102 protein-coding genes and 1 pseudogene (1 of these 103 cut by a window edge) are annotated in these 115343 nt (G+C 69.2%); 46 read left to right on the forward strand and 57 right to left on the reverse strand.

What is annotated here, in order from left to right; genetic code table 11:
• Nucleotides 1-613 (reverse strand): TetR/AcrR family transcriptional regulator (locus ACYVF6_RS34880; RefSeq protein ID WP_460527631.1); only part of this gene is annotated, 613 nt, incomplete at its 3' end.
• A gap of 124 nt (nt 614-737) precedes the next feature.
• Between ACYVF6_RS34880 and fabG the strand changes: the two genes are divergently transcribed.
• The 8 genes from fabG (at nt 738) to ACYVF6_RS34920 (ending at nt 9569) form a co-directional block, all read left to right on the forward strand.
• Nucleotides 738-1496, forward strand: coding sequence for a Rossmann-fold NAD(P)-binding domain-containing protein (fabG, locus tag ACYVF6_RS34885; protein WP_460527633.1), 759 nt, complete (start codon nt 738-740; stop codon nt 1494-1496).
• Nucleotides 1497-1524: 28 nt separating this feature from the next.
• Complete coding sequence (locus ACYVF6_RS34890) at nt 1525-2706, forward strand: acyl-CoA dehydrogenase family protein (RefSeq protein ID WP_460527635.1); 1182 nt, start codon at nt 1525-1527, stop codon at nt 2704-2706.
• A gap of 54 nt (nt 2707-2760) precedes the next feature.
• Nucleotides 2761-3534, forward strand: a complete 774-nt coding sequence (locus tag ACYVF6_RS34895) for an ABC transporter ATP-binding protein (RefSeq protein ID WP_460527638.1) — start codon at nt 2761-2763, stop codon at nt 3532-3534.
• Entirely contained in the window at nt 3531-4325 is a 795-nt protein-coding gene (locus ACYVF6_RS34900; protein ID WP_460527640.1) for an ABC transporter ATP-binding protein, read from the forward strand. The genes ACYVF6_RS34895 and ACYVF6_RS34900 overlap by 4 nt, the downstream gene beginning before the upstream one ends.
• Entirely contained in the window at nt 4322-6166 is a 1845-nt protein-coding gene (locus ACYVF6_RS34905) for an AMP-dependent synthetase/ligase (protein ID WP_460527642.1), read from the forward strand. Before ACYVF6_RS34900 ends, ACYVF6_RS34905 begins: the two co-directional genes overlap by 4 nt.
• Nucleotides 6166-7056, forward strand: a complete 891-nt coding sequence (locus ACYVF6_RS34910) for a branched-chain amino acid ABC transporter permease (RefSeq protein WP_460527645.1) — start codon at nt 6166-6168, stop codon at nt 7054-7056. The genes ACYVF6_RS34905 and ACYVF6_RS34910 overlap by 1 nt, the downstream gene beginning before the upstream one ends.
• Before the next feature lie 104 nt (nt 7057-7160).
• Entirely contained in the window at nt 7161-8231 is a 1071-nt protein-coding gene (locus ACYVF6_RS34915) for a branched-chain amino acid ABC transporter permease (RefSeq protein WP_460527647.1), read from the forward strand.
• Between the two features lie 21 nt (nt 8232-8252).
• Nucleotides 8253-9569, forward strand: coding sequence for a type 1 periplasmic-binding domain-containing protein (locus ACYVF6_RS34920; RefSeq protein WP_460527649.1), 1317 nt, complete (start codon nt 8253-8255; stop codon nt 9567-9569).
• A gap of 105 nt (nt 9570-9674) precedes the next feature.
• On the opposite strand, the gene ACYVF6_RS34925 is transcribed toward ACYVF6_RS34920, so the two are convergent.
• On the reverse strand, nt 9675-10184 hold the full coding sequence (locus tag ACYVF6_RS34925) for a GbsR/MarR family transcriptional regulator (RefSeq protein WP_460527651.1): 510 nt from the start codon (nt 10182-10184) through the stop codon (nt 9675-9677).
• A gap of 89 nt (nt 10185-10273) precedes the next feature.
• On the opposite strand from ACYVF6_RS34925, the gene ACYVF6_RS34930 reads away from it, so the two are divergent.
• Nucleotides 10274-10966, forward strand: coding sequence for a DUF998 domain-containing protein (locus ACYVF6_RS34930; RefSeq protein WP_460527653.1), 693 nt, complete (start codon nt 10274-10276; stop codon nt 10964-10966).
• On the opposite strand, the gene ACYVF6_RS34935 is transcribed toward ACYVF6_RS34930, so the two are convergent.
• The 5 genes and pseudogenes from ACYVF6_RS34935 to ACYVF6_RS34955 form a co-directional block, all read right to left on the reverse strand.
• A complete protein-coding gene (locus tag ACYVF6_RS34935; protein ID WP_460527655.1) occupies nt 10963-13128 on the reverse strand; it encodes a hypothetical protein in 2166 nt (721 codons plus the stop codon). The two genes, ACYVF6_RS34930 and ACYVF6_RS34935, sit on opposite strands and share 4 nt — an antisense overlap.
• 65 nt (nt 13129-13193) lie before the next feature.
• Nucleotides 13194-13706 carry a GNAT family N-acetyltransferase gene (locus ACYVF6_RS34940; protein WP_460527657.1) on the reverse strand — a complete coding sequence of 171 codons (513 nt, stop codon included), beginning with the start codon at nt 13704-13706 and terminating at the stop codon, nt 13194-13196.
• 2 nt (nt 13707-13708) lie between these two features.
• Nucleotides 13709-13933 carry an aldo/keto reductase gene (locus ACYVF6_RS34945; RefSeq protein ID WP_460527659.1) on the reverse strand — a complete coding sequence of 75 codons (225 nt, stop codon included), beginning with the start codon at nt 13931-13933 and terminating at the stop codon, nt 13709-13711.
• Between the two features lie 44 nt (nt 13934-13977).
• A pseudogene (locus tag ACYVF6_RS34950) lies at nt 13978-14580 on the reverse strand (aldo/keto reductase); the annotation flags it as partial.
• Nucleotides 14581-14662: 82 nt separating this feature from the next.
• Complete coding sequence (locus tag ACYVF6_RS34955; protein ID WP_460527661.1) at nt 14663-16120, reverse strand: ABC transporter substrate-binding protein; 1458 nt, start codon at nt 16118-16120, stop codon at nt 14663-14665.
• Between the two features lie 118 nt (nt 16121-16238).
• Between ACYVF6_RS34955 and ACYVF6_RS34960 the strand changes: the two genes are divergently transcribed.
• Nucleotides 16239-17720: a sulfatase family protein gene (locus ACYVF6_RS34960; protein ID WP_460527664.1), complete on the forward strand. Its 1482-nt coding sequence runs from the start codon at nt 16239-16241 to the stop codon at nt 17718-17720.
• Nucleotides 17721-17727: 7 nt separating this feature from the next.
• Here ACYVF6_RS34960 and ACYVF6_RS34965 read toward each other — a convergent pair whose 3' ends face one another.
• Entirely contained in the window at nt 17728-19248 is a 1521-nt protein-coding gene (locus ACYVF6_RS34965) for an alpha/beta fold hydrolase (RefSeq protein WP_460527666.1), read from the reverse strand.
• Nucleotides 19249-19392: 144 nt separating this feature from the next.
• Between ACYVF6_RS34965 and ACYVF6_RS34970 the strand changes: the two genes are divergently transcribed.
• The 3 genes from ACYVF6_RS34970 to ACYVF6_RS34980 all read left to right on the forward strand — a co-directional run bounded on the left by ACYVF6_RS34970 (nt 19393) and on the right by ACYVF6_RS34980 (nt 22268).
• Nucleotides 19393-20574 carry a sensor histidine kinase gene (locus ACYVF6_RS34970; protein ID WP_460527668.1) on the forward strand — a complete coding sequence of 394 codons (1182 nt, stop codon included), beginning with the start codon at nt 19393-19395 and terminating at the stop codon, nt 20572-20574.
• Nucleotides 20562-21212: a response regulator transcription factor gene (locus ACYVF6_RS34975; RefSeq protein WP_460527670.1), complete on the forward strand. Its 651-nt coding sequence runs from the start codon at nt 20562-20564 to the stop codon at nt 21210-21212. The genes ACYVF6_RS34970 and ACYVF6_RS34975 overlap by 13 nt, the downstream gene beginning before the upstream one ends.
• Nucleotides 21213-21278: 66 nt before the next feature.
• The gene (locus ACYVF6_RS34980) at nt 21279-22268 is read left to right on the forward strand and encodes an aminoglycoside phosphotransferase/kinase family protein (protein ID WP_460527671.1); all 990 of its coding nucleotides are present in this window, start codon (nt 21279-21281) and stop codon (nt 22266-22268) included.
• Here ACYVF6_RS34980 and ACYVF6_RS34985 read toward each other — a convergent pair.
• From ACYVF6_RS34985 to ACYVF6_RS34995, 3 genes are read right to left on the reverse strand one after another with little or no spacing between them, the layout of a single operon-like run.
• Nucleotides 22265-23152 carry a Vgb family protein gene (locus tag ACYVF6_RS34985; protein ID WP_460527672.1) on the reverse strand — a complete coding sequence of 296 codons (888 nt, stop codon included), beginning with the start codon at nt 23150-23152 and terminating at the stop codon, nt 22265-22267. The two genes, ACYVF6_RS34980 and ACYVF6_RS34985, sit on opposite strands and share 4 nt — an antisense overlap.
• Nucleotides 23153-23170: 18 nt before the next feature.
• Nucleotides 23171-23965, reverse strand: coding sequence for an SDR family NAD(P)-dependent oxidoreductase (locus ACYVF6_RS34990; RefSeq protein WP_460527673.1), 795 nt, complete (start codon nt 23963-23965; stop codon nt 23171-23173).
• A gap of 21 nt (nt 23966-23986) precedes the next feature.
• Nucleotides 23987-25276, reverse strand: a complete 1290-nt coding sequence (locus ACYVF6_RS34995; RefSeq protein WP_460527675.1) for an enolase-like domain-containing protein — start codon at nt 25274-25276, stop codon at nt 23987-23989.
• A 102-nt stretch (nt 25277-25378) separates the two neighbouring features.
• On the opposite strand from ACYVF6_RS34995, the gene ACYVF6_RS35000 reads away from it, so the two are divergent.
• Nucleotides 25379-28063 carry a hypothetical protein gene (locus ACYVF6_RS35000; protein WP_460527677.1) on the forward strand — a complete coding sequence of 895 codons (2685 nt, stop codon included), beginning with the start codon at nt 25379-25381 and terminating at the stop codon, nt 28061-28063.
• Here the strand turns inward: ACYVF6_RS35000 and ACYVF6_RS35005 are convergent.
• Entirely contained in the window at nt 28035-28778 is a 744-nt protein-coding gene (locus ACYVF6_RS35005; protein WP_460527679.1) for a Rossmann-fold NAD(P)-binding domain-containing protein, read from the reverse strand. The two genes, ACYVF6_RS35000 and ACYVF6_RS35005, sit on opposite strands and share 29 nt — an antisense overlap.
• A 71-nt stretch (nt 28779-28849) precedes the next feature.
• On the opposite strand from ACYVF6_RS35005, the gene ACYVF6_RS35010 reads away from it, so the two are divergent.
• Nucleotides 28850-29698 (forward strand): LysR family transcriptional regulator, encoded by an 849-nt coding sequence (locus tag ACYVF6_RS35010; protein WP_460527681.1) that lies wholly within the window; start codon nt 28850-28852, stop codon nt 29696-29698.
• Between the two features lie 77 nt (nt 29699-29775).
• Entirely contained in the window at nt 29776-30621 is an 846-nt protein-coding gene (locus ACYVF6_RS35015) for an SMP-30/gluconolactonase/LRE family protein (protein WP_460527683.1), read from the forward strand.
• 22 nt (nt 30622-30643) lie between these two features.
• Here ACYVF6_RS35015 and ACYVF6_RS35020 read toward each other — a convergent pair whose 3' ends face one another.
• The 3 genes from ACYVF6_RS35020 to ACYVF6_RS35030 form a co-directional block, all read right to left on the reverse strand.
• Nucleotides 30644-31273, reverse strand: coding sequence for a G5 domain-containing protein (locus tag ACYVF6_RS35020; RefSeq protein ID WP_460527685.1), 630 nt, complete (start codon nt 31271-31273; stop codon nt 30644-30646).
• Between the two features lie 64 nt (nt 31274-31337).
• Complete coding sequence (locus ACYVF6_RS35025) at nt 31338-31508, reverse strand: hypothetical protein (RefSeq protein ID WP_460527687.1); 171 nt, start codon at nt 31506-31508, stop codon at nt 31338-31340.
• A gap of 15 nt (nt 31509-31523) precedes the next feature.
• The gene (locus ACYVF6_RS35030; RefSeq protein WP_460527689.1) at nt 31524-33617 is read right to left on the reverse strand and encodes an MGH1-like glycoside hydrolase domain-containing protein; all 2094 of its coding nucleotides are present in this window, start codon (nt 33615-33617) and stop codon (nt 31524-31526) included.
• A 201-nt stretch (nt 33618-33818) separates the two neighbouring features.
• Here ACYVF6_RS35030 and ACYVF6_RS35035 point away from each other — a divergent pair, with 201 nt between their 5' ends.
• Nucleotides 33819-34865 (forward strand): LacI family DNA-binding transcriptional regulator, encoded by a 1047-nt coding sequence (locus tag ACYVF6_RS35035; RefSeq protein ID WP_460527691.1) that lies wholly within the window; start codon nt 33819-33821, stop codon nt 34863-34865.
• Nucleotides 34866-34926: 61 nt separating this feature from the next.
• Nucleotides 34927-36813, forward strand: a complete 1887-nt coding sequence (locus tag ACYVF6_RS35040; RefSeq protein ID WP_460527693.1) for a glycoside hydrolase family 127 protein — start codon at nt 34927-34929, stop codon at nt 36811-36813.
• On the opposite strand, the gene ACYVF6_RS35045 is transcribed toward ACYVF6_RS35040, so the two are convergent.
• Together ACYVF6_RS35045 and ACYVF6_RS35050 are read right to left on the reverse strand one after the other, a co-directional pair.
• Nucleotides 36794-38104, reverse strand: coding sequence for a G5 domain-containing protein (locus ACYVF6_RS35045; protein WP_460527695.1), 1311 nt, complete (start codon nt 38102-38104; stop codon nt 36794-36796). The genes ACYVF6_RS35040 and ACYVF6_RS35045 overlap by 20 nt on opposite strands.
• A 132-nt stretch (nt 38105-38236) precedes the next feature.
• On the reverse strand, nt 38237-39109 hold the full coding sequence (locus ACYVF6_RS35050) for a hypothetical protein (protein WP_460527697.1): 873 nt from the start codon (nt 39107-39109) through the stop codon (nt 38237-38239).
• A gap of 171 nt (nt 39110-39280) precedes the next feature.
• Between ACYVF6_RS35050 and ACYVF6_RS35055 the strand changes: the two genes are divergently transcribed.
• The 3 genes from ACYVF6_RS35055 to ACYVF6_RS35065 all read left to right on the forward strand — a co-directional run bounded on the left by ACYVF6_RS35055 (nt 39281) and on the right by ACYVF6_RS35065 (nt 41548).
• Nucleotides 39281-40456, forward strand: a complete 1176-nt coding sequence (locus ACYVF6_RS35055; RefSeq protein WP_460527699.1) for a mandelate racemase/muconate lactonizing enzyme family protein — start codon at nt 39281-39283, stop codon at nt 40454-40456.
• Nucleotides 40457-40493: 37 nt separating this feature from the next.
• Complete coding sequence (locus tag ACYVF6_RS35060) at nt 40494-40997, forward strand: NUDIX hydrolase (protein ID WP_460527701.1); 504 nt, start codon at nt 40494-40496, stop codon at nt 40995-40997.
• Between the two features lie 113 nt (nt 40998-41110).
• Nucleotides 41111-41548, forward strand: coding sequence for a hypothetical protein (locus ACYVF6_RS35065; protein ID WP_460527703.1), 438 nt, complete (start codon nt 41111-41113; stop codon nt 41546-41548).
• A gap of 63 nt (nt 41549-41611) precedes the next feature.
• Here the strand turns inward: ACYVF6_RS35065 and ACYVF6_RS35070 are convergent, their stop codons facing one another.
• Nucleotides 41612-43942: an ATP-binding protein gene (locus tag ACYVF6_RS35070; RefSeq protein WP_460527705.1), complete on the reverse strand. Its 2331-nt coding sequence runs from the start codon at nt 43940-43942 to the stop codon at nt 41612-41614.
• A gap of 116 nt (nt 43943-44058) precedes the next feature.
• On the opposite strand from ACYVF6_RS35070, the gene ACYVF6_RS35075 reads away from it, so the two are divergent.
• Nucleotides 44059-45702, forward strand: a complete 1644-nt coding sequence (locus ACYVF6_RS35075; protein ID WP_460527707.1) for a PLL family lectin — start codon at nt 44059-44061, stop codon at nt 45700-45702.
• Nucleotides 45703-45871: 169 nt separating this feature from the next.
• Here the strand turns inward: ACYVF6_RS35075 and rpmG are convergent, their stop codons facing one another.
• From rpmG to ACYVF6_RS35110, 7 genes are read right to left on the reverse strand one after another with little or no spacing between them, the layout of a single operon-like run.
• On the reverse strand, nt 45872-46039 hold the full coding sequence (gene rpmG, locus ACYVF6_RS35080; protein WP_460527709.1) for a 50S ribosomal protein L33: 168 nt from the start codon (nt 46037-46039) through the stop codon (nt 45872-45874).
• Between the two features lie 7 nt (nt 46040-46046).
• Entirely contained in the window at nt 46047-46298 is a 252-nt protein-coding gene (locus ACYVF6_RS35085; RefSeq protein ID WP_460527711.1) for a 50S ribosomal protein L31, read from the reverse strand.
• A gap of 43 nt (nt 46299-46341) precedes the next feature.
• On the reverse strand, nt 46342-47403 hold the full coding sequence (locus ACYVF6_RS35090; RefSeq protein WP_460527713.1) for an aldose 1-epimerase family protein: 1062 nt from the start codon (nt 47401-47403) through the stop codon (nt 46342-46344).
• Nucleotides 47400-48140 (reverse strand): SDR family NAD(P)-dependent oxidoreductase, encoded by a 741-nt coding sequence (locus ACYVF6_RS35095; RefSeq protein ID WP_460527715.1) that lies wholly within the window; start codon nt 48138-48140, stop codon nt 47400-47402. The genes ACYVF6_RS35090 and ACYVF6_RS35095 overlap by 4 nt, the downstream gene beginning before the upstream one ends.
• On the reverse strand, nt 48137-49336 hold the full coding sequence (locus tag ACYVF6_RS35100; protein WP_460527717.1) for a CaiB/BaiF CoA transferase family protein: 1200 nt from the start codon (nt 49334-49336) through the stop codon (nt 48137-48139). Before ACYVF6_RS35100 ends, ACYVF6_RS35095 begins: the two co-directional genes overlap by 4 nt.
• Nucleotides 49337-49348: 12 nt before the next feature.
• The gene (locus ACYVF6_RS35105; RefSeq protein WP_460527719.1) at nt 49349-50149 is read right to left on the reverse strand and encodes an enoyl-CoA hydratase/isomerase family protein; all 801 of its coding nucleotides are present in this window, start codon (nt 50147-50149) and stop codon (nt 49349-49351) included.
• The gene (locus ACYVF6_RS35110; protein WP_460527721.1) at nt 50146-50874 is read right to left on the reverse strand and encodes a FadR/GntR family transcriptional regulator; all 729 of its coding nucleotides are present in this window, start codon (nt 50872-50874) and stop codon (nt 50146-50148) included. The genes ACYVF6_RS35105 and ACYVF6_RS35110 overlap by 4 nt, the downstream gene beginning before the upstream one ends.
• A gap of 169 nt (nt 50875-51043) precedes the next feature.
• Here ACYVF6_RS35110 and ACYVF6_RS35115 point away from each other — a divergent pair, with 169 nt between their 5' ends.
• From ACYVF6_RS35115 to ACYVF6_RS35140, 6 genes are read left to right on the forward strand one after another with little or no spacing between them, the layout of a single operon-like run.
• Nucleotides 51044-52951: a right-handed parallel beta-helix repeat-containing protein gene (locus ACYVF6_RS35115; protein ID WP_460527723.1), complete on the forward strand. Its 1908-nt coding sequence runs from the start codon at nt 51044-51046 to the stop codon at nt 52949-52951.
• Between the two features lie 17 nt (nt 52952-52968).
• Entirely contained in the window at nt 52969-54273 is a 1305-nt protein-coding gene (locus ACYVF6_RS35120; protein WP_460527725.1) for an ABC transporter substrate-binding protein, read from the forward strand.
• A 2-nt stretch (nt 54274-54275) separates the two neighbouring features.
• Nucleotides 54276-55166, forward strand: a complete 891-nt coding sequence (locus ACYVF6_RS35125; RefSeq protein WP_460527727.1) for a carbohydrate ABC transporter permease — start codon at nt 54276-54278, stop codon at nt 55164-55166.
• Nucleotides 55163-55993, forward strand: a complete 831-nt coding sequence (locus tag ACYVF6_RS35130; protein ID WP_460527729.1) for a carbohydrate ABC transporter permease — start codon at nt 55163-55165, stop codon at nt 55991-55993. Before ACYVF6_RS35125 ends, ACYVF6_RS35130 begins: the two co-directional genes overlap by 4 nt.
• An 8-nt stretch (nt 55994-56001) precedes the next feature.
• The gene (locus ACYVF6_RS35135) at nt 56002-58404 is read left to right on the forward strand and encodes a glycoside hydrolase family 95 protein (RefSeq protein WP_460527731.1); all 2403 of its coding nucleotides are present in this window, start codon (nt 56002-56004) and stop codon (nt 58402-58404) included.
• A 9-nt stretch (nt 58405-58413) separates the two neighbouring features.
• Complete coding sequence (locus ACYVF6_RS35140) at nt 58414-59475, forward strand: enolase-like domain-containing protein (protein ID WP_460527733.1); 1062 nt, start codon at nt 58414-58416, stop codon at nt 59473-59475.
• A 15-nt stretch (nt 59476-59490) separates the two neighbouring features.
• On the opposite strand, the gene ACYVF6_RS35145 is transcribed toward ACYVF6_RS35140, so the two are convergent.
• Nucleotides 59491-60159: a hypothetical protein gene (locus ACYVF6_RS35145; protein ID WP_460527735.1), complete on the reverse strand. Its 669-nt coding sequence runs from the start codon at nt 60157-60159 to the stop codon at nt 59491-59493.
• A 227-nt stretch (nt 60160-60386) separates the two neighbouring features.
• On the opposite strand from ACYVF6_RS35145, the gene ACYVF6_RS35150 reads away from it, so the two are divergent.
• The gene (locus tag ACYVF6_RS35150; protein WP_460527737.1) at nt 60387-61346 is read left to right on the forward strand and encodes a BadF/BadG/BcrA/BcrD ATPase family protein; all 960 of its coding nucleotides are present in this window, start codon (nt 60387-60389) and stop codon (nt 61344-61346) included.
• Nucleotides 61347-61409: 63 nt separating this feature from the next.
• Here the strand turns inward: ACYVF6_RS35150 and ACYVF6_RS35155 are convergent, their stop codons facing one another.
• The 10 genes from ACYVF6_RS35155 to ACYVF6_RS35200 form a co-directional block, all read right to left on the reverse strand.
• Nucleotides 61410-62633, reverse strand: coding sequence for an acyl-CoA dehydrogenase family protein (locus tag ACYVF6_RS35155; protein ID WP_460527739.1), 1224 nt, complete (start codon nt 62631-62633; stop codon nt 61410-61412).
• A complete protein-coding gene (locus ACYVF6_RS35160; RefSeq protein WP_460527741.1) occupies nt 62630-63019 on the reverse strand; it encodes a hypothetical protein in 390 nt (129 codons plus the stop codon). Before ACYVF6_RS35160 ends, ACYVF6_RS35155 begins: the two co-directional genes overlap by 4 nt.
• Nucleotides 63016-63969, reverse strand: a complete 954-nt coding sequence (locus tag ACYVF6_RS35165; protein ID WP_460527743.1) for a hypothetical protein — start codon at nt 63967-63969, stop codon at nt 63016-63018. The genes ACYVF6_RS35160 and ACYVF6_RS35165 overlap by 4 nt, the downstream gene beginning before the upstream one ends.
• Before the next feature lie 48 nt (nt 63970-64017).
• On the reverse strand, nt 64018-64968 hold the full coding sequence (locus ACYVF6_RS35170) for a ThiF family adenylyltransferase (RefSeq protein ID WP_460527745.1): 951 nt from the start codon (nt 64966-64968) through the stop codon (nt 64018-64020).
• Nucleotides 64965-65483 carry an ester cyclase gene (locus ACYVF6_RS35175; protein ID WP_460527747.1) on the reverse strand — a complete coding sequence of 173 codons (519 nt, stop codon included), beginning with the start codon at nt 65481-65483 and terminating at the stop codon, nt 64965-64967. Before ACYVF6_RS35175 ends, ACYVF6_RS35170 begins: the two co-directional genes overlap by 4 nt.
• Entirely contained in the window at nt 65480-67606 is a 2127-nt protein-coding gene (locus ACYVF6_RS35180; protein ID WP_460527749.1) for an MMPL family transporter, read from the reverse strand. The genes ACYVF6_RS35175 and ACYVF6_RS35180 overlap by 4 nt, the downstream gene beginning before the upstream one ends.
• The gene (locus tag ACYVF6_RS35185) at nt 67603-69252 is read right to left on the reverse strand and encodes a phytoene desaturase family protein (RefSeq protein WP_460527751.1); all 1650 of its coding nucleotides are present in this window, start codon (nt 69250-69252) and stop codon (nt 67603-67605) included. The genes ACYVF6_RS35180 and ACYVF6_RS35185 overlap by 4 nt, the downstream gene beginning before the upstream one ends.
• The gene (locus tag ACYVF6_RS35190) at nt 69249-70619 is read right to left on the reverse strand and encodes a cyclic nucleotide-binding domain-containing protein (RefSeq protein ID WP_460527753.1); all 1371 of its coding nucleotides are present in this window, start codon (nt 70617-70619) and stop codon (nt 69249-69251) included. The genes ACYVF6_RS35185 and ACYVF6_RS35190 overlap by 4 nt, the downstream gene beginning before the upstream one ends.
• 327 nt (nt 70620-70946) lie before the next feature.
• Nucleotides 70947-74963: an AAA family ATPase gene (locus tag ACYVF6_RS35195; RefSeq protein ID WP_460527755.1), complete on the reverse strand. Its 4017-nt coding sequence runs from the start codon at nt 74961-74963 to the stop codon at nt 70947-70949.
• Nucleotides 74964-75191: 228 nt separating this feature from the next.
• Nucleotides 75192-75902: a Crp/Fnr family transcriptional regulator gene (locus ACYVF6_RS35200; protein ID WP_460527757.1), complete on the reverse strand. Its 711-nt coding sequence runs from the start codon at nt 75900-75902 to the stop codon at nt 75192-75194.
• Between the two features lie 226 nt (nt 75903-76128).
• Between ACYVF6_RS35200 and ACYVF6_RS35205 the strand changes: the two genes are divergently transcribed.
• Nucleotides 76129-76932 (forward strand): dienelactone hydrolase family protein, encoded by an 804-nt coding sequence (locus tag ACYVF6_RS35205; RefSeq protein WP_460527759.1) that lies wholly within the window; start codon nt 76129-76131, stop codon nt 76930-76932.
• 16 nt (nt 76933-76948) lie between these two features.
• Here ACYVF6_RS35205 and ACYVF6_RS35210 read toward each other — a convergent pair whose 3' ends face one another.
• The 3 genes from ACYVF6_RS35210 to ACYVF6_RS35220 all read right to left on the reverse strand — a co-directional run bounded on the left by ACYVF6_RS35210 (nt 76949) and on the right by ACYVF6_RS35220 (nt 78895).
• Nucleotides 76949-77674 (reverse strand): dienelactone hydrolase family protein, encoded by a 726-nt coding sequence (locus tag ACYVF6_RS35210; protein WP_460527761.1) that lies wholly within the window; start codon nt 77672-77674, stop codon nt 76949-76951.
• 330 nt (nt 77675-78004) lie between these two features.
• Nucleotides 78005-78202: a hypothetical protein gene (locus ACYVF6_RS35215; RefSeq protein ID WP_460527763.1), complete on the reverse strand. Its 198-nt coding sequence runs from the start codon at nt 78200-78202 to the stop codon at nt 78005-78007.
• Nucleotides 78203-78358: 156 nt separating this feature from the next.
• Nucleotides 78359-78895: a hypothetical protein gene (locus ACYVF6_RS35220; protein WP_460527765.1), complete on the reverse strand. Its 537-nt coding sequence runs from the start codon at nt 78893-78895 to the stop codon at nt 78359-78361.
• A 107-nt stretch (nt 78896-79002) separates the two neighbouring features.
• On the opposite strand from ACYVF6_RS35220, the gene ACYVF6_RS35225 reads away from it, so the two are divergent.
• The 5 genes from ACYVF6_RS35225 to ACYVF6_RS35245 all read left to right on the forward strand — a co-directional run bounded on the left by ACYVF6_RS35225 (nt 79003) and on the right by ACYVF6_RS35245 (nt 81847).
• Nucleotides 79003-79455, forward strand: a complete 453-nt coding sequence (locus tag ACYVF6_RS35225) for a hypothetical protein (protein ID WP_460527767.1) — start codon at nt 79003-79005, stop codon at nt 79453-79455.
• A gap of 27 nt (nt 79456-79482) precedes the next feature.
• Nucleotides 79483-79920 carry a dCMP deaminase gene (locus ACYVF6_RS35230; protein WP_460527769.1) on the forward strand — a complete coding sequence of 146 codons (438 nt, stop codon included), beginning with the start codon at nt 79483-79485 and terminating at the stop codon, nt 79918-79920.
• Nucleotides 79921-79983: 63 nt separating this feature from the next.
• On the forward strand, nt 79984-80526 hold the full coding sequence (locus ACYVF6_RS35235) for a cupin domain-containing protein (RefSeq protein ID WP_460527771.1): 543 nt from the start codon (nt 79984-79986) through the stop codon (nt 80524-80526).
• A gap of 20 nt (nt 80527-80546) precedes the next feature.
• Nucleotides 80547-80948, forward strand: coding sequence for a hypothetical protein (locus ACYVF6_RS35240; RefSeq protein ID WP_460527773.1), 402 nt, complete (start codon nt 80547-80549; stop codon nt 80946-80948).
• Nucleotides 80945-81847 (forward strand): NAD(P)/FAD-dependent oxidoreductase, encoded by a 903-nt coding sequence (locus tag ACYVF6_RS35245; protein WP_460527775.1) that lies wholly within the window; start codon nt 80945-80947, stop codon nt 81845-81847. Before ACYVF6_RS35240 ends, ACYVF6_RS35245 begins: the two co-directional genes overlap by 4 nt.
• Before the next feature lie 90 nt (nt 81848-81937).
• Here the strand turns inward: ACYVF6_RS35245 and ACYVF6_RS35250 are convergent, their stop codons facing one another.
• From ACYVF6_RS35250 to ACYVF6_RS35265, 4 genes are read right to left on the reverse strand one after another with little or no spacing between them, the layout of a single operon-like run.
• Entirely contained in the window at nt 81938-83422 is a 1485-nt protein-coding gene (locus ACYVF6_RS35250) for a type 2 periplasmic-binding domain-containing protein (protein WP_460527777.1), read from the reverse strand.
• 18 nt (nt 83423-83440) lie between these two features.
• Nucleotides 83441-84298 (reverse strand): carbohydrate ABC transporter permease, encoded by an 858-nt coding sequence (locus ACYVF6_RS35255; RefSeq protein ID WP_460527779.1) that lies wholly within the window; start codon nt 84296-84298, stop codon nt 83441-83443.
• 41 nt (nt 84299-84339) lie between these two features.
• Nucleotides 84340-85239 carry an ABC transporter permease gene (locus ACYVF6_RS35260; RefSeq protein ID WP_460527781.1) on the reverse strand — a complete coding sequence of 300 codons (900 nt, stop codon included), beginning with the start codon at nt 85237-85239 and terminating at the stop codon, nt 84340-84342.
• Entirely contained in the window at nt 85236-85871 is a 636-nt protein-coding gene (locus ACYVF6_RS35265) for a YesL family protein (protein ID WP_460527783.1), read from the reverse strand. The genes ACYVF6_RS35260 and ACYVF6_RS35265 overlap by 4 nt, the downstream gene beginning before the upstream one ends.
• Nucleotides 85872-85961: 90 nt before the next feature.
• Between ACYVF6_RS35265 and ACYVF6_RS35270 the strand changes: the two genes are divergently transcribed.
• From ACYVF6_RS35270 to ACYVF6_RS35280, 3 genes are read left to right on the forward strand one after another with little or no spacing between them, the layout of a single operon-like run.
• Nucleotides 85962-86705 (forward strand): IclR family transcriptional regulator, encoded by a 744-nt coding sequence (locus ACYVF6_RS35270; protein WP_460527785.1) that lies wholly within the window; start codon nt 85962-85964, stop codon nt 86703-86705.
• Nucleotides 86702-88090: a hypothetical protein gene (locus ACYVF6_RS35275; RefSeq protein ID WP_460527787.1), complete on the forward strand. Its 1389-nt coding sequence runs from the start codon at nt 86702-86704 to the stop codon at nt 88088-88090. Before ACYVF6_RS35270 ends, ACYVF6_RS35275 begins: the two co-directional genes overlap by 4 nt.
• Nucleotides 88091-88119: 29 nt before the next feature.
• Nucleotides 88120-90390 carry an FAD-dependent oxidoreductase gene (locus ACYVF6_RS35280; protein ID WP_460527789.1) on the forward strand — a complete coding sequence of 757 codons (2271 nt, stop codon included), beginning with the start codon at nt 88120-88122 and terminating at the stop codon, nt 90388-90390.
• Here the strand turns inward: ACYVF6_RS35280 and ACYVF6_RS35285 are convergent.
• The gene (locus ACYVF6_RS35285; protein ID WP_460527791.1) at nt 90381-90986 is read right to left on the reverse strand and encodes a TetR/AcrR family transcriptional regulator; all 606 of its coding nucleotides are present in this window, start codon (nt 90984-90986) and stop codon (nt 90381-90383) included. The two genes, ACYVF6_RS35280 and ACYVF6_RS35285, sit on opposite strands and share 10 nt — an antisense overlap.
• A 70-nt stretch (nt 90987-91056) precedes the next feature.
• Here ACYVF6_RS35285 and ACYVF6_RS35290 point away from each other — a divergent pair, with 70 nt between their 5' ends.
• Both ACYVF6_RS35290 and ACYVF6_RS35295 read left to right on the forward strand, forming a co-directional pair.
• Nucleotides 91057-91503 carry a PPOX class F420-dependent oxidoreductase gene (locus ACYVF6_RS35290; protein WP_460527793.1) on the forward strand — a complete coding sequence of 149 codons (447 nt, stop codon included), beginning with the start codon at nt 91057-91059 and terminating at the stop codon, nt 91501-91503.
• Between the two features lie 33 nt (nt 91504-91536).
• Nucleotides 91537-93186: a glutamate--tRNA ligase gene (locus tag ACYVF6_RS35295; protein ID WP_460527795.1), complete on the forward strand. Its 1650-nt coding sequence runs from the start codon at nt 91537-91539 to the stop codon at nt 93184-93186.
• 39 nt (nt 93187-93225) lie between these two features.
• Here ACYVF6_RS35295 and ACYVF6_RS35300 read toward each other — a convergent pair whose 3' ends face one another.
• On the reverse strand, nt 93226-93810 hold the full coding sequence (locus tag ACYVF6_RS35300) for a GNAT family N-acetyltransferase (protein WP_460527797.1): 585 nt from the start codon (nt 93808-93810) through the stop codon (nt 93226-93228).
• Between the two features lie 95 nt (nt 93811-93905).
• On the opposite strand from ACYVF6_RS35300, the gene ACYVF6_RS35305 reads away from it, so the two are divergent.
• On the forward strand, nt 93906-95696 hold the full coding sequence (locus ACYVF6_RS35305; protein ID WP_460527799.1) for a glycoside hydrolase family 36 protein: 1791 nt from the start codon (nt 93906-93908) through the stop codon (nt 95694-95696).
• Between the two features lie 69 nt (nt 95697-95765).
• Nucleotides 95766-97874 (forward strand): HelD family protein, encoded by a 2109-nt coding sequence (locus ACYVF6_RS35310; RefSeq protein WP_460527801.1) that lies wholly within the window; start codon nt 95766-95768, stop codon nt 97872-97874.
• A gap of 32 nt (nt 97875-97906) precedes the next feature.
• Here ACYVF6_RS35310 and ACYVF6_RS35315 read toward each other — a convergent pair whose 3' ends face one another.
• Genes ACYVF6_RS35315 through ACYVF6_RS35325 form a run of 3 tightly spaced genes read right to left on the reverse strand, consistent with a single transcriptional unit; the run spans nt 97907 to nt 101402 of the window.
• Entirely contained in the window at nt 97907-99406 is a 1500-nt protein-coding gene (locus ACYVF6_RS35315; RefSeq protein ID WP_460527804.1) for a sugar ABC transporter ATP-binding protein, read from the reverse strand.
• A complete protein-coding gene (locus ACYVF6_RS35320; RefSeq protein ID WP_460527807.1) occupies nt 99403-100458 on the reverse strand; it encodes a sugar ABC transporter substrate-binding protein in 1056 nt (351 codons plus the stop codon). The genes ACYVF6_RS35315 and ACYVF6_RS35320 overlap by 4 nt, the downstream gene beginning before the upstream one ends.
• Entirely contained in the window at nt 100455-101402 is a 948-nt protein-coding gene (locus tag ACYVF6_RS35325; protein ID WP_460527809.1) for an ABC transporter permease, read from the reverse strand. Before ACYVF6_RS35325 ends, ACYVF6_RS35320 begins: the two co-directional genes overlap by 4 nt.
• A 225-nt stretch (nt 101403-101627) precedes the next feature.
• Here ACYVF6_RS35325 and ACYVF6_RS35330 point away from each other — a divergent pair, with 225 nt between their 5' ends.
• Genes ACYVF6_RS35330 through ACYVF6_RS35340 form a run of 3 tightly spaced genes read left to right on the forward strand, consistent with a single transcriptional unit; the run spans nt 101628 to nt 104843 of the window.
• Nucleotides 101628-102389 (forward strand): SDR family NAD(P)-dependent oxidoreductase, encoded by a 762-nt coding sequence (locus ACYVF6_RS35330; protein ID WP_460527811.1) that lies wholly within the window; start codon nt 101628-101630, stop codon nt 102387-102389.
• A complete protein-coding gene (locus ACYVF6_RS35335; RefSeq protein ID WP_460527813.1) occupies nt 102386-104047 on the forward strand; it encodes a thiamine pyrophosphate-binding protein in 1662 nt (553 codons plus the stop codon). Before ACYVF6_RS35330 ends, ACYVF6_RS35335 begins: the two co-directional genes overlap by 4 nt.
• A gap of 25 nt (nt 104048-104072) precedes the next feature.
• A complete protein-coding gene (locus ACYVF6_RS35340; protein ID WP_460527815.1) occupies nt 104073-104843 on the forward strand; it encodes an IclR family transcriptional regulator in 771 nt (256 codons plus the stop codon).
• 33 nt (nt 104844-104876) lie between these two features.
• Here the strand turns inward: ACYVF6_RS35340 and ACYVF6_RS35345 are convergent, their stop codons facing one another.
• Together ACYVF6_RS35345 and ACYVF6_RS35350 are read right to left on the reverse strand one after the other, a co-directional pair.
• The gene (locus ACYVF6_RS35345) at nt 104877-105650 is read right to left on the reverse strand and encodes an aminoglycoside phosphotransferase/kinase family protein (RefSeq protein ID WP_460527817.1); all 774 of its coding nucleotides are present in this window, start codon (nt 105648-105650) and stop codon (nt 104877-104879) included.
• Between the two features lie 51 nt (nt 105651-105701).
• On the reverse strand, nt 105702-107279 hold the full coding sequence (locus ACYVF6_RS35350; RefSeq protein WP_460527819.1) for a right-handed parallel beta-helix repeat-containing protein: 1578 nt from the start codon (nt 107277-107279) through the stop codon (nt 105702-105704).
• A gap of 164 nt (nt 107280-107443) precedes the next feature.
• Here ACYVF6_RS35350 and ACYVF6_RS35355 point away from each other — a divergent pair, with 164 nt between their 5' ends.
• Entirely contained in the window at nt 107444-108214 is a 771-nt protein-coding gene (locus tag ACYVF6_RS35355; RefSeq protein WP_460527821.1) for a class I SAM-dependent methyltransferase, read from the forward strand.
• Here ACYVF6_RS35355 and ACYVF6_RS35360 read toward each other — a convergent pair.
• The 7 genes from ACYVF6_RS35360 to ACYVF6_RS35390 form a co-directional block, all read right to left on the reverse strand.
• The gene (locus tag ACYVF6_RS35360) at nt 108211-109272 is read right to left on the reverse strand and encodes an MDR/zinc-dependent alcohol dehydrogenase-like family protein (protein WP_460527824.1); all 1062 of its coding nucleotides are present in this window, start codon (nt 109270-109272) and stop codon (nt 108211-108213) included. The two genes, ACYVF6_RS35355 and ACYVF6_RS35360, sit on opposite strands and share 4 nt — an antisense overlap.
• Nucleotides 109273-109281: 9 nt before the next feature.
• A complete protein-coding gene (locus tag ACYVF6_RS35365; RefSeq protein ID WP_460527826.1) occupies nt 109282-110139 on the reverse strand; it encodes a DUF1343 domain-containing protein in 858 nt (285 codons plus the stop codon).
• 58 nt (nt 110140-110197) lie between these two features.
• A complete protein-coding gene (locus ACYVF6_RS35370) occupies nt 110198-110572 on the reverse strand; it encodes a hypothetical protein (RefSeq protein WP_460527828.1) in 375 nt (124 codons plus the stop codon).
• 12 nt (nt 110573-110584) lie between these two features.
• Nucleotides 110585-111529 (reverse strand): lysophospholipid acyltransferase family protein, encoded by a 945-nt coding sequence (locus ACYVF6_RS35375; protein WP_460527830.1) that lies wholly within the window; start codon nt 111527-111529, stop codon nt 110585-110587.
• Nucleotides 111526-113106: a nickel-dependent lactate racemase family protein gene (gene larAH, locus ACYVF6_RS35380; RefSeq protein WP_460527832.1), complete on the reverse strand. Its 1581-nt coding sequence runs from the start codon at nt 113104-113106 to the stop codon at nt 111526-111528. The genes ACYVF6_RS35375 and larAH overlap by 4 nt, the downstream gene beginning before the upstream one ends.
• 94 nt (nt 113107-113200) lie before the next feature.
• Nucleotides 113201-114388 (reverse strand): zinc-dependent alcohol dehydrogenase, encoded by a 1188-nt coding sequence (locus tag ACYVF6_RS35385; protein ID WP_460527834.1) that lies wholly within the window; start codon nt 114386-114388, stop codon nt 113201-113203.
• Nucleotides 114385-115343: the final stretch of an HAD-IB family hydrolase gene (locus tag ACYVF6_RS35390; protein WP_460527836.1), read on the reverse strand. The gene runs 1387 nt beyond the window's last position; only the last 959 of its 2346 coding nucleotides appear in the window; its start codon lies off the right edge, out of view — the gene reads right to left on this strand; it ends in the stop codon at nt 114385-114387. Before ACYVF6_RS35390 ends, ACYVF6_RS35385 begins: the two co-directional genes overlap by 4 nt.

Raw genomic sequence — 115343 nt, forward strand, 5'->3', positions numbered from 1 at the left:
CCACCGGCTGTGGCGGGAGTGGGCCGACCAGGCGTTCGTACACGCGCGACAAGCCGTCGATCAGGGCGTCGAGGCCGAGCTCGAACGCGCCGTCGTCCACCGAGTGCTGGTGTTCGGCCAGCAGGTGGGCCTGGGCGGCCAGGTGCGGATACTCCCCGTCGTACAACGCCGGATCCGGCGCGAAGCCCAACGCGAACGACCCCAGCGACGAGCCGGCCACGAGGTAACGCATCAGGGCGCCGATGTGCGTCGCGCGCGCGGCGGGCCACCCCGCTGCCACCAGTCCCCCGTAGACGGCGTCGGCCATTGCCAGCGCCGCAGGTCGCCGGCCCGGGCCGTGGGCCAGCACCGGCACCACGTGGGGGTGCGCCACCAGCGCCGCCCGGTACGACCGGCCCCACAGGCGTAGCGCCTCCCGCCAGTCGTGGGAGGAGAAGGAGGACGTGTCGACCTGGGCCATGATCGCGTCCGCGACCGCGTCGAGGATGTCGGCCTTGGTCGCGAAGTGGTTGTAGAGCGAGGGCCCGCGCACGCCGAGCTCCGCCGCCAGCCGCCGGATGGTGAGCGCCTCCAGACCCTCGGCGTCGACCAGCGCCGTGGCTGCTTCCACCACGCGCGATCGGCTCAGCAGGGGCCGGCGCGGCCGGGCCATCCAAACTCCCCTCACCCTATGGACAGCTAAAACTTGCATCGCTAGTTTAAGCGGTACGAAGCGCAGAAAGCGGGAGGCCGCACACATGGGCAGGTTCGACGACAAGGTAGCGATCGTCACCGGCGCCGCGCAGGGCATCGGCGCCGCTACGGCTCAGCGCCTCGCCGAAGAGGGCGCGAGCGTCGCCGTCGTCGATCTGACCGCCGAACGCGCACAGCCCACTGCCGACCGGGTCGCGGAGGCCAAAGGCAAGGCCCAGGCATTCGGCTGCGACGTGTCCGACCCGGAGGCGGTCGACGCCATGGTCAGCCAGGTCGTCGACACCTTCCAGGGCCTGCACATCCTCGTCAACAACGCCGGCATCACCCGCGACAACCTGCTGTTCAAGATGCCGAAGACCGACTGGGACGCCGTCCTCTCCACCAACCTCACAGGCATCTTCCTGTGCTGCCAGGCCGCGCAGAAGCACATGGTGGCCCAGCGGTACGGAAAGATCGTCAGCCTCAGCAGCAAGTCCGCGCTGGGCAACCGCGGCCAGGTCAACTACGCCGCCGCCAAGGCAGGCGTGCAGGGCCTGACCGCGACGCTCGCCATCGAACTCGGCCCGTTCGGCATCAACGTGAATGCCGTCGCGCCCGGATACGTCGCGACCGCGATGACCGCGGCCACGGCCGAACGGGTCGGCTTCTCCCCCGAAGACCATCAGAAGCTTGCCTCCGAACAGATCCCGTTGAGGAGGGTCGGCCAGCCACAGGAGATCGCCGCCGTCATCGCCTTCCTGGCAAGCGACGACGCCTCCTACGTCTCCGGCCAGACCCTCTACGTCAACGGCGGCGATCGCTGACAAGCACCGACCAACCGCGGAGCACATTGTGGACTTCTCCCTCGACGACGAGCAGAAGGCGATCCGCGACACCGCGCGCTCCTTCATCCAGAAGGAAGTGCAGCCGCTGGAGCCGGAGGTGCTGCGCCGTGAACGCGAGCACCAGCCCGGCCTCGACCGCGGTGAGCTGCGCGAGCTGCAGCTGAAGGCGAAACGCTTCGGCTTCTGGGGCCTGTCGACGCCCGAGGAGTACGGCGGCATGAACCTCTCGGCGGTCACGCAAAGCCTGATCTGGACGGAGGTCGGCCGCACGTACGTGCCGTTCGCGTTCGGCGGTGAGGCCGACAACATCCTCTACTACGCCAACGACGAGCAGCGCGAGGAATACCTCCTCCCCACGATCGCGGGCGAGCGGATCTCCTGCTTCGCGCTCACCGAGCCGAGCGCCGGGTCGGACGCCGCCAACATCAAGCTCAGCGCTCACCAGGACAAAGGAGACAAGGGCGACTGGGTGCTCAACGGTGAGAAGATCTTCATCACCGGCGGGAACGACGCCGACTTCGCGATCGTGATCGCCGTTACGGACAAGGCCAAGGGCGCGCACAACGGCGGCACCACGGCGTTCCTCGTCGATCGTGACCTGGGCTGGAAGTCCGAGCCGATCCTCACGATGGGCGAGACCCAGCCGGCCTCGCTCGTCTTCGAGGACGTCCGCGTCCCCCACCGCAACATCCTCGGCGAGATCGGCCAGGGCTTCCAGCTCGGCATGGCCTGGATCGGACGAGGCCGCTACATCATTCCCTCCCAGGCGATCGGCATCGCCGAACGTTCGATCCAGCTGGCGATCGAGCATGCCAACACCCGTGAGACGTTCGGCCGCCCGATCGCGACCAACCAGGCGATCCAGTGGATGATCGCCGACTCCGAGGCCGAGCTCGAAGCCGCCCGCTGGCTCGTCCTGCGCGCCGCCTGGGCGGTCGACCACGACCTCGACGTCCGGCACGCGGCGTCGATCGCCAAGCTCACAACGGCGAACATGGCCGGCCGTGTCGTCGACCGCATGCTGCAGATCCACGGCGGTATGGGCTACACCCGCGAGCTCCCGCTCGAACGCTGGTACCGGCAGGTCCGCCTGCACCGCATCTTCGAAGGCACCGACGAGATGCAGCGGTTGATCATCTCCCGGGACCTGCTGCGCGGCTACACCAAGGTCGGCGGCCACCTGGCCTGACGATCCCCGCATCACCCTCCAGGCATCACCTTCCAAGTTCGCACGGAGGTCGAGGTGCTCGCCGTACGCAACCTCGAAGTCGTGTACAACAACGTGATTCAGGTGCTGCGCGGCGTCAGCCTCGAGGTGCCCGAAGGGTCGATCGTCGCGCTGCTGGGAGCGAACGGCGCCGGCAAGACCACGTTGGTACGCGCACTGACCGGGCTGCTGGACGTCCAGCGCGGCAAGGTCACCAAGGGCGAGGTCGTGCTCGACGACGTGCGCATCGACGGCTGGTCGCCTGCCCGGATCGTCCGGTCGGGCGTACGGCAGGTGCCCGAGGGCCGCCGGATCTTCGCGGAGTTCACCGTCGAGGAGAACCTCCGCATCGGTGCGCACACCGCCAGAGGCGCTTCCCCGCAAGGGATCTACGACCTGTTCCCCGTCCTGTCCGAGCGCCGCCGCCAGCCGGCCGGCTATCTCTCCGGCGGCGAGCAGCAGCTGCTGGCGATCGGCCGTGCGCTGATCTCAGCTCCCCGTTACCTGCTGCTGGACGAGCCCAGCCTCGGCCTGGCACCACGTCTCGTCCAGCATGTCCGCGACATCGTCCGCGAGATCAACCGCCGCGGTACGACGATCCTGCTGGTGGAGCAGAACGCGACGATGGCGCTCTCGATCGCCGACCATGGTTACGTCCTGGAGACCGGGAAGATCGTGATGGATCGCCCGGCCGAGGAACTGTTGCACGACGACGACGTACGCGAGTTCTACCTCGGACTGCGCGGGGACGAGCAACGGTCGTACCGCAACGTCAAGCACTACAAGCGGCGCAAGCGGTGGCTGTCGTGAACGACCCCGATCCCCCACCAGGGCAGCCGGTCCTCGACGTCCGCGGCATCGGACTGCGCTTCGACGGCATCGCCGCGATCGACGACGTGAGCTTCGACGTCCGCCCGCGCGAGCTGTTCGCGATCGTCGGCCCCAACGGAGCCGGCAAGACGTCCATCTTCAACGTGCTGTCCGGCGTCTACCGCCCACGGTCCGGCAGCGTCCACTTCCTCGGCGAGGACATCACTCCCCTGCCACCGCACCGCATCGCTGCGCGCGGACTGGCCCGGACGTTCCAGAACATCGAGCTGTTCGAGAACCTCACGGTCGTCGACAACCTCATGCTCGGCAGGCATCACCTGATGCGGTACGGCTGGCCGTTCGCACTGATCTGGCTGGGAAGGGCGCGCCGCGAAGAGGTCGAACATCGCCGCGCGGTCGAGGAGATCATCGACTTCCTCGAGCTCGAGCAGTACCGCGACCTACCGGTCGGCCTGCTGCCGTTCGGCATCCAGAAGCGCGTCGAGCTCGGCCGCGCGCTCGCCATGCGGCCGAAGCTGCTGCTGCTCGACGAACCCGTCGCCGGCATGAACGTCGAGGAGACCGAGGACATGGCGCGGTACGTCCTCGACATCCGCGACGAGCTCGACGTACCGATGATCCTGGTCGAGCACGACATGGGCGTGGTGATGGACCTCGCCGACCGCGTGCTGGTCCTGGACTTCGGACGGACGATCGCGCTCGGCCCACCGGCGGACGTGCAGGACGATCCCGCGGTGATCCGCGCGTACCTCGGGCAGGTCGGGCCATGAGCACGCTCGTCACTCGCGTACGCGACCGCGCGGCCACCACGCCGGACGCGGTCGCCATCCGGGAGAAACGTCTCGGCATCTGGGCGGAGACGACGTGGGCGGAGTACTGGCAGACCGTCGTCCTGGTCGCCAACGGCCTGCTGGCGCTGAGAGTCCAGCCCGGGGAACGGGTGGCGATCCACTCGGAGAACCGGCCGGAATGGCTGTACGCCGACCTCGCGACGGTCGCGCTGCGCGGCATCACCGTCGGGCTCTATCCGACCAACCCACCAAGCCAGGTACGGCATGTGCTGCGCGACTCCGGTGCACGGATCCTCGTCGCCGAGGACCAGGAGCAGGTCGACAAGGCGCTCGAGGTCGCCGGCGAACTGCCCGGGCTCGAACGGATCGTCTACCTCGAGCCTCGCGGAGTCGCCAAACACTACACGGACTCGCGGCTGCTCTCGTGGGAGGAGCTGCTGGCCTTCGGCAGGGAGCACGGCACCGAGCATCCGGACGCCGTGAACGAACGAATCGCCGCGGCCGAGCCCAGCGACATCGCCACGCTCGTCTACACCTCGGGCACGACCGGACCGCCGAAGGGCGCGATGCTGACGATCGGCAACCTCGAGTTCGCGATGGCCGAAGCCGGCGAACGGGACACGCTGGTCAGCCCGCGGCCCGGTCCGCAGGACCAGGTGCTGTCGTACCTCCCGTTGTGTCACGTCGTCGAGCGCATGTTCACGACCTGGATCCAGGCGGCGGCCGGAACGCAGGTCAACTTCGCCGAGTCGGTCGCGACCGTTCCGCAGAACCTGCGCGAGGTCCGTCCGACGATCCTGTTCGGCGTGCCGCGGATCTGGGAGAAGCTGCTGGCAGGCACCGAGGTCCGGATGGCCGGCGCGAGCCGGCTGAAGCGCGCCAACTACGCCTGCTGGATGCGCGTCGCCCGCCGGATCGGCGAGACCCTTGTACGCAACGGCGGACGGCACACTGCCGGGTCGCGGCTGTTGTACGCGCTCGGCTGGGTCTTCCTGTACAGGGCTCTGCTCGAGCGGCTCGGGCTCGGCCGGGTCAGGCGCGCCGTCTCCGGCGCGGCGCCGATCGCGCCGGAGGTGCTGACGTTCCTGATGAGTATCGGCGTGCCCGTACACGAGGCGTACGGCATGACCGAGAACTCCGCGATCGCCACGATCAACCGGCCGGGGCGCGTCCGGGTGGGCACCGTCGGCGAGGCGAGCGCTCGCGTGGGAATAAGGATCGACGAGGCGACCGGCGAGATCCTGGTCCGGCATCCGGCGGTGTTCGCGGGCTACTGGCGCGACGAGCGGGCGACCGCGAAGGCCCTGGACGCCGACGGGTGGCTGCACACCGGCGACGTCGGCGAGCTGGTCGACGGGACCCACCTGCGGATCACCGATCGCCTGCAGGACCTCATCATCACCTCCGGCGGCAAGAACATCGCGCCCAGCGAGCTCGAGAACGCGCTGAAGTCGTCACCGTACGTCAAGGAGGCCGTCGTCGTCGGCGACCGGCGCAAGTACCTCACCGCGCTGATCGGCATCGAGCTCGACACGGTTGGCCAGTGGGCGAGGCGGCAGCGGCTGGCGTACACGACGTACCGCGATCTCACCGAGAAGCCCGAGGTGCGCACGCTGCTGCAGTCGATCGTCACCGACGTCAACGGACGGTACGCGAACGTCGAGCAGATCAAGCGCTTCCGGATGCTGCCGCGCGAGCTGGAGCACGACGAGGGCGAGATCACCGCGACGCAGAAGGTACGGCGGCTGGCGATCCACGAGCGGTTCTCCGACCTGATCGAGTCCATGTACTCCGAGGGGTACACAGAGGGGACGCCCTGATGAGATCTGTGCAGGCGCTCGTCACCGGCCTCGGACTCGGGTCGATCTACGCCCTGCTGGCGTTGGGGTTCGTCATCATCTACAAGGCGACCCGGGTGATCAGCTTCGCCCAGCCCTCGCTGATGGTGGTGGGCGGGCTGTTCGCGCACTACTTCACCGAGTCGTTCGGATTGCCCTTCTTCGCGGGCCTTCCGGTCGCGATGCTGGCAACGGCGGGTGTGGGGCTGGCGATCGAACGTTCGGTGCTGCGGCCCATGGTCGGCAAGCCGGTCTTCGTGCTCGCCATCGTCACGATAGGCATCGACATCGTGGTCCGGGTCGTCGCGAACCGCGCGATCGGCGTGCAGGCCAAGGTCGTCCGCGATCCGTGGGGCCTTTCCAGCTTCCAGGTCGGCGAGGTGTTCGTGCGTACGCAGACGATCGCGCTGATCGTGCTGACGGCCGTCATCGTCGGCGCACTGGCCGCGTTCTTCCGCTTCACTCGCACGGGCCTGGCGATCCGCGCGACGGCGATCGACCAGGAAACCGCGCTGGCACAGGGCGTCCGGGTGGGCGCGGTGTTCGCGTTGTCGTGGGCGCTGGCCGGCGCGCTCGCCGCGGTTGCCGGCACGTTCGTGGCGGCGGGGACCGGCATCGAGCAGACCAGCTGGCTGATCGCGCTGAAGGCGCTGCCGGCGATCATCATCGGCGGGCTCGACTCGCTGCAGGGCGCGGTCGTCGGCGGGCTGTCGGTCGGTGTGGTCGAAGCGCTGGTCGGGACCTACCAGCCGGCCCTCGCGCCGTGGCTGGGCTCGAACTTCTCGCTGGTGGCGCCGTACGCGCTGATGCTGCTCGTCCTGCTGGTGCGGCCGTACGGGCTGTTCGGCACGCGGGAGGTCGAGCGGGTGTGAGCACTGTTGCCCGAGGTGGGGCCAGAAGTAGGGCCAGAACCAGGACCAGAAGTGGAGACCGGCGTAGGCCGTGGCTCTACACGTCGTACGAGCAGCAGCTGGCCATGTTCAACACGCCTTCGAAGCGGCTCGGGGTCGGGCTGCTGCTCGCGGTGGGGGTCGCGACGCCGTTCGTACTCGCGGACGACGTGCTGTTCGTCCTGGCCTTCGGGCTGGTCGCTGCCGTCGGCGCGATCGGGCTGAACCTCGTGACCGGATACGCCGGTCAGGTGTCGCTCGGGCACGCGTTCTTCGTGGGGCTCGGGGCCTACACCGCTTCGGTGCTGGGCGGGTCGCCGGAGGGTTCGGTGATCGGCTTCGGGCTGCCGATGCTGGTCTGGCTGCCGGCCGCGGGCCTGGTCGCCGCGCTGGCCGGGCTGATCGTCGGCCCGCTCGCGACCAGGCTGCGCGGGCTGTACCTCGCGATCGTGACGCTGGGCCTGGTGTTTCTCGGCGAGCACATCTTCAAGGAGGCGCGCTCGGTGACCGGTGGGCTGGGCGTCGGGCGGCGCGGGCCCGAGCTCTCGCTGTTCGGGTTCTCGTTCTCCGAGTCGGGTGTCGTGCTGGGAATTCCGCTGACGCGCGAGCAGCGGCAGTTCCTGCTGGCGTTGGGGTTTCTCGTCCTGTTCGCCGTGCTGGCGCGGAACCTGACCCGTTCCCGGGTGGGGCGGGCGTTCTCCGCCGTCCGCGATCGCGACATCGCGGCGGCTGTGGTGGGGGTGAGCCTGCTGCGCTACAAGGTGCTGGCGTTCACCTTCTCGTCGTTCTACGCCGGCCTGGCCGGCGCGATGTTCGCGGGGCTGTCCGGCGTCGTCGAGCCGGGGTCGTTCAGCCTGCTGTTGTCGATCCAGTACCTGGCGATGATCCTGGTCGGAGGCGTCGCGACGATCTCCGGCTCGATCCTCGGCGCCTTGTTCATCACGTCGCTCGGACGGATCTCGTCCGAGCTGGCGGGCGCGATGCCGTTCCTCACACAGCAGGCCACCGGGAACAGTGGCCTGCTGGCCGTCTATCAGCTCGAAGCGATCCTCTACGGATTGCTGATCGTCGGATTCCTCATCTTCGAACCACGTGGCCTGTATGGGATCTGGACGCGTTTCCGCGACTACTGGAAGGGCTGGCCGTTCACGTACTAGCCGCAGAAAAGGATCACCATCATGAACACCGCTCGTTTGGCGCTGACCGGCCTGGCCGCCGGGCTGCTGCTGATCGGCTCGGCCTGCCGGTCCTCCAGTGACACGGCCACACCGGAAGCATCCAACACCACATCGGGAATCCGTACCGATCGCGGCGTCACCTCCGAGCCGTGCCCGGCCAGGGTGAACCCGAAGAACGGCTGCATCTACCTCGGAGTGATCTCCGACCTCACGGTCGGTCCGTTCGCCGCCAACGCCGTTCCGCTGACGGCCGCGCAGGAGGCGTTCTGGAAGCGGGTCAACGAACGCGGCGGGATCGGCGGATACGACGTCGACATCAAGAAGTACACGCGGGACTCGCAGTACAACCCCGAGATCCACAACCGCATGTACCAGGAGATCCGCGGCAACGTGCTCGGCCTGGCGCAGACCCTGGGATCGTCCCAGACCGCGGCGATCATCGGCGACATGCGCAAGGACAACGTGATCGGCATGCCGGCGTCGTGGAACTCCAACTGGAACTTCGACGACATCATCTTCGAGAGCGGCGCGAACTACTGCTTCGAGTCGATGAACGGCGTCGACTGGGCGACGTCGGCGGCCGCCAAGCGCGGTCAGATTCGTTCGGTCATGGCCGTGCACTTCCCGAACGACTACGGCGCCGACGCCTCAGCCGGCGTCCGCACGGCGGCGACGGCGCACGGCCTGCGCTTCAGCGCGACCGAGACCCCACCCGGGCCCGACAACCAGGGCGCCGCCATCGCGGCGATCGTGCAGCAGAAGCCCGACCTGGTCTACGTCACGACCGGCCCGAGCGAACTGGCGGCGCTGGTCGGCCAGACGGCGGCGCGAGGCTACAAGGGCACGTTCGTCGGCTCCAGCCCGACCTGGAACCCCGCACTCCTGAAGACAGCGGCCGCACCGGCGTTGCAGGCGATGTACTTCCAGGCGGCCCCGTGGGGCGCCTGGAACGCCTCGACCCCAGGCCACCAAGCGATGCGGGACGCCGTCGGCGACGTGACCCCGAGCCCCGGCTACATCGCCGGCTGGGTCTGGTCCTACCCCATGCTCGCGGCGCTCGAGGCCGCCGCCAAGTCCGGCGACCTCACCCGAGCAGGCGTCCACAAGGCCGCCGCCTCCCTGAAGTCGGTCGACTACGAGGGCATGCTGCCGTCATCGGCAGGCAACTACGCGGGCATGCCAGGCTCCGCCTTCCGCCAAACGATGATCAACGCCATCGACCCAAAGTCGACCGACGGTGTGAAGACCGTCGCCGACTTCTTCACCGGCCCGACCGCGAAGGCCTACGACTTCAGCAAACCCTGCGTGGGCGGATGACCTGACCAGTCCGGGCTGGGCGGCCGTCGCACCGCGACCGCCCGGCCCCGGCCTACGACACCATCCGGCCGCGCCAAGCTCTCGGCGACCAGGGACCGCGCGCCGTCAGGGCTGGTGGGCGTTTCGCCGTGCTCGCAGCGACGCCTTGCGTTCCTCCCAGCGGCGCATCATCGCGCTGGTTTCCTCCCGGAGGAACAGGATGAGCTCGAGCGTCTCGTTCAGCCGGTCGGCCGCCGGCGAGTCGCCCAGGATCGCGATGCCTTCCCGGAGGTCGGCCTCGCCCCGCTCGAGGAACGGGTTGGCGGCGACCGTGGCCTCGTACCACGAGCCGTCGACGACGTAGGCGTGCCGGCGGCTGCCCGGGTCTCGCTCGGTGCGGATGAGGCGGAGCTGGACGAGGTAGCGGACCGCACCCGAGACACCGCCCGTGCTGGCGCGCAGGCTTTCCGCGAGCTCGGCCGCCGTCATGCGCCCGCTCCGGCTGGTCAGGAGCGTCGCGAACACGCGAGCGGCCAGGCGTGGAAAGCCGGCATCGGTGAGGGTGGAGGCGAACCGTTCGACGAATCCGCCGAGCTCGTCGAGCTCATCTGCGCGCACAGCACTCCCTTCAGGCACGTCACGAAGGCTACGCTACTAGCGTCAACTTTCAGTAAATAATGAAAGTTCGTGCTAGTATGCACTCAGACCAAGAGAATGGATCCCCGATGGCGTCCAGCAAGTCAGTCGAAACGCGGTCCCGCTCCCCCAGGCTCCTGCTCGCCGCCGGCGCGGTCGGCCCGCCGCTCTTCATCCTGGTGTTCCTCGTCGAGAGCGCCACCCGTCCCGACTACAGCGCCTGGCACATGGCGGTCAGCAGCCTCAGCGACGGACCGTACGGCTGGACACAGATCACCAACTTCGTCGTATTCGGAGCCTTGACGATCTGCTTCGCGCTCGGCCTCAGGCGCACCCTGCGTACGGGGAAGGGTGCCACCTGGGGACCGATCCTCCTGGGAACCTTCGGCCTGTGTGTGATCGGCGCCGGCGTCTTCGTCACCGACCCGGGGCTGGGCTACCCGCCGGGCGCGGTCACGCCGGCCACGCCTTCCGTCCACGGCGTGCTGCACGGTGTGCTCAGCCTGATCGGCTTCACCTCGTTGATCGCGGCTGGTTTCGTCCTCGCCCGCCGTTTCGCCCACGACCCTGCCTGGCGTGGCTGGTCGCTGTACTCCGTCCTGACGTCGACCGGGATCCTGGTGTTCTTCGTCCTCACCAGCGTCGCGGCGGCCTCCAGCGACCCGAACTCACCGGCCGGCCTGCTGCAGCGTCTCGTGATCGTCATCGGCTGGACCTGGTTGGCCCTGCTGGCCGTCCAGCTCCTGCGCAAGGGAGCACCCCGCCCTGCCGATCAGTCCTAGGGAACGGTGTAGGCGAGGTCGTCGACCAGCCAGTCGTCACCGGTCGGGACCGTCCCGGAGGAGGCGAGCTGGTTGCCGGTCAGGCTCGCCGCCGGCTCCGACGGCCCGAACGTCGCTACCGTCGCGCCGTTGGCGTAGAGCGTTCCGGATGTCGTCGTCGCTTCCAGGCGAAGGGTGTTCCAGCTGTTGGCTGTGAGCGGGGTCGGGTTCAACGGGCCGATCCACGTGGCCGTGGCCCAGTTGTAGCGGAACAGCTGTCCGCTCGCGTTCAACAGCAGGTGGTACGGCGTCGCCGCGGCGCCTGACGATGTGGTCCCGAGCACGGAGAACAGCAGCCCTTTGTTCGCCTGCCCGACGGCTCGGCTCTTGAACTCGTAGACCGCCGACGTCGAAGCCGCGTGCCGCCACGACACTCGCGAGATCGCCGTGCTGCTGGTATCCCGCACCCGCAGGAAGCGCGACGACAGGCTGTCCGCCACAGGGACGTCCGAAGCGTTCACGACCACGACGCCCTGCGCTGACTGCAGTCCGTTGCCGCGAGGTGCCTCGCCGGGGTAGTCGTTCTCGAACCCGTCCGTCGTCGTGTAGACCTCGAGCTCATGCAGGAACGAGGCATCCGCGGTCGACGACGCGTTCGGATCGGTCAGCCGGAGGTACCGCGCCGTCACCGGCGTAGCGAACGGCCGCACGATCCCAGCCCGTGTCGCCCGGGTGGGTGTCGTCCACGCGCTGCCGTCGAGCGAGGTCTCGATCCGTACGTCGGAGGCGCCGAGCAGGTGTGCGTGCAGGCCCAGCCCAGTCAGCTCGTACGGCCGATCCAGGCGTACGACGACCGACCGCGAGGCGGACACCACCGACGAGTCCGCCCGGGCGTCGCCGTCGAAGGCGTACGCGGCGAGCGAGGTGCGGCCCTGCCCGTACGACGTCAGCGCGGACATCACCGCGATCTCGCCGCGCTGGAACTTGGTCCGCAGGTCGAGCTTTCCCCACTGCGCCGTGTCGGCCTCGACGAGCGACGACCACAGGGCGTTCTGCTTGCCGACCTGGTGCCCGGTGTCGCCGGCCGGACAGCCCCACCCGGGCGCGCAGTTGTCGCCGACGACGAGGAACCGGTTCGCCGACAGCGGCGCGATGCCGAGGTATCCGCTGGAGCCGCGGGTACGCGACTGCGTCGGATAGTTCTGGTAGAGGACCTGCTTGTGCAGCCAGGTCGCGCCGGTGCCGTCCATCGAGAAGCGCAGCACATTGTCGTTGCGCCCCGAACCCATCACGACCACGCCGTTGCCGAGCTTCTGCAGCAACGGCGCGGCCCCGGACGCGCTGGAGACGATCGACGGTGCCGACCACGGTCCGTCCCCGGTCGCGTTCGGCGACCGCGAGACGTACAGGTCGATGCTGCTCGCCGCCTGCCTGCGCAGCCCGACAACCAGCTGCCCGTTCGTGGTCTCGACGATCGACGCCTCGTTGAACCCGCCGCCGGTGACGACCTTCGACGCTTCCGTCCACGTCGTACCACCGTCGACGCTCCTGGCCACGATCACGAACGTCGTGCCGGAGGCGTACGCGCCGTACAACGTCACGAGCACGGTCTTGCCGTCGCCCAGCAGGATCGGTGCCTGCTCGACCCGCGCCCACGAGATCGGTTCGGAGAACGAGAACGTGGCCAGGCCGCCGTTGCTCCAGCCGGTCGGCGTCAACAGCCAGCGCCGGAACTGGTTCGCCGCGCCCGGCGGCGCCGTCACCGCGGTCGGCTCGTAGTCGATCGCGACCACGGTCCCTGCCGCGTCGGCGAGCCTGATCACGTTGACCATGCCGGTCGTGCCGTCCGGCGAGCTGAAGTCCTGCCACGTCTTGCCTTCGTCGGCGGTCTGCTTCACCTGCGTCCCGCCCGTGCCGACCGCATCCCGAGCCGTCTTGTACGACAGCAGCACCCGGTTGCTCCGCGTACCGTCGGCGTTGGTACGGCTGGCGTCGAACAACGCGGCGAAGCCGGCGTACGGGAAGTCACCGGTCGAGGTGTTCGTGTAGAAGATCCTGCCGGCGGGAGCATGCACGTGCTCCACCCCAGGATCAGGCTGAGTGACCGCGGTTCCCGTGCCGGCAGCCGCGAACAGCAGCACCGGAACGGCGGCCAGGACGACGAGCGACCTGAAACGCGTCATGCGAAGAACGGTCTATGAAACACCGTTTCATGTCAACGATCTGGCGGCCTTGCGGCACCAAGCTGCTATCCGGTCCTTCCCGGCAGGCCGGTCCAGCAGTAGCGCAGGCCGGGTGCCGACGCCGCGGCGTTGGCCGAGTCGGCCTGACCACCGAGGCTCTCGTAGAGGCGGCGAGCGGGCAGGTTCTCCGAACGGACGAGCAGGTAGAGCGAGTCGCTGGTGGCGTGGGCCGCCAGCCAGGTGGTCGCGCGGACGAAGAGCTGCCGGGCGATGCCGGCCCGCCGGGCCTCGGACTGGACGTGGAGCTCACCCAGCAACGAGCCCCACCGCGGATCGTGGTCGGCGACGGTGTGGACGAAGCCTCGCACCACTCCGTCCACCGCACCGACCGCCACGAACGTCGCCGTGGCGTGCCGTCCCCCGGTGCTCAGCCGGTCATGCCATATGACCACCCGGCCGGCCACCACTTCGGCCCGGTCCGCCGCCGAAAGCTCGCCGTCGTACTCGTCGATCCAGCTGGTTGCGTGCAGCCGCCCGATCGCCGCGGCATCCCCCACCACGGCCTGCCGGTACTCCACTCTCAGCCGGCACCACCGGTCATCGAGGCGACCTCCGCCGGACTCAGCCGGATCGACGCCGCGCGAACGTTGTCGTCCAGATGCGCCACCGACCCCGTACCCGGAATCGGCAGGATCGAGGGCGACCGGGCCAGCAGCCACGCGAGTACGACCTGCCGCGGCGACGCGTCGTGCCGTTTGGCACCTCGGTCACCGCCGGGCTGTCGAGGTCCTGGATCGGCGCCCACGGCAGGAAGACCAGCTGCTCCTGCTCACACAGGTCGACCAGCGCCTCCGACCGCCGGTCGCCGAGGTTGTAGCGGTTCTGGATCGACACGATCGGCGTCAGCTGCTGGGCAACCCGCAGCTGCTCCTCGGTGACGTTCGAGACCCCGATGTGCCGGATCTTCCCCTGCTCCTTCAGCTCGACGAGTGCGCCAATGGAGTCCTCCAGCGGCACCGAGGGGTCCGGCCGGTGGAACTGGTACAGCGGAATCTGGTCGAGCCCGAGCCTGCGCAGGCTCCCCTCGCAGACCGAGATCAGGTGCTCCGGCCGCCCGTTGGCCGGCCACTGGCCCGGCCCGGTGCGTTCCAGCCCGCCCTTGGTCGCGATCACCAGGTCGTCGGGATAGGGCGACAGGGCCTCGGCGATGAGCTCCTCGCTGACGTGCGGGCCGTAGGAGTCGGCGGTGTCGATGAAGTTGACGCCGAGCTCGACCGCCCGCCGGAGCACCGCCTTCGCCTCGTCCCGGGAGGGCGGCGGTCCCCAGACTCCGGCGCCGGTGACCCGCATGGCGCCGAAGCCGAGGCGGTTGACCGTCAGGTCACCACCCACGTCGATGGTTCCGGCCGCTGCGGCGTTCCCGGGTTTCGACCCGGAAGTCGACTCTGACATGGCTCACGAACTCCTTCGTCCCAGACCTCGCGACGGCTTCCCGTGCGACTCTACGACAGGAGGAATACCCAGCCGGCCGGGTTCAGCCGTACATCTCGGTGGTGAAGTCGGCGCCCGGCTTCCAGTTCGGGAACGCGTAGTCGCTCACGTCGACCTTCGCGCCCTTCTTCCTGGCCGCCGCCACCGCCGCGTCCCGCGCCTGCGTGCTCTGGTCGCTGAGCTTCTTCAGTGCCGCCTTGACGTCGGTGATGTCGCCGGTGAACGCGCCCTGCACGATGTCGCCGAGCGTCGGCTTCACGTCCTTGATCTCGGCCTGCACCTTGGTGAGCTCCGGGTTCTTCACGATCGCGTTCGGCGCGAGCGACACCTGGTCCTGGTACCAGCCGACGAGCTTCTTGTACGCCGGATGCGCCTTCGACTTCGCCACCGCGGAAAGGTCGCGCGGCGGCTGGGACATGGTGTTGGCGATCTCGACCGAGTAGTCCGGCGTCGTGAAGTAGTCGCTGAGCAGCTGGTTGGCTTCCTTGGCGTGCTTGGTCGACGGAGAGATCCAGTACTCCCCGCCCTGGTGTGCGTGGTAGGTGTGCGGCTGCTTGCCCGCGGTCGGCACCAGCAGCGGACCGACGCCGAGCGTCTCGCCGAACTGCGGAGCGTTCTTCAGCGCCACACCCGCGCACCACGGCCCGTCGAAGTAGTATCCGGCGATGCCGGTGGTCCAGCGGCTGCGTGCGATGTCGTCAAGCCAGGCCTGCGCACCCGGCACGAGCAGCTTGTCCTTCTGCAACGACAGCAGGAACTCGATCACGTCGAGGTACGGCTGCGAGTGGAACGCGTACTCCCCCGTCTTGAAGAGCACGCCGCCACCGCCCTCGAACCCCGCCGCCTGCGCGAAGTCGTTGATCTGTTCCCCGAGGCGGGCCGGCATGCCGATGTTCCAGATCCAGCCGTACGACTTGCCGCCCGATGCGTCCTGCACCTTGCGCGCCGAGGCCCGGAACTCGTCGTACGTCGCCGGCGGCTGCTCGGGGTCCAGGCCGGCCTGCTCGACCAGCTTGGTGTTGAACCACGTCGCCGACACGTACACGTGGTAGTCGAAGATCGGGAAGGAGTAGACCTTGCCGTCGAAGACGTGAACGCCCTCGATCAGCACGTCCTTCAGCCGCGCTGTCGCCTCGGCGCTCAGCGACAACGGCGACACCCAGCCACCGGAGATCAGCTGCGGCACCGGGATCATCAGCCCGGCGTTGGAGTGGATGTCGGGCAGCTGGTTGCTCTGTTTGGCGAGCTGCAACGTCTGTCCGAGCCGTCCCGGGTTGTTGTAGGTGTACTCCACCGGCACCCCACCCGGCGCCTTCGCGAACTTCTCGAAGATCTTGCGCTTGGCGGGCTCCAGCTGGTTCTGGTGGTCCCACCACTTCAGCCCGCCGCCCCCACCACTCGGTCCCCCCGAACCGGACGGCCCACCACAGGCGGCGGCCACGGCGCCACCGGCGATCGCCGCCGCGCCACCCAGCAGCTGCCGACGACTAAGTGCTCCCATGGTTCTGCCCTCCTCCGGCCACAAATCCCAGCCGGTAACGATTTACAACGTTGTGTACAACGTTATAGTGGCGTACGAACCAGACACTGAACAGGTCGGCATGGAGGCCAAAAGCGGCATGAGTGGTGAGACACAAAAACCCAACATCCTGTTGCTCATGACCGACCAGCATCGCGCGGGACTCACCGCCGGTGAGGGATTCGCGCTCGACACGATGCCGTTCCTCGACTCGCTGGCGGCCGGCGGAACGCGGATCCGCAACGCCTACACGACGGCGCCCGCCTGCGTGCCTGCCCGGACCAGCCTGCTCACCGGCCGCTTCCCCTCCGCCCACCGTGTCCGGCAGAACTCCGCCGCCAGGCATGTCCTGCGCGGTGACGACCTGCTCGACGTCCTGCGAGAAGCCGGCTACGCGCTGCACTTCGCCGGCAAGACCCATATGTACAGGGGCGCGCACGACTTCGACACGTTCTCCGGGCCGTACTGGCACGAGCGCGGCCCCGACGAAACCCCCGACCAGCAGGAGTTCGCAGCCTGGATGCACTCGGTCGACCACGGGCCGACGACCGAGGCGACGCCGTTCCCGCTCGAGCTGCAGTTCCCCTACCGGATCGTCGACGACGCCATCGAGTCGCTCGACGGCCACGACGACAAGCGGCCGTTCTTCTGCTGGCTCTCCTTCCCCGAGCCGCACAACCCTTACCAGGCACCGGAGCCGTACTTCTCGCTGTTCGGCGAGGACGAGGTGCCGGACCGCGCCTGCGGTCCCGAGGCCGCGGAGGCCAAGGGTGGCATGTGGCAGTGGCTGCACCAGCTGGTGGCGGAGAAGCGACCCGGCTACGACGACCTCTGGCGGCGTTACCGCGCGACGTACTGCGGCATGCTGCGCCTGATCGACGACCAGCTGCGCAGGCTGTGGGAGCACCTCGAGCAGACCGGCAAGGCCGGCAACACGATCGTGCTGTTCGTCGCCGACCACGGTGACTACGTGGGCGACTACGGCCTGCAGCGCAAGGGCGCCGGCATGCCTGAGGTGCTGATGCGGATCCCGTTCGTCGTGGCCGGTCCGGGAGTCCGGGCACACGACGACCGGCAGACGTTCGTCTCACTGGCCGACCTGTTTCCCACGCTGTGCGAGGCGGCCGGGCAGGAGATTCCGTACGGCGTGCAGGGGCGCAGCCTCTGGCCGCTGCTCACCGGCGAGAGCTATCCGGCCGAGGAGTTCGACAGCATATACGCCGAGCGTGGATACGGCGGCCTGCCGTACGGCCCGCAGGACCGGCCGGAGCTGCACTTCCCGTACGAGGGCGGGAAGTTCGACGAGCTCAACAGCGTCACGCAGAGCGGGCTGACACGGATGGTGCGGCACGACAAGTGGAAGCTGCTGTACGACAACACCGGCAAGGGCGAGCTGTACGACCTGGCCGCGGATCCCATGGAGCTCACGGACCTGTGGGCGGATCCGGACCACGGCCAGGTACGTGCGGACCTCGTCGAACGGCTGCTGTGGTGGTCGACGCGCGTGGTCGACGACCTGCCGGTCGCGAACTACACGCCGAAGCGCGCCGAGCACAACTGGCATCCGGCGCGCCCCAGCTGAGACCGACTCAACACGTCTGGTTGCCCGGCAACCGGCCCGACGCGAAGTAGGCGTTCACAACCCCGTCCACACAGGGATTTCCGTACTCCCCGTAGATCCCGTGCGCGATCACGTCTTCCAGCGTGAGCAGTCGCGACCCGGTGAGCTGCCGGTGCATCGCCTGGCTGCCACGGTACGTCGTGGCGATGTCGCCCGTCGCGGACACGATCAGAGCCTCACGGTGGTTGGCGATCCGCGTGAGCGGCTCCCGCGACTCCGGCCAGAACGCGCACGGCCAGATGCTGTTGGTGATCGGGCCGAACAGCGGATGGCGTTCGCGGCTACGTTCGATGTCGCGCCAGTAGACCTCGGGGTCGCGCGGCCCGGTGCTGTCGCCGCAGATGATCGCGGCCGACGGACTGATCAGCGAGGAGGACGTGCCGTCGAGGATGAAGCTCAGCAGTCCGGCCAGTTCCGGTGTCGGTTCCACGGTCCCGCCTTCGGCGGCAGTATGCAGTTGCGCGATCGCCGAGGCGGCGACGGCGCGGTCGTCGTCCTTGTCGCTGCCGACAGTCCGCTGGACGAGGACGGGCGCGAGGTGCTCGTCGATCCGGTACGGCCCGACCCGCAACGGCTCGCGCGCCGAGGCCCGCACGATCTCGTTCACGCTGGCCAGCACACCGCCTGTGGTGTCCCCCAGGCCGTAGGTCTCGTCCCGTTCGGCGGCCCAGGAAGCCCAGGCCCGCAAGGCGTTCTCCGTGACTCCTTCGGTGCCCTGCTGGAGCCGGGGTCCGTACCGTTCAGGGTCGCCCGCGCTGTCCAGCACCACTCGATCCGTCCGGCCGGGAAACATCTGGAGGTAGACCGCGCCGAGGTAGGCGCCGTAGGAGTACCCGAGGTACGACACCCGGCGCTCGCCGAGGGCGGCGCGGATGACGTCCATGTCCCTTGCCGTGTTGCGGGTCGTGACGTACGGCAGGACATCCCCGCGCTCGCGCTCGCATCGTGCCGCCAGGTCATGTTGGAACGCGACCTGCTGGTCGAACCCCGCCCGGTTCGAACCCGCGGAACGGACCCACAGCCCCACCGGCCACTCGCAGTCGAGCGGCGTGCTGCGTCCGACGAACCGCGGGTCGATCCCGACCACGTCGAATCGCTCGGCCAGGTCGCCGAGGTAGGGGCTGACCTCCAGCGGCATGCCCAGCGTCGGCTCGGCCGGGCCGCCGCTGTTGAGGAACAGCGCGCCGATCCGTTGCTTCCGGTCGGTCGCCGGCAGCTTCGAGACAGCGATCGTGATCGTCCGGCCCTGCGGCCGGCTGTAGTCCAGCGGCACGGTGACGTTGGTGCACTGCGCTCCTGCCTTGTCGAGGCCGGCGCCCACCTCGTCGTCCGGTCCCTGCCGGCAGCTGGTCCAGGTCAGGCGCTGTGAGTGGTACGCGGTCAGGCTCGCCACCGCGTCGGGCGGTCGCTGGGCGGTGGCCGGTCCGGCGGCGGCCGCGAGGAGCGGCAGCGGCGCGAGCAGCGCCATGAGAGAGGCGATCCGTTTCATGGTCGGTGACGCTAGGTGCCGGACGGCTGCCGGATCGATACCTCGGGCTGCCCGAAAAACAGGGCAGCTGGCTGTAGTGCCCGCCACGGCCTGGGCCGGAAGAATGGCTGAGCAACGTTACCGGCGTACGGAGGGCGGTTCGGCGTGGTCTCGGGTCGGCGCCTGCTGGCGGTCTGGCGGAGTTCGGGTTACCTGCTGGGCTCGCTGCTCAGCGCGCTCGCCACCCTGATCGCGCTGCCGGTGCTCTGGCATCCGGGGCCGGCCAGGTGGTGGGCTGACTGGCACAGCCGGCGAGCGGGCCGCCTGCTGGCCGAGCCGGTCACCGGTCGCCCGTTGCCGTCCGGTCGCCCGTTCTATCGCGCGTTCGCCGACCCAGCCACCCGTCGCGACCTGGCCTGGCTTCCCGTTGGGCTGGTGATCGGCGGAGTGCTCGGCCTCGCCACGTTGCTCTGCCTGGGCAACATCCTCGTGGCGGTGAGCGCGTTGGCGTGGTGGGCGTTCCCGGTCGACGACCCGGTTCGGATGTTTGTCGAGGTGCCGGTGACCGGATGGGCGACGGCGCTGGGGCTCGGCGCGTTCCAGTTCATCCTGCTGTCGACGCTGGCGTACGCCGGCCTGCCGCCGCTGGCCCGCCTGCACGCCCGGGCCTGTCTCGCGCTGTTGGCGCCGTCCGCGGTCGAGCGGCTCGCCAGCCAGGTGGACACGCTGACCCGCACGCGTGCGGACGTACTCGACGCCCACGCCGCCGAGCTGCGCCGGATCGAACGCGACCTGCACGACGGAGCACAGGCCCGGCTGGTCGGCATCGCGATGCGGCTGGCCGTCGCCCGCGAGGCTCTCCCCGATGACGAGAACGGCACTGTGAGCCGGTTGCTGCGCGAGGCGCACGAGGCGACCGAGGACACCATGACCGACCTGCGGAGTGTGCTGCGCACGATCTACCCGCCGATCCTCGCCGACCGCGGCCTGGCGGGTGCGTTGCGTACGGTCGTCGCCGGATGTGGCGTGCCGGCGACACTCACGATCGACGACCTGCCGCGCGTCCCGGCTGCGGTCGAGGCGGTGGCGTACTTCGTCGTCACCGAGGCGCTCACCAACGTCGTCAAGCACAGCCGCGCGAGCCAGGCCGGCGTAACGGTCACCCGCGGCCCGGACCGCCTCTGTCTCGAGGTCACCGACGACGGAGCCGGCGGCGCAGACGAGACGCTGGGAACCGGGCTGACCGGGATCCGCCATCGGGTACTGGCGCTGGACGGGGTGGCCGAGGTCAGCAGCCCTGCCGGCGGGCCCACGACGATCCGGGTGGAGCTGCCGTGCGAGTGGTGATAGCGGAGGACAACGTCCTGCTCTCCTCGGGCCTGGAGCTGCTGCTGGCCAGCCGTGGGTTCGAGGTCGTCGCGATCGCGCCCGACGCCGAGGGGTTTCTGGTCGCCGTCGACGAGCACCGTCCCGACGTCACGATCGTCGACGTCCGGCTGCCACCGTCGTTCCGGGACGAAGGAATCCGCGCCGCGTTGCAGGCTCGCAGACAGCAGCCGGGATTGCCGGTGCTGGTGCTCTCGCAGTACGTCGAGCACGAGTACGCCTCGGAGCTGCTCGCGACAGCGGGCGGCGGAATCGGTTACCTGCTGAAGGATCGGGTCAGCCGGATCGACGAGTTCGTCCAGGCCCTGCGCCGGGTCGCAACAGGTGGCACGGCGATGGATCCCGAGGTGATCGCGCAGTTGCTCAGCCGCCGGGCGGACCCACTCGCCGCGCTCACGCCGCGGGAACGCGAGGTGCTCGCGCTGATGGCCGAAGGCCACGACAACACCGCGATCGGTGCCCAGCTGTTCGTCACCGACAACGCCGTGCACAAGCACATCGGCAACATCTTCGCCAAGCTCGGCTTGACGGTCGACGGCACCGGCCACCGCCGGGTGCTCGCCGTGCTCGCCTATCTCAACGGCAGGACGCCGGGGTAGATCTCGCCGAAAACAAATGTGAAAACGAGTCGTGCTTTTCGAGGCCGGCTGGTTAGCGTGCCAGACATGCTCGATACTCCCCCGGATCTCACAGCCGAAGACGTCGCCTGGTGTGTCGGCCACTACTGGGACATCGAACCCGCCGACACTACCTACGCTCCCGTTGGACATGGCAGCTACAACTGGGTCGTCACGGCCGTCGACGGTACGAAGTGGTTCGTCAAGGCCGATCCGATGTGGGGCGCCCTGTTCCTCCGGGACGCCTACCGCACGGCGGCGATTCTCCACGACCGTGGCCTCGAGTTCGTACACGCAGCCACGCGCGACCGGTCAGGTGAGCTCCGCCGCGCGGTGTCGCCGGACTGGGAGATCGCGGTGTTCCCATTCATCGAGGGCCGCAACCCGGACTTCCACGGCCCGGAACGCGCGCTGATCGCCGAAGCCGTCGGCCGGCTGCACGCGTACCCAATCGAGCCGGACCTGGCGATGCGATGGGAACCCGGCTACCGGCAGCCCGAGCTGCACGAGCTGATCGCCAACGATCTGAACCGCCCCTGGCGCGACGGTCCCTATGGGGAACGCACCCGTGCGTTGATCGCCGGATGCGTGCCGGGTATTCAGAAGCTGCAGGCGCTGCACGACAGCCTGGTGGATCGGCTCTACGCGTCCGACGAACCGTGGGTCGTCAACCAGGGCGAACCGCACGGCGGGAACACGATGCTCGACGCCGAAGGCACCATCCGCCTGATCGACAACGTTATGCTGCTCGCGCCTCGCGAGCTGGATCTTCGCCTGCTGTTGCACGTCAGCCATCAACGAGCGCTCGACGTCGACAACACCGAAGTCCTGGCGGCGTACCGGCGCGGCACCGGCCGCCGGGTCGAGCCTCGGGAGTACGTCATGGAGATGTACCGCGCCGAGTGGTACCTCCGCGAGATCTCCGGATACAGCATCTACTTCCGCGACGAACATCAGGACAGCGAGGGCGCTGCCTCACGCTGGAAGTACCTCAACGTATACGCGCCAGTCGAGCACAACTGGCCGGAGCTTCGCTAGCGTTCGAGCCGCGCGATGCTGCCGATCTCGAGCGCGACATAGATCGCACCGTCCGGGCCGATGGCGAGACCGTGCGGCTCCGACTCCGGGGTCGGCAGGTCGTAGTCCTCGATCCGGCCGTCCTCGGTGATGTAGCCGACCCGGTTCGCGCCCCATTCGGTGAACCAGCAACCGCCGGCCGGATCGGCGATGATCGCGTGTGGCCGGGAGGCGCGATCCGGCAACGGGAACTCGCGTACGTCGCCGTCCGGCGTCAGCCGCCCGATCTGCCCGGCCCCGATCTCGACGAACCACAACGCTCCATCGGTGCCGCACGTGATGCCGACCGGCGCCGCGTTCTCCGTCGGAAGCGGGTGGAGCGCGACCTCACCGTCCGCCGAGATCTGCCCGATCGCGTTGGCCTGGTTGAGCGGGAACCACAGCCCGTCGTCCGATCCCAGCGCAATCATCGAGGGCATGCCGCCCTGGCTGGGAAGGGGAAACTCGCTCACCTCACCGTCGACCGTGATCCGGCCGATCCGGTCGGACGACATCTCGGTGAACCACAGCGCACCGTCCGGACCCGATGCGATGCCGAACGGGCCGGAGTCAGGCGTCGGCAACGGGAAGACACTCACCTCGCCGTGCAACGAGATCCGCGCGATCGCGCCGGCCTTCGTCAGCGTGCACCACAGCGCGGCATCGGGACCGGACGTGATGATCGACGGACCACTATCCGCACCGCCTGCCGGCTCGAGGGCATACGTCTCGAGCACGCCGTCGAGGCCAAGCCGGCCGACCAGGCCCGCGTGCACCAACGTGAACCACAACGAGCCGTCGAGTCCGGTCACGATGCTGTAGGGACCGGCGTCGGCATCGGCGACGCGGATCTCGGAGATCCTCACCGCATCCTCACTGCATCCTCACTGGGGCAACACTACCGGCACGGTCGCGAGCAGCCCGCCGTCGACGCGATGCTCCGAGCCGGTGATGAACGACGCCCGATCGCTGGCCAGGAACGCCGCCAGCTCGGCGACCTCCGCGGGCCGCGCGACCCGGCCCAGCGGATGGCTGCGTCCCCATTCGGCGACCAGGTCGTCGACCGTACGATCGCCGCGGTGCAGGTTGGCGCCGTACCGCAGCATGGGGGTGTCGACCGAGCCCGGGCAGATCACGTTGACCCGGATGTTGTCCTTCGCATGGTCGACCGCCATCGCCTTGGTGAGCGCGTTGATGCCACCCTTGGACGCGGCGTACGCGGCCACCCGGTCCTGCGCGACGAACGCCTGCACCGACGACACGTTGACGATCGCGCCTCCGCCACGGGCACGAAGATGTGGAACCGCGAAGCGTGCCACGAGGTACATCGCCTTCAGGTTGACGGCGAGCACCTGGTCCCACAGCTCCTCGGTGGTCTCCTCGACCGTGCCGTAGGCCTGGATGCCGGCGGAGTTGACGACAACGTCGAGCCCGCCGTGGCGTGTGACCGCTTCCTCGACGAAGCGGCGCACGTCGTCGGAGCGGCTGACGTCGGCCACCACCCCGGTGACCGGCAGGTCGCGCTGGGCAAGCTCGGCTTGCGTGTCGCGAACCTGCGCCTCGTCGTTGGAGCAGAACACGACGTCGGCGCCACCGGCCGCGAGGCGCTCCACCACGGCCCGCCCGATGCCGGAACCGCCACCCGCGACGATCGCGACCTTTCCGTCGAAGTCACCCATTGTTGTTGGTCCTTCCGCAAGTCAGCTGGCAGGCCGACGGTACAGCTCGATGTCCGCCAGGTCGGCCAGCCCTGGCAGGGCACTGGAGTCGACGTGGTCCGTACCCGCCCAGTCGGTGTTCGGCACCAGTGGATACCACTGCGGCCGGGCCGGATCACGGTCGTAGGGATAGCCGCCGAGCCTTTGGTACAGCTCGGCATAGTGGGCGAGCGCGTCCTGATCGACGGTGACACCGAGCCCCGGGCCGTCGGGGACCGCGATCGCGCCGTTCTCGTACGGCAGCTTCCCGCCGACGATGACGTCGTCCGCCAGGTGGTGATAGTGGGCGTCGGCGGCCAGTGTCAAGGTGGGCAGGACGGCACCGAGGTGCAGCATGGTGGCGAGCTGGACGCCGAGCTCGCCCGATGAGTGCACCGCGATCGACTGCTGGAACGTCTCGCAGACTCCGGCCGCCTTCACACAAGGCCGGATCCCACCCCAGAACGTCGTGTCGAGCAGGATCGTGTCGCATGCCGGGTCCCGCAGGTTGGTGGCCAGCTGCTCGAAGTTGACCACGATCGTGTTGGTGGCAAGCGGAATCGCGACCGCGTCGCGCACTTGGCGCATGCCGTTGAAGCCCCACGTCGGGTCCTCGTAGTAGTCGTTGGGCAGGTCCTCGATCGCGCGGCCGAAGCGGATCGCCGCCTCGACCGACAGCGCGCCGTTCGGGTCGTAGCGGAACCGGTCGTCCGGCAGCGCTTCGGCAAGTGCGCGATAGCAGGCCAGCTCGTAGCCGGGCGGATAGACACCGCCCTTGAGCTTGTGCGTACTGAAGCCGTACTGCTCCTTCAGCGCGACCGCATGCTCGGCCAGTTGCCCGGGCGTCCGCACCTCGCCGCGACCGGTTCCCGGGTGGTCGTAGCGGAAGAACAGGTAGCTGGCGAACGGCACGTGGTCGCGCACCTTGCCACCGAGCAGGTTGTGGACCGGTGTTCCGAGCGCCTTGCCACAGATGTCGAGGCAGGCGAACTCGATCGCGGCGAGCAGTTGCGTGCGGTTGTTGTAAAGCGACGCGGTCGGGTTGGCGATCGCGAACCGCAGCAGCTCGAGCTGGAAGGGATCGTGGCCGAGGAGGTACGGCCGCAGCCCGGCGAACGCGAGCTCCGCGCTCTCGCCACCTCCGCCCATCTCGCCGACGCCGGTGATGCCCTCGTCCGTGTCGACCTCGACAATGGTGCGGACGAACCGGCCCCAGTGGGAGCCGTTGGAGTGCAGGAGCGGCGCCTCCAGCGGCATGGTCACGGTGGTGGCGCGGATGTCGGTGATTCTCACTCTCGCTGACCCTACCCAGTGGTCTCGCAGATGAGTAAATACGGACGACCGCGATCGGACAGCCGGCGAGACCGGGACGGTTGACGCGCTCACGATGAAGCGATGAGGGCGACGAGCCGTAGGCGTCACATTCTGTTGACCGGGTTGGCCGGACTGGCCGGGCTGCTGTGCCTCACCGGGCTGTGGGCGGGCGGGTCGAAGCCGGCGGCCGCCGGGCCGGAGCCCGTTGTGGAGTCGGCGGCCACCACGTCCGGCCGCGTGACCGATCGGGTCGTGCTGGGCGATACGGGCAGCGAGCAGGCACATCACGTCACGGCTTCCGGGCAGAGCGCCGCGCGGCAGGGCAGCGTCGAGCAGGGCGCGCTGACCGAGCCGTACACCGCGCGTTCGGTCGTCTCGGGCGGACGGTTCACCGCGCGGTTGCGGGTCGACGAGCGGGCGCCGCTCACGCTGCAGCTCCGCGAGCTCCGGCCGAACGACGCCTGGGGCGTCGCGTACGGGTTCCGGGTCTATCTCGACGGGCAGTTGCAGTACGTCCGGGACCCGGCCGACGAGGACGCGGGCGGCGGGCCGTACAACAGCTTCTTCCTCGACACCAGCGACGCCGGCATCATCGGCGACGGCACGGTCGAGGTGACGGTCGAGGGCGCCGGCGCGGAACCCGCGTACCTGAACGAGATCTGGGCCTACGCCGACCTGCCCGGGCTCGTCCGCGCGCAGCACCTGCGCGTGCCGGACCGCGTGGTGTTCGTGCTGGGCCAGGACTATCTCTCCGACCAGGTCTTCCGCGACCGGATCGGCTATGTGAAGGACAACATTCACTCCAACGGCTCGGCCGGGGTCGGCATCGCGTTCCTCGACTACTTCACCGTGCGCACCGCGGAGCAGCTGCGTAGGAACTACCAGCGTTATCTCGCGCTCAGCAGGGAGTCCGGCCTGCCGTTCGCGATCGAGTCGACCTCGGACTGGGAGGGCACGCCGACGCGCGTACCGGACGGCAAGGGCGGCTACTTCGGCGACGTGACGTATCAGCAGGTGCTGTGGAGCCCGCAGGACCAGACCGGTCCGGATCGCGACACCTACGTCAACCCGGGCGGCGAGACACAGCGGCTGCAGGACCTGCTCGGCGCTTCGTACGAGCCGCGCTACGGGCTGTCGGTGCCGAACATCTGGGGCAACACGCCGTGGCTGACCTGGCGGAACCCGGATCTGAACGCGTACTACGCGCGCAAGGCCGGCGACTCCCTCGGCGAGATCCGGCCGCTGCTGTGGGATCTGCAACGGACCAACGAGGACTGGCGGATGCTGGCGTTCTCGACGACGGCCGAAAGCGTCTACTGGTCCAAGCGCAACGGTGCCGGCGTGGCCGACGGCGCGTACACGACGTACAACGACGGCGTCGAGCGGCGCGACCTGTTCGCCGACTTCAACCCCGCGAACGTCGCTGCTGCCTCACGCGACGGTGTGACACTGGATCCGGCCGACGGGCTGTCGGAACCGGAGAAAGCCTGGCTGTACAAGAACCAGTCACATCACCAGCAGCTGTTCGCCGACCTCTTCTACGCCGGCCTGCCGCGAGAACGGATCGAGGCGACCTCCGGTGGCGTCGAGTTCCCGGCCGACCTGCTGCGGCACAACGTGCACAGCGAGGTCTACTCGCGGCTGCAGGAGCCTTACTGGAGTGGGATCTACCCGAGCTCGGCTCAGGGCGTGGTGAAGCACGCGCGGCCGGGCGCGGAGTACATCTCGCTGAACGACTACAGCCCTGGTGGCTTCTTCCATCTGCAGAAGCTGCGGGAGTTCGGCCGGCTCGCCAACCCGAACCTCGAGAGCTCGGTGTCCGGGCACGCGCCGGACAGGACGTTGCTGTTGCGGCAGGCGTACGTCAACGGGTCGCGTTACACGTCGCTGTACAACTACGGCACGACGGCGGCCGAGTGGGTCAACCCGTACGTCGACGACCGGCTGCCGTGGGATGTCGTGCACGACGAGCCGGCCGACGGTGAGGTCAGCGGGAAAACAGTTGTTTCCCAGACCTTCACGGCGGGCGAGCTGCGGCTGGCGGACCGGCTGGACGTGCGTACGCGGCGGGTGGGCGCACCGGCTCCGCTGCGGATGACGATCTATGACAGCGCGGCCAGGGAACGTGTGGTCGCGATGCGGTCGTTGCCGGCGGCCGAGGTCGCCAGGGACGGCTGGACATCGTTCTCGTTCCCGGTCGAGGAGCTCGAGCGCGGGCACCCGTACTACGCCGAGGTCGAGCAGCTCGCCGGAAAGACCGCCTCCTATGCGTTCCCGACCGCGGCCGGGGATCTGCTGTACCGGGTCGGGCTCGACCTGGACGCCGAGCGCGACCGCAGCCTGGTGATCCAGTGGCGTCGCGACGCCTCCGACGCGATCGCCAACGTGGCGGAGGATCTGGGCACCGGCGACGCGTTCGCGTCGGATCCGCTGGCGGCCGCCCGGCGCGCACTGGCCGACGACCGCTACGCCGATGCCTACCGCCTGGCCATCCGCGCCGACTCGCTGCGACTGCCGATCCTCTACCAGGCAGCCGCCGGAACCGTCCGGCTGAGCCCGCTGCCGTTGACGCTGACGTCGGCCGGCGGAGCGGACGTCGACGTGACGGCCGTCGAACCCGAGCTCGTGCTGACTCTTCGAGCGCCTACGTCCGGCCCGGCCGAGATCGTGGCCGGCGACACCCGGGTGCGCGTTGACCTGACCGGCGGCGTGCCACGCGAGATACGGATCCCGTGGCCTACCATGGCACCTGCACGTCCTGGTTGAAGAAGCCGCCGGTAGGCCCGTCCGCGCCCAGCGTCGCCAGGCGAACGGCCACGACCGCACCGTCTGCCGCCGTCCGCGGGATGTCCCGCGGAATGTGCCTGGTGAAGTCGGTCGCGCACGGGCCGGGATCGGCGGCGTTGACAAGGATGCCGGAGCCCTTCAGCTCCTTGGCGTACTGCACGGTGAGCGAGTTCAGCGCGGTCTTCGACGGTGCGTAGGCGGCGGAGCCGGGCAGCTTGGCGAAGTAGTGGCCGGGATCTGTCATCCGGGCGAGCGAGCCGACACTGCTGGAGACGTTGACCACGCGCGGTGCCGGTGACTCCCGAAGCAGTGGAAGCATGGCGTTGGTGACTCGCAGGACGCCGAACACGTTCGTCTCGAACACCTCACGTACGGCGTCGACGTCCGCGGTGCTGGGGACCTGCGCGGCGAGCGCTCCGGAGACACCGGCGTTGTTGACCAGGGCGTCCAGCCGGCCGAACTCCTCCTTGGCCCAGCCCGCCGCCGCGGCGACGGATACCTGGTCGGTCACGTCCAACTGGACGAACCGGACGTCGTATCCGGCCCGACGCAGCTCGGCGACCGCGGTCTCACCGCGCGTGTTGTCGCGCGCGGCGAGCGCGACGGTCCAGCCCAGCCCGGCCAGCTGCTCGACGATCGCGCGGCCGATGCCCTTGTTCGCACCGGTCACCAGCGCGATGTGGTCGCTTGTCATGACCTGCAGGCTCGCCTACGAGGTCGCCGTCGAGCAATGCCGAGTTGGGTCGGCACCAATACTCTGAAGGTATGGAACGGCCGGACGGGCGTGAGCTCGCCTACTTCGTCGCGGTGGCCGAGGAGCTGCACTTCGGGCGTGCGGCCGAGCGGCTGGGGATCGCGCAGCCACCGCTGTCACGCGCGATCAGGCAGCTCGAACGCCGGCTGGGCGTGACGTTGCTCGAACGTACCAGCCGCAAGGTTTCGTTGACGGCCGCCGGTGAGGTGCTGCTGGTGGAGGGCCGGCGCGCGCTGGAGGCGCTGGATGCCGCGGCCCGGCTTACTCAGCGAGCAGGGCAGCCGGATCGTGCGCTGGTGCTGGTGATGAAGTCGGGCGCCGACGCCGGGCTGCTGCCCGCGATTCTCGCCGAGTACACCACGATGCCCGGCGCCTTGCCGGTCGATGTCGTCACCAGCTTCGCCGGACGCGAAGCCATGCTGCGCGACGGCCGCGCCGACGTCGCTCTGCTGCACAAGCCCCGCAACGATCTGCGCGGCTTCGACCACGAGGACCTCCTGACCGAACGCCAGGTCGCTGTGTTGCCGGCGAACCACCGGCTGGCCCGGAAACCGGTTCTGTCGTTGGCGGATCTGCGCGGCGAGCCGAGCCCACGCTGGCAGGGCGTCGACGAGACGAGCGGGCTGAACGTCTCGGACGAGCTGGTCGAGGAGGCCGGCCAGCTGACCCAGCTGATCGCGCTCGGCCGGGCCGTCGCGATCGTGCCCGAGTCGATCGCGCCCCATCTGCGCCGGGATCTGGTCTGCGTTCCCGTGCCCGACGCACCGAGGACGACGTTGGTGATCGCCTGGCAGGAGGGGAGCCGATCCGCTGCGGTGGCTGCCTTCGTCCGCGCGTCGATGGCCGTTGCGAAGGCGTGACCGCCCAGCAGGAACGCACCGACCGAACCCGGTCGACGCTCGACAACGGCGCGCGAACCTGTGGTACGACATGTCCGGTGGACGTTTTCTTCGACGGACTCCTGACCACTCCTCGCCTGGACCACCCCGAGGGCATCGCGATCCATCCCGACGGCAGTGTCTGGTGCGGCGGCGAACAGGGCCAGATCTACCGGATCACCGCCGGCGAGCAGATCGAGCAGGTCGCCACCACCGGAGGCTTCTGCCTGGGCCTCGCCTTCGACTCCCAGCTCAACCTCTACATCTGCGACCTCGCCCACGCCGCCGTCTTCCGTTTCGACACCCGTGGCGGCACGCTCGAGGAGTTCGCCACGGGAGCGGACGGCCGCCGCATCGTCGGGCCCAACTACGTGGCAGTCGACGCCAGCGACCGCGTCTACGTCAGCGACAACGGCGTCCCCAACCAGCCGGGCCCCGGCATCTACCGCTTCGAGCCTGCGGGCACCGGAGAGCTCTGGCACGAAGGCCCGTTCAACTTCGCCAACGGCATGGCCTTGTCGGAGGACGAACGCACGCTGTACGTCGTCGAAAGCTGGGCGCGCCGGATCACCGCGATCGGGATCGACGAGCATGGGTACGCCACGGCCAGGACCACCATCGCCGATCTCCCTGGCATGATCCCCGACGGTCTCGCCATCGACCAGCACGGTGCGCTCTATGTCGCCTGCTACGAACCCAGCAAGATCCTCAAGCTGACAACGGAAAGCGGCGAGTGGTCGGTGCTGGCCGACGATCCGGACGCGCACTTGTTGTGCCATCCGACGAACATCGCCTTCCACGGCACCGACCTGCTCGCCGCTAACCTTGGCCGGTGGCATCTGACCCGGATCCCCGCAGGGGTTGAAGGTCTCGCGCTTCCGGCCCTTCGCAGCCCCCGAAGCTGACCAGACAACCTAGCCCCACTGCCTAGTCGTCCTCGCAGGCTACGCCATCGCTGTCCCGGTCAAGGTCGTAAATGTCGTCGCCGATCACGTCCACCGGCCCTTCGACGTACGCCGGCCCGTTGCCGCTCCCGCCCGCACAGTCGACATCGCTCGCGATCGGGACGCAGCCGCCGTAGTTCGGGTCGCACTGGCTCTTCGGCTTCGGTTTCGGCTTCGGCTTGGGTTTCGGCTGCTCCTTCGTGCCGATCACAGTGACCTCCGTGACCGGCTGCTTCGTCACTTCCTCGCCGAGCAGCTTCCTCGCTGTCTGCACGCCGTCGACCGTCGTCACTTCGTACGTCAGGGTCCTGACACCATCGACGCCGTGCGTGCGCAGGTTGCGGATGCCCTTGTCGAGCGACGAGTCGTACACGTTGCGTTTGCCATAAGGGATCGTCCGGGTCTCGGTGACCTGTTCGGTCATGACCTCGGGTGTCGGCGACGGGGGCTCGGTCGTCCGGGTCGGTTTCGGTTGGGCGGTCGCCGTGGTCGTCTCGACCGCCGGCGTCTGCTCGGTCAGTTGTCCGGCCGTACTGTCGGGATCACCCGCACAGGCTGCGGATCCAGCCAGTACGAGGCACAGCACGGCTGTCGCCCCCAACATCCTGCGCATCTCGCCCCTCCCCTGATCGACTGCGCATGTCCTGCTTTCGCAAGACGCGAGCCGGTACGGGCGGTTACACGCAGGCCCGCACCCATTCGGCCAGTAGATGGCATGCCGCCGGGTTGCGGGCGATACCCAGCGGCTGGTCCACCGTCGATCCGTCGAACCGGAGCGTGCTCACCGCGAGCCGCCCGGTGCCCCACGCGAGCTCGGCAGTGTAGTCGCGCGCCAGGACGTCGAGCACCGTGCGATTACTGCTTCACGATCCGGCGACCTCATCCCACTGCCAGTGGATCTCCTCCGACCAGGCCAGCACCGCGGTCAGGCCGTTCACCACGACCTCGACGCCGGACGCCATCGGCTTCAGCCCGATCTCGACCGGCAGCCCTCGCAGCGTGACGCGCAGCTCGTAACGCCGTCCTGGCACGCGAAGCTCGACCGGAAGGTTGGGGCACACCGACAGCCCATCGGCGTCCGGCCGCAGTCCGATCAGCGTGCCGAGCAGGAGGTGGGTGGTGAACGCGCCCCAGCCGTAGCCCTCTCCACCACAGCGTCCGGACAGCGGCCAGTACTCGCAGGCGACGCCGGGCAGTGTCCGGTCCGGCGCGTGCACTCTCGCGTCCCAGAAGCCGTATGCCCGCTCGACGATCGAGCCCGCGATCGCCGCCGCGGTGGCCGGCTCGCCCGCGTTCGTGGCCGCGTCGACGGCCGTCCACGCGAACATCGGCCAGTGCACGTTGGCCGGGTCGACCTGCTGGACGGCCGCGGCCAGGTGCCGCACGCGATCCGGCGGGGCGAGCCCGAGCGCGGCGGGCGCGAGCAGCATGACGTCTTCCACCTCGGTGAACGCACCCGTCCGGCCGTCCTGATCGGCGTAACGACTGCCGTTCCACAGCTGCTCGGTGCGCTCCCGGAACTCGCCGGCCAGCCGTCGCCAGCGTTCGGCATCGTGCCGGTACGCCAGCGCGGACGCGAGCTGCACCATCGTCGCGGCCGCGTCGGCGAACGCCGCCTGCAGGTCGGCCGGCCGCACCTGCCAGGTCGGATGGCCGCCACCGAGCGGCTGCTCGCCGAACCGCGGCGACAGGTCCTGACCGGACTCCCAGCTGCACGCGTGCACCAGCCAGCCCTCGGCATCGCGCCGGTTCGCGTGCCACCAGTCCAGATAGACCGAGAGGTACGGATACAGCTTGCGCAGCCACTCGTCGTCCGGCCGTAACGTGTACAGGTGCCGGATCACCTGCCAGGGGTAGCCCCACTGCGGTCCGGTTCCGCACACCGAGCCGTCGGCCGACACCATGTTGTAGCTACCGTCCTCCCGCGAGCACGGCACCTGCGGCAGCGGCGCGTCGGCGAACGTGCCGAGCATCAGCTCCTGCGCCAGCTCGGGGTCGGCGTACCCGAGCAGGAACGCGTCGATCGCGGCCTCGGCCAGCACCACCCGCGGCGCCTGGATCTGCATCGCGTCCCACGACCGCCGGTAGATCCCGGCCGGTGGTTTCACCATCATCCGCAGGGTTTCCAGGTCGTAGACCAGCCCACGCCGCCAGTGCGCCGGCCAGTCACCGGCGAGCCTGGGCGCGGACGCCCAGAACCGGTCGTCGGCAGCGAGCCGGGCCGCGTGTACGACCTCGACCTCGCGCCGAGCCTGGCGAAGCCGTTCGATCGCCTCGTCCGCGGTCCGGCCGCGGGCCAGGAACGCGATGTACTCCCCCACCCCTGCCGGAGCCGTGGCCGTGCCGTGCACCTCGACGCTCTCGCCACGCGCGCCGACCACCGTCACCGTGCCGTCCGGGAGGCTGATGCCGCCGGTCGCCTCGACCGTGGTCACCAACGACGCCGGGCCGTCGGCCACCTGTAGCGCGAACGCCTCGCCGTCCTCGAACGCCTGCAGGACAACGCAGTCGCCGGCCGTGCGTCCTACCAGGCCGGACTCGCCCCAGCCCTGATCGGCCGCGATCACCCGGCTGTATCCCGCCTGCACGGTCAGCCTCTGCCCGGCGTCGGCGGCAATCCACGCGCAGACAACGTCGTCACCGATCAGGAAGAACTCCGCCTCGGCCCGGGCGCCGCCCTTCGCGAGCTCGAAGCGCAGCAGGCCCTTGGAGTGATATGGCGCGGCCACCCGGTCGAACTCGGCCAGCTCGAGCGCGCCGTCCAGCCCGATCCGCAACCATGCTCGATAGTTCTCCTTCCGGCCGCCGTAGCCGGTGCCCAGCGCGGGGTGGTGCCAGCAGAACCCGGCGTCCTTCGTCCGGAGCACACCTTTCGGCGTCAGCTTCCTGGTGTGCCCTGGTACGTCGAGATAGCCGTACGGCGTGTAGTCGTCGAGCGGGAAACCCTCTGTGTCCATCAACCTTTCACCCCGGAGAGCGCGATGCCGGAGGATCGATGCGAGCAATGCGAGACGCTAGGCCAGGCCGAACACGGCGGTCAACGGTTCACCTTTGAGAAACTGATTTCCCGATTGTGATCATCAGCTATCCATGTAATCTGGCCCGCAGCTGGTTAACCCATTTTCCCAAAGCGTCACCGTTCTTGGTTCGGAGGATGCATGGCCGCGACGATTCGGGCTGTCGCACGGAGTGCGGGCGTTTCGGTGTCGACGGCGTCCAAGGCTCTCAACGGCAAGGGCCGGATGCGGCCGGAGACCCGCGAGCGGATCGCGCAGGTCGCCCGCGACCTGGACTACCGGCCCAACCGCAACGCCACGTCGCTCACCAGCGGGCGGACCTATACCGTCGGTCTGCTCACCCGCGACGGCTACGGGCGCTTCACGCCCGCGTTGCTCGGCGGTGTCGAGGACGCCCTGTCGTCCGACCTGTGCAGCCTGCTGCTGTGCGACGCCCGCCGCGACGCCGTCCGCGAGCGCCACTACCTCGGCGCACTCGCCGAACGCCGGGTCGACGGGCTGATCGTGACCGGCAGGGCCACCGATCCGGCGCCGCGGGCCGGGCGCGACCTGCCGTTCCCTGTCATCTATGCCTACACGACCTCCTCCGACGAACGCGACACGAGCATCACCGTCGACGACGAGCAGGGCGGCCGGCTGGCGGCGCGGCACCTGATCCGGCAAGGCTGCAGGCGGATCGCGCACCTGACCGGGCCGGTGAGCTACCTCGCCGTCCGCGACCGCATCGTCGGCGCCCGGGCCGCCCTGGCCGAGGCCGACCTGGAATTGCCCGACTCGCACATCGTGCACGGCGGGTTCAGCGAGGCGGCCGGCTACACCGCGCTGCCTGAGCTGCTCGAGCGGCTGCCCGACATCGACGGCATTTTCTGCGGCAGTGACCAGATCGCTCGCGGCACGGCGGACGGCCTGGCCCAGTTGGGCAAACGCGTGCCGGACGACATCGCGCTGATCGGCTTCGACAACTGGACGTTGCTCGCGGCATCGACCCGGCCGTCGCTCACCTCGATCGACATGAACCTCTACCAACTGGGCCTGGTCGTGGGCCGGACGTTGCTGGAGTCGCTCGAGACCGGGCTGCGGCCCGGCGTGCAAAGGCTGCCCTGCTCGATCGCCGTCCGGGCGTCGTGCCCCGCACCGATCGCCGACGACCCGCTCTGGGTGGGCGGTCCCCTGGTGCCCGACGCGTAGGCGTTTCCCAGATCTGTTTCTCACGTTGCTCTCTCGTGATCGTTGACGAAAGTGGTTCCGTATGCACACCTCTGCCTCCAACGCGCCCGTTGTCGACACCTCGCGGAGTCCGTACGCCAGGCTCCGGCCGATCGGCGTCGGCGACGTGCGGTTGCGTGACCCGTTCTGGCAGCCGTTGATCGAGCGGAACCGGACCGAGACGATCCCGGCCGAGCACGCCCAGTGCGAGTCGACCGGCGCGTTGCTGAACTTCGGCCGGGCGGCGGGGCGGGTCGACGAGCCGTTCCACGGCAGGTACTACTCCGACTCCGATGTGTACAAGTGGGCCGAGGCTGCGTCGTGGAGCCTGGCGGCGCATCCGGACGGAGAGCTTGCCGAGACCCTCGATGTCGCGATCGAGTTGTTTGCCGGCGCACAGGGCGCCGACGGCTACCTCAACACGTACTTCTCGGTCGACCGGGTTGCCGAGCGGTGGACGGACCTGGTGGTCAAGCACGAGATGTACTGCATCGGCCATCTGGTGCAGGCGGCGGTCGCGCACGTCCGGGCGACCGGCAAGCGCACCCTGCTGGACGTGGCGGTACATGCCTGTGAGCACGTGTTCGACCGCTTCACTCCGGGCTCGGTGCCGGGGACGTGCGGGCATCCGTGCCTGGAGATGGCACTCGTCGAGCTCTACCGCGTCACCGGTGAGCGCAAGTGGCTCGAGCTGGCCGGCTGGCAGGTCGACTCGCGCGGTCAGGGTGTGCTCGACGGTGACGAGTACCTCCTCGACCACGCGTCGCCTCGGGATCAGACGTTCGCCACCGGACACGCGGTGCGAGCGCTCTACCTCTACGCCGCGATGGCGGATCTCGTACTGGAGACGGGCGACGCCTCGCTGCGGTCGGCACTGGAACGGCTGTGGAACGACATCAGCGCGCACAAGACAGCGGTGACCGGCGGCATCGGCGCGCGGTGGGACGGCGAGGCGTTCGGCGACGCGTACGAGCTACCCGACCGCGCCTACAACGAGACCTGCGCGGCGATCGCGCACCTGTTCCTGGCCTGGCGGATGCTGTTGCTGACCGGCGACGGGAAGTACCGCGACGCGCTGGAAACCGCGTTGTACAACGGTGTTCTGCCCGGACTGGCACAGTCGGGAACGGAGTTCTTCTACCAGAACCCCCTGGCCGACGCCGGCCGGCACCGCAGGCAGCCGTGGTTCGAGTGCGCCTGCTGCCCGCCGAACATCGCACGGCTGCTGGCGTCGCTCGCCGGCTACGCCTACACGACCGACGACGAGGGCGTGTGGGTGCAGCTCTACCTCGGCGGGTCGGCGGCGCTGTCGCTGGCCGACGGTACGGCGGTCGGCCTGGACGTGGAGTCCGAGCTGCCCTGGCAGGGCAACGTCTCCCTCCGGATCTCGGTCGACGCTCCCGCGGAGTTCGCGCTGCGGCTACCCGCCCCGGCCTGGGCGGGCGAGATCGTTGTGTCGGTCAACGGCGACGCCGTGGCCGCGGAGCTGCGCGACGGCTATCTCGTCCTGCATCGCACCTGGCAGGCCGGTGACTCCGTACAGTTGCGCTTCGAGCTGCCGAACCGCCTGCTGGCCACGCATCCCCGGGTCGTTACCGGCCATCGTCGGGTAGCGCTGACCCGTGGGCCGCTGGTCTACTGCGTCGAGCAGGCCGACCACGGCGACGTCTCGGTCGCCGACCTGCGGCTCGCCGGAACGGAGGACTGGAAGCCTTCCGGGCACGACGAGCTGCCGGACCGTGTGGTGGCGCTGCGGACGACCGGGCTGGCGATCGGCGCGGACGACGGGCCGCTCTACCGCGAGTTCTCGGCAACCGCGGAGACCGCGGTCACCCCGGCCCAGCCCGTCGAGGTGACCGCGATCCCCTACTACGCATGGGCGAACCGCGAGCCCGGCCCGATGCGCGTCTTCATCCCGCTGATCGGCTGAGCGACACGCGACGTCGTTTCGACGGGTCGCAGCCAACGCCGTCACGGTTGCGATCCAGGCGGTAGATGTCGCGGCCGATCACGTAGACCGGACCCTCCACGTATGCCGGGCCGTCCTCCCGGCTGCCGGCGCAGTCGACATCGCTCGCGATCGGTACGCAGGCGCCGCCGTAGTTCGGATCGCACGCCGGCTTACGTGGCTTGGGTGCGGGTGGTGGCTCTCGGGAACCGATCGCGACGACCTGCGTAACCGGCTCCCGGAGCACCTCGTTACGCACGAGCCGGCGCGCGGTCTCGCGCCCGGAGGCGTAGGTGACCTGATAGGTGAGCTGCCGGACGCCCGGGACACCGGCCGTCCGTACCTTCTGCTTGCCCTGCTCCAGCGCCGGATCCCTTACGGTGCGGGTCTCGAACGGGATCGCCTCGGTACGGGTGACCGGCCGCTCGGCCGTCGTCGGCGTGGGACTCGGTGGTCGGGTCGGAGTTGTCGAGGGCGGCCGGGTCGTGACGTTCGTTCCCGGGTTCGGTAACGACGCGAGGCTTTGCTCGTCCGGCCCGCCGACGGCCCGCGGCACCACGAGGGCAGCCACTCCGAACAGTACGGCGACCGTCGCACCGAGGTGAACGAGCCGGCGCCTCGACGTCGCACCACGTGGTCCGGCGAACACCGTTGCGAGCAGGCCCAGCAGCCACCACCCGAGGTTTGGTACGTCCTTCGGTTCGACCGCCACGGGCCTGGCCGGCCGGGTCAGCTGATGCGAGGCCAGGTGTCGTTCCAGCAGCGCGACCAGCCCACCCCGTCTGCCGGCCTGATCGGCCAGCGCGAGCGCGAGGCTGAACCGGAAGTAGGGCGCATTGGCCGGATCCAGCAGCAAACCGGACACCCGGGTGCTGCCGCTGTTACCCAGCAGGGTGCACGGCACGTTCGGAAGCTGCGCCAGGCGGTCGACGCTGGAGTACGTCCACTCCTGCAGCGGACGGGTCGCGACGACCACACGCTGGTCGGTCACGACGATCGGTCCGGTGCCCATCACCTCGAGCCGGGAGGGTGCCCGGCGGTCGAACGGTCCGAGCAGGTCTCTTGTCGTCAAGTCCGCGTAGCTGGGCTCCGTCAGCCCTTTCCAACCGCGCGTCTCCACCACGTCACCGTCGGAACCCAGCCAGAGCAACCGCTCACCGCGACGCAGATCCAGCCAGTCCGGCGCTTGCCGCAGCGGCAACCCGTCGAACACCCGCGCGGCCTCGATCATCTTGCGCAACTCGTTGTTGACGTAGAGCCAACCTGCCGTCACCGCTTCGTATGCGTTGCGGCGTCGCGCATTTTCGCGTTCAGCCCAGCGAACGCGCCAGTCCACTCTGGTCCCCTCCCACTTGCACGTCTGATGGTAGACGCCATCCGGAGCGACTGGTTACATCTCGGGCCCTTACTCGCAGGCGACCCCGTCGTGGTTGCGGTCCAGGTCGTAGATGTCGTCGCCGACGACATGCACCGGACCTTGGACGTACGCCGGGCCGTTGTCGTTGCCATCGGCGCCGTCGACATCGCGCGCGATCGGCAGACCGGCTCCGCCGGGGCCACGGTCACGGCCGCGCGCCGGGCGGGTCACCCAGCTCTTCACCGTGTCGAGCGCCAGCCGGGCCGGCGCGGGCGCCTCCGCCGGGCCGACCAGTCCCGCGGGCAACGGACGGATGCCCTGGTGCCAGGCCAGGTGCCGTTCGAGGTGCGCCACGAACCCGGCCCGATCGCCGGCACCGCAGGCCAGCCCGAGCCCGAGGTTGAACCGGAAGTACACCGCCACCGCCGGGTCGAGCACGACGCCGGAGACCGTCGCGCGGCTGGTCACGTTCATCAGCGTGCACGGTGTGCTCGGCAGGTGCCCGAGCCCGGTCAGCTTCGAGAAGGCCCACTCACGACGACTCCGCCCGGCGAGCACGACCCGCCGGTCGGTCACGGCCAGCGGACCCCGGTCGACCGGCTTCAGAGTGACCGGGGCCGCGTTCTCGTACGGTCCGGTCAGGTGCTCGATCGTCAGGTTGGTGGAGCCGGGGTGTGCTAGCGGTGGGCAGGCCGGCGCATCCACCAGGTGCGCGTCCGAGCCCAGCCAGAGCAGCTGCTCGCCGGGCCGCAGGTCCAGCCACGGCGGCGACTCCCGCCGGCTCAGGCGGTCGAAGCTGCGCGCGGCCGCGAGCATCGCCCGCAGCTCGGCATCCACGACCGACCACCGCGTGATCGCCGACTCGTACGCCGCCCGCTGCCGCGCGTTCTCGCCCTCGGCCCATCGAGTCCGCCAGTTCACTTGCTGGTTCCTTCCGTACCGAAAAGTCCGAATGGCTGGACGGACTGGCGGGAAACCGGTTACATCCTGCCGGTGAACGCTGCCTGGCCGGTCTTGGCTGGCCGGTTCGGACCGCGCCTGCTGTACGGAAAGCGCGATCCGCGCGACGCTGAGTACATGCGGATAACCGGTGTGCGAACCAAGCTGTACGAGTTCGAGCTCGACCGCCCGATCGGCGACGCCAACGACCCGAACGGACGCCGGCGGGTCGGCCAGCTGGCGATCTTCGTCGACACCGACGAAGGGCTCACAGGTCTCAGCCTCGGCAACCCGGGTGCGCGCAAGCAGGTGCACTGGCTCGCCGGGCTGATCGAGGGCGAGGACCCTGCCGGCGTCAAGGGTCTCTGGCAGCGAATGATGAGCAAGAACTTCAAGCGTGGCAACGAAGGCGTGGCGAAGGAGGCCTGCTGTCACCTCGACGTCGCGCTGTGGGATCTGAAGGCCAAGGCCGGCAACGAGCCACTGTGGAAGACCCTCGGCGCTGTCAACCCGCGCGTGCGTGCGTACGCGAGTGGGATCGACATGCCGCTGTCGGACGAGGAGCTGGCCGCGTTCTACCGGCGGATGGCCGCCCAGGGCATCACGATCGGCAAGCTGAAGGTCGGCATCGACCAGGAGACCGACCTCCGCCGCCTCTCGATCATGCGCGACGCGCTGGCGTCGGCCGGTGGGAAGCCCGAGCTCGCGATCGACTCCAACGAGTACTGGTCGCCGAAGCAGGCGATCCGCCGGATCCGCGAGATCGAGGAGACCCATCGGCTGCTGTGGGCCGAGGAGCCGGCGCGACGCTGGGACTACCGTGGGCTGCGCAAGGTCTCCGAGGCGGTCACCGCCGCCGTGGCGACCGGCGAGAACCTCAACGACGTCAGCGACTTCATGCCGCTGGTCGCGGGCGAGGCGGTCGACATCGTGCAGGTGGGCGTCTACACGTCCGGCATCACGGGCGCTCTGCAGGTCGCCGAGCTGGCGAACGCGTTCGAGCTGCCGGTGGCGATGATGAACTGCACGGCCAATTTCATGGCCCACCTGGCCGCGGTGCTGCCCAACCACCTGGCGCTCGAGGTGGTCGACCCTGGGAACGACAAGTTGGTCACGAAGGACCAGCGCATCGAGGACGGGTTCCTCGTCCTCGGCGACTCCCCCGGTCTCGGCCTCACGCTGGACGAGGAGGCGGCCGCACAGTACGAGGTCGAAGAGGTCTCGACGGTGGCGTCGCGCTACCCGTGGGGCCGCCGGCCTGGAGCCGGGCTGTACGAGGTGCCGTACACCGACCAGGAAGGCCGCGGCGAGAAGCTTCCGGTGGGCTAGGGCGGTTGTCGCTGGTGCGGACCTGACCCTTGGGTCGATGGAGGATGGTGTGGCTGAGGAGACGTTCGTCCTGCCCAACGTGTACGGCCTGATCAGGCGCCGCGATGGTGGTGTGCTGATCCAGCGGCGTTGGAAGCCGGACACCGATCCGGACAATCTCGGCAAGTGGGAGCTGCCCGGCGGCAAGTGGCGGGCCGACGAGTCGGCGCTGGACTGCTTGCGGCGCGAGCTTCGCGAGGAGTGTGGCATCGAGGCCGGGTCGGTCGAGGGCTTGTTCTCGCGGTACGAACACCTGGGCCAGTTGGTCGAGACATCCTCGCCCATCCTCGTGGTTCAGCTCCTCGCAGAGACGGCGCCGTCGGTTCTTGTGGTCTACGCCGGGTACTCCGACGAGCGGCCCGCCGCCCGAGGTGATGGCGCGCGGGACGCCACGTTCATGGACGTGGTCGAGCTGAAGCGCGCTCTGCGCGAGTGTCCGGACGATTTCACCGCGCTGTCGTTCGCCGCGCTGAGCGAGCTCGTCTCGCGAGGGCTGTTGTAACCCGAAACCGGCGCGTCCGGGGTTGACCGGGGTCTTCCGAAGTCGTTGCCGGACGAGTTGGCCGCGAGGAGAGTCGGGGGTCCGATCGGCAACAGCGAGGGAGGCAATGCCGCATGCGAGTCAAAGCAGTCATTTCACTGGTCATCATGACGCTCGCCGCGTTCGCGCTGGGCGCGGCGCCGGCGGCGCACGCCGACAGTCCACCGTCGGGATGTCTGTACTACGACGGCGGGACCGGCAGCAGCACGTACTACGACTCGTGTTACGAGTGGTCCGGCGACGATCACTGGGTGCTGGACAAGGAAGCCAACGGGTGGAGCGCGGGCGCCGAGATCCAGACCGACTACGGCAAGATCCGGTGGTGCGTCAACACCGAGGGCGAGGGGAACTGGCACGAGTGCGCGTTCGACCATCGCGAGGAATGCGCGGTGCGCTGGCGCCTGTACGAACAGGACCGTAGCGACCCGGCGCAGCCCACCCGGCGCTGGACCGCCTGGACTCCCTGGATCAGCATCAGCACCGGGCAGCCCACCGGCGGCGAGCTCTGCTGACCAGCCCAAGCATCACCAGGAACCAGCCGAGACCCCGGCCAGCGCGGACAGCCGGGGGCTCGGCTACGCCTGACCGAGCCCGGCCAGTTTCGCTCGGACCTGCGCCGCATCGGCATGGTCGAGCTCCTCGAAGAGCTGCAAAGCGCGACGCCATGCTGTGCCCGCCGCGGTGTCGTCGCCGGCGGAGTGGTGGGCGTCGCCGAGGTGGTCGAGGGTGATGGCGCGCGGGAGGCGGCTGCCCTGCTCGTGGGCGAGCTCGGCCGCCGTACGGCAGCATTCCACCGACTGCTGGTGGTTTCCGAGCCGACGATGCGCGCAGCCGAGGCTGTCCAACGTCGCGGCCTCGCCGGAACGGTCGCCGAGCTCGCGTAGCATCGCAAGCGCCTGTTGACAGTACGCCAGGGTCTGCCGGTCGTCCCCGAGCATCGCGTGGTCACAGCCGATCGCATTGAGCGCGCGAGCCTGCATGGACCGATTCCCCAACGCCTGGAAGAGCTCCAGCGCCCGCTCGGCCTGGTGCAGCGCGTCGCCGTGGTGGTCCTGGCTCGCGTAGACCCAGGAAAGGATGTAATGGAGGTGGGCCTCGGCCACGTCGTCGTCGACCTGCTCGCAGAGGTCGAGAGCCCGCCGCAGATGGCCCGCGGCCAGGCTGAACCGGTTGCGCCGAGCGTGGGCGACGGCGATGCCGGCGTGTGCGTGCACCTGCCCGATTCGCCGGTTCAGCCGGGTGGCGGCGGTGAGCGCGACTTCGTGGCTCGCCCGCAGATCGTCCCAACGGCCTTGGACATCGAGATAGTTCGCCACCGACCAAGCCAGCTGCCAGGCGTACTCACCGAACCCACCGGCGGCGGCCCGGTCGATGATCGCGAGCAGAACCCTGCGCTCGGCTGCGAACCAGGCCGCCGCCTGCTCGTGGTCGATCAGGGTTTCGGGGATGACGCCCCCGGCGCTCGGAGCGAGCGCGATCGACTCGCGGCCAGGGTGGAGCAGCCGGCTCGCGGTGCAGGCCGTGCGCAGGTAGTGGTCGAACAACCGCCGGAGGCAGCCCTCCACTTCGGCGTCGTGAGCATTGGCCAGTTCGGTGGCGTACGTACGCAGCAGGTCGTGCAGGATGAACCGGCCGGGCGCGGACTCCTCGACCAGGTGCGTCAGGACGAGCTCGTCCAAGCTACGGCGCACGTCGACCGGCGTCCGCCCCGTCATGCTCGCCAGCGCCGGCACCGAGATGTCCGGTCCCGGATGAACGCCCAGCAGCCGGAACACGCCCTGGCACTCCGCGTCCAGCGCGCGGTAGGAGGACGCGAACGCCGCGCGTACGTTGGTGTCCGGGTCGTCGGTCTCCAGCACGTCGAGCCGGCTCCGCTCGTCGGCCAGTTCGGTGGCGAGCCTGGACAGCGGCCAGGCCGGCTCGGCGGAGGCCCGGGCGCCGACGATCGTCAAGGCCAGCGGCAGCCGGTCGCAGTAGTCGATCAGCTGCCTGACCGCGCTCGGCTCCGTGGTGAGCAGCGCAGGGTCGGTGCCGCCCGCCAGCAGCCGGCCAGCATCGCCATCGGCGAGCACGTCGAGTGTGATCGCCTGTGCTCCGTGCTTCGCCACCAGGCTGGTCAGCCGATTACGGCTGGTCGCGAGCACGAACCCGGCGGAGCCGCCGGGTAGGAGCGGCTCGACTTGCGCGAGGTCGACCGCGTTGTCCAGCAGGATCAGCAGGCGCCGACTCGCCACCAGCGTACGGAAAAGTGCGGACTGGGCCTCCACCGTCGGCGGTATCCGCTCCGGCGGGACCTCCAGCGTGTCGAGGAAGTAGCGGATCGCCTCCGCCGGCGCGACCGGATCCGCGCCAGGGCTGAAGCCGCGGAGGTCGAGATAGATCTGCCCGTCGGAGAATCGGTCCGCGGCCTGTTGTGCCCAGTGCAGCGCGAGCGCGGTCTTTCCGATGCCCGCCTTTCCGGTGATCGCGGCAATGGTGAGATTCGTTCCGGCCCGACCCGGCGGCGCCAGTTCGTCCAGCCGCCGCAGCTCGCCCGCCCGGCCGACGAAACGGCTGGGCGCGGCGGGCAGCTGTCGAGGAACCACGGCGGCCGCGTGCTCCTGGCTTTCAGTCCGTACGTCGGAAGCGGTCTGGATCGCCCGCCACGCGGAAACCCACTCGGTGACTTCCGATTCCGTGCACCCGCACGCCCGGACGAGTTGCTGGACGAGATCGAGCGCCGGCAGATGTGTACGTTTCGGACTGAGCGCATCCGAGAGGGTGCTCCGCGGAAACCCGGTCAGCCGGGACAGGTGCGCGAGTGACGGGTTTCCCGCCCACGCCTTCACACTGCGAAGCTGGCGTACGAATGCGGAAACACTGTCGGCACTCAACGGACGCGGGCGCCCGGCGTTCCCCTGTTCCATCCCCGCAACCCCCCCGGCAGGCGTGTCGCCCTCTATCTAGAGGACGCCACGAACGCACCACTGGTTGCGTCGCGAAGCGTAAGGTGGCCCCCAGCACTCATGGGGTGGAGATGCCGATGATCGCCTTGCCGACAACGGAAATCAGCTCACCGGCGGTGGTCGAGTCCGCAGCCGGACGCACCGACCTGTTCCTGCGTTCATCCGGCGGCGACCTGATCCATCAGTACCGTTTGCCGGGAGGGTCCTGGACACGCGGTATCAACCTCGGCGGCGACCTGGCCTCGCAGCCGGCCGCGGTTTCGTGGGGACCCGGGCGGATCGACGTGTTCGCGCGCTTCACCGACAACGCGCTCTGGCACCGGGCGTCGACGTCCGGCAGCTGGACGGCGTGGGCACGGCTCGGGGGCATCCTGACCTCGGCTCCGGCGGTGACGTCCTGGGAGCCCGGCCGGTTGGACGTGTTCGTCCGGAATGTCGACGACGGCCTGTCCCACCGGGCCTTCGACTCCAGCGCGTGGACGCCATGGGAACGCCTGGGCGGCGAGGGCACGCTCAGCTCGAGCCCGGCCGCGGCAGCCTGGGCACCCGGCCGGCTGGACGTGTTCGTCCGCGCTGCCGGCAACCGCCTGTCCCACCGGGCGTTCAACGCAGGCACCGGCTGGACGCCGTGGCAGGCGGTGGTGGGCGGCGCGATGGAGCTGACCTCGCAGCCGGCCGCGGCCTCGCCGGCGAGCGGCCGGCTCGACGTCGTCGTACGCGGGACCGACAGCGCGATGCACCTGCTGCGCTGGACGGGCAGCTGGTCGGCATGGACGTCGCTCGGCGGTACGTTCTCGTCGGGGCCCGGCGCGACCGACCGGGGAGACGACGTACACCTCGCCGCCGCGTCGGCGAACGGCTACCGGTACGAAAAGGTGCGCAGCTCGCCGACCGGCTCGTGGTCGGCCTGGCGGGTGGTCGATCCGTATCTTCCGTTCCGGCGGCTCGCCAGCTGGGTGGACACGCTCGACTACTCCTCGCTCACCCCGGCGACCGCGGTCGCCGACCTGGACGCGCGCGGTGTGCGGACGCTGTTCCTCGGGACCGCGCGGTTCAACGGCGCCGCCGACTTCTTCGACCAGGCCGAGATGGCGCAGTGGCTCGACGCGGCTCACGCGGCCGGGCTGAAGGTCGTCGGCTGGTACGTGCCGGCGTACGGCGACCTGGCGCGTGACGTCCGGCGGACCGCGGCGATCGGCACCTACGTCAGCCCGACCGGCCAGCGGTTCGACGCGATCGGCGTCGACATCGAGCGGTTCGGCTCCGACGGCGAGGTCGACCACGACACGTTCAACGCGCGCGTCGTGCCGCACCTGCAGCAGGTCCGCGCCGGCACCGACGCCGTGGTCGGCGCGATCACGCCCTCGCCGTTCGGCACCGACCCGGGCAGCCGGTGGACGGGCTTTCCGTGGGCGGGCGTCGGCGCCAACAGCGAGGTCGTCGTGCCGATGGCGCTCTGGTCGTTCCGCAACAACTTCACGCCCGCCGAGGTCAAGGCCTGGGTGGCCGACCAGGTGAACCGCGCGCAGTCGCTCACCGGAAAACGCGTACACGTCGAGGGCGGTGTGCTGGGCGAAGGCAGCACGACCGTCGACAACACGCGCGTACAGGCGTTCGTCGAAGCGACGATCGACGCCGGCGCGATCGGCGGCAGCCAGTACGACTACCGCACGACCTCGACATCGTTCTGGTCGATCCTCGCCCAGCTGAACACCTTGTAGCGGTAGGGGGTGTCCTGTAAGTGTCGGCGGACAGCGACGCGACGGATCTCGGTCAGACCGGACCAGCCAAGCAGTGTCGTCTCGAGAGGGGTCCCGGCCCAGGTGGCCTGGACGCGGAACGGCCCCGATCCGATATCGGAGCCGGGGCCGTTGCGCTGCGAGTCCGCGGTCACCGGGCTTCGCGGAACTCCACGTGGCGGCGGGCGATCGGGTCGTACTTGCGCAGCACGATCCGGTCGGCGTCGTTGCGGCTGTTCTTCGTGGTCACGTAGGTGTAGCCGGTTCCCGCCGTCGAACGCAGCTTCACCACGCCGCGGGCTTCGTTACGCCTGGCCATCGTCGCCTCACTTCCCTTGCCGGCCGTAGCGCTGGTTGAACTTCTCGACCCGGCCTGCGGTGTCGAGCACGCGGCCCTGGCCGGTCCAGAACGGGTGCGACCAGGCGGTTACGTCGACGACCACGAGCGGGTAGGTGTTGCCGTCCGTCCAGGTCACCGTACGGTCCGACGTCATCGTCGAGCGGGTGAGCATCGAGTCGCCGGTGGCGCGATCCTGGAAGACGACCGGGCGGTAGTCGGGGTGAATGGCTCGCTTCATGTCCGCCTCAACGGAAATGACATCCGTTTCTATTCCCCGGCGGTCACAGGTCGCCGACTCGGAAGGTGGTGCTGTAGCTGCGGGACTCGCCCGGCTCGAGCCAGATCAGAGTGCCGTCTTCGCGGGCGGCGAGGGCGCCTTCGACGTGGTTGGTCGAGGGTTCGAAGCCCAGGGTGTAGGCGCCCTCTCGCAGGTGCATCCACTGGAAGTAGGCCGGGAACTCCGCCGCCGAGTACGACAGCTCGAAGGACACACCGAGCCGCGGGTTCACCAGGCGCACCTGCACCGAGTCATCCTCAGCCGGTTGCAGCGCATGCTCGTAGACCTGTTCCACGAACCCCGGTTGAGGGCCTGGCAGCGACAGGTGCGAAACCCCCTGCTCCGCAACGCTGTCGGACTGCCACAGTGTGGACGAGATCGGTGCCTCGAAGCGGGCTCCGGCATCGAGGAAGGGCCAGCCGACGTTGATGTGGTAGAGGTACATGTGCGGCGTCCGGTCGAAGCCGGCGTTGGTCACGGTGTCCAGGAGGCGGATCGACGAGCCGTCCAGGTCGGCTTCGATGCGGCGGTTCAGCACGAGGTTCTCGCCGAACACCGCCGCCTGCCGCACCTCGCCCTCGGCCCACAGCACGCACGAGTCGCCCGACCACGAGGTGCCGTAGCCTGTCAACCGCGCCGGAACGTTGGCGATCCGGCCGTGCAGCCCGTTCCACACGGTCGATCGGTGCGGATAGTGATACTGAGACGCGTCCACCGAGGCGGTGAAGAGCGTGTGGTCCAGCCCGCCTGTCACCAGCAGGCCGGAGAACGAGCGCAGCCACGACAGCCCGGCCTCGTCGGCGTACTCGTGCAGGCCCGGATGCCGGAATCCCGTCGGAGACTGCCAGCCGAACGCAGCGCCACGGTAGGACGCCGGCCCGATGTCCATCGCCCGGTCCACCAGGACGTCGAACGCCAGCCCGCTGCCCGTCCGGAACTCCAGCGCCCGGATCCCGCGTTCCACGCCGTCGGCCAGCTCGACCAACCGTACGCCGCCCGCGGCCGACAGGTCGCCCGTCAACCGCGCCAGCGAGGACCGCGACAACGACTGCCCATGGAGGTTCATGTCATCACCCAACCACCGTTGACTTCCACGCACTGCCCCGTGACGAACGACGCCTCCGGGCCGGCCAGGAACGCCACCACGCTCGCCAGTTCGGAAGGCTGCCCACGCCGCTTCAAGGCCTGACTCGACAGCACCGAGGCCTGATACGCCTCCTGATCCGGATGGATCAGCTCCGCCGCCGTGGGAAACGCCCCAGGCGAAACGCAGTTGACCCGGATCTCATGAGGACCGAGCTCCCGAGCCAGCGCACGCGTCAACGCCAGCGCCGCACCCTTGGTCGACACGTACGCCGCCAGCTCCGGCCATCCACCGTGCATCGTGATCGACGCGACGTTGACGATCGCGCCCCCACCACCGGCCGACACCATCTGCCGGGCAGCTGCCTGCGCGCACAGCCAGTACGCCCGCTGGTTCACCGCCACCACGTCGTCGTACTCCGCGACCGGCACCTCGAGGAACGGCCGCGCCGGATAGATCGCCGCGTTGTTGACCAGCACGCCGACCGGCCCGAGCTCCTGCGACACAAGGGAGAACGCCGACTCCACCGCCGACTCCGAACGCAGGTCGGCCACCACCGGCAGCGCCCGCCCGCCGGCGGCGGACACCAGCTCGACCGTCTCGCCGACCGTCGACGGATCGACGTCGAGCACCGCGACCGTGTGCCCGTCGGAAGCCAGCCGCTGCGCCGTCGCCCGCCCGAGCGCGCCACCCGCGCCCGTCACCAACGCCGTCGTCACGACTCACCTCCGGTCTCAGCCACCGCCCCGCTCTCCAGGAATCCGGCGATTTCCGAAGCGGAATAGCCGATGTCGGCCAGCACGTCCGAGCTCTGCTCACCGATCAGCGGCGCCCCGAGCCGGACCGAGGGCGGCGTCGAGCTCAGCTGGAACGCGAAGCCCGGCGTCGTCACCACCCCCTCGGTCGGATGCGTGTACGTCACGAACGACTCGTTGTGCCGCACCTGCGGATCATCGAGCAGCTCGGCGTACGAATGGACCGGTCCGGCCCACAGGCCGTGCGCCTCGAAGACCGAGAACCACTCCGAGGTCGTCCGCTCCGCCAGCCGTGTCCGCACCAATCCGGTGATCCGATCGCGCTGTGCATGCCCGTCGACGTCGGAGTCGAGCGCAGCCAGCTCCGGCAGCTCCAACGCCTCGCCCAGCTTGTCGAGCGGCGGCATCGCCAGCGCCACATAGCCGTCCTTGGTCGCGAACACGCCGTACGGGGCGCGGATGTAGGTGTGCCCGTGCGGCTCCTCGCCCCGCCGCTGCGGCACTCCCCCGACCGTGAAGACCGACAGCTCCTGCATCTGTACGGCGATCGCCGCGTCCAGCATGTTGACGCTCACCAGCTGCCCTTCGCCGGTACGTTCCCGGTGCAGCAACGCCGCCAGCGCTCCCTCGAACGCACTGTAGGCGGCAACCGCGTCCACGACGTACGTCCCCGACGGCGCGGGCGGATCCGTTGCCCGGCCCACGCTGAACATCGCTCCGGTCAGCGCCTGCAGCAGCAGGTCCTGCCCGGCTCGGGAGGCGTACGGCCCGCCCTCCCCGTAGCCCGACATCGACACGTAGACAATCCGCGGATTGATCTCCCGGATCGCCGGGTAGTCGACACCCAGGCGCGCAGCCACCCCCGGCCGATAGTTCTGGATGAACACGTCCGACGACGCAGCCAGCCGGCGTACGATCTCCTGTCCTGCCGACGTTTTCAGGTCGACCGCGAGACTCCGCTTGTTGCGGTTCAACGCCAGGAACGACGCGTTGATCTGCTTGCCGGTGGCACCTCCGGCCGGCGCCGACCGCTGCCACTCCCCCGTGACCGGCTCGACCTTGATGACGTCCGCTCCCAGGTCGCCAAGGCGCATCGCCGCCAGCGGCCCGGCCATCGCGACCGACAGGTCGAGCACCCGGTAGCCATCGAGCACACCCACGTGAGAGCCCCCTCAACGTCCTTCGAACCGTGGCTCGCGACGTTCCAGGAACGCCGCCCGCCCCTCGGCCGCATCCTTCGTCGCGAAGCAGATCGCCTGCAGGTCACGCTCGTACCGGACAGCGACGTCCGGTGAGGTGGAGTAGGCCGCCCACAGGTTCACCTTGACGCTCTCGGCGGCGATCGGCGCCCGCTTGGCGATCGTCGAGGCCAGCACCTGCGCCTGCACGAGCAGCTGGTTCGGTTCGTGGACCCGGCTCACCAGCCCCCAGGACAAGGCTGTCGAGGCATCGACCGGATCACCGGTCAGCAGGAGCAACGCGGCGTTGCTCGGCCCGATGCTCTGCGCCAGCCCGACCGCCTGTCCCGCGCCACCGATCCAGCCCAGCTTGATCTCCGGCGCGGCGAACGTCGCGGCGGAGGAAGCCAGCCGGATGTCGCACGCCATCGCGAGCTCGAGCCCACCGCCGAACGCATATCCGTTGACCGCCGCGATCACCGGCTTACGCAGCTCCCGCACTGCGTCGCCGTAGTCCTCGCGGTTGCGGAAGTCCCAGACAGTCTCGTATCGAGACAGCTCGCTCACGTCGCTGCCGACGCAGAACGACTTCTCGCCCGCACCGGTCAGCACCACGGCCCGCACCGAACTGTCGTGGTTCAGCCGGTCGACGTGATCCTGCAGCTGCGACGCCATCTCAGGCGTTATGGCGTTGAGCTTCTCCGGCCGGTCCAGCGTCAGCACCGCCACCGGCCCGGCCGTCTCGAGAGTGACCGAACCTTGCCCAGCGCCCGGCCCGCTCAGGTCCCCGGTCATGTCACAGCACCGCCGCAGCAGTAGATGCGGCTCTCCGCATCTGCCCGGGCGACCTCGACCACTACGCGCATCGCTTCCTCCGCCTTCCGGTGGTGCCCCTTGCGGATCGCCTCGGCGACTCGCTCGTGGTTGGGCAACGTCTCCTTGTTGTGCTCGATCGAACGCGTGTGGACCTGCCGGACCGAACGCAGCGCGATGCTGATGACCTCGTAGAGATAGAGCAACAGGTCGTTGTCGCAGGCCGCGAACACCGCACGGTGGAACGCGAGGTCGGCCTGGATGAACGCGTCGGGCTCATCCGCCGTCGCGTACAGAGCGGCCAGTGTCTCGGCGATGTGCTGCCGCCCGCGGGCGTCGGCTCGTTCGGCCGCGACCCGCGCCGCACCCGGTTCCAGCGCCACCCGCAGGTCGGCGAGGATCCGGATGTCGCGATCCTCGGCGGTCGGTTCGAACCGCCAGTGCAGGACGTCGGGGTCGAGCAGGCTCCACGAGTCACGCGCGCGGACGAGCGTGCCCGCGCTGCGCCTGGTCTCCAGCAGCCCCTTGCCCACCAGCACCTTGACGCCCTCCCGGACGGCCGACCGGCCGACGCCGAGCTCCTCCACCAGGCGGTCCTCGGTGGGCATGGCGACACCGGGCTCGTGCCGGCCGCGCACGATCTGCGCGCCCAGCACCTGTACGACCTGACTGTGCCGTTCCCGCCCGGCCGGCCTCACCTGATCCACACATGCTCCTTCCGGCAGGGCGCCCGTTCCGTGCTGGCAGCGTAACGGAGTTTCCGTTCGACCATGCTCACTTCATCTGACCAAATCCGGTCTTCATCAGATGAAGTGTCTTGACCGCGGTGTGACCCACGTTTACGGTCCCGAAACATCAAGGGAGCGGAGGAGGGTCATGTTTCGACGAAAGCCAAGCCTGGCGGGCGGAAAGGCCAGGGTCCTCGGCATCGCGTCCGTCGCGGCGCTGATCGCCGCCGGCGTCACGGCGAACGCGCTGACCGGCGCCGCGCCAGCGGCCGGTGCGGCCTGCCGGACCACCGAACTCTTCGTCTCACCAACCGGGAACGACCATGCGGACGGGACGAAAGCCAAGCCCTGGAAGACGATCGAGCACGCGCGTGACTACATCCGCGACCACGGGCTGAACGCGAAGAGCCGCATGCGCTGCGACGTCGTCGTCAACTTCCGGGCCGGCGACTACACCGTGAACCAGACGGTCGGCTTCGACGACGCCGACTCGGGCAACAACGGCAACCAGGTCGTCTATCGCAGCTACGACGGTCCCGGCAAGGCCCGCTTCCTCGGCGCCAAGCCCGTTACCGGCTGGGAGCGGTACGAGGGCGACATCTACCGGGCCAAGGTCGACGGCACGAGGCCCTTCTACACCCTGTTCGAGGACGGCAAGCGCGCCACCACCGCTCGTACACCGAACCGCAGATCCGAGGACGAGTGGGCGCCCTACCTCGTCTCCACCAACCCGCAGCCCGAACGCTGGAACACACCCAAGTGGCTGACGTTCAACCCCGGCGACTGGGATCCCGCGTGGGAGCCGACCTGGGGCGACCTGCACGACGCGCGGGTCGTGGTGTGGTCCGGGCACGACTGGATCTGGTTCACCGACACCGTGCCGATCCAGAACATGTCGTGGAACAACAACATGGTGACGCTGCAGTACGCGACGCGTTACCCCATGACGTCCGACGAAGGCGGGTCGCGCTACTACATCGAGAACTCCATCCACTTCCTCGACCAGCCCGGTGAGTACGCACTGGACACCGACGAGGGCATGGTCTACTACTGGCCGCGCGGCGGCTCGCTCGACGGCAGGACCGTCTACGCGCCGACGGTGCGGACCATCTTCGATCTCGCCGGCAGTTCGCCCGACCGTCGCGTGCACGACGTCGTGTTCGACGGCTTCGCGCTGGAGTACACCGACTTCGTCAACTGGTACCGCTATGGCTGGAACCAGGACGGCGACTCCGGCGAGGTGCACAAGTACCCGCAGTACGACCGACAGATCGAGCTGCCGCGCAACCGGTTCGGTGCGATCACCGTCACCAACGGCAAGAACATCGACCTGCGCCGGCTGCACATCTCCAACACCGGTTACACCGCGGTCTTCCTGCTGTTCGCCAACGAGGGCATCCGGGTCACCGACAGCCTGCTGGAGCACATCGGCGGTGACGGCATCAAGGTCGAGGGCGGCTACCCGGGCGAGGGCGACATCGCGCACGGCAACACGTTCTCCAACAACTTCATCGACCACTTCGGTGAGCTCGTGCCCGGCGACGCCTCCGGCGTCGAGCTGATGAACACCGGCGACAACGAGGTGAGCCACAGCGTCATCCAGCACAGTGCCCGCTACGCCGTGACGCTGGAGACCCGCCCGGAGGTCGCCAACGCCGACACCTATGCCAAGGGCAACACATTCACGTACCTGCGCCTCGCGCACTACGGCAAGGACAGCAACGAGCTCGGTGCGTTCTACGCCTACGGCCTGCAGAACCAGGAGCCGAACCCGATCATCAACACGGTGGATCAGGTGACGATCGAGGACGGCAACCCGGACCCCTCGGTGCTGAACCCGTCGTCGAACGGCATTCACATGGACTTCGGCGGCTGCGGTTTCAGCTTCTCCAACATCGAGGTGACCAACGTCCAGGGCAACAAGTTCAAGGGCAGCCGCAACTGCAACACGTTGTCCAACAACAGTTTCGACCCCGGCTTCGACCCGTCGAAGATGCAGTACGACGCGATCGGCGTCACGGCCGACTTCCCGTACCCCACTCCACCGACAGACTGACGGAAAGAGACACGACGATGGCTGCGCCGACGCGGCGAGCCTTCCTCGCGGGCAGCGGCTCCCTGCTTCTGGGAGCCGCCGCCTGCGGCGGTGAAGGTTTCTCGGACAACACGACACCAGACTCCGGCGGCTCCGGGTCCAAGAACCCTGGCCGGCAGACGGAGATCCGGATGCTGGTGAACATCACACCCAACCTGACCAAGGCGTTCTGGCGCGATCTCGTTGCGCCGTACGAGAAGGCCAACGGCGTCACCGTGCAGGTCGACGCACCTACGGGAAGCGGGGTCAAGGACTCGTTGCCGCAGCTGCTGGCTTCCGGCGACGTTCCCGACATCGTTGAGACGCTGATGGCGGATGCCAAGCTCGCGCCGCACCTGGCCGATCTCGGCGACCAGAGCTGGGTGTCGGGCACGCCGCTGGTCGAACCTGCGAAGCTCGGCGGCAGGACCTACACCGTGGGCGTCGGCATGCAGGCGCAGTCGCTCGTCTACTACAACCAGGACGCGTTCGCCAAGGCGGGCGTCGATCCGCTCCCCCAGCATCTCGACGAGCTGACGGCCGCGATGGCCAAGCTGAAGGCCGCGGGCTACCTGCCGTTCCAGACCGCGGGCGACTACGTGACCGGCTTGCAGCTGCTGCAGTTGTGCTGGCCGTCGGTGATCGGCTCCACACCCGACTGGTACCAGCGGGTGAAGGCGGGCAAGGTCGAGGTCGGCGACTCGCTGCTGCCCTACCTCGAGCTCTACCAGAGCTGGCTGGGCAAGGGCTACCTCGACAAGAACGCTCTCGGGCTGAAGGATGTCGACGCGCAGACCGCGTTCTTCGGCGGCACGTCCGCGATGTACGTGATGGGCAGCTGGCTGGTCTCGACCCTGGCCCAGAACGAGGCACAGGCGGACAAGTCGTTCAAGGCCGGTGTGTTCTCCGCGCCGACCGCTGCCGGACTGCCGTACCCCGGGCCGATGGGCGCGACCATGGCGCTGCCGTACATGGTGCTGAAGGCCGGCAAGAACCAGCAGGCGGCACGGAAGCTCGTCCAGTGGCTCGTGACCGACAAGACGGCGGTCGCGGCCCAGCTGAAGCAGGACGGCAACTTCAAGCCGGGTGTCGACTGGTGCTCCACCGAGGTCTGCGGCGGCGTGAACCAGCTGCTCGCCGACGCACCCTCGACCACACCGCAGGGCGAAGGCTACGGCGACCTGACGTTGCCCAGCGGCTTCAACAGCGAGTTCAACGAGGCAGTGCAGGGGCTCTACGTCGGCCGGTCGCCGAAGCAGGTGGCGGGCGACCTCGACACGTGGATGGAAGCGAACGGCTCTTGAACGTGGCAAGGGTAAGCAGGCTTCGGCGGGACGGGCTGGTGACGGCGGTGATGACGGCTCCGGCCGTCATCGTCTACACCGTCATGCTGGTCGTCCCGATCGGTGTCGCGGCCTGTCTCAGCCTCACGAACTGGGACGGCTACAGCGCTCAGCCCGACCTGGTGGGCCTGGCCAACTACGCCCGAGTGTTCTCCGATCCCGAAGCGATCCAGGCTGCGGTGGTCACGCTCGTCATCGCCGCGGCCGGCACTCTGGCACTCAACCTGCTCGGCCTCGGGCTCGCCCGGCTGGTCAACTCGCGCAGCCGGTTGAACAGCTTCCTGCGGCTGGTGTTCTTCTACCCGCACGTAATCAGCGTGCTCGCGATCGGCTTCCTCTGGGGCGCGATCCTCGGCGCGAACGGTGCCGTCAACTCCCTCCTGACGAGCGGCGGCCGCTCACCGATCCCGTTCCTGTCCGATCCGGGCTGGGCGGTCGCGTCGCTGATCGGCGTGCTGGTGTGGGCGGGCTTCGGCGTCAACCTGGTGCTCTATCTGGCCGGGCTGCAGACGGTCTCGGCCGACCTGCTGGAGGCCGCCCGGATCGACGGCGCCGGTCGTGCGCAGGTGTTCCGGCACGTCACGCTGCCCGCGCTGGCACCGGTCGTCACGCTCAACATCGTGCTGTGCCTGATCACGCTGCTGAAGACCTACGACCTGGTCGTCTCGCTCACCGGAGGCGGCCCGGCCGGCACGACGCAGACCGCGGCATACCTGATCCTGTGGGACTCCTTCCACACCAACCAGCTCGGCTACGGCGCGGCCGAGGCGATCCTGCTGATGGCCGTGACGGCGGCGCTCGCGCTCGTGGTGATGCGCGCCAGGCAACGCAGTGAGACGGCGGCCCACCGATGAACCTACGTGCCTTCCTGCGATCCGCGTTCCTCACACTCGCCGCGATCGTGATGCTCGCGCCGCTGTACGTCCTGGTGGTCAACGCGTTCAAGCCGCAGCAGGCGATCGTCGCGCATCCGTTCGCGCCCACCTTCGGCCGGCTGACGCTGGATCCCTTGAGCAGCGCGCTGCACAATCCCGACTTCGAGGTCCTGCGGGGCTACGGACTCTCGTTGCTGTTCGTCGTGTGCGTCAACCTGCTGTCGATCGGGCTGGCCTGCCCGGCGGCGTACGTCATCGCGCGTGGAGAGGGTCTGCGGCACCGCCTGCTGCTGGTGTTCTTCGTGGCGGGGACGTTCATCCCGAGCCAGGTGCTGGTGATCCCGGTCGTCTACGTGCTCAAGGTGCTCGGCCTGATGGGCACGATCCGCGGGTTCGTGCTGTTCGAGACCACGCTGACGTTGCCGTTCTCCATCTTCCTGTACGCGGGCTACATCCGCTCGATCCCGGTCGAGATCGACGAGGCGGCCGCGCTCGACGGCGCGGGACGGCTGCGTACGTTCTGGCGGGTGGTGTTCCCGCTGCTGCGGCCGGTGGTCGCCACCATGGTCATCCTCAACACGCTGTCGGTGTGGAACGACTTCGTCAACCCGCAGATCATCCTCGGCCCCGGCAGCGGGCTCTACACCATCACCACAGGGATCTACGCCGCGGTCGGCGAGTACACCACCGACTACACGGTCGTGTTTCCCACCCTGCTCCTGGCAATCGCTCCGATCTTCGTCTTCTTCGTCGTCATGCAGCGCCACATCGTGAGCGGCTTGACGGCCGGCGCAACGAAAGGATGAACGCAGCCATGGATGTGTCACGTCGGACAGTGCTCAGAACCGGAGCCGCCGGTGCGGCCGCCGCCGCGATGGGAACGTTCGGGTTGCCACCCGGCGCCGAAGCGAGCGAGGACCCGAACCCCATGCGGCTGTGGTACCGCCAGCCGGCTGCCGAGTGGCTGGAGGCACTCGCGATCGGCAACGGCCGGCTCGGCGCGATGGTGTTCGGCGGCGTGGGGACCGAACGCCTGCAGCTCAACGAGGACACCGTGTGGGCCGGTGGCCCGCACGACTACGCCGTCGAGGGCGCGGAGGTGCTGGCGGAGATCCGCCGGCTGATCTTCGCCGAGCAGTGGAAGGCCGCCCAGGACCTCGCCGGTGAGCACTTCATGGGCCGGCCGACCGAGCAGATGCAGTTCCAGCCGGTGGGCGATCTCGTGCTCGACTTCGGCGAGGTCGGCGACTACTCCGCGTACGAGCGCGAGCTCGATCTCGAGACGGCGACCACGCGCGTGGCGTACACCTCCGGCGGTGTGACGTACCAGCGCGAGGTCTTCGCCAGCCACGCCGACCAGGTGATCGTCATCCGGCTGACGGCGGACGCGCCCGGCAGCCTGTCGTTCACGGCCGGATTCACCAGCCCCCACGTGCGGTTCGGCGTCTCGGCGACCGACTGGCGGACGGTCGCGCTCGACGGTGTGAGCGGTGACGCGGAGGGGTTGAACGGCTCGGTGCGCTTCCGCGCGCTGGCGCGGGCGCAGCACTCCGGTGGCCGGGTTCACACCGAAACCGACGGAAGACTGGTCGTCGAGGCGGCCGACTCGGTGACGTTGCTGGTCTCGATCGGAACCAGCTATTCGAGCTATCAGGACGTCAGCGGCGATCCGGCCCGCCGCGCGGCGATCCCACTGGAGGCCGCCACCCGTAAGCCGTTCGGCGCACTGCGAACGGCACACGTCAGCGGTTACCGCAAGCTGTTCGATCGCGTCGGCATCGACCTCGGTACCTCCGACGCCGTCAGGCTGCCGACCGACGAGCGGCTGCCGCTGTTCCGGCAGGGTCTCGATCCGCAGTTCGCCGCGCTGTACTTCCAGTTCGGCCGCTACCTGCTGATCTCGTGCTCGCGCTCACCCGGTCAGGCCGCGAACCTGCAAGGCGTGTGGAACGACCAGCTGCTGCCGGCGTGGCAGTCGAAGTACACGCTGAACATCAACGCCGAGATGAACTACTGGCCCGCGGGCCCGGCGAACCTGCTCGAGTGCTACGACCCGGTGTTCGACCTGATCGACGAGCTGGCCGAGTCGGGCGCACGGACCGCGCAGGTGATGTACGACGCGCCCGGCTGGGTCGCGCACCACAACACCGACGGCTGGCGCGGCTCGGCGCCGGTCGACTTCGCGTTCTACGGCGTGTGGCCGACCGGTGGCGCGTGGATGTCGCTGATGTTCTGGGAGCACTACCTCTACAGCGGTGACGTCGCGCTGCTGCGCCGGCACTATCCGGCACTGCGGGGCTGCGTCGAGTTCTTCCTGCACACGCTGGTGGAGGATCCGCGTACGGGCCGGCTGGTGACGAACCCGTCGCACTCGCCGGAGATCGGGCATCACGAGGTCGACGACGAGAACGTCAGCATCTGCGCCGGGCCGACGATGGACATGCAGATCCTGCGCGACCTGTTCGACGCGTTCACCTCGGCGGCGGACGTACTCGAGCGCGACCGCGGGCTGGCGGCTCGGGCGCGAGAGGCGAGGTCGCGGTTGGTGCCCAACCAGATCGGCGCGGCCGGACAGCTGCAGGAGTGGCAGGACGACTGGGAGGAGGCGCGACTGATCCAGCATCGGCACGTCTCGCACCTGTACGGGCTGTTTCCCAGCGAGCAGATCACGCCGCTGCGTACGCCGGAACTGGCCGCTGCTGCCCGGCGGAGCCTGGAGATCCGCGGGCCGGGCACGTCGGGTTGGTCGCTGGCCTGGCGGATCAACTTCTGGGCCCGGCTGGGCGACGCGGCCAACGCGTACAACCGGCTGCAGGCGCTGCTGGGCCCGGGCAAGACCGCGCCGAACCTGTTCGACCTGCATCCGCCGTTCCAGATCGACGGGAACTTCGGCGGCACGCGCGGCATCATCGAAATGGTGCTGCAGAGCCATTCCGGCGAGCTCTCCTTGCTCCCGGCGCTGCCGGCCGAGGCCTGGCCGGACGGGCAGATCCGCGGGTTGCTCGCGCAGGGTGGGTTCGAAGTCGACGTATCGTGGCGCAACGGTGGGTTGCATGAGGCGGTTCTGCGTTCCAGACTTGGGAAACCGGCCACGATCCGGGCGTCCGTGCCAATGGCGGTGAGCGGAGCGCGCGTGGTCTCTCGTCCCGAGCCCAACGTCGTGGTGTTCGACACACGAGCCGGCTCGGTCTACCGGATCCGGCCAATCCGTCCATAGGAGAGACGCATGAAGATCACCTCGGTCGAGGTACACCTGGTCGACATCCCGGCGGCGGCGCCGTTCGTCTGGCGGGCCGGCCTGCCGGGGTCCGAGCCGGCGCATGTCGGTGGCGTCCTGCGGCTGCGTACCGACGAAGGACTGGAGGGGGTCGCGTACTCCCGGCGGGGCGTGATCCTGGCGGACCTGGTCGAGCGACGGCTGCGCGCCGAGCTGACCGGCGCGGATCCGCTGGCCCGGGAGTACCTCTGGCACCGGGTGTGGGAGCTCGACCGGGTGGAGGAGTTCCCGCTCTACCTGCTGGGTGTTGTCGACGAGGCGCTGTGGGATCTGGCCGGCAAGGCCGCAGGCCTGCCGGTGCACCAGCTGCTGGGCTCGTTCCGTTCCGCGATCCCGGCGTACGCCAGCACGACGACGTTCGGATCGGTCGAGGAGTATCTCGACGTCGTGGACCAGTGCCTGGCACTCGGCTATCCCGCGATCAAGCTGCACGCCTGGGGCGACGCGCGACGGGACGCCGCGTTGTGCCAGGCGTTGCGGGCACACGTCGGGCCGGAGGTCGACCTGATGTACGACGGGTCGGCGGGCTTCGACCTGGCCGACGCTGTCTATCTGGGCGACGCGCTGGGCGAGGCGGGCTACCGGTGGTACGAGGAGCCGATGCGCGAGTTCAGCGTGACGTCGTATCGCTGGCTGCGCGAGCGGACCCGGGTGCCGCTGCTGGTGGCGGAGACGTCGGACGGCGCGCACTTCAACACCGCCGACTTCATCGCGTCCGGCTGCGCGACCTACGTTCGCGTGTCGACGATGCTCAAGGGCGGCGTCACCGGCGCGATGCGGATCGCGCACCTGGCCGAGGCGTACGGCCTGCGGGCCGAGGTGCACGGGATGGGGTCGGCGCACCGCCACCTCTGCATGGCGATCCCCAACACGACGTACTACGAGTCGCTGGTCTGGTCGAACCCTGTCGTACGCGAGTCCTGCGTGGATTCGCAGGGTCTCGTCCATGCACCGACCGAGCCGGGTCTGGGGCCGTTGGACGCCGTGCCAGTGCTGCCGTGGCAGAAATAGGCAGCGGCCTGGGTGCTAGGGCGAACCGGAGACCTGCGCGGTCGCTGACAGGACAACGGCGATCCCGCCCGCGACGCCCACCAGCACCACCACCAGCCAGGCCACCGCGACGCGCTTCCAGCGCCGCCCCACGACGGCGGTGTCAGGCACCCCGGCGCGGTCCGGACGTGTCCGCTCGACCAGGTAGCGGCCGGCGAAGCCGCCGGCCGCGAGCACCGGAAAACACAACCACCACTGGACTTTCAGGCCGGCGACGTTCGCCACGAGCACCACTCCGACTGCCAGCGCGAGCACGGTCGCGAGCGTGAACCCGATCGTGCGCATGATCAGGCCCGCCCTCGCCAGCCGTAACGCGACCGCCACCGCGACCATCGGCAGCACGACGAACACGGGCGCCACCAGCGCGACGACGATGACGACCGCGAGAACCACGGCGGCGAGCGCCAGGAACAACCCGACGAACAACGCCTCCAGGCCGTCCACGCCCTCCATCGCCTCGGACACGACCGACTCGACGATGCTGACGCCCACTCGTTCGAAGAGAAAGACGAACAACACGCCCGCGATCGGGACGGCGAGCAGCCCACCGGCCAGCGCTCCGCCGGCGGCGGCGAGAGAACGAAGGACGCCGGGCAAGGCCGAAGCCCCGTTCTCCTGCGCCTGCTGTGACGGAAGGTGCGACATCGAACACCCCCGATCACGAGTCGTCGTCACCTGCCGGCGAAAGCTAACAAGACCGGCATTCCACCGCAATGCCTGGTGTCCGGTCAAAAGTGGCCAACTCGCGCCCGTGGTCATCCGCGGCGCGGCCTCGCGGCGATTGTCAAACAGGTGGCCGACGCCGGCGCTCGCAAATTAGGCTTGACGCCGGGCAGGACCGCTCGCGTCACTCGAGTCAGGAAGCAGGAACCGTGGATCGGCGCTACGTGATCGGGATCGATTCTGGTGGTAGCCACACGCGCGTCGTCTGCGCCGGCCTCGACGGCGAGGTGCTGGCCGTCGCGCGTGGGGCGGGTGGCAGCCCCACGCACAACGCCGACTCTGTGCACCATGTCCGCTCCGCCATCCAGGCGGCGATCGACCAGGCCGGCGTTCAGCCTGGCGATGCGGTCGGTCTGGTCGCCGGCATGGCCGGCCTCGACCACGACCACCAGCTTCCCCGCGCCGAGGCCCACGTCGAGGTCGCCGGCCTCGGCTGCCCGCGCGAACTGGTGAACGACACCGTGGTGGCGCACGCCGGTGCGTTCCTGGGCGGGCCGGGCGTGATCGCCATCGCCGGCACGGGCTCGATGATCCTTGGCATCAACGAGGCCGGCGAGCTGATCCGCAACGACCGCTACCACCACTACGCCGGCGGCGCCCGCCACCTCGCATTCGACGCGATGGCGCACATCCTGGTCGGCGACGACACCGAACAGGACGCCGAACTGCTGCGGAGCGTCCTCGAGTTCTGGGACGTGCCCGACAAGGCAGGATTGCGCGAGATCGCTCGCGAGCTCGAGTCCGCCGACCGTAACGAGGCCAAGCACCGCTACGGCAGGCTGGCCCGGCTGTTCACCGCCTCAGCCGACAGTTCACCGCTGGCGGCCGCGGCCTGCCGCAAACTCGCCGAAGCCACAGCGGTCGGTGTCCGCCTGCTGGCCGCCCACTTCAAGTCCGACGTCGTACCGGCCTCCTTGCACGGCGGCCTCGCGACGGCGCCCGCCTTCGCCCAGGCCACCCGCACCGCCTTGCAGTCGGCGAACCGGCCGCGGGTCGAGGTCGTCGAGCCGGCCCTCAGCCCCCTCGCGGGAGCCGCTCTGCTCGCCCTCCAGCAAGCCGGCGTTGCCACCGACTCGGCGGTCACCGGACGCCTCGCCGCCCTCACCTAGACGATCCACTCCCGGGCCGCGCGTTCAGGGCGCCGCGTGCTCCAGCCCGGCCAGGATGCGGCCCTAGAAGTCGTCCTCCTCGGCGTAGAGGGACTCGGTGATCGCGAGCGCGAGCACCTCCGGCGTTCCCTCGTAGATGCGCGTCCCCAGCGCGTCGCGGAGGTACTTCTCGGCGCCGTACGAACGCAGGTAGCCGCGCGCGCCCAGCATCGACATCGCCTCCTGAGCGACCTCGATCGCCACCTGGTCGGCGAAGAGCTTGGCCACGGCCGGCTCGTACGGTGGGGCCGGGATCTCGTTGTCCGCCACGTGCGCCCCACGCAGGTAGAGCAGCCGGGCGGCGTCGATCTTCGCGGCCATCTCGGCGAGTTTGCGCGCGCTGAACTGGTGCCGCCACAGCTCGACTCCACCCTGCACCCGGGAGCCGGCCCAGTCCTTCGCCAGCGCGAACGCGCCTCGTGCGACGCCGGTCGAGATGGCGGCGACGGCGGCGCGCGCCATGTTCATCTGCTGGATGTTGACGTGCAGGCCGGCGCCCTCGCCTCCGACCAGATGCGAGGCCGGCACGACCACGTCGGAGAACACCAGCTCGGTGCCGAGGCAGGCGCGGTAGCCCAGCTTGTCGGCCACCTCGCCCCGCGTCACGCCGGGCGAGTCGAGCGGCACGATGAAGCACGACAGGCCCTTCGCGCCCGGATGGTCGGCGAGGTTGCCGTAGACGCTGGCGAACGACGCCACCTTGCCGTTGGTGATGAACCGCTTGCGCCCGTTGAGGACGTAGGAGTCACCGGACCGCACCGCCGACAGCACGTCGGTCGCGTGCACCGCGTTGTCCAGGATCAGCAGGTCGCAGCCCGCGAGCTCCTCGGTCACCGCGTTGCACGCGAGCACCGGTGCGTCGCCGGTGAACAGCGGCAGGTACGTACGCTGCAGCAACGGATCGCCCGACAGCAGGATCGGTGCCTGCCCGAGCAGCGTCGCGCCGAAGATGAGGGCGGTGCCGGCACACACCGCGGCCAGCTCCTCCAGAGCGACAGCCGCGCCGAGGATGCCGTAGCCCAGGCCGCCGTACTCCTTCGGCACCACGAGCCGCAGCAGCCCGAGCTCGTGCCCCGCCTCAACCACCGACCAGTCGAACTCCTCCGCCGCGGCCCGGTCGTTGGCGGCGACCCGCGGCCGCACCACCTCCTCGGCGAACCGACGCACGCGTTCCCGTAACGCCTCGATCTCCACCGGCAACGCCTGCGGAGACTCGGCCGGCCCTTTCAGGGCGACGGTCGCCGTCACGCCGCCACCCCCGCCTCGGCCACGATCGCCGGGTAGCGGTCGAACGCCGGCTGCAGCAGCGGTACGAACTCCAGCACCTTCGCCACGCTCCCCCTCACCCGGAGCTTCCCCGTCGCCAGCGCGAGCGGCATCAGCAGGTCGCCCGACCACAGCTCGTGCGCGGTGTCGCACGACATCTTGATCGTGAGCACCGCCTCGGAGATGCCCGCGTCGACCTGCACGCCCGACGGCGAGACGTACAGCTCGAAGTCCGGCTTGCCGTGGATGAGCCGTAACGTCAACCCCAGTTCGCGAAACCGGCCACTGAACGTCTCGTCCTCCAGCAAGATGCGGAACAACTCGCCGAACACCGAGACCGCTTGTTCCTTCGACTCGAACCTGCTCATTTTCTCCCCCTGATCTCTGCCCCGTTGGCAACGAACCATCGAATGACGTGCCTGCAATAGGTTTCGTGGAACTCCCGGTTGGACTCCCACTGCGGCCGCTCCTCCAGTACGACCAGATCCTTCGGGCCACCCAGCCGCGCCCACCCGCGCCGTACGACGTCGAACGGCCAGATCGTGTTGGCGTCCGACGCGATCACCTGCACCGGTGTCTTGCAGTCCGCGAACGCGACCGGCGGGCGCTGCCGCTTCACCAGCGAGTGGCTGAACCGCAGCTCGACGTCGTGCAAGCCGAGCGGATCGGCCCGCAGCCGCTCGATGAACGCGTCGTCGCCAGGCCCGCCGAACACCTGGCCGTACGGAACCGACCTGGCGGCGGGCTGCCGGAAGCGCGGCGCCAGCCGGGCGCCGAGCGCCAGCCCGAACGCCGTCAGCCGGATCTTCCAGGCCGGACCGAGCCACGCCACGCCACCGGGATCGCCGTACTCGAACAGTGTGTGCACGCTGAGCGCCGCGACATCCGGCCGGTTGGCGGCGGCGTAGTAGCCCGCCACACCGTCCTCCGCGACACCCATCGCGAACACCGGCCCGCCGAACTCCCCGACGGCGAACGCCAGCGTGTCCTCCCACGCCCGGATGACGTCGGTGATCGTGCACCCCGCGCGCGGCCCGCCGCTCTGCCCCATGCCTGGCAGGTCGAACTGCACGACGTTGAACCCGGCACGATGGAACGGCAGCTGCAGCCTGGCCAGTGCCAGCCCGTAGACGAGCATGCCGTGCCCCATCACGACCGTCGGTGCGTTCGACGGCTGCCGGAACATCCTCACGTGCAGCGGAATCCGTCCGGACACGACCATCGTCGTGGTCGCCGCGGCGAGGATCTCGCCGACCTCCTCGGCGGAGTAGTAGCCACGCCAGTACTCCGTCGCCAGCCCAGCGTCTCCGGTGGTCATCGGCCCCGTTCGCCGGTTCCTCCCCGGCTCATCTCGCACCCTCGCCCCTCACCCGTCCAGCCGGTTCCGGTGCGCCCGGACGATCGTCGGAACGAGCCGGAGCAGCCCGATCAGCCGGGCGACCGACGTAAGCCACCGTCGCAGTCGCGGCCGCAGCACCTGATGGACGTCGACGATCGCCGGCGAACGTACGTCCCGCCCGGCCAGCAGGTCGACGATCGCTCGCGAAGCCAGCACACCGAACAGGTCGGCGGCGTAGACCAGCTGAGGAAACCCGTCGCCGTGCCCCGACACCAGCCGGCGCAGCTCCGGCAACATCTCCACGGGAATCGCCGACCGCGGCACGATCCTGGCCAGGAACGCCATCGGGCCCGGCGGCTCGGCAGCCCCCGACACCGGGAGCTTGCCGCCCAGCGCGGTCAGGCCCTCCTTGCGGTAGTCGAAGACCAGCACCGCCTGCACCCCGGCGATGTCGTAGCCGCAGATCACCGGCACCCGCCACACAGCCGCGTGCGCGTGCAGGGCGAGCTTGTGCCGGATCGCCTCCTGGGTGGTGACATCGATGCCGTCGACGATGAGCTCCGCCCGCTGCACCAGCTCCTCGACGTTCTCGTCAGTGACGCCGTCGCCGACGACCTTCGCCTTCAGGAACGGGTTGATCTCGCGGACCCGCTCGGCCTGCACCAGCGCCTTGTTCCGGCCGAGATCGCACACCCACGCACGCTGCCGGTTGAGGTTCGCCAGCTCGTAGCAGCCCGGCTCGGCCAGCGTCAGGTGCTCGGCACCCAGGCGTACCAACGGCTCGACCACCGCACCACCGACCGAGCCGCACCCGGCGACCAGCACCTCGACCGCGCGCAGCTGCCGCTGCTCCTCGGGCGTGATCAGGCCGGCGTTCCGGCGGACGAACTCCACGTAGAACTCGTCGTGCGTCAACGTCTGGTACGGCTCTCCCGGGCCGGCATGGTTGAACGACACGGTGGCCGGAGCCGAGCTCATGAGCTTCTCCGCAACCGGCCGAGGCGTACGACGACGCCCAGCACCGTCCTGCCCGCCCGGCCGCGGGCCGCCGACAACGCCGGCATCAGCCCGAGCTGGCGCATGACGCTCGAAGCGTCGAAGTAGAAGTCGTCGCGCAGGAACCTGCCCTCCCGCATCCGCACCATGCTCATGCCCTCGATGCGCAGCCGCCGCCTGGTCGGCGGCACGCCGAGGAACTCTCCGTCGTGGGTACCAGACATCAGCCACTGCTCGGCGATCAGCGGTCCTTCCGCCACCCGCTCGGTCACCTCGAACGTGAGGTCCGGCAGCGCGGTGAACAAGCTCTGGACGAACGTGCCGACCTCCTCCTTTCCTCGATACATCTCTTCCAGCGCGACGTTGTGCCAGACGATGTCCGGGTCGTACCAGTCGAGCACGCCGTCGAGATCATGGGCGTTCCAGTACGGCAGAACACCTGCCACGGCGGCAAGGTTGCGCTCCTCCTCGGTCAGCTGGGTTGTCGGTGTGCTCATGTCGTCCTCCCTGCGAAGGCGTTCTGTTGTTCAGGGCTGGAGCCGGTGTTCTCGGGCGACAGCGCCTCGTGGCCGGGTTGGGGCAGGACACGGCGCAGCCAGGACGGCAGCCACCAGTTGCCCCCGCGAAACAACTGCATGGTGGCCGGAACGATCAGCAGCCGGACGATCGTGGCGTCCAGCAGGATGCCGGCGGCCAGTCCGATGCCGATCTCCTTGAGGGTCTCGACCGACGAGGCCGCCAGCGAGCCGAACGTCGCGATCAGTATCAGCGCGGCCGCCGTGATCAGGCCGGCGGTCTGCCGCAGGCCCAGCGCGACCGCGCGACCGGTGTCGCGCTCGCGTACGTAGTTCTCGCGCACCCTTGACAGCAGGAAGACCTCGTAGTCCGTCGACAGCGCGAACAGGATCACGAACACGATCACCGGAGTGACGACGTTGAGCCGGCCCTGGGACTCGAAACCCAGCAGGCGCTCGCCGTGCCCGTCCTGGAACAGCCACACCAGTACGCCGAGCGTCGCGACCAACGGCAGCGCGCTCGTCACCGCGGCCTTCAGTGGCAGCAGGACGGATCGGAAGAACACCAACAACAGCAGGAGAATCGCCGCGGTGATCGCGGCGGCGAGCAACGGGAAGCGGCCGTACAGCGCCTGCTTGAAGTCGACGAACGCGGCCGCGTCACCACCGACGAGAACGCGATAACCAGGCTGGCCCGCGAGCTGCGTACGCAGGTCGGTGACGAGCCGCTGATGGTCCAGCTCGTACATCCCCGCCTTGGGCAGCACGGTCAGGACGGCCGTGTCGCCGCGGTCGTCGACCTGCGGTTGCGCCACGTGAGCGACCCGCGGGTCGGCTTCGAGCAGCGCCGCCACCGGCCCGATCTCCGCACCGAGGTCCCCGGATTCGACGGTCACCTTGACCGGAGTCAACGTGTTCCGGTCGAACACAGCCTCGGCCTGCTCTGCGCCCACCGCCGACTCCGTGCCGGCCGGCAGTGCCTCGGTGTTCGCGCCGACCAGCCGGATGCCCAGCAACGGAAGGGAAAGCGCACCGAGCACGACAACCGCGCCGAGTAGGTACACAACCGGGCGGCGCGTAACGGACTGGCTGAGCCAGAACGCCAAACCCGGCGATCCTGACGGCCGACGCCGCGGCAACACCCGCAAGCGGTCGACGCGGTCTCCCAGCACATACAGCAGTGCGGGCACCAGCGTCAGCCCGCCCAACAGCCCGACCGCCGACACCACCACGACGCCCAGCGTGATGGACCGGACGATCATCAGGTCCGCGAACGCCACCGTGGTCAACGCCATCGACAGCATCAGGGTGAGCCCGCTGAACAGCACCGACCGTCCAGACGTCGCCATCGTTGCCCGGACGGCATCCGCGACGTCGTGTCCGGCTGCTTGTTCCTCCCGGAACCTGCGCACCATGATCAGCGAGAAGTCGATCGACAGGCCGAGCCCCACCAGCGAACCGATGTTGAGCGCGAACACCGAGATCGCGAACTGGTCGCCGAGCAGCGCCAGAATGCCGGTCGCCGTCACGACCGCGGCAAGGCCCAGCAGCAACGGTACGGCGGCGGCGACGGCCGTACCGAAGAACAGCAGCAGGAACACCGCGACCACAGGGAACGTGATCAGCTCTGTCTTCGCCAGGTCTGCCTGGCTCTGCTCGTACGTGTCGTACTGCACGGCCGGGAACCCGGTGATCGACGCCTCCACCCCGGCATCGGCAAGTGCCGACCGCAACCTGGGAACGGCGTCCTGCGCCGCACTCTGCCCGCCGGTCATCGCGACCGTCGTGGCGACCGTCCGCCGGTCCTCGCTCGTCACCGAGCGGACCTCCACCACTCCGTCCACGGCACGCATCGTCTGCTCGACCGCCTCGCGACGGGTCCCAGACTGGTACATCACCACCGGGCTGGTCGCGGTCGAGCCGCGGAACTCCTCGTCCAGCAGCTCGGTGACCTGTTGCGACTGGCTGCCCGCGACGTCGAATCCCGCGCCCTGCAAGGAGTCGGCGGCCCCACCCGCGAGCACTCCGAAGCCTCCGACGACCAGCAGCCAGATCGCCAGCACCCACCAGTGCATCCGGGCAACCAGGCCGCCGAACCGGATCATCGCGACACCTCCGGCCGGGCTTGTCCGGGGATGCTCGTGGATCCCCGCTTGGCTAGCTCGGCCAGGACGGCGTTGGCGGTGTTGAACCCGGACAGCATCACCCACGGCACGCCGGCCGCGGGTGTCGTCCAATGGCCGGCCAGATAGAGACCTGGGGCCACCCGGCGCTGCGGACGTGACCGGCCCAGCAGCGCCGGCGTGAACGCCCAGCCGGCGAAGGCGCCCTGCGCGTTTCCGGTGTCGGCCGCCAGGTCGGCCGGCGTACGGATCGCCCGGGTGACGATCCGGCGCGACAGACCGGGGATCAGCCGTTCGGTACGGGCGATGAAGCTGTCGGCGATGTCGTCGGCGTCGCGTTTCCAGTCGATCCCGTCGGACTCCAGCGTGGTGTACGCCTCGAGCTTCATCGAGTGCCCACCCGGCGGCGCCATCTCCCGCTGGTGCAGCGTCGCGACGTAGGCGAAGTACGCCGCGTTGCGGTAGTCACCGGCCGCGAACTGCCCCATCGCACGCTCGATGTCGTCGTGCGGATAGACGAAGTTGAGCCGCTCCAGCCGATCGCGGAACGGCGACAGGTCCAGGTTGACACCGAGGTGGACCTGGAAGATCGACGGCGTGAGCGCCAGCCTCGGCAGGCTGTCGCGGAACCGTTGCGACAACATCCCCGGCTCGAGCATCTCGAGCAGCGTGCGCCGCGCGTCGCTCGCGGAGATGACCGCCTTCGCCCGGATCAGGTCTCCCTCTCCGGTTTCGACGCCGGTGACCCGGCCGTCCTCCACCACCAGCCGGGTGACCTCGCAGCCCGTGCGCACTTCACCGCCGTAGCGCTCGCACAGCTCGGCCGTTCGCAGGGCGAGCCGGTTGAAGCCGCCCAGCGGAAGCCACATCGTGCGCAGCGCGTGGATGAAGAACACCGCGGCGATGACGGCGGACAGCGTGCGGGGCCCGGTACCGATGCCGGCCGACAGCATCGAGAAGTACGCCTTCAGCCGCGGATCGCGCAGGTTGTCGTCGAGCAGATCCGCGAGCGTACGCCGCTGGTAGCGCAGCAGATCCCTGCCAGGCAACGGGAACCTCGCCGCCAGCGCACCCATCGCCCGGCCCGGCAAGGGCCGCTGCACCTGCTCGAGCACCGGGTCGATCAGCCGGCGCCGCCCGTCACTCACCCGGAACGCGGGCACGTACCGGTCGACCTGACCGATCATCGCCTCCATCGTGTGCAGCACCCGCCGGATGCCTTCACCCTCGGCGGGAAAGCGCTCGGTGAACGCCTCGGCCGCACCCGCGAGGTCGTCGGGGATGGTCAGCGCGTCGTCCGGGAACACGCAGCGGTAGTTCTGCCGGATCGGCCGCATCTCGACGGCCTCGTCCAGCCGCAGCCGCTCGAAGACCTCGCGGGCCTGCGCGCCGAGCCGGTAGGCGAGGAAGATGTGCCCGCCGTGGTCCCACCGGAAGCCGTCCTGTGAGAACCCGTGTGCGTAGCCGCCGACCCAGGTGTTCTTCTCCAGTACGAGAACGGTCCGCCCGGCCTGGGCGAGCCGCGTCGCGGCCGTCAGCCCGGCCATGCCGGACCCGATGACGACCACGTCGTAGCTCCGGTGCGGAACGCGCTGGTGCCGCTGCCCCCAGCTGCCTGAGGCGCTCATCGCCGCTCACCGTCCCCACCCCGGTAGGCCAGCTGGTCGTAGGCGTGGCGGGCCGCGGTGCGGCTCACCTCACGGTCGACGTCGGTCACGCACTCGAGATAGCGGCGGTAATGCCCGCCGGACAGCCGCCACAGCGACAGGTCGGACGTCGCGACCACATCGGCTGTTCGCCGGCCGCCGAACAGCACGGCGATCTCGCCGAAGTAGTCGCCCGGCCCGAAGCTGCCGAGCAGTTGCGGGCCGTCTGCCTGGTCCGGCAACAGCGCGACCGCCTCGCCGTCGCGGACGAGGTAGAGCGCGTCGTCGATCTCGCCGGCCCGGATGACGGACTCTCCCCTGCGCGCTTGGAACGCCTCGACGTTGGAAGCCAGCGCGACGACCTCCTCGCGCGACAGCCCCTTGAGCAGCGGAGCCTGCTGCAGCTCGTCGGCCCGCGCGTCCAGTTCGGTACGCGGCATCGGGACCCGCACCCTGCGTACCGGCTCTGCCCGCGAGCTGTCTGTCGCGTCCTGGTCATCCTCGGGCGCCAGCGTGCTCCAGTCGTCCGTGCCTCTGGTGCTGTACTCATCCAGCCCCCGCGGGCTACGCCCGCGCGGGCCCACCCCACTCCTCCGCAGCTTCAGCAGCGCCAGCACGCCTTGCCTGCCGTCCAGGTCGAGCGCGTGCTCGACGGCCGCCAGCCGCGGTAACGCCGTGACCATGTCGCCGGTGAGCCAGGCGAACGGGCGCACGTCGCGGTTGGCGTACCGGGGTTCGAGGTACGACCGGTGCGGGACGCGAGGTGCCGTGCCCGGCACCATGACGAGCTGGATCCCGAAGAACTCGAGGTTGAGCTTGGCCACCTTGGGTTCCAGGTCGCCGACGATCGCCGACACCGGGAGCGCGAGCGGGCCGGCGATCACCCGGAACAGCGCGACACCGACCTCGACGGGTGCGCGGACCGCCAGCTCGGAGAACGGCTCGTCCGACTGGGCCTTGACGAAGCCGCCGAGCTCCATCACCCGGGCGACTGGCAGGTCCGGGAGTATCCGAAGGTGGTCGAAGACGCCCCGTCCATGTGCCTGCTCGACCGGGAACAGCGGCCGGTCGCGGGCGGCCATGCGCACGGTCGCGGACACCTCCGTTCCAGCCGGTCCGGACGGCGCACGTAACACCGCTGTACACAGCAGCCGTCCAGTCTCGTCGGTCGCGACGACGTGGATGTCAGCCGGTGACGTCGGCACCAGTGGCTCGCCCGCGGCGAGCAGGTCGGCCAGCCGGACGGTGTCGATGAACCCGATCCGTACGTACTGCGCGATCCGGAACTCGATGAGTGCGCGCAGCTGGTCGGGCCGCAAGGTGGACGCCCTTGCGGCCCTGACTCTCACGCCATGACGAGTCCTGGCGTACTCCAGCGCGCCCGGTCCAGAGTCCCCAAGGTCTGACATCCGGGTGTGTTCCACCCGTTCCAAAAACCCCTCAATTGCCGTATGCACCTGTGTTCCCCCGTGAATCCCCCGGAATTCCGAACGCGGGCCGCCCCAACTGGCCGCGCTCGTGCGGACGATGCACCCCCCTCGACGTGCACCCTCCACTCAAAGAAAGAGTCTCAGTTCCGGCCGCGATGCCCTGTTCCCGAGATCACCGGGACGGTGTCACCTTGAGCACACCCCGAGCCGCCGGCCCACCGGAACAATCGAAAAGAACCGGCAGCGTCACGAAGGCAGCCGGAACCTGATCCGGTCGAGCAGGACGGGCATCCCGAGATCCTCCGCGATCGGACGTGTCTTGGCCAGCAGCTCCGCAGCTCTCGGTGCCGACCGGTGCCCCTCGCCGGCCGTCAGCAGCAGCTTCGCCCAGTCGTGGTAGACGTGAGCGACCAGCGGACGCGCGGACAACATCCGGTTGGCGTGCGCCGCCTGCTGGAAGTGCCGCTCCGCCTTCGGCCACTGCTCCAGTGTGGTCGCCGACAAGGCGAGGAAGCGATGCGCCGAGCCCAGGCACACGGCGGGTGTCGTCACCCCGATGACCACCACCTGGTCGGCGTACGGCGCCAGGATGTCGTACAGGTGGCGGCTGCTCTCCTTGTCTCCAAGGCCGTACGCCGTCTCCGCCAGGATCGCGATCGTGGCGAGCCAGGTGGTGTCGATCGCCGGGATCGGGTTGTCCAGTGTCTGTTCGAGCAACCGGCTCGCCTCGTCGCGCTGGCCGAGATCGAGGCACAGCATCGCCGCCAGTGCGCTCCACCCGGGCGTGACCGCGTGCGCGCCGGCGATCTCCTGCGCCCGGGCGGCCAGCTCCGCGAGCCGGCCCTGTTCCCTGCGCAGGAAGAAGAGCTGGATCCAGGCGGCCTGCGCCTGGGTGTCGCGGCCGGACTGGGCGGCCGCGGCGAACACCTGGCCGACGTACTCCTCGGCCGCGGCGAACCGCCCTTCGAGCAACGCGGTCATGGTGGCCAGCACCGTGCTGCAGTTGGAGTGGAACGGCTGCCGCAGCTCGTCGGCCTGCGCGTAGAAAGCGGCCATCTCCAGCCGGGCCGCCTGGCCGTCGCCTTTCTCCAACAGGTCGTGCGTGCGCAGCGCGTGGGACCGCAGCGCGAGCTCGCGGTCGCCGGCCTGCTGCGCCAGCGCGATGCTCTCGGTCGAGGCGGCCAGCCGTTCGGCACACTGCCCGGGATCGACCAGCGCGTAGCGGTGTGCGAGCAAAGCGAACGCCTGAGCGTGTGCGTCGCCCGACCGGCGAGCCAGCTCGACCGCGCCGATCGTGCGCCGCAGGTTGTGGTCGGGACCTTCGCCGGGACCGTCGGCGTAGGACAGTTCCATCGCCAAGCGGGCCAGCAGCCGCGCCCGGTCCGCGAGCTGGTCCTCTCCGAGCAGGTCGAGCGCACCTCGCAGGATGTCGGCCACCTGCTCGTCGACCTGGCCGACCTCGATCCACAGCTTGCTCGTGGTGAGCGCCGCGGCCGCCATCCGGCTGCCGTCGCCGGCGGACCCGGCCAGCTCGGCTGCCTCGTTCAGCAGGTCACGCGACTGACGCAGTGAGCCCGCACGCCACAGCGCGTCGCCCTCGGCGATCAGCAGATCGCATCGCTCGCCAGGGTCGAGCGTTTCCGCGCCGAGCCTCGGAGCCTCCCGGACCGCACGATAGAGCCGCGCGCCCTCTTCGTACGCGCAGTGCCCGACCGCTTCGGCCGCTGCCCGGCAGCCGTACTCGCTCGCCTTGGTCACGTCACCCCATGGCGCGGCGGCCAGGAAGTGGTAGGCGAGCTCGGCCAGGTGGGCGTCGGCGGAGTCGTAGCGGCGTTCGATCGCACGCGCCGTCTCCAGGTGCAGGCGGACGCGCTCGGCCGGGCCCAGCGAGTCGTACAACGCCAGGCGGACCAGCGAGTGCGCGAAGCTGAACTGCTTCGGCGCCTCGGGCTTGAGCACGACCAGTCCGGCGCCGGCCGCGACGTCCAGGTCGCGCAACAGCCTCGGCGGCGCGGTGCCGCTCACAGCGGCGAGCGTGACCAGTGGAACGTCACGGCCGATCACCGAGGCGATGCCGAGCATCCGCTGGGTGCTGTCGGACAGCTTGCCGATCCGGCGCAGGACGACGTCGCGCGCACCGGACGGGAGCGCGACCGAGGCCAGCCGTCGCGGGTCGTCGAACCGGCCCTCGGTGGTCAGCAGGGAGACGATCTCCTTGAGAAAGAAGGGGTTTCCCTCGCTGGCGGCGAACACCGCGTCGACAACGGAGCCGGGCTGGGCGGCGCCACCGCTGATCTCGACGTAGCGGGCCACCTGCTCGCGGGTGAGTTTCGACAGCGCGAGCTGCAGCGACTCGTGCTGCCGGACCAGGCCGCCAACCTCGAGCTGACGGTAGGCCACGACGACCAGCAGCTGGGCCGTTCCGAGGTATTCCGCCAGGAACTCCAGCAGGCGAAGCGACGGCTCGTCGGCGCAGTGGACGTCGTCGAGCACGAGCAGCAACGGCCTTGCGGTGCTGGCTTTTCGCAGCATCGTCACGAACGACTCGAACAGCCGGAAGCGGGCCGCCTCGGGACCGAGCGGCGCCGGCTCCGGGATGCCGGCGATCCGCGAGCGCAGGTCGGGGAACACCGCGGCCAGCTCGGCGGCGCCGTCGGCGACGCAGCTGTCCAGCTCCTCGTCGGTGCAGCTCTCGAGCAGATCGCGGAACACCTGCCGCCACAGCCAGTAGGCCGGCGCGCCACTACCCTCGGTGCCCCGGCCCCACAGCACCGGAATCTCCTTCAGGCGGGCGTGTTCGGCGAGCTTCTGGCACAGGCTGGTCTTGCCGATGCCGGCTTCGCCCGACAGCAGGACGAGCCGTGGCCTGCCCTGCTCGGCCGAGTCGAGCGCGGCGAACAGCTCGCCGAGCTCGGTTTCCCTCCCCAGCAAGGCGGTCTCGTCGATCCGTGCGGGCTGCGAGTCGACGTCGCGCGGCGAGCGAGGCACGGGCAGGTCGCTCGGCAGTCCGGGCCCGCTGAGCTGGTGGACGCGGACGGGCTTGTCGAGGTAGCGCAGCCGGTGCAGGCCGGCGTCGTGAATCTCCAAGCCCGCCGGCAGCCGGCCGCGTACGGCGTCGACGGTTGCCTGGGAGAGCAGGATCTGGCCGCCGTGCGACATGGAACGCAGGCGAGCGGCGGTGCTCAGGCCGACACCGCGGTAGTTACCGCCGCGGCGCAGCGTCGCCTGGCCGGTGTGCACCGCGGCGCGCACGGAGACCTCGGCGTGCTCCGGCCACTGTTCGCAGGTCAGCCTGCTCTGCAACTCCGCAGCGCACGCCACGGCGTCCTCCGGCCGTGCGAACACGACGAGAATGCTGTCTCCCTCGCCCTGGTCACGTGGGTAGAGCCCGCCGTACCGCTCGACGACCTCGGCGCAGATCTGGTCGTGGCGTTCGATCGCCACCGCCATCGCGTCGGGAACGGTGTCCCACATGCGCGTCGAGCGGCAGACGTCGGTCATCAGGAACGTGACCTCGCCGTCGGGCAGCGCCGAGGTGAGCCGGGAGCGCAGCCGGCGGACCAACTCCAGCACCGAGTGTGGTCGCTGGGCCAGGTCGCGCGCCAGGCCGGAGCGCAGCAGCGACTCGACCAGCGCAGCTTCCCTCGCCGACTCCGAGACCGCGCTCAGCAGGCCCTGGCCGGGCTGGGTTCCGGCGAGCAGGGTCCAGGCCAGCGCGGCCAGGCTGTAAATGTCACTGGCAGGGGTGGGGCTTTCGCCGTCGCGTACTTCCGGCGCGAAATAGGGAGAGCTCTCGTGCGAGCCCGGACCCGTCGCGACGGCCGCGCCGAGACCGGTGACGACCGCGCGGTCGTGTTCGGTGATCAGCACACGCTCGGGTGCCAGCGCGCCATGGGCGAGCGCCGGATCGTAGCGGTGCAGATGCTCAATCGCCGAAGCGATCTGGTCGAGGTAGGCCATCGCGACCCGCGTCGACAGCCGAAGCTGCTCGAGCGGTTCGCCTGCGACCCAGTCGGTGACGACGTAGCAGGTGCCGTCGACGACGAATCCGTCGCGTACGGCGGCCAGGCTCGGGTGCGGCGGCAGCTCACGCAGCCGCTCCGCCCGGCCCAGCAGGCGGTTCGCGCTGGCGTCCGAGCCGATCGGATAGCTCTCCAAGCCCACAATGAGATCGCCCTGCCGGTCCAATGCCCGGCGAACGCGTGCCGGCTCCCCGTCGCCGTCCGGTAGGACCTGATATCTGTCCAGCAGCAAGTTGGTCACAGCAGTACCCCCGGGTCGATGAGACCCACGACTTGGCCCCCGTGGCTCTGGCCGTGTGTGTGTCACTCGCGACGTCTGTTACGCGACGTGACGGTCCAACGGTAAGCCTTTCCGCACGCCTTCGCACTTGCTTTACCCCAGGTCGTGACCGACCGGGTGAAAGTTACTCAGCCGCTCAGCAGCTTGGACGTGGTTGCCGGTTGTCGCCGGCGGCTGCCGGCGGGCGGCTCAGCTGTTGGCCCGGCGGCGTAGCGCGGCCACGTCTCGTACGACGATCGCCGAGCCGGAAAGCTCGATCACGCCGCGGGCCGCGAGCGCCTGCAGGACGCGGTTCACAGCGGGCCGGGACGCGCCGACCATCGCGCCGAGGTCGGACTGTGTGAGCCCGAGGTCGATCACGGCAGGGCTGCCGTTGCGGCCGGTCAGCCCGTGGTCCTTGGTGAGGCGGAGCAGCAGCTTGGCCAGCCGGCCGGTCAGGTCGAGGAACGCGAGCTCGCCGGTCTGGACCGTGAGCTGCCGGACCAGCCGGCCCAGCGAGACCAGCAGGGCGTCCATCACCGAGGGGTAGGTGCGCATCAGGCTGATGATCACCGGACGATTCAGCATCAGAACATCGGTCGGCTGCACGGCCACGACCGACGCGGACCGCGGCACCTGGTCGAGGACCGCCAGCTCGCCGAACACCTCGTGCGGGCCTTGCGTGCGCAGCACGAGCTCCTCACCCTGCTCCGATGTCAGCACGACCTTGACCAGCCCCGTCGCGATGATGAACAACCGGTCACCGGGATCGCCTTGATAGCAGAGGAACTGACCACGCGTGACGCGACGCTGCAGGCACGAACCGGCCACGCCGGCGAGCTCGCCGGCACCCAGTGCCGAGAAGAGCGTCGTACGGGAAAGCACGGCGAGTACTTCGGCGTCACTCAGCCTCGCTGTCACGAATACACGATAGTCGCGCACAGCCTGTTGGCAGACATTCCCGCAGACTCTGCCGCCCCCGACCACTGTGTCCGTCGTCACCTCGCCGTCCGCCGGCGGTCCCCGCGAGGGCGGCGGCCGGCCATCCACCGGCCACTTCGGCGCGCTCGGCAAGGACGGCGGCTCCCGCCGGTGGGATGCGCGTTGGTGCTTTCGCGCATCCCACCGGCGTGGTATGTGATTGGCCATGACTGCTGAGACTGCTGAGATCTCCGGGTTCGAGCGATTCCCGTTCACCCACGACGACCGGACGCGTGATGTCTACCGCGCCGGCTCCGGGCCGGCTGTGATCGTGCTGCACGAGATGCCCGGTCTGCATCCCGGCGTCGCCGAGTTCGGCAGGCGGCTGCGCGACCAGGGCTACACCGTCTACATGCCGTCGCTCTTCGGGCGCGTCAACGCCGAGAAGACCGGCGGCGAGATGCTGCGATCGATCGCCCGCACGTGCGTCTCGCGGGAGTTCCACCTCCTGGCCGACCGGACCAGCCCAGTCATCTCCTGGCTGCGAGTGCTCGCGGCGCAGGCCCACGAAGACTGTGGCGGGCCCGGCGTCGGCACCGTCGGCATGTGCTTCACCGGCGGGTTCGCACTGGCGATGGCCGTCGAGCCCGCCGTACTCGCACCCGTGCTCAGCCAGCCGGGACTTCCGATCGGTCTCGGTGAGCGCCGCAAGGGCGCGCTGGGGCTCGACGTCACCGACGTCACCGTGCTCAAGCAGCGCCGCGAGACCGGCCTGTGCGCGATGGGCCTGCGGTTCTCCGCCGACAAGACGTCTCCCGGCGAACGCTTCAAGACGCTGGAGAAGCTGTTCGGCGACAACTTCATCGGCATCGAGATCGACTCGTCACCGGGCAACGAGCACAACATTTCCTCCGCTGCGCACTCGGTGCTGACCACCGACCTGGTCGACGAGCCCGGCCACCCGACCCGCAAGGCCATGGACGAGGTGATGACGTTCCTGGCCGAACGCCTGAAGCCCACCGCGGTCTAGAGACCGGTCTCCGGCCTCACTTCAGGTGCCGGGCGAAGAACCGGCTCCCGTCGTCACCCTCGAACCGCGGGACGCCGGTGTGCCCGCCGAGGTTGGCATGCAGCGTCTTCTCCTTGGAGCCGAAGGCGTCGAACAGGTCGAGGGCCTGCTGCCGGTCGTTTCCTTCGTCGTCCCACTGCAGCAGGACCAGCAGTGGAATGGTGACCTGCCTGGCGTCCTCGAACAGGACGCGGGGCACGAAACTGCCGGCGAACAGGAGGGCGGCCGAGATGCGCGGCTCGACCATCGCCAGCCGGGTGCCGATGGCGATCACCCCTCCGGAGTAGCCGACCGGGCCGCCGATCTCGGGCAGCGAGAGGAGGGCGTCCAGGGTGGCCCGCCATTCCGGGACGGCCTTGTCGACCAGCGGGAGGATGAGCCGGTCGACGATCTCGTCGCCGACGGGCTCGCCGGCCTCCAGTGCCCGGCGCAGGTCGGCGCGGGCCTCCTCGGCGACGGCCAGACGAGGCCGGTCACCGCTCCCGGGGAGCTCGATGGTGGCCGTGGCGTAGCCCTCCGCCGCGGAGTGCCGGGCCCTGGCCACCAGCCGGGGGTACATCTTGTGCACTCCGCCGGGGTGGCCGAGCAGGATCAGCGGGGCCGGTGCGGACTCAGGCGTCCACAGGATGCCGGGGATCTCGCCGAGGATGAACTCGCGCTCGAGGACACCGTCGTCGAGGCGTTGTTCGGAGGTGAATCGCATGGTCGTGCCTTTCGGGAGTGTTCTTGAACGGCACTCCCGGACGACCTATCGCCCGACCGTGACCCCGGAGGGGAGCACCCATGTCGATACGTTCACGGGTACCACCTCCTCGTTCTCCTGCACGGCCTCGGGAAGATTAACAGAGCTCGCGGTGGTCTGCCCAACAGGAAACGCCGCGCCGGTAGGGCTGCCGGCGCGGCGTTTCCTCGGATGCCATGCGAGTCCAGGGTCGGTTCCCTGGGATGATCACGGATGAAGGAGTCTGGAAAGGCTTTCTGTGCGGAGCGATCGGCCAGGATCCTGCATCGTGATCAGGGTCGGCTCACGGCATCAGCCATCACACCCAGACCCGATGTAGATCCCGATCGAACCGTCGATCACCACGTCCAGTAAGCCGCCGATGTAGATGTCAGCCTCCGCGCTCGCGCCGGCGTCGTCGTCGGCGAAAGCTGGAGCTGGGGTGGTGATTACGGCGGTGGCCAAGCCGATCGCGGCAACAGCGCCGAGTCGGGTAAGGGTCTTTTTCATTCGGCCTCCCTGCAATTCGTCCGGTCCGCAGGAAGGGGTAATACCGGCGGACCGGACACTCACAGAACGTACTCGGAACGCTACGCATCAGATTCTCGATATGTCAACCCCCTCTTGCGATTCGTGGGATTGCCCGCTGACGTCTGATGCCGCCGTCTAGCCAAACGTCAACGATTCTTTCCAGTCCGTCTCCTCACCGAGGATCGGCTCGCCCGGCACGAGCACCTGCTCGCGCACGAGATTGTCGGCCGCGCGGATCAGCCAGAGCCGGCCGGTGCCCGGGCTGCGGGCGGCCACGACTCCGCTCACGGTGTGGTTGAACATGAAGCGGGCGAACGCCGGGTCGCCGCTGTGCGACGCCTTCGCATCCGGCCGGAGGAAGTGGTTGACCAGGTAGCGCAACCATGGCCCCGGACGGCCGAACTCGCTGTTCCCGTTGAACATCAGCGCGTTGCCACCGGGAGCGGGAATCCATCCGCAGCACAGATCCGGCTCGCCGGGATAGGCCGTTTCGTAGAGCGCCTGGTCGTCGATGGGTTCACCAAGCTTGGGGTTGGGTAGGACGATGTACGGTCCAGCGGTGCGCCACCAGCGCCGGGTCTCGGCGAACGCGATGAGGTATTCGCTCTCGTCGCGGTTGAGGCCAGGTGTTATCTCGAACGTTCCGATGATCTCAGTGCAATAGGTGTGCATGCGCCGAAGCCTGCACCGAGATCCCCCACCCGCCCGCTGGTTTTCCACAGCGGCTCGCCTGTGGAAAACGGCAGCGATCTTGTCGAGGCCGGCGCACGATTCCCGGCATGCATATCGAACCCTGGGAGCTGCGAGATCCGGCCGAGATCATTCGCGTGCTCGACGAGGAACACCGGCTGCGCGCCGGCCAGGTGATCGTCGGACTGGTCGAGCGTCCCTCCACCGATCAGCTGCTGGTCGCCTCCGAGGTGATCTGGACCGAGCCCGAGCCGCCACCGTTCAAGCAGATCCGCCAGCTACTGCGCACAGCCGCCCGCACCCTCTACGCCGGCCGCGACCCTGACGCGTACCCGATCGACCACGCCTACGTCACCGTCGTCGCCCGGCACGGCCGCGTCGTGCTCGTCGACGACGTGCTGGCCTGGGCCTACGGCTGGCTCTACTGCACCCACCAGCAGCCGGTCTACAAGGGCGCGCTGCTCACGGTCACCGAGCACGGCTGGCGCAGCTTCGACGACGAGTCGGCGGGCGCGCTGCCCGCCCTGCGCGCCGCGAGCTGAGCTCGGCCGGGTGCGAGACTGGCGGGCATGACCGATCGCCAGTGGATGGAACGCGCCATCGAGCTCTCGCGACGCTGCCCGCAGGTCCTGAACGCCTACTCCGTCGGAGCGGTGATCGTCGGGCGGGACGGCGGCGAACTGGCGACCGGCTACTCCCGCGAGGCCGATCCGGTCGTCCACGCCGAGGAGTCGGCGCTCGCCAAGCTGACCGACGTACCGGCGGGCGCCACGATCTACAGCACGCTCGAGCCCTGCTCCGAACGCAAGTCGCGGCCACTGTCGTGCACGCACCTCATCCTGGCCGCGGACATCCGGCGGGTCGTGATCGCCTGGCGCGAGCCCGACCTCTTCGTCGCCGACTGCCGGGGCGTCGAGCTCCTGACCGCCGCCGGGGTCGAGGTAGTCGAGCTCCCCGAGCTCGCCGAAGCGGCCCGGGCGGTCAACGCGCATCTCACACCGAACTAGTTTGCAGCCCGATAGTTAGAGATCGTACTATCCCCTCAGGAACTACTACTGAGGAGGATCTCGATGTCCTTGATCACCGTCGACGGCCGCAGCGCGCTGCTGACCCGCGACGCCGATGCCGAAGAGATCGACGGCGGCGCGATCGTCAACAAGCTGCTCGGCGACGCCGACACCACCGGGGGCGTGGTGAGCGCCAACCGCGCCCTCATGCGCCCCGACGCCGCCGGACCTACCCCGCACTTCCACAAGACCGCGGCCGAGATCTTCTTCGTACTCGACGGCGCCGTCGAAGCCCTCGCCGGCGATCAGCTGGTCACGATCGAACGCAACGACTTCCTGCTCGTCCCTGCGGGCATGCCGCACACGTTCGCGCCCGCGCCCGGCGGCAGCGCCGACGTGCTGGTCATGTTCGCGCCCGGCATGAACGAGCGCTTCGAGTACTTCCGCCTGGCCGACCGTGTGCTGCGCGGCGAGGCAAGCCCGCAGGAGATCTTCGACTCGCAGGAGCGCTTCGACAACTACTTCGTCCAGAGCCAGGTCTGGACCCGCGGGCAGTTCACCGGACCTACCAGGTCACAAACCAGCAGTCCGGCTCGTCCCAGGTAGCCGGAAGGAGAAGAACATCCATGAGCAACCATCTCGTCGTTCTCGGCGCTGGCTACTCCGGGCTGATCGCCGCCAAGCTCGCCGCCCGGAACGCCGACGACGACCTGAAGATCACGCTGGTCAACGCCCGCGACCGGTTCGTTGAACGTGTGCGCAACCATCAGCTCGCCAGCGGGCAGCGCCTGCCCGAGCACTCGCTGGCCGACCTGGTCCACGGCACCCGCATCCGGCTCGTCGTCGACAAGACGATCTGTTCCAAGGGGTCGCCGGTCAAGCGCGCGGCGCATGGCGCCGTTCGTGTGGGGGTGGGCACAGCCGGAGGAGGAGCCAGGAGGGGCCTCCGGCGATCGACGACAACGCAGCCAGCGTGGATGCCAGGCGTCGCGCGTCAGGCGACCCCTTGGAACAGATCGTCTAGGTGACGAGCATCGACGCCGACCGCCGGGAGATCCGGCTGGCCGGATCGACCAAGCCGCTGCGCTACGACCAGCTGATCTACGCGCTCGGCAGCCAAGCCGACGCGGGCAGCGTGCCGGGGGTTGCCGAGCACGCGTACACCGTCGCCAGTGCCGAGGACGCCGCCCGCCTGCGAACCGACCTGCGCAGGGGCAGCACGGTGGCCGTCGCCGGTGGCGGGCTGACCGGGCTCGAGGCGGCCACCGAGCTGGCCGACACCCGTCCCGACCTGAAGGTGCGGCTGGTCACCAGCGGCGCGTTCGGCGGCGCACTCTCCGAACGCGGTCGCCGGCACCTGCATCGCGTGTTCGACCGGCTCCGCATCGAGGTCCGCGACCACGCCCGGATCGCGAAGGTCGGCCCCGACGGCCTGCTGCTCGACAACGGCGACCAGCTTCCCGCCGACATCGTGGTCTGGACGACCGGCTTCCGAGTCTCCGAGCTGGCCGGGCAGGCGGGCCTCGAGGTCGACGACCGCGGCCGCCTGATCGTCGACGAGACGTTGCGCTCGGTCTCGCATACCGAGGTCTACGGCATAGGTGACGCCGCCGCCGTACGAAAGCGGGACGGGCAGGAGCTGCGAATGGCCTGCGCCACCGGGATTCCCGCCGCGGTGCACGCGGTCAAGGCCATCCACGACCGCGCGGCCGGTCGCCGGCCGAAGCCGTTCGACTTCCGCTACTTCAACCAGTGCATCAGCCTCGGCCGCCGCGACGCGCTGATCCAGTTCGTCCGCGCCGACGACAGCCCGGTCGACCATGTACTGACCGGACGCCTCGCCGTGCTCTACAAGGAACTGATCGTCCGGGGCGCCGCCTACACCCAGCGCCGGCCCGGCCTCGCGGCCATGACCGCGCTCACCTAGACGGCTGCCAGGCGGCCACGCGTCCGGGACGCCGTACGCCCCTCGGCGTCCCGGACCGTGGCCAGGACAGCGCTCAGCCGAGCGCGATGGCTATTTGGTCGCGCCGAGCTCCTTCAGCTGGTCCTTCGCGCTGCTGACGTACTTGTCGTAGCCGAACTGCTTCGACAGCGTGCCGACGAAGGAGTCCCACTCCGACAACGGGCGCTTGCCGGAGACGAACTGCGCCAGCTGTTCCTCGGCGTAGCGGTCGGCATCGACCGCGTTGTAGCCCTCCGGCTCGACCACCAGACTCCCGAACGTGGGGAGCTTGGGCTGGTTCTCCGCGAACGCGATGTAGTCCTTCTGCGCCGCGAACTTCGTCGCGAGGTACTCCCCCTCGTCGCGGCCGGTGAGCTGGTAGAGCCAGAAGTACTCGCCCTCGGTCGTGAGCTTCTCGGTCGGCACCACCTTGTCGCCCTGCAGGTTGTAGTGCACGCCCTTGACGCCGTACGACACCAGGCGGTTGCCTTCCTTGCCTGAGATGTACTCGATGAACGCGAAGATGTTGCGCAGCTTCTCCTCGTTGCCTTCCAGGCTGCGCGGGATCGCGTAGATCGTGCTGCCGTTCTCGTCGGTCGGCATCGCACCCGGGCCGGCCGGTCCGCTCGGCGGCGGCAGCTGGACCCACTTGGCGTCCGGCTGCGCGGTCTTGTACTGCTCGACGAACTGCGGCTTGGTCATGTGCGGCCAGTCCTGCACGATCATCCCGGCCTTGCCCTGCAACGCACGCTGATGGCCCTGCAGCGCGTCACCGGTGAGGACGTCCGGATCGACGAGCTTCTCGGCCATCAGCTTCCGGATGTACGAAAGCGCCTGCTTGGTGTCCGGGTCCTGGAAACCGTTGACGATCTGGCCGTTCTCCTCGTAGAACGAGTCCGGCTCACCGGCGCCGAACGCCGCCCAGAGCGGACCCCACGGCTGGTAGTCCTTGCCACCGGTGAAGCCGTAGGTGTCGCGCTTGCCGTTGCCGTCCGGGTCCTTCTCGGTGAACGCCTTCGCCACCGCGTAGAGGTCGTCGACCGACTTCGGCTCCTTCAGGCCGAGCTTGTCGAGCCAGTCCTTGCGGATCCAGATCGAGTTGTATTGGTACTGCGGCCGCTTCAGCACGCCGTAGACCTTGTCGTCGAACGTCGGCCCCTTCATCGAGTCGCGGCCGACGAACTTCGTGTACACCTTCAGATCGGTGTCCAGCCGGTCGGTCAGGTCCATCACGAGTCCCTGCCGGACGAACTGCTGCAGGTGGCTGCGATCCACCTGGAAGAGGTCGGGTGCGGTGCCACCCGCCAGCGAAGCCGACAGCTGGGTGTAGTAGTCGTCGGGAGAGGTCGCGGACGTCAGCTTGATGTCGATGCCGAGCTTCTTGTCCAACGTTTCCTTGATGATGTCCTGCTTGGGGATGGTCGAGCCGCTCCCGATCACGTGCACGTTGAGGGTCTTCGGCGAACCTGACGTGCTCTCCCCCGATCCGCAGGCCGCCAGCGCCAGGCTGACCGCCGCGGCGACGACCGCGATTCCCGTAAGTCCGAACTTCGGCATGGTGCTGTCCTTTGTTTCCTAGCCCTTCACTGAACCGAGCAGGACTCCTTTCTGGAAGTGCTTCTGGATGAACGGATAGACGACGACCATGGGCAGCGCGGCGACGACGACCGCCGCCATCTGCACGGTGACGAGCGGCAGCGCCGCGTCGACGTTCTCGGTCGACTGGGATCTGGCCAGCAGGTTTCGTACGACCACCTGCAACGGCTGCAGGTCGGTATCGCGGACGTAGAGGATCGCCTGGAAGAACTCGTTCCAGTGGCCGACCGCGTAGAACAGCCCGAGCGTCAGCATGACCGGCACCGACAGCGGAAGCACCACCTGCAGGAGGATCCGGAGCTCGCCGGCACCGTCGATCCGGGCGGCCTCGATCAAGTCCTGTGGGATGTTCTCGAAGAACGTCTTCATGATGAGCACGTTGAACACCCAGATCGCGTTCGGGACGATCATCGCCCACACGGTGTCGAGCAGGCCGGTGGCCTTCACGACGAGATACGTCGGGATCATGCCGGCGCTGAACAGCATCGTGAACAGCGCGACCATCAGGAACACGCTGCGGCCCGGCAGGTCCTTGCGTGACAACGGATAGGCCATCAGCGTGGTCAGCACCATGTTGACGAGCGTTCCGACGACGGTGATGAACACCGTGACCGACAACGCGCGCGGGATGGCCGGATCGGCGAGCAGTTGCTCGTACGCGTCGAACGTGATGTGCCGTGGGATCACGACGTACCCGCCGTTGCGCAGCACCTCGCCGTACGGCGTCAGCGAGGCCGAGACGACGAACAGCAGAGGGAACACCGACAGCACGCCGACCAGCGCGAGCGCGGTGTAGACGACGCCGTTGACGATCCGGTCCTCGGTGCCGCGGACCATTCCGGAGCGGACCGGGCGAGGGCCTGCTCTGCCTACCCTGGCTACCAAATCTGCCCCTCCCAGCGCTTGGCCATCCGGTTGGCGAGCAGCACGAGCACCAGGCCGACAGCCGACTTGAACAGACCGGCCGCCGCGGCCAGCGAGAAGTTGAGGTTCTCCAGCCCGGTACGGAACACCCAGGTGTCGAGGATGTCGGCCACGGGATAGACCTGGATGTTGTAGAAGATGTAGACCTGCTCGAAACCGGCCTCCAGCACGTGCCCGAGCTTCAGCACGACCAGCAGGATGATGACGTTGCGGATGCCGGGCAGCGTCACGTGCCAGATCATCCGCAGCCGGCTCGCGCCGTCCACGCGCGCGGCCTCGTACCTCGCCGGATCGATGCCGACCATCGCCGCGAGGTAGATGATCGCGCCCCAGCCGGCGTCCTTCCACACGTCGGTTCCGATCAGCACCGGACGAAACCAGTCGGTCGAGGTGAGGAACCCGATCGTCGAGCCCGTGCCCTCCTCGAGCCAGCGGTTGACCAGTCCGGTGCTCTCCGACAGGAACGCCAGCGTGATGCCGAAGATGATGACCCAGGACAGGAAGTGCGGCATGTAGCTCAGGGTCTGCACCCAGCGCTTCATCCAGTTGAGCCGACACTCGTTCAGCAGCAACGCCAGCAGGATGGGCAGCGCCGTGCCCCAGAAGATCTTGTAGACCGAGATCAGGAACGTGTTCGTCAGCAGTTGCGTGAAGTACGGCGAGCCGAAGAACTGCTGGAAGTACTTGTACCACGGGTCCGCCCACGGGCTGCCGACGATGCCCGAGCCGAGGTTGTAGTCCTTGAACGCGATCACGATGCCGTACATCGGCGCGTACTTGTAGATCGCGAACCACAGCAGCGCGGGCAGCAGCATCAGGTAGAGCGCACGAAACCGCCAGACCTTCGCCTTCATGCGCTCACCTCGTCGAAGACCCGCGCACACCATCGGTACGTCGCGCTCGCGACCAGCGAGCCGAACAACAGCGGTGCGGCCGGGAACGCCAGCGTCAGCAGCACCGCGAGCACACCGATCGCCAGGCAGCGTACGGTCGTCGCGGGCCGGCCGATGACGAGCAACAGCGAAGTCCGCAGCAGCCTGCCGAACGGCATCCGGTAGGTCACCAGCAGTGGAAAGGCGTACGCGAGCGCGGTCGCCAGCACGCCGGCAACCAGCAGGACCACCGCCTGGGAGAGCGCGTGGACGGTCGGCGACAGCCCTCGGGCGAGATAGACGTCGGCGAGCAGTCCGAGGCCGATGCCGGACACGACCGCCTGCAGGGCCAGCGCCTGCTTGACGTTCTCCCGGAACAGCCGCGTGAACGTCGGCAGCAGCCGCGGCTCGTTACCCCTCGACCACTCGCGTACGACGCCGAACATCGCGGCTGTCGCGGGGAACACCGTGAGCAGGGGAAGGCTGGCCAGCAGCCACAGCAGGTTGAGCGCGACGACGGACGTGAAGCGCTCCAGCGCGGCATAGATCCGGCTGTCGACCACGGCCGGACGCACACGGGTGGGAGCTCGGGTGGATGTTCGGCTTGCCGGCACGTTCCTCTCCCTCCCAGGGAAAGCGAACGCTGTGTTGCCCCCGCAACGCGTTCGTTGCAATAACGAGTTGGCTGATGCTATAACAGCACCATGCTTCCCGCGCAACCCAATCAGTCGTTGTTGGACGGATTGGCCTGCCTGCAAGCGCTGACGATGAACACGGAGCCGATCGGTTCCCGGGAGATGGCCAGAGCGCTAGGCCTGGATCCGACGCGTGTCAACCGCTTGCTGAAGACGTTGGCCGCGGTCGGCCTCGCCGAACAGGACGAGAACCGGAAGTACCGCCCCGGCCCCGGCATCCACGCGCTGGCGGCGCAGAGCCTGTTCGGCTCCGGCCTGATCCGGCGGGCGCTCGGACCGCTGGAGTCTCTGCACCGCTTCGGGTTCATCGTCGCGCTGGGCGTGCTGTGGCGCGACCAGATGTGCTACCTCTACCACGCCGAGGCCGACTTCCCGGTCGCGCGCGGGCTCGGCCGGACCGGGCTCTATCCCGCGGTAGCGTCCGGGCTCGGCATGGCGTTGCTTGCCCATCAACCCGAGGCAGAGGTGCGGCAGCTCTTTGCCAAGCGCAGCGAGCCGCCGTTGCTCGACGGTGAGGGCGGCATCCTGGAGCAGCTCGACCGGATCCAGTCTCAGGGCTACGCGCTGATCCGGTCGAACGACAAACGCGGCCATCGAACGCTGGGAGTTCCGCTCGGCACTCCCCCGTACGCCGCGATCGGCCTGTCCGGGCACATCAACCAGCGCGACGTACCCAACCTGGTCGCGGCCCTGCGGGAGACCGTCCAGGCCATCCAGTCAGGTGAAAACGGCAACGGTGAGGGGAACACGTGACCGTGCTCAACGTCTCCGGAGTCTTCCCGCACCTGGCCCAGGTCGCCGACCTCGGGCCGCCACGCAGCGAGATCGGTGTCGGCTGCCTGCTGCCGTGGGCCGGCAAGCTCTACGTGCTCGACTACGTGTCGCACAAGGCCGGCAGTGGCAGCGGCACGAGCCTGCGCCGCATCTCACCCGACCTGTCGATGGAGCTCGTCGAGGAGACGCTCGGGGTCGACGGCACCTACACCAACCGCTTCGTCCACTTCCCGTCCAACCAGGTCGTCATCGGCCCGCACGTGATCGACGCCGATCACAAGATCCGTACGGTCCCGGAGTTGCAGCCGCTGCGCGTGTGCGGCACCAGCCGGCACCTGACCGACCCCGACCGCCTGGTCTACGTCCTCTGCATGGAGGGCGAGCTGTTCGAGCTCGACGTGCACACGCTTGCGTGCCGACAGGTGGCCGATCTCAACCAGGAGCTCGAGCAGGAGTCCGGTGCGGAGTTTCGCGTTCACTACAAGGACTGCTACACCGCGTTCGACCGGCTCGTCGTGTGCTCGAACGAGTATCACGAGCCCGACTGGGCGGGCGAGCAGGCCGAGGGCCGGCTCGCGGAGTTCGACGGCGAGCGCTGGACGATCCTGGAACGCAAGCCGTTCACGGCGATCAGCGGCCGGCACGAGTTCGGCGGCACGATCTTCGCCACCGGCTGGGACCAGGCTTCCGCGCTGCTGAAGGTGTTCACGGCGGCCGACCGGAAGTGGACGACGTACCGCCTGCCGAAGGCTTCGCACTGCTTCGACCACAAGTGGCAGACCGAGTGGCCACGCATCCGTGAGGTCGAGCACGAGCGGCTGCTGATGGACCACCACGGCATGTTCTACGAGCTGTCCCCGTGGGCGTACGGCGGGCGGATCTGGGGTGTGCGGCCGATCTCCACGCACCTGTGGGTGATGGGCGACTTCTGCTCGTGGCGCGGCATGCTCGTGCTCGGTGCCGACAACGCATCGCCGAGCCATGGTGCGAGCCCGACGACCGCGGAACCGCAGTCCGGACTGTGGCTCGGCAAGACCGACGACCTGTGGAGCTTCGGCAAGCCCAAGGGCTGGGGCGGCCCGTGGTGGAACTCCCCCGTGACCGCCGGCCAGCCGTCGGATCCGTTCCTGATGACGGGTTTCGAGCACAAGTGCCTGCACGTGGAGAACCAGGGCGACCAGACCGTCAACGTACGCGTCGAGATCGACTTCCACGGGCACGGCCGGTACGCCACGTACGAAAGCCTCGCGGTCAGCCCCGGCCAGACCGTCACCCATGTGTTCCCGACCGGGTTCAGCGCACACTGGACCCGTTTGGTCAGCGACGCCGACACCGTTGCCAGCGCGCAGTTCTTCTACACGTAAGGCAGTTCATCTCAGGGATGTGACACCACGTGAGCCAGGTACTGACCACTCCAGCAGCTGACCGTCGTGACTTCAGGACCGAACAACTCCAGGCCGACCTCGTGGTCGTGGGTGGTGGGATGGCCGGCACGTGCTGCGCCATCACCGCCGCGCGTGCGGGCGCGAAGGTCGTGCTCGTGCAGGACCGGCCGGTGCTCGGCGGCAACGCCTCGAGCGAGATCCGGCTGTGGGTGCTCGGTGCGACCGCGCACATGGGCAACAACAACCGCTGGTCGCGCGAGGGCGGCCTGCACGACGAGATCCTCGTCGAGAACATGTTCCGCAACCGCGAGGGCAACGGCGTCATCTTCGACACGATCCTGCTGGAGAAGGTCGTCGAGGAGCCGAACATCACCCTGCTGCTCAACACCGCGCTGGTGGAGGCCGTCAAAGGCGGCACAGACGGGGATCGGGTCGACTCCGTCCGCGCGTACTGCAGCCAGAACTCCACGATGTACGCCATCAAGGCCCCGCTCTTCTGCGACTCCACGGGCGACGGAGCGCTCGGCTACCTCAGCGGCGCGGCGTTCCGGATGGGCGCCGAGTCGCGTGAGGAGTTCGGCGAGAAGTTCGCGCCGAGTGAGGAGTACGGCGCGCTGCTCGGCCACTCGCTCTACTTCTACACCAAGGATCTCGGGCACCCGGTGAAGTTCGTGGCGCCGAGCTACGCGCTCGACGACATCACGAGGATCCCGCGTTACCGCAGCTTCAACACGCGCGAGCACGGCTGCAAGCTCTGGTGGATCGAGTACGGCGGCCGGCTCGACACCGTGCACGACACCGAACGGATCAAGTGGGAGCTGTGGCAGGTCGTCTACGGCGTCTGGAACCACCTGAAGAACTCCGGTGAGTTCCCGGAGGCCGAGAACCTCACGCTGGAATGGGTCGGACTGATTCCGGGCAAGCGGGAGAGCCGCCGGTTCGAGGGCCTCCACATGCTCACCCAGCACGACCTCCTCGACCAGGTTGAGCATTCCGACGGCGTGGCGCTCGGCGGCTGGTCGATCGACCTGCACCCGGCCGACGGCGTGTTCTCCGAGCATCCCGGATCGAACCACCTGCACGGGCGTGGCATCTACCAGATTCCGTACCGCTGCCTGGTGAGTCGCAACGTGTCCAACCTGTTCTTCGCCGGTCGGCTGATCAGCGCGTCGCACGTGGCGTTCGGCTCGACGCGTGTGATGGGGACGGGGGCGAACATGGGGCAGGCCGTCGGCATGGCGGCCGCGCTGTGTGCACGTTCCGGGCTGGCGCCGGCGGGGTTGCTGTCGCCGGAACGGATGAGTGAGCTGCGGCGGGAGCTGCTCAAGGCCGGGCAGCACATTCCGCGCGTGCCGCTTTCGGATCCGGCGGACCTCGTACGGACCGCCGAGCTGGCGGCGTCGAGCGAGTTCTCGCTCGGTGAGCTGCCGGCCGACGGTGGCACGGTGCCACTGGACTTCTCGCGCGCACAGCTGCTGCCGTTGCCGGCCGGGCGCGTGCCGCAGGTGACGGTGACCGTCGACGCTGCTGCGGCCACGACGCTGCGGGCCGAGTTGCGGACCGGGCAGCACACCAACGACGACTACACGCCGGACGTCGTACTGGCCGTGCGAGAGATCGAGCTCGCGCCCGGCACCGGCCAGCAGGTGAAGCTCGACTTCGACGCCTCGATCGACCAGGACCGCTACGCGTTCGTCTGCCTGCTGAAGAACGAGGACGTCGCGGTGCACACCAGCACGCTGCGGGCGACCGGCCTGCTGGCGGTGCGGCACCGTGCGACGCAGCAGCTGGACGAGGCGATCGGCAGGCCGCGGATCGAGTTCTGGACGCCGGAACGCCGGCCCGCGGGCGCGAACCTCGCGCTGACGGTCGAACCGCCGCTGCGCGCGTTCGGCGTCGAGAACCTCCACAACGGCTACGCGCGGCCGACGTCGCACCCGAACGCCTGGGTCGCCGCACCTGGAGACGATGCCCCTCGCGTCGAGCTGCGGTGGCCGGAGCCGAAGCGGATCAGCCGGATCGACCTGTCGTTCGACACCGACTTCGACCACGCGATGGAGTCGGTGCTGTTCGGGCACCCGGAGGACGCGATGCCGTTCTGCGTCAAGCACTACCAGGTGCTGGTGGGTGATCAGGTGGTGGCGGAACGTACGGACAACCATCAGTCGCGCGGCACCATGCGGTTCGACCCGCCCTTGGAGACGGACCGGCTGACGGTCGCGGTGCTCGAGACCCACGGCGCCCCGGCGGCGATCTTCGAGGTGCGGGCCTACGAGTAGCCGTGCAGGAACGCGTGTACGCCTGAGGTCACCATCTCCTCCAGTTCGGCCTCGGTCTCGGGGCGGGCCGGGCGGAAGGACGGGTTCCACGCCAGCACCAGCAGCATGAGGTGCATCGCGGCCCGTTCCGGGTTGCCGACGCGCAGCAGGCCACGATCGGCCAGCTGGCACAGCCGCTCGCCCAGCGCGCGGCGGACCCGGAGCGGGCCGGCCTCCTGCCAGGCGTCGATCGCTTGCTTCGGGATGTGTGCGGCCTCGGCGTTCACCTGCCGCACCAGCGTGAAGTGGTCGGCGTACTCCGTCATCGGCGCCGCGAGGTCGCGGCCGAACGCGATCAGGTCGGCCTCCAGGTCGGTGACCTTGGCCAGGTGCCGCTCGACGATCGCGATCTGTGCCTCGGCGACGCGGGTGGCGTTCTCGAGCATGACCTCGTGGAACAGGCCGGCCTTGCTGCCGAAGTGGTTGTAGATCGTGCGCGTGGACACGCCCGCCTCGGCCGCCATGGTGTCGATGCTCGCGCGGGTGAAGCCGTCGCGGGCGAACACCTTGAGCGCGCCCGCGAGCATCGCGCGGCGCTTGCCGGGCTGTCCGCTCATCGGCTCGGGCCCCTTTTCCGAAATTACAACGGCCGTTGTATCGTTTACAACGATCGTTGTACTCTAACCCATGAGGAGCTGGCACATCATGTCGTTCACCGAGGACGAGATCGCCTACCTGCGCTCGCAGCCGCTGGGCCGGTTGTCGACCGTGGCGCCGGACGGGCAGCCGGACAACGCGCCGGTCGGTTTCGAGTTCGACGGCACGTACTTCTACGTCGGCGGGCGCGACCCGGCCAACACGCGCAAGGTGCGAAACGTACGGAACGGAAACCCCAAGGTCGCGCTCGTGGTCGACGACCTGGTGTCGACCGATCCGTGGATTCCGCGGTTCCTGCGGGTGTTCGGCACCGCCGAGGTGGTCGAGCGGCCGGGAATGTTCGGGCCGGGTGTCTACCTGCGGATCACGCCGACGATCTCGTGGAGCTGGAACCTCGCCGGCAAGCCGTTCGGCGACGACCACGACGCCGACTTCCAGCCGCGTCGCACGGTGCACGAGCCGCCGGCAGCAGCCTGAAAACGGATTGGGCCCTCCTGATAGTTTTCGGGCATGCTCGACCCTGCCACGATCGACTCGCTGTTCCCCGCCGACCTGCCCGAACCGGCCCACTGGGAGCAGCAGTTCCCGCAGCGCGAGCTGCCGGACGGCGCCAAGGTGACCCGCGTCGGCCCGTCGCCGACGGGCTCGCCGCACATGGGCACGGTCTATGTGGCGATGATCGACAAGGACATCTCGGAGCAGACCAAGGGCGTCTTCCTGCTGCGGTCGGAGGACACCGACCAGGCGCGGCTGGTGGAGGGCGCCGAGGAGCAACTGGATCGTGCGCTCGCGTACTTCCGGGTGCAGCCCGACGAGCAGGAGGGCCACGGCAGCTACGGCCCGTACGCCCAGTCGGCGCGGGCCACGATCTACCACTCCTACGTCCGTGAGCTGCTGCGGCAGGACAAGGCCTACCTCTGCTTCGCGACGAAGGAGGAGCTGGCCGACATCACCGCCCGGCAGCAGGCCGCCAAGCTGCCGACCGGCTACTACGGCAAGTGGGCGCTGTGGCGCGACGCCGACCCCGCCGACGTCGAGGCGAAGCTGGCGTCGGGTGCGCCCTATGTCGTGCGGTTCCGCGCGCCGGGCGAGGTCAACGAGCGGGTCTCGTTCGTCGACGCGATCCGCGGCCGGTTGGAGGCCGACGCCAACCGCAACGACGTCGTGATCCTGAAGACTTCCGCGGTCGAGCCGCGGCTTCCGACGTACCACTTCGCGCACGCGGTCGACGACCACCTGATGCGGATCAACCTCGTCATCCGCGGCGAGGAATGGATCTCGTCGGTGCCTGTTCACCTGCAGCTGTTCGCTGCGCTCGGCTTCGAGCAGGTGGAGTACGCCCACATCGCGCCGCTGCTGAAGCAGGAGAAGGGCAGCAAGCGCAAGCTGTCCAAGCGCAAGGACCCGGAGGCGTCGACCGACTTCTACCTCGAGTCCGGCTACCCCACCGACGCGGTGCTCTATTACCTCCGCGGGCTGGCCAACGGCCGGCTGGCCGAGCTGCCACTGGCCGAGGCGCTCGACACGCCGCTCTCGCTCGCCGAGTTCGGCGTCGCGGGCCCGCTGGTCGACGTGGTCAAGCTCGAGGACATCAGCGCCGACCACATCGCCACGCTGTCGGGTGAGACGATCCTCGACGCCGTCGTGGAGTGGGCGACGACGTACGACCCGGCGCTGGTTCCGTTGCTGACCGGCTCGCGCGACCTCGCCCTGTCGGCGCTGTCGGTCGAACGTGAGGGCGTTGAGAACCCACGCAAGGACCTGCGCAAGTGGTCGGACTTCCGCCCGGTCTACGGCTTCTTCTTCCCCGAGCTGTTCGAAACGGTCTCCGGTCCGGCCGACGAACGCCTGGCGGGGCTGGGCTTGGCGCCCGAGGTCGTATCGGCGCTCGGCACGGACCTGGCCGACAACTACCGCGACGCCCCCGACCAGCCGACCTGGTTCGAGCAGATCCGCGAGCTGGCGACCCGTCACGGTTTCGCACCGAACGCCAAGGAATACAAGAAGAATCCCGACTCCTACCCCGGCTCCCTACGTGAGGCGTCGCAGGTCGTCCGGGTCGCGTTGACAGGGGCGACCCGCAGCCCCGACCTGTTCGCAGTCGCCGAAACGCTCGGCCGCGACGAGGTGCTCAGGAGGATTCGCGCACTCGCCGGCTGACGCCCACGTCCTGGCGCCTCGCAACGCGCCGGGTCTCGATCAGGGCTGAACGTGCAGGCGCATCACCCAGCGCCACTTCGCGATCTTCCGGACGCGTTCGAAGCCGTACGCCTCGAACAGGTCGGTCGGTCCCGTGTGGAGGTAGGAGCCCTGCTGGGGGCCGCGGCCTTCGGTTTGTTCGGGGTAGGCCTCGACGAGGCCGCCACCGGCTGCTTTGATCGCGGCGAGGGCGCCGCCCACGCCGGCGCGGGCCACTCCCTTGCGCCGGTGCCCCTTGCCGGTGAAGATGCAGCCGATTCGCCACTCGGGCGATCCGTCCGACTCCCGGGCGTAGGTCTTCGGGTTCTTGATGTTCGGCAGCTCGGCCGGTGGCCCGTACTGGCACCAGCCAACGCATTCCTCCCCGGCGTAGACGAGAACCTGATGGACCGTTCCGTTGCGTACGTGGGCCTGCTTCGCCTCGCGATTGCCGGCGGGGGTACGGCCCGCACCAACGCCCTCAGGGTGGAAACCCATGCACCAGCAGCCGCCCCAGACGCCGTTGTTCGCGTCTACGAGGCGGGCGAAATCCTCCCAGCTGTCAGGCGTGAGCAGTTGGGTCGTATAGGCGTGGATCGGAGCCATGTCCTCATTGTTGCGCGTGATCATCCGACCGGAGCCGGTACCGGCCAGTTCGCTCGCGCGGCGAGCCACTCGGGCCGCCGGGTAGGGTGAGCCAGGTGCCCCAGACCTCACCATCCGTGTTCGGTTACCAGCCGCATGACCAGGTGTCCGGAGCGATCAGCCGGGTGCCGACCGGCCTGAGCGTCGACGGCGCGGAGCTCAGCCTGGAAGCCGTTTCCGGCGTCAACCTCAGCTGGACGGTCCGTCAGCTCGCCGACGGTGTGGCGGAGGTCCGGGTGACTCCCGAGTCTCCCGGCACCGTACGGATCGGCTGGCACCTGCCGTGCGTCAACGCCGTCGCCTACTGGACGCCCGACAGCGGGCGACATCGTGGCCTGCCTCCGTTCTGGGGCCGGCCGCACACCTCGTCGCTGGTCAACTCCGCGCCGGTCGGCAGCCTGGTCGGGTTCGGCGACGTCGCGCTGTGCACGTTCGCCGCCGGTGAGGCGATCCGGCCGGTACGACTGCAGGCCGGCGTGATCGAGGAGACCGGCGCGTTCGGCTGCTGGGTCGAACACGAAGCCGAGCCCGACGACGGCCTGCTGCTGCGGCTCGACGTCAGCCGGCAGCCCTTCTGGGACAGCCTGACCGGCGTCGCCGCCTGGTGGCAGGCGGAGGCGGGCTACTCCCGCGCGGAGGTTCCGCGTTCGGCGCGGATGCCGGCCTACTCCACGTGGTACTCCATGCATCAGTACGTCAACGAGTCCGACATCGAGCGCCAGGCGTCGGCGTCAGCTGACCTCAACTGCGAAGTGATCATCGTCGACGACGGCTGGCACAGCACCGACCGGGCGCGTGGCTACGGCTACGTCGGCGAGTGGGAGCCCAACCCCGAGACGTTCCCCGACTTCGCCGCCCACGTGGAACGGGTGCACGAGCAGGGCCTGGCGTACATGCTGTGGTACTCCCTCCCGTTCTCCGGCCGGTTCACCGACTCGTGGGAACGGCTGCGGCCGTACACCCTTGCCTACAAGGACAATCTGAACGCCAGCGTGCTCGACCCGCGCTATCCCGCCGTCCGCGACCTGATCGCCCGCAACCTGTCCAGGCCGTTCCGGGAATGGGGCATGGACGGGCTGAAGATCGACTTCATCGACCACTTCGCCGTCGACAATCCGCCGGAACCCACGGACGAGGCCGACTGCACCGAGGTCGTGGAAGGCGTCCGCCGGCTCCTGGACCAGCTCGCCTCGGCGTATCCGCAGGACGCACTGGTCGAGCTGCGGCAGCCCTACGTCAGTCCGGGCCTGTGGCCGTACGCCACGATGATCCGCGCGTCGGACTGCCCGTTGAGCCCGTTGCAGAACCGGCAGCGCACGATCGACCTGCGGCTGCTCGCCGGGCCGCTCGCCGTGCATGCCGACATGATGATGTGGCACCCGGCCGAGCCCGCGGATCAGGTGGCCGTGCAGCTGGTCAACGTGCTGTTCGCCGTGCCGCAGGTCTCGGTCGACCTCACGACCCAGACGCCGGAACAGCTCGCGGTGGTGCGGTTCTGGTTGCGATTCTGCGTCGAGCACCTCGACGTCCTGCAGCATGGACGGCTCGAGACGTACCGGCCGGACCTGCAGTACCCCCTGGTACGCGCGATCGGCGACGGCAAGGTCGTGGTCGGGCGGTACGGACCGCTGCCGGTGACCGCCGAGCCGGAGGGTGAGCTCTTCGTCGCCAACGCCGACTCGTCCACCGATGTCCCGCTCGTCGTCCGGACACCGCTCACGCGGCGGCTGACCGTGCACGACTGCCAGGGCCGGGTGGTGGAGGAGAAGCAGGTCGAGCTGGCCGCCGGCGTCCACATCGTGTCCGTGCCGGTCGGCGGGCTGCTCCACCTACGGCTGACGCGATGAGGTAAGTCAAGCCTTATTTTGTGGCGAGTTCTGCTTCACAATGGACGGCCGGAGGAAGGGGGCCGTCTGGTGGCGCAGTCGAGTAGCAGCACCTCCACGCAGATCGCGGAGGAACAAGCTCGGGTGGCGGTGATGTACGAATGTCTCGATGCCCGAGTGGCCGCGGTCAAGGCACAGCTGGCGGAAGCCTTACGAGAGCCCGTCGGAGACGCGACCGCCCTGTACGAGCGGGAGGTCGCCACGCGGCGCCTGGTCGGCGAGCTGCGCGACCTCGGCGGGGCAGAGCCGGCGTTGTGCTTCGGGCGGATCGACGCGGCCGACACGGCCGGCGGTGCCGGCCGCGAAACGGTCTACGTCGGGCGAATCGGGCTCCGGGACGGCGAGGGCGGAAGCCCTGTCCTGGTTGACTGGCGTGCGGATGCGGCCAGACCGTTCTACGCGGCGACGTTGCTGCGACCGATGGGTCTGCGCAGACGGCGGCATCTTCGGCTGAACGGCCGGACCGTACGAGACCTGAACGACGAGATTCTGGACGGCTCGGCACCCGGGCCGGACGACGTGCCCGGCGACGGTCCACTCGCGGAGGCGCTGGCGGCCAAGCGCACCGGGCGGATGCGTGCCGCGGCGGCAACGCTGCAGGCCGAGCAGGACGCCATCGTCCGCTCGCCCCACCGCGGTGTCACCGTGGTGCAGGGCGGACCGGGGACCGGAAAGACCATCGTCGCGCTGCATCGTGCCGCCTATGTGCTCTTCGCGTTCGCCCGGGTCGCCGAGGAGGGCGTGCTGGTCGTCGCCCCGAGTCCGAGGTTCCTCGACTACATCTCACACGTGCTGCCATCGCTCGGCGAGAACGATGTCTGCCTGGCAACGCTCGACGAACTCGCCGGTGTCGAGTCGACGGGGGTGGTCCCGGTCAGTGCCGCTCGGCTGAAGGGGCGGGCCGACCTGGCCGACGGGCTGGCAGCCTGGGTGCGCTCCAACCGGCCGGCGCCCGAGGCCGTCACTCTCCCGGTGGGAACAGAGCAGATCGAGCTGGACGGTTCGGCGGTCGCCGAGGCACTGGCATCCGCGCGCGGCCTGCCCCACAATCCGGGCCGGACGGCGTTCAAGGAGTATCTCGTCGCCGAGCTCGTCCACGCCCTCGAACGAAAGGCATCCGAGAGCATCCAGAGATTCGAAGCCGAGCTGGCCGACCTCGTCGGGTTCGATCTCGATGAGGCCGTCGCGGCCGACCTGCGGGCGCTCGGATTCGACACGGCACCGGCCGGCACCTGCCAGGACGAGCTGGGTGACGAGCTCGACCGAGAGATGGTTCGCACGGCGTTCCTCCACGACCCGCGGATCGATGCCGCGATCGAGTCGTGCTGGCCGAGGTTGACACCGGCCGACGTCGTACGCGGGCTGCTGTCGGACCCGGCGGCGTTGGCGGCCCACCTCCCCTCCCTCGACGAAACCGAACGGTCCCACCTGCTCGCAGACCCGCATCAACCCTGGAGTGCTGCCGACCTGCCACTGCTCGACGAGGCGAGCGAGCTGCTCGACGGACCACCCGGCCGCACCTACGGACACGTCGTGGTCGACGAGGCCCAGGAGCTCACCGAGATGGATTGGCGCATGGTGATGCGGCGCTGTCCCAGCAGGTCGATGACCATCGTCGGCGACTTCGCTCAGGCCGGCCCGTCCTCGACCCTCCGCACCTGGCAGTCCGCCCTCGGCCGACACGTCGGCACCCGCTTCGACCTGCACACGCTGACGATCAACTACCGCACGACCGCCGAAGTCCTGGAGTCCACGCGCGAGCTCCTGACGTCGATCGCCCCAGAGCAGATCCTGAGCACCTCGCTCCGCCACGGCCCCGATCCCCGCGTGCTTACCATCTCCGCACCGGCACTGCTGAACACCCTGATCGACGAGGTACGCGCGCAGGCCGCCGCACATCCAGGTGAGCTCACCGCCGTGATCTGCGCCGACGACCAAGCAGCCGGCCTGACCGACGCCCTGCGCCCACAGCCCGCACTCGTCGTGCCGGCCTCCAGCGCCCGCGGACTCGAGTTCGACTCCGTCCTCGTCGTATCACCGGAAGAGATCCTCGCCGCCCGACCCAGCGGCCGGCGGGACCTGTACGTCGCGCTGACCCGCACGACCAAACGACTCTGCACGATCCACATCTCGCACTAGGGAAACCGGCCGGCCGGAAGCCGGGGCGGTGGCTACTCGGCCGTCGCGTGGCCGGCGTTCATGGCCAGGCTCAGCGGCTGCTCGGCCAGGTCGGCACCGGCCAGCTCGGCCACGATCCGCCCGCGCTGGAAGACCACCACCCGGTCGCAGAGCCCGGCCAGCTCCGCCAGGTCCGTCGACGCCAGCACCACGATTCTCGACTCCCCCGCCAGCTCACGGATCATCCCGTGCATCTCGGCACGTGCGCCCACATCGACGCCACGGGTCGGATCGTCGAGGACGACAACGGACGGTTCGGCGTCCAGCCACTTGGCGAACACGGACTTCTGCTGGTTGCCACCCGACAGCTCAGCCACCGGTGCCCACGGGTCACCGCGGATTGCCAGCCGGCCCGCCAGCCGCGCCGTCCGCGCCACGAACCGGCTACGCCGCTCGAACCGCCCGCCCAGGCCGAGCGCCAGCCACGCCACTGACGTCACGTTCTCCCACAGCGTCTTGTCCAGCATCAGCCCGCGGCCCGACCGATCGCCGGAGATGTAGCCGACGCCTGCCGACACCGCCTGCCGTAGCGATCGCGGCGACGTACCGCCGGGCAGCCGTACGACTCCGGAGCCCGGCCGGAGCCGGCCGCAGATCAGGTCGAGCACGGCCTCGTGTCCCGCGCCCTGCAACCCCGCCACACCGACGATCTCGCCGCCGCGGACCGTCAACGACACCGAGCGCAGCCGCCGAGGCACGGTCACGTCGTCGATCGTGAGGACGGCGTCGCCGACGGCCCGCGGGCCGAGCGCGGCCGCGGGTGCTGGTTCGGCTGCGTCGCCCAGCATCGCGTTCACCAGCGAGTCGAGGCTGACACCGGTCCTCGGCGCGGCGGCCAGCGCGATCCGGCCGTCCCGCAGAACCGTTATACGCTTGGCGATCCGCAGCAGCTCCTCCAGGTAGTGCGAGATATACAGCACCGCCAGCCCGCGCTCGACCAGCCGCCGGACCGTGCGCTCCAGGCGGGCCACCGCTTCCGCCGGCAGCGCCGAGGTGGGCTCGTCCAGGATCAGCACACGCGGATACTGCAGCAGCGCGCGGCAGATCTCGAGCAACTGCCGGTCCGCCAGCGTCAGTGCGGCCACGCGCTCGTCGAACGGGACGTCCAGTCCGAGCTCGTCGAGCACCGGCGCCGCCTCGCGTTCCATCTCCCGGCGCCGCAGCAGCCCGAGCCGATTCGCGACGCCCAGGGGAAAGAGGTTCTCCAGCACGGTCAGGTCGTCGAACGTCGTCAGCTCCTGCGACACCATCGCCACGCCGAGCTGCGCGGCCTGCCGTACGTTCGCGAACTCCACGGCCTGCCCGTCGAGCACCAGCCGGCCGGTGTCCGGACGCAGCACGCCCGAGAGGATCTTCACCATCGTGGACTTGCCGGCACCGTTCTCACCGACCAGGCCGTGCACCTCGCCCGGGTTCAGCGTGATGTTCGCACACCGGAGCGCGACCACACCGCCGTAGTGCTTGCCGAGCCCGGAGGCGACGAGCATGCTCATCTGGCGTCCTGCAACGGTTTCAGCTTGCCCTCGTAGTCCTTCAACAGCTCGTCGATCTGCGGCTTGTACCACTTGTACGCTTCCTGCGGCGACTTCTGCCGTTGGATGATCTCGTCGATGTTGCTCTGGTCGATCACGATTCCCGGCGTCTTGAACCAACCCTCGGGCAGGTCCTTGCCGGCCTTGACCCGTTCGGCGAGCACCGCCGACGCGACGTAGCCCTTGAGGAAGTGGGCGGGATCGAGACCGACGAAGTTCGTGCCCTTCTTGATGGCCTGCAGGGTTTTCGGATCGACGTCGAACCCGGCCGTCAGGTATTCGCCGTGCTCCTTCTCTTTGATCTTCGCCAGGTCGTAGCTGTCGGCGTCACCGACGCCGAGGAACGCCAGCGCGTCCGGATGCGCGTGCACCTGCGCGAGCCACGCGTTGTAGTTCTGCGCCGGGTCGCTGTAGGTCTGGAACGGCCCGAGCACCTTGACGCCCGGCGCCTCCTTGCCGAAGGTGTCCTTGATGCCCTGTGCGCGGTTGTCCAGTACGGGCGTGCCGGGGTTCGGCACGCCGATCACGACCAGGCCCTTGGCGTCGTTTCCCAGTTTCTCGAGGGTTTCCTTCGCCAGCAGCGCTCCGAGCTCGTAGTTGTCGTTGCCCACGTAGAAGTTCACCTTGCTGCCCTCGGTGGGCGAGGTGTCGAGCGCGACGATCGGGATGCCCTTGCCGACGGCCCGGGCCTCCGGCCGGGTGAACAGCGGCGGCGCGAGGTTCTCCACGATGATGCCGTCGGGCGAGGTCACGGTGAGGTTCTCGAACAGCTGCACCTCCGCCGGCCCGTCGGTCGTCGTCGGGCCGACGACCTTGAAGTCGACGTTGCCGGCGTGCTTGGCCGCCTCGGTCGCGCCTTCGTACATCTCGCGGGCGAAGTTCAGGCTGTTGTTGGCGACCACGATGCCGAGCTTCAGCTTTCGGTTCGGGTCGGCCCCGGTGTCCCCACCGCAGGCCACCGCCAGCAGCAGCGCGGCAGCCAGCCCACCAGCGAGGAGTAGGTGCTTTCTCATGAGCTTCCTGCCCTTCCGAGGCTTCGCAACCTGCGGATCAGCACGTCGACGGCCACCGCGATCAGGATGACGGCGCCCGTGGCGAACGTGGTCCAGTTGATCGGGACCTCGAAGAACACCAGGGCGGACGACACGGCCGTGAGGATGAAACAGCCGGCCACCGCCCCGACGACGGAGCCACGCCCGCCCGAAAGCGGTGTCCCTCCGATGATGCAGGCCGCGATCGCGGTGAGCTCGTAGCCCTGTCCTACAGACGGATCCGCCGCTGCCGAGAACGCCAGCTGCAGTACGGCGGCCAGCCCGGCCATCAGCCCGGACAGCGTGAGCGCCTGTACGCGCGTACTCAACATCGGTATGCCCGTGAACGCCGCCGCCTCCGGGTTCGAGCCGATCGCCCGGACGCGCCCGCCGAACCTGGTGCGGGTGAAGACGATCGCCAGCACGGCGACCGCGGCCAGCAGCACCAGCAGGCCGAACGGCACGCCCAGCACGTCCCCGCCGACGATGGTGAAGAACGAGTTGGTCTCCGGCAGGTCGCCGATCTGCTTGCCGTCGGCGAGCGCCAGGCCGACACCACGGAACAGCATCGCGGTGGCGAGCGTGACGATGAACGACGGCAACTTGAGATGCGCTGTCAGGAGACCGTTGACACTGCCGAGTGCGGCCGAGATCGCCAGCACGATGACCGCTGCCAGCCAGGGCGACAGCCCAGCCCGGATGAGTACCGCGCCGACGACGATGCCCATCGCGAACAAGCCGCCCACCGACAGGTCGACCTCGCGCATCGTCAGCGCGAACACCATGCCGCACGCCATCAGTCCCACGTACGTGGCGTTCTGTGCGGTCGAGAACAGGTTTCCCAGCCGGAGGAACTCCGGATGGGCGGTTCCCACGCCGGCCAGCAGGAGAACCAGCACCGCGAGCACACCCAGCTCCTCCCGCACGAGGCGGCGGTACCAGGGCCGGCGGCGAGTCCGGACATACGGTTCGTCCGGGTCGTCGACACGCGACCTGGTCGCACGGGGCGTCGCAGCCATGACCGTCCGGTTCCTAGGGTTGGGCAGTGAACGTGAGCATGCGAGAGATCACAGCTGTCCGACAAGAGACTCGTTTCACCAGGTGAAATCGACGGCTTGCGCTAATCCGGAGGCTCACGCAGGCTGCCGCACGTGACTGGATCACACCAGGACGGGCGACCGCGGCGGGTCGCCGTCGTGACCGGTGCGGCGCAGGGGCTCGGGCAGGAGTTCAGCGTCGCCCTCGCCATGCATGGCCACCCGGTCGTGGGCCTCGACATCGCCGACCTCTCCCTGACGGCCGACCGCGTCGAGGCTGCCGGCGGGGAGTTCCTCGGGCTCCCGGCCAGCGTCACCGATCCGGTGGCCGTGACGCTGGCCGTCGGCAAGGCCGCCGAGCACTTCGGCGGGCTGCACATCCTGGTCAACAACGCCGGCATGTATCCGCCGATCGCGTTCGAGGAGACCACTCTCGAGGACTGGCGGCGCATCATGCAGCTCAACCTCGAAGGGCCGTTCCTCACGACCCAGGCGGTGCTCCCCCATTTCAAGGCCGCCGGGTGGGGGCGAGTCGTCAACATCGCTTCTGCCGTGGTGTTCCTCGGGCCGCCCGACCTGGTGGCCTACACCACGTCGAAGTCCGGGCTGGTGGGCTTCACCCGCGCGCTGGCCAGCGCCGTCGCGGGCCACGGCATCACTGTCAACGCGATCGCCCCCGGCCTGACCAACACCGCCACGGCCGAACGCACGACCGGCGCGCACGGCGGCTTCGAACGGGTGCGTTCGCTCCAGCTCGTGCCCGCGACCGAGCAGCCGGCCGACCTGGTGTCGACCCTGTTGTACGTATGCGACGAGGGCTCCGGCTTCCTCACCGGCCAGACCATCAACGTCGACGGCGGATCGGCGTTCCATTGAGCTCGCTGAAGCCGATCGACGCCCTCCTCTCGATCCTGCGCGGCGAGCGGGTCAGCCGGGTGTTCGGCAACCCGGGCACGACCGAGCTCCCGTTCATCGACGCGTTCACCAACGCACCCGACCTGACCTACGTGCTGGGCCTGCACGAGGGAGCCGTCGTCTCGATGGCCGACGGGTACGCCCGCGTCACGCGACGCCCGGCGTTCGTCAACCTGCACGCGGCCGCGGGTGTGGCCAACGGGCTGATCGGCATGCTGAACGCCAAGCGCTCGCGAACGCCGCTGGTGGTCACCGCCGGGCAGCAGGATCGGCGGCATCTGGCGCAGGATCCCATGCTGGCAGGCGATCTGGTCACGATGGCGTCGGCCGCCACCAAGTCGGCGGTCGAGGTGCAGCATGCCTACGACCTGCCGCTGGCGCTCCGGCGGGCGTTCCACCTGGCCGTGCAGCCGCCCGCCGGGCCGGTGTTCGTCTCCATTCCGATGGACGTGCTCGAGGAGCCGGACGGCGTGCCGGTGCCGCCGCGTTCGGCGCTCTCGCAGCTCGGTCCCGCACCGGAGAGCGCGATCGAGCGGGCGGCGGACCTGCTGGCCTCCGCCGAGCGGCCGGCTGTCGTCGCCGGCGACGGCGTGGGCCGCGAGGGTGCGCTGGACGGGCTGGTCCGGGTCGCCGAACGGCTCGGCGCGACCGTCTACCAGCAGCCGATGTACGACTCCGTCAACTTCCCCACCACGCATCCGTTGTACGCGGGCATGCTCCCGCCGCGGAACGCCGTGATCCGTGACCACCTGTCGGCGCACGACACGCTGCTGCTGGTGGGATGCCACGCGTTCACGCCGCATCACTACACGCCCGGGCCGTCGGTGCCCGACCGGCTGAGCATCGTCCAGCTGGACAGCGACGCGACGGAGATCGGGCGTAACTTCGGCGTCCGGCTCGGGCTGGTGGGCAACATCAACACGAGCTTGCGGCAGCTGGCGGACTGGCTCGGCGACAGCATCCCCGGCGCGGCTGCCCGCTTGGAGGCGGCTCGGTCGGCGGCGGCTCGGCGGCGAGAGGCCCTTTCGCAAGAGGCGCTGGGCGGGTACGGCAGCAGCCCGATCGAACCGTCGGCGGCCGCGCACGCACTCGCCTCGGCGCTTCCGTCGGACGCGATCCTGGTCGAGGAGGCGATCACGACCGGGCTCCGGCTCCGCGATGCCGTACGCCAGGACCGGCCCGGCGCGTACCTGCACACGGTCGGCGGCGGGCTCGGCTGGGGCATCGGCGCGGCGATCGGCGCGAAGCTCGGCGCGCCCGACCGGCCGACGGTCGCCGCGATCGGCGACGGTTGCGCGATGTTCGGCCTGCAGGGCCTGTGGAGCGCTGCGCGCTACGACGTGCCGGTGGTGTTCGTGGTGCTGAACAACGGCGAGTACCGCACGCTGAAGGACACGCTGGACGAGCGAAAGAGCGCCTCGACCGCGGCCGGCGCCTACGTCGGGCTCGACCTCGCGCCGCCGGCGCTGGACTGGTCGCATGCCGCACAACTCTTCGGTATCTCCGCGGTCCGGGTGGACCGGGCCGCTGACCTGCGCGACTCCGTCGCTGCCGGGCTGGCCAGTGGACGACCGACGCTGATCGACGCAGAAATCTCCCCACATCGCTTGCACAATTGACCCGTTCCAGACAATGATCCCTAGCATGAGCACGAAGCGCTCGGCCACGGACGTTCCGAAGTCCGTGCTGGCGCGCGGGTTGCGCCTGCTCGAGGCCTACGGCCCCTCCGACGTCGAGCTGTCGCTCACCGAGCTCTCCAACCGGACCGGCCTGTCCAAGCCGACGGCGTACCGCCTGCTCGGCGAGCTGGTGAAGTGGGGCGCGCTCGAACGCACCGACGCGGGTTACCGGCTGGGGCTGCGCCTGTTCGTGATCGGCCATCGCGCGCCGCGGCCGCGAGGCCTGCGCGAGGCCGCGTTGCCTTACCTGGAAGACCTTTACGAGGCGACGCACGAGAACATCCACCTCGCCGTGCTCGATGGCGTCCACACGTTGTTCCTCGAGAAGGTCAGCGGCCACCGTTCGATGCCGATCGTTTCGCGCGTGGGCGGCCGCCTGCCGGTCCACTCCACAGCGACCGGCAAGCTGTTCCTCGCGCACAATGCCGCGGAGTGCCTGCAACGCGCGCTGGCGGCCGGCCTGACCCGCTACACCCCACGAACGATCGTGCTGCCCGGGCTGCTGCGCGCCGAGCTGGATCGAACGCTCGAGCGCGGTTACGGCATCAACCGCGAGGAGACCGAGATCGGCGTGTCAGCGGTGGCCGCTCCCGTACGCGACCGCCGCGGCCGGACCGTGGCGGCGATCTCGATCACCGGCCACGCCAACCGCCTCGACCTGGACCGGCTGGCGCCGGCCGTACGTACCGCCGCGCGTGCACTGTCACGCGAGCTCAGCCGGATGCTGCCAGGCTGAGCGTCTGTCGTCGTTTGTTGTCGAGCGCGTCAGTCAGGGTGTCCAGAAGCCGGCCGGCAGCTTCTCGACGTTGTCCGCCGCGGTGTCCAGGTTGCGGGCGAGATGCAGGATGGCGACCATCGCCTGATCGCCGGACTCAGCCAGCTGGCGGATGACGCTTGCCTGCCGCCGGGCGCGCCGCGCGACGACGTCCCCGAAGGCGTGCCGGTCGCCGGTGTATCCGTAGGAGTCCAGCAGGATGTGCAGGCGGCGGGAGAGGTTGTCGAAGCCGTGGGTGCCCGACTGCTGGTCGGGCCGGGCAGCCCACAGCGGTACCCAGGACAGTGCCGCGAAGGCCAGATCGACCTCCGGTGACGAAGGGCTCGCGGTGTCCCAGTCGAAGAAGCCGACCAGCCTGTCGCCATCGATCGCCGCGTTGTGGGGCGCCACGTCCTGGTGGCCGATGATCCAGCCGGGCCGCATCGTCTCGCCGGTGAACCACCGTTCGTCCGCGGGTGGGACGAACCGGGCTGTCACGTCATGGACGCGTCGCAGCCAGCGTCCGACCTGCGGAAGCAACGCGTCGGCGTGCACCCAGGCCGGCCCGGGCTCGCGGCCGCCGATCGTCTCGCCCGGCAGGTAGGTGAGCATCTGGCGGCCCTGCTCGTCGAAGCCGAGTGCCCTGGGAACGCCGTCGACACCGGCGTTCTCCAGGTAGCGCAACAACGCATGGACCGTCGCCGTCGTAGGCGAGGCCTGCTTGTGGACGACATCGCCGATCCTCACCGCGCCGACGGTGTTGCCGCCCGGCAGGGTCACTTCGGTCATGCTGGGGTTATACCTGGCTGCCCTGCGCCGGCGATACTTGTTTTTGGCCGGTTAGAAGCGCGCTCCGACGTTGGCGCCGTTGCTCGGTCTCAGGAACGCCGACGACGGGATCGAGCCGTCGGCGGTCCTGGGGCCGGTGATCGTGGCCGGATCCGTGCTCACCAGCGACCACGTGCCGCCGAGGTCCCAGGAGTTGCCGCTGCCGCTGGAGTTCGAGCCCAGCGAGGCGTTCGTACCGTTCGACACCGCCAGGTTGCCGGTCAGCGTGCCGTCGGCGTCGGCGAAGTCGAAGCCCGTGCCCACGTTGCGCCAGGCCGTGCAGCGATCCGATCGCAGCTGGCCAGGGTTGGAGTTGTCGATGAAACCGCCCGCGGAGTTGTCCCACGCCATGCTGTTGCGTACGGCATGCGCCGCCGGCAGGTCCTCGTCGCCGCCGCCGAGCTTGAAGCCGTTGCCGTCGCCGGTGTAGTCCGGGATGCCCCAGCGGTTGTAGCCGTTACCCCACGCCAGGCTGTTCTCCGTCGTGACGGGTGACAGGAACTCCCAGAAGTCCAGGCCGTCGTCGGAGTTGTTCCACAGCCGGGCGCCGCGCACGACGTTGCCCGTACCCGAGCCTTCCTTGATGGCCAGGCCGTCCGCGCTCTCACCGCTGTTGCGCGGATCGCGGTTGCCGTAGCTGTCGAGGTTGATGATCTGGTTGTTGCTCGACGCACCCTGGATGTGGAAGCCGGACTCGTAGTTGTCCCTCGTGACGAGGCGGTCGAACACGTTGTTGTTGGTGTCGAGACCGAAGACGGCGTACGGACCGTGGACGATCTCGAGGCCCGCCAGCCGCCAGTAGTCGCCTTCGATGTGGATCGCACCGCGTTCGGGGCGCGGGATGCTCCCGCCGACCGGCTCCGGCGTGTGCGGCAGGTTCTCGCCGTCGATGATCGCGTGCTCGCCGTTGTAGTTCCGCAGCGTGATCGGCTGGCTCGCCGTGCCGTTCTTCAGCAGCTGGATGTTCGTGCTCGGGGCGTACGTGCCGCCACGCAGGAAGATCGTGTAGCCGGGCTGCGCCAGGTCGACCGCCCGCTGGACGGTGAGCAAGGGCGCGGCCAGTGTCCCGGCGTTGCTGTCATTGCCGTTCGTCGCGACGTAGAGGACGTTGGACGGCGGTGGTGGGCTTTCCCAGGTGAAGTCGATGTTGTCGAGGTTCGGCAGGCCGGCCGACGTCGTGGGGCTGAACCGGATCGTGCTGTTGCCCGTGGGCACGGAGAACGCCACGGATCGCGTCGCCCAGGTCGACCAGGCACCGGTCCCCTCGAACGCGACGGAGGAAACCGTCTCTCCGTTGACGACGAGGCTGGCGGGCCGGTTAGTGGTCGTGCCGTTGGCGTACCTGACCACGACGAACGCCGCCCCGGACGTGCTCGCGCTGACCGTGAACTGCGCGAAGGCGCCGGTCGCGTTCGTGCCGTTGCAGAACCCTGTGCCGGAGAACCCGGGCCAGTTGGTGTCGATCGTGCCCGTGCACACGGCCGGAGCGGTCTCGGCCTCATAGATCACTCCCGCCGTGGCCACGGGCGCGGGCCCGAGCACCGCGCAAGCCGTCAGGGCAGCACCGATCGCCAACTGTCCCAGTCTCATCTGTCCAAGCTAGAGCGACTCGCGTGGACGATCGCGTGCTCCATGTGGACTTTGGCGCACTGGTCGGGCGATCGGCTAGGGTGGCGGGCATGCGAGATAACAGCTGATTCCTCCCGCCGCAGGTATCCGTTTGTTTTGTCTCGCATGCCCAAAGGACGTTTCGCATGACTTCCGCGCACTCGATCAGCGCACCCTACGAACAGCTCGTCGCCGAGGCTCTGGCCGCACCGTTCGCCGGCTGGGACTTCTCCTGGCTTCGCGACCGCACCAGCGGCGAGCAACTGACCTGGGACTACTCCCACCTCGCCAAGGCCGCCCTCACCGACGCGACGGCCGTCCTCGATATCGACACGGGCGGCGGTGAGCTGCTCGCGGGCCTCGCTCCCCTGCCTCGCCACGCCGTCGCCTCCGAGGCGTGGGACCCCAACCTCCCCGTGGCCCGCGAGCGGCTGGAACCGCTCGGTGTCTCGGTCCGCGCCGGACGCGGCGAGGACCTGCCTGCTGTCGACGGTGAGTTCGACCTCGTACTCAACCGGCACGGGGCGTTCACGCCGGGCGAGCTGTGGCGCGTGCTCGTTCCGGGCGGTGTGTTCCTGACCCAGCAGCCGGGCAGCCGCAACGACCAGGAGTTCTCCACCGCACTCGGCACGCACCCGCCGGTGGATCCGGAATCGCACACGCTCGCCTCGGTGACCCAAGCCCTGCGTGGACAAGGCTTCGCGATCGAGGACGCGCGCGAAGAGATGCCGGCCTACCGCTACCACGACATCGCGGCCGTCATCTTCCAGCTCCGCGCGGTGTCCTGGACCGTACCCGACTTCGACGTCGACCGCTACGACACCGAACTACGGCAGCTCGACGCCCGGATCCGCGCGGAAGGCCCGTTCGTCACCCACAACCATCGCTTCCTGGTCAGGGCGAGGAAGCCCGCTTAGGGGACGATCACGATCTTGCCGACGTGCTTGCGTCGCAGGAACTCCTGCTGGGCTTGGTGGATCTCCCGCAGCGAAAACCGGCCGGCGATCCGCGGCCGGACGGCACCGGTAAGTGCGGCTTCGACGAGTGCGGCGAAGTGGGCCCGGGTGTGCATCGAGGATCCGACCAGGCTGATGTTGTGGAGATACAGCCGGCGCAGGTCGAACGGCACGACCGCACCCGCCACCGCACCCGCGATCGCCCAGCGGCCGTCGTCGCGAAGGAGTGGGAGGAGCTGGCCCAGCCCCGGCCCGCCCGCGACGTCGGCCACCGCGTCCAAGCCGGACACCGGAAGCAGGTCGCGCACCTCGTCGGCGACGTCGGCGAGGTCCTTGCCGTCGCGCGAGACGACGTGGGTGGCTCCGGCGGCGCGTACGTCGTCGTCCTTGCCGCCGCTGGTGATCGCGACGACCGTGGCGTCGCGGGCGGCCGCGAGCTGTACGGCGGCCAGTCCGACGCCACCCGAGGCGCCGGTGACCAACACGGTCTCGCCGGATCGGATGGCCGCGCGTTCGAGCATGCCCATCGCCGTGCCGTACGCGACCGGTAGGCAGGCGAGCTCCTCGTCGGAGAGTGGCGAGTCCGTGACGTCGTGCGCCTGGTCGGCCGGCGCGACGACGTACTGCGCGAAGCCGCCGTCGGCCTCGCTGCCGAGCAGGCCGACGGGCGGGGCGTCCGTACCCTCGTTCTCGTAGACGGCCGGATCGACCAGGACCCGCCGGCCGGCCATGGCCGCCGGCACGCCGTCGCCCAGCGCCTCCACGACGCCCGCGATGTCGCCGCCCTGCACCCGCGGGAACGCGATCGGCCCGCGCCAGCCCGCCCGTGCGTCCGGGTTGCCCGGCAGGCCGTAGGCGCCCTCGCGGGTCCAGATGTCGGTGTTGTTGACGGCGGCTCCGGTGACGCGGACCAGCACCTCGCCCGCCTCGACCGCCGGCACCGACCAGTCGTCGCGTACCTCCAGGGCGTCAAAGCCGCCATGCCTGGTGAGGACGGCGGCGGTCATCGTCGGTTCCATGCAACCCTGCTACCCCAGGACCGCGGCCTCAGTAACGGGGGTAGCGGCGCCGGATCCGGTCGAAGTCCGCGAGTTCGGCCTGCCAGCCCTCGACGATGTGTCGACGTCGTGGCCGGCGTCGACGGCCAGGCGTACGCGGTCGGAGCCGGTGAGGTTGTCGATCCACCACGTGGGCTCGGTCGCCGTGGCGGTGTTGAGCCAGGCGAACTCCTGCGGGTACAGGCGCTTCAGCGTGACCAGCAGCACGATGCCGACCCGTACGGCGTCGACGGCTGGCGCCTCGGTGACCAGGACGTCCACCCCGCCGCAGTTCTTGCCCTGATAGGTCGAGAACGTCGGGTTGAAGTACGCCTCGCGGAACGCCACGCGGGCAGGTCGTACGCCGTCAGCGCCTCGGCCCAGCGGTGGTCGACGAACGGCGCGCCGACGATCTGGAACGGGCGCGTGGTGCCGCGCCCCTGCGAGCTCCCCGATCGTCATGCCGTGCTGCTGCGAGATGGCTTCCCGGCCGATGACCGTGGCGTACTCCGGATGCATGACGGGCCCGGTCGCGCGCCGGCCGGTGATCGGGTTCGGGCGGTCGAGGACGACGAACCGCTTGCCGGCAAGGGCGGCGGCCTCCATCGAGTCGAACATCGTCCAGATGTAGGTGTAGAAGCGCGCGCCCACGTCCTGCACGTCGAACAGCACGGTGTCGGCGCCGGACTGCGTGAAGATGCCGGCGAGGTCCTGGCCGCTCTTCTCGAACGTGTCGTAGACCGGCAGGCCGGTCTTGGGGTCGGTGAAGAAGTCCTCGGAGTCGTTGGCCTGCGCCGTGCCGCGGAAGCCGTGTTCCGGGCCGAACACCGCCACCAGCTCGCCCTCCACTTTCGGTTGCCACCGTCTTCCAAGTAATGCACCGAGCTTGCACGACCGATCGAACGCATTACCACACCAGCACGCCGCCGCCGGCGCCTATGGCGCGGCCGGCGGCGATCTGGATGTTGGCCAATCGCACCGAGATCTGCTCCCGATACCGGTCGCGGTCTTTGGTGGGGTCGGCCGCCGCGATCTGCTCGATACTGACTCGCAGCAGCGCGCACTCCCTCAGGAACGCGGGGACCTGCGACGGCTCGACCGTGAGATCGCCCTCGGCGAGCAGAGGAAAGAAACGCGCGCCCAGCGACCGTACGACTTCGCTCCCCCACACCGTCGTCCGCCAGCTCTCGAAACCAGCGAGGTCCTGGCACCCTTCCGGGGTGTCCAGGACCTCGAGTTGGCCATCCTCGGCGTAGACGAAGACGTCCACCGACAGGCTCACAATGCGGGCCGGCTACTTCCAGGCGCCGCGCTTCTGCCCTTCCCGCGGCGGCGCCGTCTGCGCCCAGATCCGTCGCCAGGAAGCGACCTGCGGGCCCGACGGGTCGGGCGTTTCCCCGCGAGCGGCCCGCCGCTTGGCGTCCCACCAGGTCGTCGCGTCCTCGTCGAGCAGTTCGGCCACCGCGTCGCGGACCTTCGGCGCGAACTCGCGCGGCGACTCGCCCTCGGCCGGTCGCAGCGCCGGCCCGAAGCGCACCCGCACCGGCAAGCGTCCGGGCCGCGGCCACCCACGACCACGCGGCATCGCGGCGTACGAGCCACGAATCCCCACCGGTACGACGGGAATGCCGTGCTCCACCGCCAGGTACGCCGCGCCCATCCGGAACCGCGTCGACCAGCCATCCGGCGAACGCGTGCCCTCCGGGAAGATGACGACGTTCCAGCCGTCGGACAGCAGGTCGCCCGGCGTGGTCGACATCGAGCCGCCCCGCCGTTCGATCGGGAACGTGTTGAACACCATCGCCGACCCGGACGCACGCCACCAGGTGTCGAAGAAGTAGTCCGCCGCCGCCGCGAACGTCGTGTTGCGCCGCCACGCATCTGGCAGCGAGCACAGGATCAGTGGCGTGTCGAGGTGCGAGGAGTGGTTGGCCACGAACAGGACCGGCTGGTGCAACCCGGTCAACACGTCCAGCCCCGACACCTGCGGCCGTACGGTCGAGTGCAGCACCGGCCGCAGGCCGTACCGCTGCACCAGATCGCGCACAGCGTTGGCCGCGGGACGGCGCGCCCAGCCGGTCGGGAAGACGTTCGTCTCCTTCCGCAGCTGATACGGCTCGGCCGACCGCGGCACCAACGCCCGGCGTCCCCAGCGCCAGCCCTTGGCCACCATCCGCACCTCGCGCACGGTGTCGCGGACGAACCGCACCGGCGACTTGGACGAGCCAGAGCCGCTCATCGCACGTCCGAGATCAGGTGCGGCGGGTTGTGCGTGTAGGTGATCGACGGCGAGTTGCCCACCGTTCCGCTCACCATCTCCAGCGCGTCCTGCAGCGTCGACGCCGAGCGGAAGCCCATCCGCGCAACGGCTTTCCGGTCGCCGCCGACCCAGACCACATCGCCCACGTGGTCCATCGCGTGCGCCGCCCAGTACCACATGTAGAACGGGTGGACGCCGTGGTAGGCGTACGACGTGCGGTAGAGGTGGATGTACCACGGGTCGGTGGCGTACTGCTTCTCGAACTTCTGCTCGATCGTCGCCGGGTCGGTCGACTCGGCGAGCACTTCCTCGAAGAAGTCGACATAGCTCGGGTGGTGCAGCTGGCTGAACTGGTACGGCACGGGGTGATACAGGATCACCGCGCCGCCCTTCCGCACCACCGGCTGGCCGCGGTAGGAGTTGAAGAAGTACCCAAGCCCCAGGCAGGTCGCGAGAATCGGGTTCATCACCGCGTTGACGTTGTAGGGCCCGATGTAGGGCAGCCCCATCACCAGCACGTCGCTCTGGCCCTGCACCTCGACCAGTTGCTGCCGGTGCACGTTCGCGATCGTCTTCTCGTGCACGGCTTCGGTCTCACCCGCGTGCACACCGGTCAGGCCGTACGGAGCCCGCATGTTCTGGAAGATGCGGTGCTTCATCTTGTCCGGCGCGAGCGCCAGACCGCGGCGCGCGCCGAGCATCGTGGCCTGGTCCTTGATCGACCACTCCCACTCGCGCTTGTTGAGGAAGTCGTACGGCGCCGGGAAGCAGTCGTTGTTGAGCGTCGTCTCGATCGTGAAGATCTTGACGTGCTCGGCCAGCATCCGGCCCATCCGCCAAGCCGAGTGGTGCAGGTGCGACTTGGTGTGGTCCATGAACGAGTGCGACCGCACCATCGTGTGGCTGTTGTGGTGGTGCCGCAGCGAGCGGTACGACGCCAGGCCGATCGGCACCGACTTGTGTCCGCCGTCCATCGCGACCAGGTTGACGTTGACGTAGACCAGCAGGTCGGACTCGGCGGCCCGCTTGTTGATCTCGACCTCTTCGCCACGGTCGGTGGTGCCGATGAACGCGAGGTTGTCGGGGTCTTCGGCGTCGTGGTTGTAGAGCAGCCCGTCGGGCGCGAACGAACGGTAGACCCGCTCGCCCAGCGCGTGCCTGAGCTCGCTCGGCATCATCCGCCGGTGCAGCGCCAGCGCCGCGATCAGCTGTACGTCGTCGACGCCCGCCTCGGCGGCCAGCGTCAGCACCTGCTCGATGACCCGCTGCCGGATGTCGGGCTTCTGCATCGGCGGCAGCGGGATCGACAGGTCGTCGAACGCGATCGTGAGCTTCATGCCCGGCCGCAGCAGCGCGCGCAGCGGCTCCGAGCCCTCGGGGTTGTCCAGCGCGTGCCGGATCGCGCCGTCGACATCGGCGATGCCCGGCAGCGACTCCGGCGGATAGACGACCCGCGTTCCGATCGGGAACTTCTCCAGCCGGAACCCCTCGCCCTCGTGGACGAGCAGAGGCGGCGTGCGGTCGTCGACCTCGAGTACGAATCCTGGTCGGCTCACCGGCTGCTCCATTCCATCGGTCGCTCCCGGCGCCCCGCGCGCTCGGCGAGCGGCTGGCACGTGCGCCGCACGGCCGACCACTCCACTTGCTCGGTCACCGGCTGCTCCCCTTTACGTCGAACGCAACTTTCACAGTGCCCAGCCGGCCAGCGCTGTGCGCGTGGTCGAGGGCCTCCCGCCATCTGTACAACGGATACTTCGCCGTCATCGCGCCTTCGAGCGCGTCCGAGGCGGCGAGCTCGAACGCCTTCTCGAAGGACTCCTTGCCGGCCGAGGCATACGTGCCGGTGACGTCGAGCTCGCGGAACCACACCGGCGACAGGTCGGCGCCGGTGGCCGGCATGCCGGACAGCACCACCCGGCCGCCCGCCTTGGTCACCCGGAACACCGTGTCCAGCGAGGTCTTGCTGCCTACCGCGTCGATGGCGACGTCGACACCGCCGAGCAGGAACTCCTGACCGCGATCGGGCGCGAGCCGGAACGCCTGCGTCGCCCGGCGGACGCGGCCCGCCACCTCGTCCGGCGCGATCACGTCGGACGCGCCGAACGCACGGGCCAGCTCGCGCTGCCGCGGATGCTTGGCCACCACGCTGATCCGGTGGGCGTTGGTGAGCTGCCGCAGCGCCAGGGTGGCGAACAGGCCGACCGCTCCGGCACCGGACACCAGCACCGAACCACCGTCGGGCACCTGCGCGCGCAACGCGGTGTGCACCGCGCACGCAAGCGGCTCGACCAGCACGGCCCGTTCGTCCGAAAGCCCTTCGGGCACAGGGAAAAGCTGGCTGCGGTGTGCGATCAGCTGACCGCCCCAGCCACCACCGGTGTCGGCGCAGTAGCCGGTCTGCAGGCCGGGCGACACGTGGCCGACCGTGATCCGGTCGCACAGGTTGGTCTGCCCGGCGGCACACGACTGGCAACGCTCGACGCCGCGGGCGGCACACGACAGCACGGGATCCAGCACGACGCGCGTGCCGGCCGGCAGATCCTCGCAGTCGTCGGCGAGGACACCGACGACCTCGTGTCCGGGAACGAACGGCATCGACACCAGAGCCGAGAAATACAAGGAGGTCTGACCGAACAACGCGCCGAGGTCGGAGCCGCAGATGCCGGACAGCGTAGGACGGACGCGGGCCCAGCCGGCGCCCTGCGGCTTCGGCTCGTCGCGCGTGATCAGCCGGACCGGCGCCGCCGGACCCGTCAGCACACCAGGGATCCGGCCGCCCATCGCACGGGCCGCGATATAGCGCGGCAACGAGCGATACATCTCCAACGCGAGCATCATGGCAGGTCGTCCCCTGTCGGCAGGGCGAGGCGGTTGACCGCGCCGGAGCTCTTCCATTCCTCCACCGGCCAGCGGCCCTTGCGTGCTTCGCGCCACAGATGGACGTCCGGGCTGACGGCGACCGGGCGGCCGACGACCCGCAGCATCGGCAGGTCGGAATGGCTGTCGGCGTAGGCGTAGGACTTGGTCAGGTCGTAGCCTTCGGTCTCGGCGTAGCGTTTCAGCCACGCGGCGCGCGACTCACCGACGAGCGGCGGGCCGGACAGGAAGCCGGTGCACCGGCCCAGCTGGTCGGTCGACAGCTCGGCCGCGACGATCTCGTCGAACAACGGCGACAGCGGCCGGGTCAGCGGACGGATCGCGCCCGTGATGAGGATCGTGCGGTGTCCGGCGGCCTTGTGCGCCCGCACCCGGCGCAGCGCGGCGGCGCTCACGCGTTCGAGCACGTGCTCGGAGATCATCACGTCGACGATCCGCTCGAGCTCGGCCAGGTCGGCTCCGGAGTAACGTCGGTAGACCGAACGCAGGAACGCGCCGCGGTCCTTGCGTTCGGCCGACAGGAAGCCCGGCAGCTTGCGGATCAGCGAGCCGATCTCGCGCAGCTTGCCGGTCTGGTCGAGCTCGGGCAACCGCAGCCAGAGGTAGGTCTCGACGACGTTGGACGACAGCAGCGTGCCGTCCATGTCGAACGCGGCCAGGATGTTGTCGCCCTCGGGCAGGTCCTTGGCCACGGCCGGCGCCGAACGCCCACGCCGGCGGCGGATGACGTCGTACTTGCGCATCGAGTCGGTGACGCTCGGGCAGTGCACGTCGACGAGGTAGTGCTTCCAGTCGAACACCGAGGTGTCGAACGGGAACAGCTCGCGGTCCTCGTCCTCGAGACCCTGGTAGAGCTCCATCGTCCGGTCGTCGGTGAAGACGAGCTCGGTCTCGGTGTAGGGGCGGTAGAGGTCCA

The sequence above is a fragment of the Flindersiella endophytica genome, assembly GCF_054779015.1.

What these genes read in the sequence shown, in the direction of transcription:
- fabG (WP_460527633.1), top strand. Translation starts at nt 738, where the DNA reads ATGGGCAGGTTCGACGACAAGGTAGCGATCGTCACCGGCGCCGCGCAG.
- ACYVF6_RS34905 (WP_460527642.1), top strand. Translation starts at nt 4,322, where the DNA reads ATGAGCACGCTCGTCACTCGCGTACGCGACCGCGCGGCCACCACGCCG.
- ACYVF6_RS34910 (WP_460527645.1), top strand. Translation starts at nt 6,166, where the DNA reads ATGAGATCTGTGCAGGCGCTCGTCACCGGCCTCGGACTCGGGTCGATC.
- ACYVF6_RS34915 (WP_460527647.1), top strand. Translation starts at nt 7,161, where the DNA reads ATGTTCAACACGCCTTCGAAGCGGCTCGGGGTCGGGCTGCTGCTCGCG.
- ACYVF6_RS34920 (WP_460527649.1), top strand. Translation starts at nt 8,253, where the DNA reads ATGAACACCGCTCGTTTGGCGCTGACCGGCCTGGCCGCCGGGCTGCTG.
- ACYVF6_RS34930 (WP_460527653.1), top strand. Translation starts at nt 10,274, where the DNA reads ATGGCGTCCAGCAAGTCAGTCGAAACGCGGTCCCGCTCCCCCAGGCTC.
- ACYVF6_RS34935 (WP_460527655.1), bottom strand. Translation starts at nt 13,128, where the DNA reads ATGACGCGTTTCAGGTCGCTCGTCGTCCTGGCCGCCGTTCCGGTGCTG.
- ACYVF6_RS34955 (WP_460527661.1), bottom strand. Translation starts at nt 16,120, where the DNA reads ATGGGAGCACTTAGTCGTCGGCAGCTGCTGGGTGGCGCGGCGGCGATC.
- ACYVF6_RS34960 (WP_460527664.1), top strand. Translation starts at nt 16,239, where the DNA reads ATGAGTGGTGAGACACAAAAACCCAACATCCTGTTGCTCATGACCGAC.
- ACYVF6_RS34965 (WP_460527666.1), bottom strand. Translation starts at nt 19,248, where the DNA reads ATGAAACGGATCGCCTCTCTCATGGCGCTGCTCGCGCCGCTGCCGCTC.
- ACYVF6_RS34980 (WP_460527671.1), top strand. Translation starts at nt 21,279, where the DNA reads ATGCTCGATACTCCCCCGGATCTCACAGCCGAAGACGTCGCCTGGTGT.
- ACYVF6_RS34990 (WP_460527673.1), bottom strand. Translation starts at nt 23,965, where the DNA reads ATGGGTGACTTCGACGGAAAGGTCGCGATCGTCGCGGGTGGCGGTTCC.
- ACYVF6_RS35000 (WP_460527677.1), top strand. Translation starts at nt 25,379, where the DNA reads ATGAGGGCGACGAGCCGTAGGCGTCACATTCTGTTGACCGGGTTGGCC.
- ACYVF6_RS35005 (WP_460527679.1), bottom strand. Translation starts at nt 28,778, where the DNA reads ATGACAAGCGACCACATCGCGCTGGTGACCGGTGCGAACAAGGGCATC.
- ACYVF6_RS35010 (WP_460527681.1), top strand. Translation starts at nt 28,850, where the DNA reads ATGGAACGGCCGGACGGGCGTGAGCTCGCCTACTTCGTCGCGGTGGCC.
- ACYVF6_RS35020 (WP_460527685.1), bottom strand. Translation starts at nt 31,273, where the DNA reads ATGCGCAGGATGTTGGGGGCGACAGCCGTGCTGTGCCTCGTACTGGCT.
- ACYVF6_RS35030 (WP_460527689.1), bottom strand. Translation starts at nt 33,617, where the DNA reads ATGGACACAGAGGGTTTCCCGCTCGACGACTACACGCCGTACGGCTAT.
- ACYVF6_RS35035 (WP_460527691.1), top strand. Translation starts at nt 33,819, where the DNA reads ATGGCCGCGACGATTCGGGCTGTCGCACGGAGTGCGGGCGTTTCGGTG.
- ACYVF6_RS35040 (WP_460527693.1), top strand. Translation starts at nt 34,927, where the DNA reads ATGCACACCTCTGCCTCCAACGCGCCCGTTGTCGACACCTCGCGGAGT.
- ACYVF6_RS35060 (WP_460527701.1), top strand. Translation starts at nt 40,494, where the DNA reads ATGGAGGATGGTGTGGCTGAGGAGACGTTCGTCCTGCCCAACGTGTAC.
- ACYVF6_RS35065 (WP_460527703.1), top strand. Translation starts at nt 41,111, where the DNA reads ATGCGAGTCAAAGCAGTCATTTCACTGGTCATCATGACGCTCGCCGCG.
- ACYVF6_RS35070 (WP_460527705.1), bottom strand. Translation starts at nt 43,942, where the DNA reads ATGGAACAGGGGAACGCCGGGCGCCCGCGTCCGTTGAGTGCCGACAGT.
- ACYVF6_RS35075 (WP_460527707.1), top strand. Translation starts at nt 44,059, where the DNA reads ATGATCGCCTTGCCGACAACGGAAATCAGCTCACCGGCGGTGGTCGAG.
- rpmG (WP_460527709.1), bottom strand. Translation starts at nt 46,039, where the DNA reads ATGGCCAGGCGTAACGAAGCCCGCGGCGTGGTGAAGCTGCGTTCGACG.
- ACYVF6_RS35085 (WP_460527711.1), bottom strand. Translation starts at nt 46,298, where the DNA reads ATGAAGCGAGCCATTCACCCCGACTACCGCCCGGTCGTCTTCCAGGAT.
- ACYVF6_RS35090 (WP_460527713.1), bottom strand. Translation starts at nt 47,403, where the DNA reads ATGAACCTCCATGGGCAGTCGTTGTCGCGGTCCTCGCTGGCGCGGTTG.
- ACYVF6_RS35105 (WP_460527719.1), bottom strand. Translation starts at nt 50,149, where the DNA reads ATGACCGGGGACCTGAGCGGGCCGGGCGCTGGGCAAGGTTCGGTCACT.
- ACYVF6_RS35115 (WP_460527723.1), top strand. Translation starts at nt 51,044, where the DNA reads ATGTTTCGACGAAAGCCAAGCCTGGCGGGCGGAAAGGCCAGGGTCCTC.
- ACYVF6_RS35120 (WP_460527725.1), top strand. Translation starts at nt 52,969, where the DNA reads ATGGCTGCGCCGACGCGGCGAGCCTTCCTCGCGGGCAGCGGCTCCCTG.
- ACYVF6_RS35130 (WP_460527729.1), top strand. Translation starts at nt 55,163, where the DNA reads ATGAACCTACGTGCCTTCCTGCGATCCGCGTTCCTCACACTCGCCGCG.
- ACYVF6_RS35135 (WP_460527731.1), top strand. Translation starts at nt 56,002, where the DNA reads ATGGATGTGTCACGTCGGACAGTGCTCAGAACCGGAGCCGCCGGTGCG.
- ACYVF6_RS35140 (WP_460527733.1), top strand. Translation starts at nt 58,414, where the DNA reads ATGAAGATCACCTCGGTCGAGGTACACCTGGTCGACATCCCGGCGGCG.
- ACYVF6_RS35145 (WP_460527735.1), bottom strand. Translation starts at nt 60,159, where the DNA reads ATGTCGCACCTTCCGTCACAGCAGGCGCAGGAGAACGGGGCTTCGGCC.
- ACYVF6_RS35160 (WP_460527741.1), bottom strand. Translation starts at nt 63,019, where the DNA reads ATGAGCAGGTTCGAGTCGAAGGAACAAGCGGTCTCGGTGTTCGGCGAG.
- ACYVF6_RS35165 (WP_460527743.1), bottom strand. Translation starts at nt 63,969, where the DNA reads ATGACCACCGGAGACGCTGGGCTGGCGACGGAGTACTGGCGTGGCTAC.
- ACYVF6_RS35170 (WP_460527745.1), bottom strand. Translation starts at nt 64,968, where the DNA reads ATGAGCTCGGCTCCGGCCACCGTGTCGTTCAACCATGCCGGCCCGGGA.
- ACYVF6_RS35175 (WP_460527747.1), bottom strand. Translation starts at nt 65,483, where the DNA reads ATGAGCACACCGACAACCCAGCTGACCGAGGAGGAGCGCAACCTTGCC.
- ACYVF6_RS35180 (WP_460527749.1), bottom strand. Translation starts at nt 67,606, where the DNA reads ATGATCCGGTTCGGCGGCCTGGTTGCCCGGATGCACTGGTGGGTGCTG.
- ACYVF6_RS35185 (WP_460527751.1), bottom strand. Translation starts at nt 69,252, where the DNA reads ATGAGCGCCTCAGGCAGCTGGGGGCAGCGGCACCAGCGCGTTCCGCAC.
- ACYVF6_RS35205 (WP_460527759.1), top strand. Translation starts at nt 76,129, where the DNA reads ATGACTGCTGAGACTGCTGAGATCTCCGGGTTCGAGCGATTCCCGTTC.
- ACYVF6_RS35210 (WP_460527761.1), bottom strand. Translation starts at nt 77,674, where the DNA reads ATGCGATTCACCTCCGAACAACGCCTCGACGACGGTGTCCTCGAGCGC.
- ACYVF6_RS35215 (WP_460527763.1), bottom strand. Translation starts at nt 78,202, where the DNA reads ATGAAAAAGACCCTTACCCGACTCGGCGCTGTTGCCGCGATCGGCTTG.
- ACYVF6_RS35220 (WP_460527765.1), bottom strand. Translation starts at nt 78,895, where the DNA reads ATGCACACCTATTGCACTGAGATCATCGGAACGTTCGAGATAACACCT.
- ACYVF6_RS35225 (WP_460527767.1), top strand. Translation starts at nt 79,003, where the DNA reads ATGCATATCGAACCCTGGGAGCTGCGAGATCCGGCCGAGATCATTCGC.
- ACYVF6_RS35230 (WP_460527769.1), top strand. Translation starts at nt 79,483, where the DNA reads ATGACCGATCGCCAGTGGATGGAACGCGCCATCGAGCTCTCGCGACGC.
- ACYVF6_RS35235 (WP_460527771.1), top strand. Translation starts at nt 79,984, where the DNA reads ATGTCCTTGATCACCGTCGACGGCCGCAGCGCGCTGCTGACCCGCGAC.
- ACYVF6_RS35240 (WP_460527773.1), top strand. Translation starts at nt 80,547, where the DNA reads ATGAGCAACCATCTCGTCGTTCTCGGCGCTGGCTACTCCGGGCTGATC.
- ACYVF6_RS35250 (WP_460527777.1), bottom strand. Translation starts at nt 83,422, where the DNA reads ATGCCGAAGTTCGGACTTACGGGAATCGCGGTCGTCGCCGCGGCGGTC.
- ACYVF6_RS35255 (WP_460527779.1), bottom strand. Translation starts at nt 84,298, where the DNA reads ATGGTCCGCGGCACCGAGGACCGGATCGTCAACGGCGTCGTCTACACC.
- ACYVF6_RS35260 (WP_460527781.1), bottom strand. Translation starts at nt 85,239, where the DNA reads ATGAAGGCGAAGGTCTGGCGGTTTCGTGCGCTCTACCTGATGCTGCTG.
- ACYVF6_RS35270 (WP_460527785.1), top strand. Translation starts at nt 85,962, where the DNA reads ATGCTTCCCGCGCAACCCAATCAGTCGTTGTTGGACGGATTGGCCTGC.
- ACYVF6_RS35285 (WP_460527791.1), bottom strand. Translation starts at nt 90,986, where the DNA reads ATGAGCGGACAGCCCGGCAAGCGCCGCGCGATGCTCGCGGGCGCGCTC.
- ACYVF6_RS35290 (WP_460527793.1), top strand. Translation starts at nt 91,057, where the DNA reads ATGAGGAGCTGGCACATCATGTCGTTCACCGAGGACGAGATCGCCTAC.
- ACYVF6_RS35295 (WP_460527795.1), top strand. Translation starts at nt 91,537, where the DNA reads ATGCTCGACCCTGCCACGATCGACTCGCTGTTCCCCGCCGACCTGCCC.
- ACYVF6_RS35300 (WP_460527797.1), bottom strand. Translation starts at nt 93,810, where the DNA reads ATGGCTCCGATCCACGCCTATACGACCCAACTGCTCACGCCTGACAGC.
- ACYVF6_RS35315 (WP_460527804.1), bottom strand. Translation starts at nt 99,406, where the DNA reads ATGAGCATGCTCGTCGCCTCCGGGCTCGGCAAGCACTACGGCGGTGTG.
- ACYVF6_RS35320 (WP_460527807.1), bottom strand. Translation starts at nt 100,458, where the DNA reads ATGAGAAAGCACCTACTCCTCGCTGGTGGGCTGGCTGCCGCGCTGCTG.
- ACYVF6_RS35340 (WP_460527815.1), top strand. Translation starts at nt 104,073, where the DNA reads ATGAGCACGAAGCGCTCGGCCACGGACGTTCCGAAGTCCGTGCTGGCG.
- ACYVF6_RS35345 (WP_460527817.1), bottom strand. Translation starts at nt 105,650, where the DNA reads ATGACCGAAGTGACCCTGCCGGGCGGCAACACCGTCGGCGCGGTGAGG.
- ACYVF6_RS35350 (WP_460527819.1), bottom strand. Translation starts at nt 107,279, where the DNA reads ATGAGACTGGGACAGTTGGCGATCGGTGCTGCCCTGACGGCTTGCGCG.
- ACYVF6_RS35355 (WP_460527821.1), top strand. Translation starts at nt 107,444, where the DNA reads ATGACTTCCGCGCACTCGATCAGCGCACCCTACGAACAGCTCGTCGCC.
- ACYVF6_RS35360 (WP_460527824.1), bottom strand. Translation starts at nt 109,272, where the DNA reads ATGGAACCGACGATGACCGCCGCCGTCCTCACCAGGCATGGCGGCTTT.
- ACYVF6_RS35375 (WP_460527830.1), bottom strand. Translation starts at nt 111,529, where the DNA reads ATGAGCGGCTCTGGCTCGTCCAAGTCGCCGGTGCGGTTCGTCCGCGAC.
- ACYVF6_RS35385 (WP_460527834.1), bottom strand. Translation starts at nt 114,388, where the DNA reads ATGATGCTCGCGTTGGAGATGTATCGCTCGTTGCCGCGCTATATCGCG.